The organism is Candidatus Xiphinematobacter sp. Idaho Grape, assembly GCF_001318295.1.
Lineage (GTDB): Bacteria > Verrucomicrobiota > Verrucomicrobiia > Chthoniobacterales > Xiphinematobacteraceae > Xiphinematobacter.
Window position 1 is genome coordinate 747,698 of record NZ_CP012665.1, and the last position, 115,343, is coordinate 863,040.

Annotated in this window: 103 protein-coding genes and 8 tRNA genes; 40 read left to right on the forward strand and 71 right to left on the reverse strand. The window is 47.6% G+C overall.

Annotated elements, in window-relative coordinates:
* Positions 1–335 precede the first annotated feature (335 nt).
* Complete coding sequence (locus tag AMD24_RS04360; RefSeq protein WP_082383052.1) at positions 336–491, forward strand: small basic protein; 156 nt, start codon at positions 336–338, stop codon at positions 489–491.
* Between the two features lie 201 nt (positions 492–692).
* On the opposite strand, the gene AMD24_RS03495 is transcribed toward AMD24_RS04360, so the two are convergent.
* Positions 693–766 (reverse strand) — tRNA-Pro (locus tag AMD24_RS03495).
* 115 nt (positions 767–881) lie between these two features.
* Between AMD24_RS03495 and rph the strand changes: the two genes are divergently transcribed.
* The 3 genes from rph (at position 882) to AMD24_RS03510 (ending at position 2,273) form a co-directional block, all read left to right on the forward strand.
* Complete coding sequence (rph, locus tag AMD24_RS03500; RefSeq protein ID WP_062100680.1) at positions 882–1,613, forward strand: ribonuclease PH; 732 nt, start codon at positions 882–884, stop codon at positions 1,611–1,613.
* A gap of 72 nt (positions 1,614–1,685) precedes the next feature.
* Positions 1,686–1,952, forward strand: a complete 267-nt coding sequence (gene rpmB / locus AMD24_RS03505) for a 50S ribosomal protein L28 (protein WP_062100681.1) — start codon at positions 1,686–1,688, stop codon at positions 1,950–1,952.
* 117 nt (positions 1,953–2,069) lie between these two features.
* Positions 2,070–2,273 carry a hypothetical protein gene (locus AMD24_RS03510; RefSeq protein ID WP_062100682.1) on the forward strand — a complete coding sequence of 68 codons (204 nt, stop codon included), beginning with the start codon at positions 2,070–2,072 and terminating at the stop codon, positions 2,271–2,273.
* A 106-nt stretch (positions 2,274–2,379) separates the two neighbouring features.
* On the opposite strand, the gene AMD24_RS03515 is transcribed toward AMD24_RS03510, so the two are convergent.
* A complete protein-coding gene (locus AMD24_RS03515; protein ID WP_062100683.1) occupies positions 2,380–3,723 on the reverse strand; it encodes a DUF4912 domain-containing protein in 1,344 nt (447 codons plus the stop codon).
* A gap of 198 nt (positions 3,724–3,921) precedes the next feature.
* Entirely contained in the window at positions 3,922–4,539 is a 618-nt protein-coding gene (locus AMD24_RS03520) for an MBL fold metallo-hydrolase (protein ID WP_062100684.1), read from the reverse strand.
* Between the two features lie 156 nt (positions 4,540–4,695).
* On the opposite strand from AMD24_RS03520, the gene AMD24_RS03525 reads away from it, so the two are divergent.
* The 4 genes from AMD24_RS03525 to nusB all read left to right on the forward strand — a co-directional run bounded on the left by AMD24_RS03525 (position 4,696) and on the right by nusB (position 9,416).
* Positions 4,696–7,257, forward strand: a complete 2,562-nt coding sequence (locus AMD24_RS03525) for a carboxy terminal-processing peptidase (RefSeq protein ID WP_062100685.1) — start codon at positions 4,696–4,698, stop codon at positions 7,255–7,257.
* The gene (locus AMD24_RS03530; protein ID WP_062100686.1) at positions 7,181–8,419 is read left to right on the forward strand and encodes a bifunctional 3,4-dihydroxy-2-butanone-4-phosphate synthase/GTP cyclohydrolase II; all 1,239 of its coding nucleotides are present in this window, start codon (positions 7,181–7,183) and stop codon (positions 8,417–8,419) included. Before AMD24_RS03525 ends, AMD24_RS03530 begins: the two co-directional genes overlap by 77 nt.
* Before the next feature lie 72 nt (positions 8,420–8,491).
* Positions 8,492–8,995, forward strand: coding sequence for a 6,7-dimethyl-8-ribityllumazine synthase (gene ribH, locus AMD24_RS03535; protein ID WP_235503181.1), 504 nt, complete (start codon positions 8,492–8,494; stop codon positions 8,993–8,995).
* A 1-nt stretch (position 8,996) separates the two neighbouring features.
* Complete coding sequence (nusB, locus tag AMD24_RS03540; RefSeq protein WP_082383053.1) at positions 8,997–9,416, forward strand: transcription antitermination factor NusB; 420 nt, start codon at positions 8,997–8,999, stop codon at positions 9,414–9,416.
* A gap of 212 nt (positions 9,417–9,628) precedes the next feature.
* Here the strand turns inward: nusB and AMD24_RS03545 are convergent, their stop codons facing one another.
* Complete coding sequence (locus AMD24_RS03545; RefSeq protein WP_062100687.1) at positions 9,629–11,212, reverse strand: glycoside hydrolase family 57 protein; 1,584 nt, start codon at positions 11,210–11,212, stop codon at positions 9,629–9,631.
* 300 nt (positions 11,213–11,512) lie between these two features.
* On the opposite strand from AMD24_RS03545, the gene rfaD reads away from it, so the two are divergent.
* Positions 11,513–12,514: an ADP-glyceromanno-heptose 6-epimerase gene (rfaD, locus tag AMD24_RS03550; protein ID WP_235503182.1), complete on the forward strand. Its 1,002-nt coding sequence runs from the start codon at positions 11,513–11,515 to the stop codon at positions 12,512–12,514.
* Positions 12,515–12,539: 25 nt separating this feature from the next.
* Here rfaD and AMD24_RS03555 read toward each other — a convergent pair.
* The 7 genes from AMD24_RS03555 to AMD24_RS03585 all read right to left on the reverse strand — a co-directional run bounded on the left by AMD24_RS03555 (position 12,540) and on the right by AMD24_RS03585 (position 19,297).
* Positions 12,540–12,611 (reverse strand) — tRNA-Val (locus AMD24_RS03555).
* 37 nt (positions 12,612–12,648) lie between these two features.
* Entirely contained in the window at positions 12,649–14,076 is a 1,428-nt protein-coding gene (locus tag AMD24_RS03560; protein ID WP_082383054.1) for a dipeptidase, read from the reverse strand.
* 259 nt (positions 14,077–14,335) lie between these two features.
* A complete protein-coding gene (locus tag AMD24_RS03565) occupies positions 14,336–14,998 on the reverse strand; it encodes a LysM peptidoglycan-binding domain-containing protein (RefSeq protein WP_062100689.1) in 663 nt (220 codons plus the stop codon).
* A 69-nt stretch (positions 14,999–15,067) separates the two neighbouring features.
* The gene (gene lepB / locus AMD24_RS03570) at positions 15,068–16,177 is read right to left on the reverse strand and encodes a signal peptidase I (protein WP_062100690.1); all 1,110 of its coding nucleotides are present in this window, start codon (positions 16,175–16,177) and stop codon (positions 15,068–15,070) included.
* A gap of 24 nt (positions 16,178–16,201) precedes the next feature.
* Positions 16,202–17,995, reverse strand: a complete 1,794-nt coding sequence (gene lepA, locus AMD24_RS03575) for a translation elongation factor 4 (protein WP_062100691.1) — start codon at positions 17,993–17,995, stop codon at positions 16,202–16,204.
* Between the two features lie 86 nt (positions 17,996–18,081).
* Positions 18,082–18,155 (reverse strand) — tRNA-Thr (locus AMD24_RS03580).
* Between the two features lie 62 nt (positions 18,156–18,217).
* Positions 18,218–19,297 carry a sugar phosphate nucleotidyltransferase gene (locus AMD24_RS03585; protein WP_062100692.1) on the reverse strand — a complete coding sequence of 360 codons (1,080 nt, stop codon included), beginning with the start codon at positions 19,295–19,297 and terminating at the stop codon, positions 18,218–18,220.
* Here AMD24_RS03585 and AMD24_RS03590 point away from each other — a divergent pair.
* Positions 19,287–19,967 (forward strand): metal-dependent hydrolase, encoded by a 681-nt coding sequence (locus AMD24_RS03590; protein WP_062100693.1) that lies wholly within the window; start codon positions 19,287–19,289, stop codon positions 19,965–19,967. The genes AMD24_RS03585 and AMD24_RS03590 overlap by 11 nt on opposite strands.
* Here AMD24_RS03590 and AMD24_RS03595 read toward each other — a convergent pair.
* The 24 genes from AMD24_RS03595 to AMD24_RS03725 form a co-directional block, all read right to left on the reverse strand.
* Complete coding sequence (locus AMD24_RS03595) at positions 19,957–20,694, reverse strand: RibD family protein (protein WP_082383055.1); 738 nt, start codon at positions 20,692–20,694, stop codon at positions 19,957–19,959. The two genes, AMD24_RS03590 and AMD24_RS03595, sit on opposite strands and share 11 nt — an antisense overlap.
* Before the next feature lie 81 nt (positions 20,695–20,775).
* Complete coding sequence (locus AMD24_RS03600; protein WP_158404388.1) at positions 20,776–21,711, reverse strand: sugar phosphate isomerase/epimerase family protein; 936 nt, start codon at positions 21,709–21,711, stop codon at positions 20,776–20,778.
* Between the two features lie 20 nt (positions 21,712–21,731).
* A complete protein-coding gene (locus tag AMD24_RS03605; RefSeq protein ID WP_062100696.1) occupies positions 21,732–24,206 on the reverse strand; it encodes a glycogen/starch/alpha-glucan phosphorylase in 2,475 nt (824 codons plus the stop codon).
* A gap of 160 nt (positions 24,207–24,366) precedes the next feature.
* Positions 24,367–25,551, reverse strand: a complete 1,185-nt coding sequence (locus tag AMD24_RS03610) for a 2-oxo acid dehydrogenase subunit E2 (protein ID WP_062100697.1) — start codon at positions 25,549–25,551, stop codon at positions 24,367–24,369.
* Positions 25,552–25,565: 14 nt separating this feature from the next.
* Entirely contained in the window at positions 25,566–26,531 is a 966-nt protein-coding gene (locus AMD24_RS03615) for an alpha-ketoacid dehydrogenase subunit beta (protein WP_062100698.1), read from the reverse strand.
* The gene (locus tag AMD24_RS03620) at positions 26,528–27,553 is read right to left on the reverse strand and encodes a thiamine pyrophosphate-dependent dehydrogenase E1 component subunit alpha (RefSeq protein ID WP_062100699.1); all 1,026 of its coding nucleotides are present in this window, start codon (positions 27,551–27,553) and stop codon (positions 26,528–26,530) included. Before AMD24_RS03620 ends, AMD24_RS03615 begins: the two co-directional genes overlap by 4 nt.
* Before the next feature lie 54 nt (positions 27,554–27,607).
* Positions 27,608–27,967, reverse strand: coding sequence for a hypothetical protein (locus AMD24_RS03625; RefSeq protein WP_062100700.1), 360 nt, complete (start codon positions 27,965–27,967; stop codon positions 27,608–27,610).
* A gap of 1,445 nt (positions 27,968–29,412) precedes the next feature.
* On the reverse strand, positions 29,413–30,564 hold the full coding sequence (locus tag AMD24_RS03640) for a KamA family radical SAM protein (RefSeq protein ID WP_062100703.1): 1,152 nt from the start codon (positions 30,562–30,564) through the stop codon (positions 29,413–29,415).
* A 152-nt stretch (positions 30,565–30,716) separates the two neighbouring features.
* Positions 30,717–31,784, reverse strand: a complete 1,068-nt coding sequence (locus AMD24_RS03645; RefSeq protein ID WP_062100704.1) for an EscU/YscU/HrcU family type III secretion system export apparatus switch protein — start codon at positions 31,782–31,784, stop codon at positions 30,717–30,719.
* Positions 31,781–32,560 (reverse strand): type III secretion system export apparatus subunit SctT, encoded by a 780-nt coding sequence (sctT, locus tag AMD24_RS03650; RefSeq protein ID WP_082383056.1) that lies wholly within the window; start codon positions 32,558–32,560, stop codon positions 31,781–31,783. The genes AMD24_RS03645 and sctT overlap by 4 nt, the downstream gene beginning before the upstream one ends.
* Before the next feature lie 47 nt (positions 32,561–32,607).
* Positions 32,608–32,886, reverse strand: coding sequence for an EscS/YscS/HrcS family type III secretion system export apparatus protein (locus AMD24_RS03655; RefSeq protein ID WP_148565192.1), 279 nt, complete (start codon positions 32,884–32,886; stop codon positions 32,608–32,610).
* 29 nt (positions 32,887–32,915) lie between these two features.
* Positions 32,916–33,578 (reverse strand): type III secretion system export apparatus subunit SctR, encoded by a 663-nt coding sequence (gene sctR / locus AMD24_RS03660; protein WP_062100707.1) that lies wholly within the window; start codon positions 33,576–33,578, stop codon positions 32,916–32,918.
* A gap of 17 nt (positions 33,579–33,595) precedes the next feature.
* Positions 33,596–34,771: a FliM/FliN family flagellar motor switch protein gene (locus tag AMD24_RS03665; RefSeq protein WP_062100708.1), complete on the reverse strand. Its 1,176-nt coding sequence runs from the start codon at positions 34,769–34,771 to the stop codon at positions 33,596–33,598.
* On the reverse strand, positions 34,755–35,642 hold the full coding sequence (locus AMD24_RS03670; protein WP_062100709.1) for a hypothetical protein: 888 nt from the start codon (positions 35,640–35,642) through the stop codon (positions 34,755–34,757). Before AMD24_RS03670 ends, AMD24_RS03665 begins: the two co-directional genes overlap by 17 nt.
* Positions 35,635–36,153, reverse strand: coding sequence for a hypothetical protein (locus AMD24_RS03675; RefSeq protein WP_062100710.1), 519 nt, complete (start codon positions 36,151–36,153; stop codon positions 35,635–35,637). The genes AMD24_RS03670 and AMD24_RS03675 overlap by 8 nt, the downstream gene beginning before the upstream one ends.
* Positions 36,150–37,523 (reverse strand): type III secretion system ATPase SctN, encoded by a 1,374-nt coding sequence (gene sctN / locus AMD24_RS03680; protein WP_082383057.1) that lies wholly within the window; start codon positions 37,521–37,523, stop codon positions 36,150–36,152. The genes AMD24_RS03675 and sctN overlap by 4 nt, the downstream gene beginning before the upstream one ends.
* Entirely contained in the window at positions 37,520–38,095 is a 576-nt protein-coding gene (sctL, locus tag AMD24_RS03685; RefSeq protein ID WP_062100711.1) for a type III secretion system stator protein SctL, read from the reverse strand. The genes sctN and sctL overlap by 4 nt, the downstream gene beginning before the upstream one ends.
* A gap of 32 nt (positions 38,096–38,127) precedes the next feature.
* Positions 38,128–38,862 (reverse strand): SctK family type III secretion system sorting platform protein, encoded by a 735-nt coding sequence (locus tag AMD24_RS03690; protein WP_062100712.1) that lies wholly within the window; start codon positions 38,860–38,862, stop codon positions 38,128–38,130.
* 7 nt (positions 38,863–38,869) lie between these two features.
* The gene (gene sctJ, locus AMD24_RS03695; RefSeq protein WP_062100713.1) at positions 38,870–39,691 is read right to left on the reverse strand and encodes a type III secretion system inner membrane ring lipoprotein SctJ; all 822 of its coding nucleotides are present in this window, start codon (positions 39,689–39,691) and stop codon (positions 38,870–38,872) included.
* A gap of 537 nt (positions 39,692–40,228) precedes the next feature.
* Complete coding sequence (nusG, locus tag AMD24_RS03705; protein ID WP_062100903.1) at positions 40,229–40,792, reverse strand: transcription termination/antitermination protein NusG; 564 nt, start codon at positions 40,790–40,792, stop codon at positions 40,229–40,231.
* A gap of 37 nt (positions 40,793–40,829) precedes the next feature.
* On the reverse strand, positions 40,830–41,045 hold the full coding sequence (locus AMD24_RS03710; RefSeq protein ID WP_062100904.1) for a preprotein translocase subunit SecE: 216 nt from the start codon (positions 41,043–41,045) through the stop codon (positions 40,830–40,832).
* 34 nt (positions 41,046–41,079) lie between these two features.
* Positions 41,080–41,152: transfer RNA gene (locus AMD24_RS03715), tRNA-Trp, on the reverse strand.
* Between the two features lie 24 nt (positions 41,153–41,176).
* Complete coding sequence (tuf, locus tag AMD24_RS03720) at positions 41,177–42,370, reverse strand: elongation factor Tu (RefSeq protein WP_062100715.1); 1,194 nt, start codon at positions 42,368–42,370, stop codon at positions 41,177–41,179.
* A gap of 55 nt (positions 42,371–42,425) precedes the next feature.
* Positions 42,426–42,498: transfer RNA gene (locus tag AMD24_RS03725), tRNA-Thr, on the reverse strand.
* A gap of 465 nt (positions 42,499–42,963) precedes the next feature.
* Between AMD24_RS03725 and AMD24_RS03730 the strand changes: the two genes are divergently transcribed.
* Positions 42,964–43,689, forward strand: coding sequence for a lysophospholipid acyltransferase family protein (locus AMD24_RS03730; RefSeq protein WP_062100716.1), 726 nt, complete (start codon positions 42,964–42,966; stop codon positions 43,687–43,689).
* Positions 43,676–44,563: a bifunctional 5,10-methylenetetrahydrofolate dehydrogenase/5,10-methenyltetrahydrofolate cyclohydrolase gene (locus tag AMD24_RS03735; protein ID WP_062100717.1), complete on the forward strand. Its 888-nt coding sequence runs from the start codon at positions 43,676–43,678 to the stop codon at positions 44,561–44,563. The genes AMD24_RS03730 and AMD24_RS03735 overlap by 14 nt, the downstream gene beginning before the upstream one ends.
* A gap of 106 nt (positions 44,564–44,669) precedes the next feature.
* Here AMD24_RS03735 and murJ read toward each other — a convergent pair whose 3' ends face one another.
* Positions 44,670–46,262: a murein biosynthesis integral membrane protein MurJ gene (gene murJ / locus AMD24_RS03740; RefSeq protein ID WP_062100718.1), complete on the reverse strand. Its 1,593-nt coding sequence runs from the start codon at positions 46,260–46,262 to the stop codon at positions 44,670–44,672.
* Positions 46,213–47,232: an L-threonylcarbamoyladenylate synthase gene (locus tag AMD24_RS03745; protein ID WP_235503183.1), complete on the reverse strand. Its 1,020-nt coding sequence runs from the start codon at positions 47,230–47,232 to the stop codon at positions 46,213–46,215. Before AMD24_RS03745 ends, murJ begins: the two co-directional genes overlap by 50 nt.
* 423 nt (positions 47,233–47,655) lie before the next feature.
* Here AMD24_RS03745 and AMD24_RS03750 point away from each other — a divergent pair, with 423 nt between their 5' ends.
* The 6 genes from AMD24_RS03750 (at position 47,656) to pdxH (ending at position 53,464) form a co-directional block, all read left to right on the forward strand.
* A complete protein-coding gene (locus AMD24_RS03750; RefSeq protein WP_158404390.1) occupies positions 47,656–48,321 on the forward strand; it encodes a shikimate kinase in 666 nt (221 codons plus the stop codon).
* Positions 48,318–49,376 (forward strand): type I glyceraldehyde-3-phosphate dehydrogenase, encoded by a 1,059-nt coding sequence (gene gap / locus AMD24_RS03755; protein WP_062100720.1) that lies wholly within the window; start codon positions 48,318–48,320, stop codon positions 49,374–49,376. Before AMD24_RS03750 ends, gap begins: the two co-directional genes overlap by 4 nt.
* Entirely contained in the window at positions 49,366–50,577 is a 1,212-nt protein-coding gene (locus AMD24_RS03760) for a phosphoglycerate kinase (RefSeq protein WP_082383058.1), read from the forward strand. Before gap ends, AMD24_RS03760 begins: the two co-directional genes overlap by 11 nt.
* An 8-nt stretch (positions 50,578–50,585) precedes the next feature.
* On the forward strand, positions 50,586–51,356 hold the full coding sequence (gene tpiA, locus AMD24_RS03765; RefSeq protein ID WP_062100721.1) for a triose-phosphate isomerase: 771 nt from the start codon (positions 50,586–50,588) through the stop codon (positions 51,354–51,356).
* A 36-nt stretch (positions 51,357–51,392) separates the two neighbouring features.
* The gene (locus AMD24_RS03770) at positions 51,393–52,313 is read left to right on the forward strand and encodes a PfkB family carbohydrate kinase (RefSeq protein ID WP_062100722.1); all 921 of its coding nucleotides are present in this window, start codon (positions 51,393–51,395) and stop codon (positions 52,311–52,313) included.
* 503 nt (positions 52,314–52,816) lie between these two features.
* Positions 52,817–53,464 carry a pyridoxamine 5'-phosphate oxidase gene (gene pdxH / locus AMD24_RS03775; protein ID WP_062100723.1) on the forward strand — a complete coding sequence of 216 codons (648 nt, stop codon included), beginning with the start codon at positions 52,817–52,819 and terminating at the stop codon, positions 53,462–53,464.
* Positions 53,465–53,498: 34 nt separating this feature from the next.
* Here the strand turns inward: pdxH and AMD24_RS03780 are convergent, their stop codons facing one another.
* From AMD24_RS03780 to AMD24_RS04425, 4 genes are all read right to left on the reverse strand, one after another.
* On the reverse strand, positions 53,499–55,430 hold the full coding sequence (locus tag AMD24_RS03780) for an ATP-dependent helicase (protein ID WP_062100724.1): 1,932 nt from the start codon (positions 55,428–55,430) through the stop codon (positions 53,499–53,501).
* 92 nt (positions 55,431–55,522) lie between these two features.
* Positions 55,523–56,458 (reverse strand): D-alanyl-D-alanine carboxypeptidase family protein, encoded by a 936-nt coding sequence (locus AMD24_RS03785; RefSeq protein WP_062100725.1) that lies wholly within the window; start codon positions 56,456–56,458, stop codon positions 55,523–55,525.
* A 341-nt stretch (positions 56,459–56,799) separates the two neighbouring features.
* On the reverse strand, positions 56,800–58,020 hold the full coding sequence (locus AMD24_RS03790; RefSeq protein ID WP_062100726.1) for an amidohydrolase family protein: 1,221 nt from the start codon (positions 58,018–58,020) through the stop codon (positions 56,800–56,802).
* Positions 58,017–58,634, reverse strand: coding sequence for a DR2241 family protein (locus tag AMD24_RS04425; RefSeq protein WP_062100727.1), 618 nt, complete (start codon positions 58,632–58,634; stop codon positions 58,017–58,019). Before AMD24_RS04425 ends, AMD24_RS03790 begins: the two co-directional genes overlap by 4 nt.
* Positions 58,635–58,931: 297 nt before the next feature.
* Between AMD24_RS04425 and ligA the strand changes: the two genes are divergently transcribed.
* Genes ligA through argF form a run of 3 tightly spaced genes read left to right on the forward strand, consistent with a single transcriptional unit; the run spans position 58,932 to position 63,114 of the window.
* Positions 58,932–60,941, forward strand: coding sequence for an NAD-dependent DNA ligase LigA (ligA, locus tag AMD24_RS03800; RefSeq protein ID WP_158404392.1), 2,010 nt, complete (start codon positions 58,932–58,934; stop codon positions 60,939–60,941).
* Positions 60,938–62,206 (forward strand): aspartate aminotransferase family protein, encoded by a 1,269-nt coding sequence (locus AMD24_RS03805; RefSeq protein WP_062100729.1) that lies wholly within the window; start codon positions 60,938–60,940, stop codon positions 62,204–62,206. Before ligA ends, AMD24_RS03805 begins: the two co-directional genes overlap by 4 nt.
* Complete coding sequence (gene argF, locus AMD24_RS03810; RefSeq protein ID WP_320408892.1) at positions 62,203–63,114, forward strand: ornithine carbamoyltransferase; 912 nt, start codon at positions 62,203–62,205, stop codon at positions 63,112–63,114. Before AMD24_RS03805 ends, argF begins: the two co-directional genes overlap by 4 nt.
* A 274-nt stretch (positions 63,115–63,388) precedes the next feature.
* On the opposite strand, the gene AMD24_RS03815 is transcribed toward argF, so the two are convergent.
* Positions 63,389–63,460, reverse strand: a tRNA-His gene (locus AMD24_RS03815).
* A gap of 186 nt (positions 63,461–63,646) precedes the next feature.
* Between AMD24_RS03815 and AMD24_RS03820 the strand changes: the two genes are divergently transcribed.
* The gene (locus AMD24_RS03820; protein ID WP_062100731.1) at positions 63,647–64,321 is read left to right on the forward strand and encodes an NAD(P)H-dependent oxidoreductase; all 675 of its coding nucleotides are present in this window, start codon (positions 63,647–63,649) and stop codon (positions 64,319–64,321) included.
* A 35-nt stretch (positions 64,322–64,356) separates the two neighbouring features.
* Here the strand turns inward: AMD24_RS03820 and AMD24_RS03825 are convergent, their stop codons facing one another.
* Both AMD24_RS03825 and AMD24_RS03830 read right to left on the reverse strand, forming a co-directional pair.
* Positions 64,357–64,788, reverse strand: coding sequence for an ExbD/TolR family protein (locus AMD24_RS03825; RefSeq protein ID WP_062100732.1), 432 nt, complete (start codon positions 64,786–64,788; stop codon positions 64,357–64,359).
* 15 nt (positions 64,789–64,803) lie between these two features.
* Positions 64,804–65,592: a MotA/TolQ/ExbB proton channel family protein gene (locus tag AMD24_RS03830; protein ID WP_062100733.1), complete on the reverse strand. Its 789-nt coding sequence runs from the start codon at positions 65,590–65,592 to the stop codon at positions 64,804–64,806.
* A gap of 897 nt (positions 65,593–66,489) precedes the next feature.
* On the opposite strand from AMD24_RS03830, the gene AMD24_RS03835 reads away from it, so the two are divergent.
* From AMD24_RS03835 to AMD24_RS03850, 4 genes are all read left to right on the forward strand, one after another.
* Entirely contained in the window at positions 66,490–66,681 is a 192-nt protein-coding gene (locus tag AMD24_RS03835) for a Trm112 family protein (protein ID WP_158404395.1), read from the forward strand.
* Positions 66,682–66,729: 48 nt separating this feature from the next.
* Positions 66,730–68,574 carry a threonine--tRNA ligase gene (gene thrS, locus AMD24_RS03840; protein WP_062100906.1) on the forward strand — a complete coding sequence of 615 codons (1,845 nt, stop codon included), beginning with the start codon at positions 66,730–66,732 and terminating at the stop codon, positions 68,572–68,574.
* A gap of 175 nt (positions 68,575–68,749) precedes the next feature.
* Positions 68,750–69,274 carry a translation initiation factor IF-3 gene (gene infC / locus AMD24_RS03845; protein ID WP_256379099.1) on the forward strand — a complete coding sequence of 175 codons (525 nt, stop codon included), beginning with the start codon at positions 68,750–68,752 and terminating at the stop codon, positions 69,272–69,274.
* 47 nt (positions 69,275–69,321) lie between these two features.
* Positions 69,322–70,020, forward strand: a complete 699-nt coding sequence (locus AMD24_RS03850; RefSeq protein ID WP_062100736.1) for an HAD family hydrolase — start codon at positions 69,322–69,324, stop codon at positions 70,018–70,020.
* Here the strand turns inward: AMD24_RS03850 and AMD24_RS03855 are convergent.
* Positions 70,009–71,112, reverse strand: coding sequence for a glycosyltransferase family 4 protein (locus tag AMD24_RS03855; protein ID WP_062100737.1), 1,104 nt, complete (start codon positions 71,110–71,112; stop codon positions 70,009–70,011). The genes AMD24_RS03850 and AMD24_RS03855 overlap by 12 nt on opposite strands.
* 130 nt (positions 71,113–71,242) lie before the next feature.
* Between AMD24_RS03855 and AMD24_RS03860 the strand changes: the two genes are divergently transcribed.
* The gene (locus AMD24_RS03860; RefSeq protein ID WP_082383061.1) at positions 71,243–72,271 is read left to right on the forward strand and encodes a glycosyltransferase family 9 protein; all 1,029 of its coding nucleotides are present in this window, start codon (positions 71,243–71,245) and stop codon (positions 72,269–72,271) included.
* On the opposite strand, the gene AMD24_RS03865 is transcribed toward AMD24_RS03860, so the two are convergent.
* Positions 72,228–73,058, reverse strand: a complete 831-nt coding sequence (locus AMD24_RS03865; RefSeq protein ID WP_062100739.1) for a CbiX/SirB N-terminal domain-containing protein — start codon at positions 73,056–73,058, stop codon at positions 72,228–72,230. The genes AMD24_RS03860 and AMD24_RS03865 overlap by 44 nt on opposite strands.
* Here AMD24_RS03865 and AMD24_RS03870 point away from each other — a divergent pair.
* A complete protein-coding gene (locus AMD24_RS03870; RefSeq protein ID WP_148565197.1) occupies positions 73,047–73,403 on the forward strand; it encodes a hypothetical protein in 357 nt (118 codons plus the stop codon). The genes AMD24_RS03865 and AMD24_RS03870 overlap by 12 nt on opposite strands.
* A gap of 63 nt (positions 73,404–73,466) precedes the next feature.
* Here AMD24_RS03870 and AMD24_RS03875 read toward each other — a convergent pair whose 3' ends face one another.
* Complete coding sequence (locus AMD24_RS03875; RefSeq protein ID WP_256379092.1) at positions 73,467–74,735, reverse strand: 4-hydroxy-3-methylbut-2-enyl diphosphate reductase; 1,269 nt, start codon at positions 74,733–74,735, stop codon at positions 73,467–73,469.
* A 163-nt stretch (positions 74,736–74,898) separates the two neighbouring features.
* Between AMD24_RS03875 and AMD24_RS03880 the strand changes: the two genes are divergently transcribed.
* The 3 genes from AMD24_RS03880 to AMD24_RS03895 all read left to right on the forward strand — a co-directional run bounded on the left by AMD24_RS03880 (position 74,899) and on the right by AMD24_RS03895 (position 77,475).
* A complete protein-coding gene (locus AMD24_RS03880) occupies positions 74,899–75,426 on the forward strand; it encodes a hypothetical protein (RefSeq protein WP_062100741.1) in 528 nt (175 codons plus the stop codon).
* Positions 75,427–76,406: 980 nt separating this feature from the next.
* Positions 76,407–77,372 carry an acetyl-CoA carboxylase carboxyltransferase subunit alpha gene (locus AMD24_RS03890; RefSeq protein WP_320408893.1) on the forward strand — a complete coding sequence of 322 codons (966 nt, stop codon included), beginning with the start codon at positions 76,407–76,409 and terminating at the stop codon, positions 77,370–77,372.
* A 13-nt stretch (positions 77,373–77,385) separates the two neighbouring features.
* Positions 77,386–77,475: transfer RNA gene (locus AMD24_RS03895), tRNA-Ser, on the forward strand.
* A 16-nt stretch (positions 77,476–77,491) separates the two neighbouring features.
* Here the strand turns inward: AMD24_RS03895 and AMD24_RS03900 are convergent.
* The gene (locus AMD24_RS03900) at positions 77,492–78,535 is read right to left on the reverse strand and encodes a hypothetical protein (RefSeq protein ID WP_062100744.1); all 1,044 of its coding nucleotides are present in this window, start codon (positions 78,533–78,535) and stop codon (positions 77,492–77,494) included.
* 540 nt (positions 78,536–79,075) lie between these two features.
* On the opposite strand from AMD24_RS03900, the gene AMD24_RS03910 reads away from it, so the two are divergent.
* Positions 79,076–80,848 (forward strand): phosphoenolpyruvate carboxykinase (GTP), encoded by a 1,773-nt coding sequence (locus AMD24_RS03910; protein ID WP_062100908.1) that lies wholly within the window; start codon positions 79,076–79,078, stop codon positions 80,846–80,848.
* A gap of 55 nt (positions 80,849–80,903) precedes the next feature.
* Here the strand turns inward: AMD24_RS03910 and AMD24_RS03915 are convergent, their stop codons facing one another.
* From AMD24_RS03915 to AMD24_RS03950, 7 genes are all read right to left on the reverse strand, one after another.
* Positions 80,904–82,097, reverse strand: coding sequence for a two-component system sensor histidine kinase NtrB (locus AMD24_RS03915; RefSeq protein WP_062100746.1), 1,194 nt, complete (start codon positions 82,095–82,097; stop codon positions 80,904–80,906).
* Positions 82,098–82,419: 322 nt separating this feature from the next.
* Positions 82,420–84,081, reverse strand: a complete 1,662-nt coding sequence (locus AMD24_RS03920; RefSeq protein ID WP_062100747.1) for a 2-isopropylmalate synthase — start codon at positions 84,079–84,081, stop codon at positions 82,420–82,422.
* Between the two features lie 875 nt (positions 84,082–84,956).
* The gene (locus AMD24_RS03925; protein ID WP_235503184.1) at positions 84,957–85,559 is read right to left on the reverse strand and encodes a D-sedoheptulose-7-phosphate isomerase; all 603 of its coding nucleotides are present in this window, start codon (positions 85,557–85,559) and stop codon (positions 84,957–84,959) included.
* Between the two features lie 1,307 nt (positions 85,560–86,866).
* A complete protein-coding gene (gene rplQ / locus AMD24_RS03935; protein ID WP_062100750.1) occupies positions 86,867–87,262 on the reverse strand; it encodes a 50S ribosomal protein L17 in 396 nt (131 codons plus the stop codon).
* 10 nt (positions 87,263–87,272) lie between these two features.
* On the reverse strand, positions 87,273–88,316 hold the full coding sequence (locus AMD24_RS03940) for a DNA-directed RNA polymerase subunit alpha (RefSeq protein ID WP_062100751.1): 1,044 nt from the start codon (positions 88,314–88,316) through the stop codon (positions 87,273–87,275).
* 178 nt (positions 88,317–88,494) lie between these two features.
* A complete protein-coding gene (acnA, locus tag AMD24_RS03945; protein ID WP_062100752.1) occupies positions 88,495–91,293 on the reverse strand; it encodes an aconitate hydratase AcnA in 2,799 nt (932 codons plus the stop codon).
* Positions 91,290–91,784, reverse strand: coding sequence for a redoxin domain-containing protein (locus AMD24_RS03950; protein ID WP_062100753.1), 495 nt, complete (start codon positions 91,782–91,784; stop codon positions 91,290–91,292). Before AMD24_RS03950 ends, acnA begins: the two co-directional genes overlap by 4 nt.
* A 157-nt stretch (positions 91,785–91,941) precedes the next feature.
* Between AMD24_RS03950 and AMD24_RS03955 the strand changes: the two genes are divergently transcribed.
* Positions 91,942–92,015, forward strand: a tRNA-Gln gene (locus tag AMD24_RS03955).
* Between the two features lie 117 nt (positions 92,016–92,132).
* Here AMD24_RS03955 and AMD24_RS03960 read toward each other — a convergent pair.
* Positions 92,133–92,717 (reverse strand): tetratricopeptide repeat protein, encoded by a 585-nt coding sequence (locus AMD24_RS03960; RefSeq protein ID WP_062100754.1) that lies wholly within the window; start codon positions 92,715–92,717, stop codon positions 92,133–92,135.
* 340 nt (positions 92,718–93,057) lie between these two features.
* On the opposite strand from AMD24_RS03960, the gene AMD24_RS03965 reads away from it, so the two are divergent.
* The gene (locus AMD24_RS03965) at positions 93,058–93,354 is read left to right on the forward strand and encodes a 4a-hydroxytetrahydrobiopterin dehydratase (RefSeq protein WP_062100755.1); all 297 of its coding nucleotides are present in this window, start codon (positions 93,058–93,060) and stop codon (positions 93,352–93,354) included.
* A gap of 59 nt (positions 93,355–93,413) precedes the next feature.
* Here AMD24_RS03965 and dnaB read toward each other — a convergent pair whose 3' ends face one another.
* The 7 genes from dnaB to AMD24_RS04005 all read right to left on the reverse strand — a co-directional run bounded on the left by dnaB (position 93,414) and on the right by AMD24_RS04005 (position 98,807).
* Positions 93,414–94,796: a replicative DNA helicase gene (gene dnaB, locus AMD24_RS03970; RefSeq protein ID WP_062100756.1), complete on the reverse strand. Its 1,383-nt coding sequence runs from the start codon at positions 94,794–94,796 to the stop codon at positions 93,414–93,416.
* A gap of 221 nt (positions 94,797–95,017) precedes the next feature.
* Positions 95,018–95,554 (reverse strand): 50S ribosomal protein L9, encoded by a 537-nt coding sequence (rplI, locus tag AMD24_RS03980; RefSeq protein ID WP_158404399.1) that lies wholly within the window; start codon positions 95,552–95,554, stop codon positions 95,018–95,020.
* A 234-nt stretch (positions 95,555–95,788) separates the two neighbouring features.
* Positions 95,789–96,241: a single-stranded DNA-binding protein gene (locus AMD24_RS03985; RefSeq protein ID WP_062100759.1), complete on the reverse strand. Its 453-nt coding sequence runs from the start codon at positions 96,239–96,241 to the stop codon at positions 95,789–95,791.
* 53 nt (positions 96,242–96,294) lie between these two features.
* Positions 96,295–96,597, reverse strand: a complete 303-nt coding sequence (rpsF, locus tag AMD24_RS03990; RefSeq protein ID WP_158404401.1) for a 30S ribosomal protein S6 — start codon at positions 96,595–96,597, stop codon at positions 96,295–96,297.
* A gap of 22 nt (positions 96,598–96,619) precedes the next feature.
* Positions 96,620–97,183 (reverse strand): aminoacyl-tRNA hydrolase, encoded by a 564-nt coding sequence (pth, locus tag AMD24_RS03995; protein WP_062100761.1) that lies wholly within the window; start codon positions 97,181–97,183, stop codon positions 96,620–96,622.
* Between the two features lie 5 nt (positions 97,184–97,188).
* Positions 97,189–97,866: a 50S ribosomal protein L25 gene (locus AMD24_RS04000; RefSeq protein ID WP_062100762.1), complete on the reverse strand. Its 678-nt coding sequence runs from the start codon at positions 97,864–97,866 to the stop codon at positions 97,189–97,191.
* A gap of 8 nt (positions 97,867–97,874) precedes the next feature.
* Positions 97,875–98,807 carry a ribose-phosphate diphosphokinase gene (locus tag AMD24_RS04005; protein ID WP_062100763.1) on the reverse strand — a complete coding sequence of 311 codons (933 nt, stop codon included), beginning with the start codon at positions 98,805–98,807 and terminating at the stop codon, positions 97,875–97,877.
* 544 nt (positions 98,808–99,351) lie between these two features.
* Here AMD24_RS04005 and plsY point away from each other — a divergent pair.
* The gene (plsY, locus tag AMD24_RS04010) at positions 99,352–99,987 is read left to right on the forward strand and encodes a glycerol-3-phosphate 1-O-acyltransferase PlsY (protein WP_062100764.1); all 636 of its coding nucleotides are present in this window, start codon (positions 99,352–99,354) and stop codon (positions 99,985–99,987) included.
* Positions 99,988–100,025: 38 nt separating this feature from the next.
* On the forward strand, positions 100,026–101,054 hold the full coding sequence (locus tag AMD24_RS04015) for an NAD(P)H-dependent glycerol-3-phosphate dehydrogenase (protein ID WP_062100765.1): 1,029 nt from the start codon (positions 100,026–100,028) through the stop codon (positions 101,052–101,054).
* A 58-nt stretch (positions 101,055–101,112) separates the two neighbouring features.
* Here AMD24_RS04015 and AMD24_RS04020 read toward each other — a convergent pair whose 3' ends face one another.
* The 7 genes from AMD24_RS04020 to AMD24_RS04055 form a co-directional block, all read right to left on the reverse strand.
* The gene (locus AMD24_RS04020) at positions 101,113–102,333 is read right to left on the reverse strand and encodes a bifunctional folylpolyglutamate synthase/dihydrofolate synthase (protein WP_062100766.1); all 1,221 of its coding nucleotides are present in this window, start codon (positions 102,331–102,333) and stop codon (positions 101,113–101,115) included.
* The gene (gene accD, locus AMD24_RS04025; RefSeq protein ID WP_062100767.1) at positions 102,330–103,178 is read right to left on the reverse strand and encodes an acetyl-CoA carboxylase, carboxyltransferase subunit beta; all 849 of its coding nucleotides are present in this window, start codon (positions 103,176–103,178) and stop codon (positions 102,330–102,332) included. The genes AMD24_RS04020 and accD overlap by 4 nt, the downstream gene beginning before the upstream one ends.
* Before the next feature lie 42 nt (positions 103,179–103,220).
* Entirely contained in the window at positions 103,221–103,463 is a 243-nt protein-coding gene (locus tag AMD24_RS04030; protein ID WP_062100768.1) for a hypothetical protein, read from the reverse strand.
* A gap of 39 nt (positions 103,464–103,502) precedes the next feature.
* Positions 103,503–104,045, reverse strand: coding sequence for a CPBP family intramembrane glutamic endopeptidase (locus tag AMD24_RS04430; protein ID WP_158404403.1), 543 nt, complete (start codon positions 104,043–104,045; stop codon positions 103,503–103,505).
* Positions 104,046–104,437: 392 nt separating this feature from the next.
* Positions 104,438–105,739 carry a UDP-glucose dehydrogenase family protein gene (locus AMD24_RS04040; RefSeq protein WP_062100770.1) on the reverse strand — a complete coding sequence of 434 codons (1,302 nt, stop codon included), beginning with the start codon at positions 105,737–105,739 and terminating at the stop codon, positions 104,438–104,440.
* Positions 105,740–105,915: 176 nt separating this feature from the next.
* Positions 105,916–108,387 (reverse strand): LPS assembly protein LptD, encoded by a 2,472-nt coding sequence (locus AMD24_RS04045; protein ID WP_062100771.1) that lies wholly within the window; start codon positions 108,385–108,387, stop codon positions 105,916–105,918.
* Between the two features lie 285 nt (positions 108,388–108,672).
* Positions 108,673–109,068: a hypothetical protein gene (locus AMD24_RS04055; RefSeq protein WP_158404405.1), complete on the reverse strand. Its 396-nt coding sequence runs from the start codon at positions 109,066–109,068 to the stop codon at positions 108,673–108,675.
* 1,058 nt (positions 109,069–110,126) lie between these two features.
* Here AMD24_RS04055 and folE2 point away from each other — a divergent pair.
* Positions 110,127–110,960, forward strand: coding sequence for a GTP cyclohydrolase FolE2 (gene folE2, locus AMD24_RS04060; RefSeq protein ID WP_062100774.1), 834 nt, complete (start codon positions 110,127–110,129; stop codon positions 110,958–110,960).
* Between the two features lie 15 nt (positions 110,961–110,975).
* On the opposite strand, the gene AMD24_RS04065 is transcribed toward folE2, so the two are convergent.
* Positions 110,976–111,233, reverse strand: a complete 258-nt coding sequence (locus AMD24_RS04065; protein ID WP_062100909.1) for an acyl carrier protein — start codon at positions 111,231–111,233, stop codon at positions 110,976–110,978.
* Between the two features lie 580 nt (positions 111,234–111,813).
* Here AMD24_RS04065 and AMD24_RS04075 point away from each other — a divergent pair.
* The 3 genes from AMD24_RS04075 to AMD24_RS04085 all read left to right on the forward strand — a co-directional run bounded on the left by AMD24_RS04075 (position 111,814) and on the right by AMD24_RS04085 (position 115,257).
* Positions 111,814–113,199 (forward strand): sigma-54-dependent transcriptional regulator, encoded by a 1,386-nt coding sequence (locus AMD24_RS04075; RefSeq protein ID WP_062100776.1) that lies wholly within the window; start codon positions 111,814–111,816, stop codon positions 113,197–113,199.
* Positions 113,200–113,337: 138 nt separating this feature from the next.
* Positions 113,338–113,574, forward strand: a complete 237-nt coding sequence (locus tag AMD24_RS04080; protein ID WP_062100777.1) for a transketolase C-terminal domain-containing protein — start codon at positions 113,338–113,340, stop codon at positions 113,572–113,574.
* 324 nt (positions 113,575–113,898) lie between these two features.
* Entirely contained in the window at positions 113,899–115,257 is a 1,359-nt protein-coding gene (locus AMD24_RS04085) for a glycine--tRNA ligase (protein WP_062100778.1), read from the forward strand.
* Positions 115,258–115,343 lie beyond the last annotated feature (86 nt).

The following is a 115,343-nucleotide window of genomic DNA, read 5'->3' on the forward strand; positions in this document are numbered from 1 at the left end:
GAAACAGCGCAACGCAAGAATTCAGAATAACACCGGCTCCTTGTGGCCACATCCGCGATGGATAAATCCGCGTTCCTGGATTCGGCGCTCCTATAGCTCTGAGGGAGAAGCATGCCTATGGTGTCTTGTCTGGTCAAAAGGCCCAACACACTCTGATTCTAATAACCTCCGTGGTAGGGACTGTGTCATTGTGCCAACATGCTTTGTCCACCCGAGGCGATATTACTATCCTTGATAGGGCACAGATCCCCGTCACAACTTTTTACAACAAGCGGCACTTTGTTGATTGCGGCAGGAGAAATGGAAAGTTATAGAAGAGTCTTAGGGTCAAAACTATGAGTCAACATCCCAGCCTGAAAAGCAAAAACACCATTAAGGCAAAACGCAGTGTTCTCAAGCGATTTGAGCGCGTGGATCTCTTAAAAAAGCGCGGCCAATTTCTGCCTAACCAGAAGGTAACTGGACTCCCAAAAACAAAGCCAGATTTCTGATAGCCGAAAGGCCCCCCTTGCTGTAGGGGCCAGCCTTCCCTGCGTGGGGAGGGAGTAGGGTTCGAGATCTTCCTATACTAACATTTGTTAGCGGGTGCGTGCTACCCCCCTTTTCATGGTAGTTTTGTTTTGCTGAGAAGCAAGAGGGGGAGGCGAAAAAAGGCGCTGCTACCCCCACATTATCTTTTCCCTTTGTTCCTCTCGGGCCGGCGGGACTTGAACCCGCGACCCCTGCGTCCCGAACGCAGTGCTCTACCAATCTGAGCCACGGCCCGTATATTTTGAGGGAACTATGAGAAAAAAGATATGTGCCCCAAGCTAAGGAAGGCTGCCTGTAGCAACAAGAGAAATGGTACTTGTCACGTCCAATCTGTAGTGCAGACTTCCTTTATGACCAGAAAAAGATCAGCTGGTTCCCTACGGGAAATTAAGTTTCAGATTGATGTTGCTCCCTATGCAGTTAGCTCAGTGCTAGTCTCCTTCGGTAATACGCAGGTGATTTGTGCAACCACTGTAGAGCATGGGGTACCAAAGTGGATAAAAGAACAGGGTATCGTCGGTGGATGGATCACTGCCGAATACTCCATGCTTCCCTATTCAACAACCATGCGTAAGCCGCGTGACTCTATCCGTGGCAGGCAAGATGGACGAGGAGTTGAAATCCAAAGGCTCATTGGGCGTGCTCTACGGGCTGCTGTTAACAGGGAGATTCTTGGGTCGCGAACTCTCTGGGTCGATTGTGATGTACTCCAGGCTGATGGCGGTACCCGTGCCGCGGCAATTACTGGTAGCTGGGTAGCAGTTTATATCGCTATTCGAAGGCTATTTCGCGAAGAGTCACCAGACACTTCTCCTACATCCTGCAAGGTAGCCGCTGTTAGTCTAGGTATTGTAGATGGGAAAGCCTTATTAGATTTGGACTATGAAGAGGATAAGAGGGCTGAAGTAGATCTTAATCTGGTCATGACGGATACCTTTGATATCGTAGATCTGCAAGCTTCTGGGGAGAAATCTGTTCTTGGCACAGTGCAGCTGGATCTCCTCTTGAAGATGGGCAGGCGTGGCATCCAGAAAATTCTGGAGCTTCAACAAGAAGCCCTAATTCACGCAGGATATGGATAAAGTGTTTCTCGGAGAAAACTGTTGACCTTGATAATAATCGAGGCAATATCGAATTATCTTTGATCAAGGATTATGGCTAGGAGATGTAGTGTTACAGGAGTCAAGCCTATACATGGAACTAGGGTTCATCGGCGTGGTCTCGCCAAGAAGAGAGGAGGCATCGGGATGCATGTTACTGCAGTAACTCACAGAGAGTTTTTTCCCAATCTGCGTTGCAGGCGAGTTTGGGTCCCACAGCTGGGGAGGTTCGTCCGTGTAAGGCGGATGACGGCCAATGCGCTAAAGACCATGGCTAAGAATGGTGCTTTTAGGACCTTGCAGTTGGCTGGGATTCTTTAATACTCTTCTCCCCTCTCTCATAGAGACTCATGCGGCCTAGTGACATAGGCGTTTTCATGAGACACGGACAAGAGACCCCGCAAGGATTTTCATCAAACCCATAACCTAAACCCCTCCATGGCTTATACTGTACAAAGCAAAAAATCAGGTAGGACTTATTTTCTTCACTCTAGAGTTCAAAAATTGAGAGGTGGGCGAGAAGTGACCCTTTATTACTTTGCTGGTGCTGTGGGTGAAGGGGTGCTAGACGCCCTACCTGCAGGTTATGTCGTTTCTGAGAATGAAAAGACAGGTTTGCCCCTCCTGAAAAAGGAGAGATGATCGGAGTATTTCATAACACAAAGTTTCTGATGCGTTTTACCAAGCGAGAAGATGCACTAAGGTTTGATAATTACTCTCTCTTGCATCTCCCCTTTCTATGGCCCCCCTAAAAAGGGGAAGAATTGACTGACGACGGGGGATCTCCGTTGGATTCTCCAACATTAGGGGACTTTGTTCGATGGAAGCGCAGGACAGCTGACCGCGTTTCAAGACCGTCTGGTGAGATAGCTACGATAGGGATTTCATAAGCCCCATCTGGAAAAACAAAACGGAAAAGAAAGGACCCATCAGGGTCCGTCTTTACTGGATTAGAATCGATCATAACTGATGAGTGAGGTTGGGTAGCTCCATAAAAAACTACTTCTGCATTGACGTGGAGAAAAAACTCTCGTCCTTCTTCGGTAGAAATACCGTCCCAACTTGAGGTTGGAGGAGTTGCCCAACTGGAAACTGGCTCCTCAATCCGCTTGCCATGGGAGGTCTGCAGCCAATTGGTAAACGTGCAGCTGTCCCACGAGGGAGCATTAGCGCCAAGAAGAGCTATTAGGGCTGCAAACAGGCCGCTTTCCCTGCTTCCCCATCCTGGTGGTGCTTCTCTCATACCAAAAACATCTAGTTGTTGCTCTAAACGCTGCTGAGTTCTAAAACGCAGTTCCGTAGCATTTACTTCGGGACAAGAAGAGAAGAGAAAATTAAGAACATCTCTACCTAGAATAGCCCCTAAGATTGTCCGCTCATCCTCTAAGAGGGGACCGGAGCTAATGTTCTTACTAACATGGGACAACTGGGTCTTCCTCTGGAGTCTTGCTAGAGCTTGGACAGCACTTTCTCCAGAAAGGATAGCACTTTGAATACATATTAAAAGCTGTTGAAAACTCAGGCAGAGAGGCAGTGTAGCATAGTCAAAGTTCTTAGAAGAAGAAGGTTGGTTGGAAGGAAGTCGAGTAGAAGTAGAGCGCATGATAACGCTCCATTGGTTTTCTGTGTAACAACCCAGTTCTATAAAATAGATGGCGTCGGTTCGAAAGACTGGAATATGCCAGCTACGCGTCCCAAATTTCACCCTGATTTCGGATTCGACCCCACCCTCTTCTGCTATACAGCGAATGAAGAGGGAAATTCCGTGGTACTGGGCAGTGTCGATATCCCAATAGGTGAAAAGACAGTGTGGGGCTTGTGCAATCAGGAAAATTGCATTGTTCCCATAAGAGACAGGAAGCTCCACTAGACGGCTTGAGACATTATTACCACTATCAGCCGTTTGGCACTCACTGCTTAGTTTTACACGATTCGCGCTGGGAACAAGAGGACTAGTAAAAACTTCGGATTCTAATTGTTTCTTATTATCTTCTTTGGGCTGCATGGACTGCATTTTTTCACATGAAGTATTTCCTGCATCATTCGGCGTAGAGCTTGGAACGTTGAGAAGAAAGCCCTTTAAACCATTCAAGGTAAAAGCGTATTCTTCGCGCTAGAAACATTTCTGCAAAGTGACGTAACATATAAACCCTGTTATCCCCTCTTTCTTCCGGAACAAGAAATACGGCGAGTAAAAGACGCACTACACGTACTTTCCGATGCCGCCAGATGTCCTATTAATCTAATCGAGAGCACATAGTGGCGGAAAGTGTACCCTCTTGTACCCTCTTTATAGAGGGTTTAAAAATGGATTGTGCTTCTTTTCATATCCAATGGTAGTAGGAGGGCCATGGCCTGGGTATACAACAACTCCCTCAGGCAACGTAGCAAGCTGGCGGTGTATTCCCTCTAGAAGCACACTTTGGCTACCCTCTGGGAGATCCCAACGTCCCACCCCTCCGCGAAATAACACATCACCACAAAAAAGTGGGCCATCCGGTTGAACTAGGAAGCAGAGGCTGCCAGGGCAATGCCCAGGTATAAGGAAGATCTGAAAATCTAGACCGAGGAAACTTGTTCGAGTTGCGTCCTTGACAAGAAAGTCGGGTTGTATCGTTTCAATCTCTACGGCAGACTCCCAATCCCTGAAAAATCCGGGTTGAGAAAGCATAGGCGCACTCTCCGCATGAATACCAATCTGGCAGTGATGCCTTCGGCGAATACAGGCAGCATCTATTATGTGATCGAAGTGGCCGTGAGTGAGGAGAAGCAGATTGATGTGCTCCGAGATAAAGTGACGGTCAGCCCCCTCTGGGGCATCAAATAAGATAGTACCCTTTGGGGCCTTTATGCAGTAAGCATTGGTCTCCAAAGCGCCGCCGGCAAATTTCCTGAATGGGATAATCATAAAGATTTATGGCCTAACACGACAAATCAAAACAGGGAGACAACGTGTCATGACGCTGGCCCAAAAGAAGCATACCTTAAACATACTTTCCGGTTGGCTTTATTTACCTTGAGCGGAAGCCGGCTTTTCTGCTGCTCTGCTTTCCATAGAAGAAGGATGCGACACTCAACAGTTCTAAGGATCTCCTGCATAGGAACAACACTGGGAATTGCGGCTATCCTGATAGGCTTTATAGCGCTAAAGGGTCAAGTAAAAAAGCCTGCAGGAACCCATTTTGGACAAGCAGTCGAAGCAGCGGCTGAGGTGACACTTCTTACTCCAAAAGTTCGCACCAGTTCTTCTTTAGATCCTGGTCAGGTGGAAATATCTGTGGCCCGTATCTTGGAACAGGGGCACTATACACGCCAAAAATTAGATTCGACGAAGGCACAGAAAATTTTAGAAAGCTACCTACGCCTCCTAGATCCCAACCGCCTTTATCTTATGAGAGAAGATATCGACTCTTTCTATGGAAAGCACCTTCCCACATTGAAAAATTCCATCTTGCAGGGAGACCTAACTCCAGCCCGTGAAATTTATGCTGTTTATAAAAGGCGTGTAGAGAATCGTGTCGCAAAAAATAAAATCTTTCTTAAAAGGTCTCTCTCCTTTTCTAGCAATGAGACTGTTACCCTCAATCGCGAGGGATCTGCTTGGCCCAAGGATGAGGCCGCAGCCGACGACCTTTGGAAAAGCTGGCTCCGAGCTCAAATTCTTCAAGAGCGACTGGCGGGTACTTCCATTACCAAATCGTTCAAACAGAACAGAGGTAACAAGGTGCCTTCCCTTTCTACCACTAAACGCCCCACTTGCAATACTTCAGGAAACAGATGCTTTACCACATCTCCACAAGTTAATAGTTGCTTCCCATCAAAAGGGTTGTCTCATGGACTATATCTACCTAAGACAGCAGAAGAAATAGTAGTACGACGTCTTGACAATATTCTCCGCACCTTAAAGCATGAGGAAAGTTTTGATGTGGTAGCTAAGTTTCTTTCCGCTATTTCCCAGAGTTACGATCCGCACTCAGATTACCTCAGTCCACAAAAGATGGAGAATTTTGCCATTGCGATGAGACTCTCCTTGGTGGGAATTGGTGCCGTGTTGCAAGACACTGACGGCTATACTCGGGTTGTAGACATTATTCCTGGAGGTCCGGCAGACAAAGATGGGCGGCTGAAAGTGAACGATTGTATTGTTGGAGTCGCGCAGGGCAATACCCCATTTGAGGATATGGTCAACACAAACTTAGAAAGGGTAGTGGAACGTATCCGTGGAAAGAAAGGAACACTGGTCCGGCTTCTCGTAATCCCAGGAGATTCACCAGATAGTTCTAAGCGCCAGTTAATTGATATTACGCGTGATGAAGTTAGATTGAAAGACCAACAAGCAAGGGCAGAAGTTATTGATCTCAAGCAGCCAAACGGCAGCATCACGCGCGTTGGATGGATTATGCTGCCTTCTTTCTATGCTGACATCGACTCCAGAGTTTCTAACTCCTGCCCAAACACGACGCAAGATGTTTCTATGCTACTTAGACGACTTGAGAAAGAGGGCATTCAAGGGCTCATTGTAGACTTACGGAGGAATGGAGGTGGTTCGCTGCAGGAGGCTATTAACCTCACCGGATTTTTTATCCCTCGGGGACCTGTGCTGCAGGTAAAAGATAGCATGGGGAGGGTTTCTGTGTCATATTGTAGGGGCGCTGGCCGCGTCTATGAAGGCCCGCTCGTTGTGCTTGTAAACCACTTGAGTGCTTCTGCAAGCGAGATCTTTGCTGCCGCTCTACAGGATTATGGACGTGCTGTCATTGTGGGTGACTCTCGCACCTTCAGCAAAGGAACAGTGCAAACCATACTAGATGTCGGTCGGTTTATGCCATTTTTTAGCCTTGCTGCTGCAGATGCTGGTAGCCTAAAGCTCACTATCCAGAAGTTCTATCGAATTAAGGGAGGATCTACACAACTCAAAGGTGTAGAATCCGACATTGTTTTGCCTTCACTACTCGACCACCCAAAAATTGGAGAAACGGCTTTGCCAAATGCGCTCCCTTATGATGAAGTACCCCCAGTGCCGTTCCGACGTTTCCCAGGGAACCTCTTCTTGGATCAGCTACGTAAGCGCTCCAGCGCCCGTGTTACCTTGGATCCCGAGTTTGTCTACATCCGCGAAGAAATGGTGCGTGTCCACAGGCGTTTAAGCGAAAACACAGTTTCCCTTAATGAGGAGACGAGGAAGGCTGAGATTGAGGAATCCAGAACTCAGAAGATCCGTCTTGAAAGGGAGTTGGCTTTGCGCGGACCTGGAATTAGAATGAAGGGGTATAGCGTCGCGCTGGACAACATACGCCACCCTCAGCTCAAGCCAATCCAATACGATAAAAAGTCTCGAGAAACAAAAAGGAATCCTGATCTTTTGGACGGAAAGGTTACTTTCCCCTCCAAACTAAGGGAAGATCCTATTAAAACTGAAACCCTGCGTATCGCTCAGGATTTAATTCACCTCAGCAGTGGAGTAAGAAAATCCCAGCCGTTAATGTCACATCACCAATTTTGTGATGGGTCGGCCTATTCAGATGGCTTTAAGCTCCAATTCCATCTCCATGTCAGCAAGCAAACCGCATGCTCCCTCCAAAATGGTAGTTGGGGGAAGGTGCAGCTCTATTCCTACAGTTATTGACGATATCCGCAAAGGCCGCATGGTAGTAGTGACGGACGATGCAGATCGTGAGAACGAGGGGGATTTGATTATGGCAGCAGAGAAAGTATCCCCCACTGCAGTGAACTTCATGACACAGTTCGGCCGCGGGCTCATATGTGTCCCCATACTACCTAGCCGGGCACGACAGCTTAAGCTCCCCCGCATGGTAGAAAACAACCACGAAGCTCACCAGACCGATTTTACAGTTTCTGTCGATGCGAGTCACGGGATTACGACGGGTATTAGCGTCCAAGATCGTGCAAAAACCATTCGGATTCTCGCCAGTTCTCACTCGAAATGTAATTCCCTTGTCCAACCAGGACACATCTTCCCCCTACAAGCAAAGGAGGGAGGTGTTCTCCAGCGTGCTGGCCACACAGAGGCAGCAATAGATCTTGCTCGATTAGCAGGTCTTGATCCTTCAGGGGTTCTCTGTGAGATCCTCAATGAGGATGGCAGCTTGGCACGTTTGCCAGACTTGCTTCAATTTTGCAAAAAGCATGAACTTAAGCTCTGTACCATTCGGGATCTTATTGCTTTCCGCCGAAAAAGTGAAAAGCTCATCGAGCGATGTGAGACTGTTTCGTTACCGACGGACTATGGGGAGTTCCAGCTCTATCTTTACCGCTCAAAGGTAGATAATAAGCACCATCTTGCTCTAGTAAGAGGAACTCTTGTCTCAAGTGAGCCCACATTGGTCCGTGTCCATAGTGAATGTTTGACCGGTGACGTTTTCGCTTCTAAGCGCTGTGACTGTGGTGGGCAACTACATGCCGCGTTAAAGAGAATTGCCCTCGAGGAGAGAGGGGTACTCGTTTACATGCGGCAGGAAGGACGCGGTATTGGTTTAGCATCCAAAATTCTTGCCTATAGATTGCAGGAAAATGGGCTCGACACGGTAGAAGCCAATGAACATTTGGGCCTTCCAATGGATTCCAGAGAATATGGCCTGGGGGCACAGATGCTTAGTGATCTCGGCGTCAATAAGATTCGACTCCTAACTAACAATCCAAGAAAGGTGGTAGGTCTGCAGGGTTATAACTTGAAAATTGTGGAACAAATTCCTCTGAAGATCTCTCCTAATCCGTATAATGCCAAGTACATGGCTACTAAGAAAACGAAAATGGGACACTGTTTATAAGCATAAACAGGGCACAAACGCGTTATTGAAAAGCCTAGACCAAAACGCCTTCCTAAAGGAAGGGGAGTAGCTGTGTTCTCTTTTGGATTTGGCGATGATGTCACGATGGAAGCGCCGGACGTGATGCGTACTAAAGCAAAACTGCAGAAGAAAGCAAGGATTGGAGTGGTGGCTGGCCAGTATAATGCAGAGTTGTCACGGGCTTTAGTAGACTCTACTTGTAAGGAGTTGGACCGCATGGATTTAGGAATAGAGGTGGGATGTTTCTTAGTGCCTGGAGCATTCGAAGTTCCTCTTGTTGTTAAGAGGCTTGCTCAGAAGAGACAATATGAAGCCATCATTGCGCTAGGAGTGATTGTTCGAGGAGAGACTGCACACGGCAATCTCATTGGTACCGTAGTGACAGAGGCGCTTATGCAAATTGCTCTGGAATTTTCTATTCCAGTTATTCATGAAGTCTTGCTCGTCGATAATGAAGAGCAGGCTCGCCAACGCGTATGCGGAGGGAGATCTGACCGCGGATCAGAAGCTGCCCAGGTTGCTGTAGAAATGGTGCGCGTTGTGGCAAACCTTTAATATGTCATACAAGCCCATAGGGGCCCGAAGAGAAGGACGAGAAGCTGCCGTCCAGTTTTTGTATCAACAGGATCTTAATCCAGATACTACTGTGTTGAATTTACCGGAATTCTATTCGCTGCGGGGATTAAGTCCTAGCGCCCGCCGCTTTTCTGAGACTCTCATACGAGGGGCCTCGTACCATAGAGACTGCATTGACAGCATGATTCAATCATATACGAAAAACTATAGGCTAATGCGTATCTCTTCTGTTGACCGCAACATTCTCCGTATAGCTATCTACGAGATGCTAGAACGCCCAGAAATTCCATCTGTTGTATCCATTAATGAGGCAATCGAAATTGCAAAGAAGTACAGTACAGAAGAATCCGGTCGTTTCGTTAATGGTGTGCTGGACAAAGTGCGCCTCGTCCTTAACTGAAACTAAATAGTAGGAGCTTCTCGATACTTAGAGTAATCCAACAAATCTTCTGCATCTTTCTTCCTTCAATGCTGAATGTTACAAACCACGATCTGCTTGATGTAAGGAGGAAGAGTACGTGCATTCCAATAGAGACGCAACGTAATAGAAGAAGCGCACAAGTTGATGGCTAATAATGGATGTACAGTACCATACCATACCATTTTCGCCTTTTAGAGATAGTAGTGCCAGTTTAGCTGGGGGAAGAGGTTATTATAGTGTTCACACTCCTGAAGAAATTCTGGGTCATGACGGCCCTCCCTAAGGTTTTCGTACAATTGTGTGAACCGCAATAAGTGGTCTCTAGTGCGATGAGTGGCATAGCTACATGCTGTGCCGGTCTTAATAAGGAAAGCCCAGTCGCTGGACTGTGCCAAGAGAAGTTCTCTGGCCATTTGCCGAAGGGTCCGGTCTTCATTTTCACTGACGACTTGTTTAAATCGCCGTGCTGTTTCGATCATTCTTCTGGCTGCCATGTGGAGATGAGGATAAATCCAAGCATTACTGCGGTCTAACCAGACCTGCCAGTATCCTCCATATCCCCAACTAGACGGTGCAGGAGTCAGTACTTGAAGGGTTGCATGCAAGGCCAGATATTCGGTGGGGGTACTTAGACAGTAGTTTTTTTGAGCAAGTGCGGATTTTCGCAGAAAGCAGTTCAGAAATTCTGGACCCTCAAACCACCAATGTCCAAAAAGTTCTGCATCGAACGGGCTTACTACGATAGGATCTACTGGTAAAAAGGAACTCAGTTTTTCCATCTGTCGCACACGAGCCTCCATGAAATTTTGCGCGTGAGCATTTGCTGTTTCCATTGCCCAAGAGCGGCAGTAGAGGCTCTTTTTTTGGGAAGTTCCGGTAATACTATAGTATTTGATCCCTGTATGACGACGTTGAGTCCTGGTAGGGAGATAATCGCTAAGAATTTCTTCTGGGAGATCGTATCCGATGTCTCGATAAAAATCTCGGTAAGCCGGATCGCCCGGATAACCCTCCCGTGCGCTCCATACTTGCTTGCTAGACTCACGGTCTCTGGCAAAGCAAGCTGGTCCGGCTGGGGTATAATAGGGAGAAAAAACGGCAAAGCGAGGATGTGGGTGAGCGTTGAAGACACCATGGGCATCTACGACGAACCACCGCAAGTTGTTCTCTACTAGAAATTGGTCTACAGAAGGCACATATCCACATTCTGGTAACCAAATGCCGGTGGGATATCTACCAAAACACTCCATGTGATAATCAACTCCAATACGGATCTGTGCGCGCATCGCTCCTGGAAAATCTTCCATGAGAGGGAGAAAGCCATGAGTAGCAGCACTTGTAATCAGCTCTAGATGCCCGGAACGCTCTAGCGCAGCAAATGCTCCTATGAGATCACACCTTAGCTTTTCTACATACAGTTCACGTGCTTCTGAAAATCTAGTTAGGTAAAAGCGTGCCAGTTCCTGCAGTTGATGCTCGCCTACAGTGCGTTCAATTTCTTTGCGGGAAATTGTGATGCCACGCTCTAAATAGCGAACCGCCCGACTTTGCAAGAGCGGATCTCGGAGCATAGCACACAACGTAGGCGTCAGGGTCATCGTCAAACGAAAGGGAATCTCCTCTTCTGCTAGCTGTAGGAATACCTTTAAGAGGGGTAAATAAGTTTCAGCCACAGCCTCGAAGAGCCACTCTTCTTCCAAAAAGTCCTCATGCTCAGGGTGGCGGACAAAAGGAAGATGGGCGTGGAGGAGAAGCGCTAGATGACCATTCTGCATCTGAACTCACAGAGGGGCGGGGAATTACGTCCGCACTTTACATTTCCCAGACCAAGGTTTCTCCAGATTTGGATCGTCATGGGGTGGAAGAGTATCCTAGGCTGGCTGCCCCAACAAGGCTAAGTTGCCTGTGGGAGAATTCAGATGATAAGGCGCTCCCGGTGATGAAAATGTTTGCTCCATTGTTGATAGAGTGTCAACCTGCAGGCCCTGCTGTTCAGGGCGGGACGGCCCTTTTGTTCTGACGTGATGCCCAATAATTTTTTTTCTACAAAACGGAAGTCTCCCTTTTGCGGGAATTTGGGGAGGATTTTGGTTACTGGAGGAGCAGGCTTCATCGGAAGTGCCCTCGTTCATGTGCTTAATCGGCAAGGTTGGGAAGATATTTTAATTGCTGATTTCCTTGGAAAAGGTGATAAATGGAAGAACCTTAGAGCGCTTAGGTTTGATGATTGTCTTCCTGCGGACCGTTTTCTGCAGAAACTTGAGCAATCCGCAGCATTTTATGGGGATTTCAGTGCCGTATTCCATCTAGGCGCCTGCTCCTCTACTGTCGAATGTAACTTAGACTACCTTCTAGAAAAGAATTACTACTACAGTCTTTGCCTGGCGAAGTGGGCCCTTGCACGCGGAATTCGATTCGTGTACGCTTCCTCGGCGGCTACCTATGGAGATGGAGCGCAAGGACTGGACGATAAGAATGACAATCTCCATTGCTACCGTCCCCTTAATCCCTACGCCTACTCTAAACATCTTTTTGATGTTTATGCCCAAAAATATGGGCTTCTTAAGCACGTGGTAGGAATCAAGTATTTTAATGTCTTTGGTCCAAACGAATATCACAAAGGAAGGATGCGCAGCCTAGTCTGTAAAGCTTATGAGCAGATTCTTGATACTGGGGTAGTTAAATTGTTTAGGAGCTCTCATCCTGGATATCGGGATGGAGAACAGAAAAGGGACTTTATATATGTACGGGACGCAGTTAAGATGACACTGCACTTGGCTGCGACCTCCTCTGCGGTAGGCCTGTTTAATGTTGGGAGTGGGATGTCGCGCACATGGGTGGAACTCGCCAACGCCGTTTTTTCTGTGTTGAGATGCCCCCCAAGGGTTGAGTTCGTTGAAATGCCGGAATCTGTCCATCAACAATACCAGTACTTTACTTGCGCGGATATTTCTAAGCTTCGCCTATCTGGATATTCTTGCTCGATCACCCCATTTGAAGATTCCATTAGGGAATATATTATGCACTATCTGCTTTCTGGAGTCAGGCTAGGGGATGAGAAATTTGAACAAACCTAAAGTCTTTTTGTTATATGCCCCTCTTTGCGCGATACAGGGATCGAACCTGTGGCTCCTTGCGTGTGAAGCAAGTACTCTACCACTGAGCTAATCGCGCGAAAGGAAGTGTGGCCTTCAGTCAGGTCGCCGCTATTCTAGCAAATGCCGGAAATGCCTGCGGCGCCTCCACTATCATTCTGGAGAACATCCCCACGGAAAGGTAGCTTGGCGATTTCCCTTAAAAATACCTGATTGAGGCGAATCCCGTTTCGAAAGTTTTCCATAGAGAAATTCTCGTTTGGCGAGTGAGCTCGACAGTCTGGAGAGGCTAAAGCGAGCAAAAGGCTGTCTACTCCCAGTACTGCCTTGAAATTCTGCACAATAGGAATGCTCCCTCCTTCCCTAGTAAGTACAGACTTTTGGCCAAATGTTTTCTGAAGAGCAACCTGAGCTACCTGCCCATAAGTTGAATTTGGATTAAAAAAATATGCCGGACTGGAATGGCCAATTTGGATTTCTAAACGTACCCCCCTGGGGCACTGTGCATGCAAATGGGTCTCAGCAAGAGACAGAATTTTATCTGGATTTTGATCCGGCACAAGCCGGAAGGTAAGCTTGGCAAAAGCTTTTCTCGGCAAAACGGTCTTGGTACCCTCACTCTGATATCCAGCACCTATTCCGTTGACCTCTACGGTAGGACGTGTACCGATACGTTCCCCAGAGGTATACCCAAGCTCTCCATGTAGTTCAGAAACTCCTGTTTGTGCAATAATTGCAGAGTCTGGGACACTAAAACTAATCTCGCGCTCCCACGGCTCTAGATCTCGGACAGCGTCGTAAAATCCTGGGATTGTTATCCTCCATGAGACATCATGTAGGGAGGCGATTAGTCTGGCGGCCACGGTGGCTGGATTAACAACTGCACCTCCATACATCCCGGAGTGTAGATCGTGTGATGGACCGTGCACGACGAACTCCAAAGCTGCCACCCCTCGTGTGGAATAACTTAAAGTAGGAATTCCCTCCCCAACCATTCCTGTATCCGAGATAACGATGACATCTGCCCTTAATTCCTCTTTATATTCTTCCAAGAAACTTGGAAGATGTGGACTTCCAATTTCTTCCTCCCCCTCAATGAGAAAAATCACGTTGCATGGAAGGCTGCCATCAGATTGTAAAGTCTCATGAACTCCCAAAATGTGAGCTAAAATTTGCCCCTTGTTGTCTGTAGAGCCTCTGGCGTACACCTTGCCATCTCGTATTACTGGTTCAAATGGGTGAGAGATCCACTCTTCAAAAGGTTCAGGTGGCTGAACATCGTAGTGACCATAGAAAAGAACCGTGGGTTTAAAGCTCCGCCAATCTTGGGACTTTCCCACAACAACCGGATAGCCTAAAGTTTTAGGGATAGAAGTATGGAGTCCAACTCTACGCAACCTTTCCTCTAGCCATTTAGCACATTTGTATACGTCATTGCAGTAGGCGGGTTGTGCAGAGACACTTGGGATACTCAGAAACTCTATAAAGTCCTGCAGGGAAGAATCATTGGGACACATACTAGACACTCCATAAAGATACTCCATAACCTAGCTTATTGCTTACTAGGTATCCTGTGCTGAAAGCAATCTAAGACTTCGCCTGACAACCCCATTCCATAGTCTAACAACGTTCCTTGCAAGAATCTAAGAATCAGGAATAAAAGAAATCAGGACAGTGTACCTCACACAGCCAAGCGGCCTTGAGGGTATGGGTTTTGGGTGGTGGATGGCTGGGCATGGATGCAGCTTTACTCTTGAGGCGTTTTTCCGGTCCCCGGAAAGGACTTACAAATTGTGGGAGGCCTCAGATATTGGGGATAGTCAGTACAATACCTGCTTTAAGGTGCGTGGAGCCGTTAAGCTGGGCTCGATTTGCATCTGCAATGTCCCTCCAACGCCGTGGAGTCTTGTAGAATCTTGCGGAAATTATAACGAGCGTATCACCTTGCTTCACTCTATAAGTGCGTGTCTCCGGACCGGTTCGACTGGTGGGCTTCTTTTTAGAAGAGGCTTGGGTCTGAAGAGGAGATTCTTTCTGAGAACGCAAGGTTATCAACTGAGATTGAAGGGAAAGGTTTGCATTCCTAAGGCGTATAGCTTCTGCCCGAGAAACTAGTACTCCTTCAGAAAGTTGGCTTGCAAGGAGGAGACGAAGGCGCCTCATGTCCTCTAGAACCTCCTTAATGCGAGTATCCTTTGGAACTTGCTCAATAAAACGCTGAAAATGATAGAGAGCCCCCACCAAATAGTGAGTTTTGGAGCTACAAATTAGAGCCATACGATAGTGAACTTCTCTTCCCATAGGAGTTCCATCTATGCATCTCTCGTAAAGCTCCAGTGCTTGGCGATATTTTCCATCTGCCTCTGCCCGCTCGGCACGTTGACGCAAGTTAGTAGAAAAAAAAGTAGGGCCATCGCATCCAGTACACAAAAAAGAGAAAAATACCCAGAAAAGCAAAAGCCTCATAATTGGCGTTCAAACGAACGGATCGCGTTATGCAAGACTTCTCACAGTTTTATACAATCAGAGTCTCTATTAATGAATCCATCCCCATCGCGTACTAAACGGCCAGAGAATAAATAAGGCTCGACCTATTACATTTTCCTGCGGGACAATCCCCCATTCCCGACTATCACTGGAATTATAGCTATTATCCCCCAGTACAAAGTAACTATTTGGGGGCACAGTGAAGGTGTCTTGCGGTGTAGAAAGGTATAGAGAGAAGGGAACGTTCACATATCCTTGAAAGCTATTGCTACAACTCATTACCCGCTGTAGTCCCAACTCGGCGGGCACTTTCCCATTAATGAAGAGAAGAGGGGGATCGATACGCAGAACATCGCCTGGAACTCCCACTAGGCGTTTTATATAGTGCTCAAAGGCGACGTTCTTCAGACGGCGGGACTGGATTTTTGGGATGTTTAGCGTCCTGAACACGAGGATATCACCTCGGCGTGGGGGGATAAAGTGGCATCCGAGTTTATCTACAAACAACTGATCTCCTGAAGAGACTATCCCGCGAGCGATGGCTTGTCCGCGCCTATAGAAGCGTCCTACGCTTACACCAAAGTAAGAATAAAGTGCAGAAGACGGAGCAAAAGCCCAGTAGGTGTGCTTGTCTCCTATGAGCTGTGTAAAGGTAAAAAAATTAAGAAACCGATGCTCCTCTATGTGGAGAATAGTCTCATTAGACTGAGCAATGACATCTAGATGTGAGCGTCCATATACAGCAAGGTCAAGGATTCGAATAGGCAGAGAAGGCGGGGGAAGGGAGGAGGGGTGGCCTGTAACTCCAAAGAGGGTAGGTTGCATGGAGCCGCTGGGAATTTTGAACGGCTGGAGAAAGTATGCTCGTATACTAACCGCCAGAATGACAGCTACTAGAATCGTTTCTATATTTTCACGCCAACCTGGACGGTTATGCTGTGGCATTACTCGGAGGGTACATTGCTCTAAAGCCTGCATGGAAAAAATGACGCTGTCTTTTTTTTCTTGTCGTATTGCTTCTTGCAGTTGAGAGATGCCATCCCTCAGCTTTCGCAGCTGTTTCAAAGTGAGCAGATCTTTCTGATAGCGCAGCGCTTTGTGCACTACATATAAGGCCCGCCGTGCTTCTCTAATATAGCTAGGGGTAAAGAAGAGCATTGAAGAGGGTAGGCAATTCTGGTCTTAGCGAGCCCTTAGGACTGCTATAAACGCCTCTGGTGGAATGCTTACTCTACCGATTGTCCTCATCCTTCTCTTGCCCTCTTTTTGTTTTTCTATCAGCTTCCGCTTGCGGGTGATATCGCCTCCGTAGCATTTTGCAGTCACATTCTTCCGCAGTGGAGAGACGTTTTCACGCGCGACGATTTTCCCACCAATAGCTGCCTGGATTGCTACCTGATAAAGCTGTTGGGGGATTACCTCCCTTAGCCTCTCTGTTAGGCATCGACCTCTTGCTTCCGCTCTGTCGCGGTGCACGATACTGGAGAATGCATCAACCGGCTCTCCATTGACCAAAATTTCTAGCTTCACGAGATTTGCAGGACGGCTACCCGCTGATTCATAGTCCATAGAACCATAGCCATGGGTCAGGGTCTTAATCTTATCGTGGAAGTCTACCACGATCTCATTGAGGGGCAAGACAGCTTTTATCATTATCCGGCGACTATCCACAGATCTCGTTTGCTCTACTACTCCTCTCCTTTCCGAGGTAAGACGCATAAGGTCCCCAAGATTCTCATTTGGAACCATGATAAAACAGTCCACAATGGGCTCTCGGATTTCTAGGATAGCACTCCTATCAGGTAAATTGGCAGGATTGTCTACTTCTAGACGCTCACCATTGGTTTTGATTACTTCGTAGATTACACTTGGGTGGGTAGCTATGATGTCTATAGCATACTCCCGTCTGAGGCGTTCTTGGACAATCTCCATATGAAGCAGACCGAGGAATCCACAGCGAAATCCGAACCCAAGGGCTGCACTGCTCTCCGTCTGAAACATAAATGCGGCGTCATTTAACTGTAGCTTACCCATGGCTGTCTTAAGAGATCCAAAGTTCGTAGTATTGATAGGATAAATCCCAGAAAACACCATTGGATGTATTCTCTGGAATCCGGGAAGAGGAAGGGGAGCAGGATGATGAGAGTCTGTAAGCGTATCTCCCACCAGAATTTCTGAGGTAGATTTAATGTTTGCGATGAAGTAGCCAACATCACCAGATTCCAATTGCGGCTGGCTCGTCTTCTTTGGGGTAAAGATTCCCACCTCTTTAATTGTGTAGTGCTTGTTTGTCGCCATCATCTTGACTATTTGACCGGGTACTATGCTTCCTGAAAAAATGCGGATGTACCCAACGACTCCTCTATGACTGTCAAATACAGAATCAAACACAGAGCCACGCAGGACTTCATCTTGGCTGGTTGGAGGCGGGACACGATTGACGATTGCTTCTAGAACATCAGCGACCCCGATACCAGTTTTGGCGCTTACTTCAATAGCTTCTTGGGCAGGAATAGTCAGCACTTCTTCCAGCTGCAGCTTCGTTGCATGGATATCTGCACTAGGAAGATCAATCTTGTTTATTATCGGAATAATGGTTAGGTTTTGCCTGGTTGCCAGACTTACATTAGCGACAGTTTGTGCTTCCACCCCCTGGGCAGCATCGATAATCAGCAGGGCGCCTTCGCAGGCTGCCAGGCTGCGGGAGACTTCGTGGGCAAAGTCTACATGCCCTGGGGTATCAAGAAGATTAAGCCGGTAGTTTTGTCCATCTTGAGCCAGATAATGCATTGTTACTGGGTGAGCCTTGATAGTGATGCCACGCTCTCGTTCAAGGTCCATAGAATCAAGGAGCTGATCCTGCCTCTCTCTCTCCGCGATAGTTCCAGTACTTTCTAAAAGGCGGTCGGAAAGCGTAGTCTTGCCATGATCGATGTGCGCGATGATACAAAAGTTACGCGTAAGATTTGCTGGCATTGGACGCGATGCGTTAAAGAGACATGTGGCACACAACAAACGCCACGCCTGCGCTTCTCATACGTAGGTGTAGACGCACAAACGGTAGCCGGCGACGGGATTTGAACCCGCAACCTATCGATTACGAATCGATCGCACTACCATACTATGCTACGCCGGCACTTGAGAACAACCATTACAACCAAACCAGGAATTTCGTTGTTGGCCAACATTTTCTACATCTCACTTCCAGAGGGCCGCTGGATAGCTCCCACTCTGTACAAAGTCTGTAATCGCTCTAACCATAGGAAACTTATCCTCTTTATAGGTTACCCCGTACCAGCGGCTACTAGTTGGAAGGACAGATACAGTGATCTTAGAGTGAAAAAGCATTTCTGAGATTGCTCTAGAGATATAGAATTCCTCCTCTGTAGCATTCAAATTTCTTGAAAGAAAGGAGCAAAAACTTTCTTCCAAGAGTGGAAACAGGCAGGGAGTTAGCCCCCAAAAGTTTAATGAAACGGCTTCTGTACCCTTAAACCGTTTTACTACAACATCTTCCGTGAGGCTCACAATCCCATCTGGACGATTCTCAATACTCAAATGCTCCTCTACCGCCTGTAACATTCCCAGCCAGTTGACAGCACATATTGCTCGGGAAACGGGTCCATGATCCGAAAGGGTGTTCGCTAGCTGAAACCCTGACATCATAAAGGCAGTGTGCTTTAGCCCAGACTGCGAGAAAAACAAAGCTGCATTGCGAAAAGCATCCTCTCCGTAAAAGTCATCTGCATTAATGGCAACAAAGGATTTTTTGAGAACATGACGAGCACACCAAACAGCATGCCCTGTTCCCCAAGGCTTACTGCGATCATTAGGCGCGGAAAATCCGGGAGGTAAATCGTTCAGATCCTGCAACACAAAACCTGCGCGTATATGCCCACTCAATCGCCGGAGAACTTTCCTACGAAACACTTCTTCAAACTCTCTACGTAGAACGAATACCACTTCGTCGAAACCATGCTGTAAGGCATCGTAAACAGAATATTCCATGATCACCTCATTGTTAGGGCCGACGGGGTCCATCTGTTTTAGCCTCTCATATCGGCTCCCCATTCCAGCTGCAAGAATCAAGAGAGAAAGAGCCATGAGGTTAATTATGCCATAGACAAAATACGGACGATGCAGTACTGCTCGAGCCGATCCGTTTAAAAAAACGAACGCAAGGCTTATGTCATCAGCCACTGCTGCTATAGCAAGCTTTTTGATTCTAATTTTTACAGGTACATTGTAGGTGCATGCTAGATCTGCTATGAAAATCACTTATTATGGGCACGCTTGCTTCAAAGTGCGTATTGTAGGAGCGGAGCTGTTGTTTGACCCATTTATCACCCCAAATCCACTCGCCAATCATATCCAGTTAGAACAGGTCTCGGCAGACTATATTTTCGTTAGCCATGGACATGAGGATCATTTAGCTGATGCCGCCTACTTAGCCCGCACAAGGAACATTCCCATTATCTCTAATTGGGAGGTCTGCAACTGGTTTGCAAAGCAGGGAGTGTGCAAAACGCACGCCATGAACCATGGAGGTACTCTGATCCTGCCATTTGGGAAGGTAAAGTATGTTTATGCGCAGCACAGTAGCAGCTTACCTGATGGCTCGTACGGTGGTAACCCGGGAGGATTTGTCGTGCACTCCAGCGCTGGGGCGTTTTACTACTCGGGTGATACCGCTCTGAACACTGACATGAAGTGCATCGGGGAAGATTTTCAGCTTAATTTCTCGGCCTTACCTATTGGTGATACCTTCACGATGGGATACGAAGACGCTGCGCGAGCGGCATACCTTACTAAGGTAAGGGATGTGCTTGGCTTGCATTATGATACATTCCCTGCCATTCAAATCGACCAGCAAACGGCTCTGCACCACTTCCAGCAAGCCAACCTGCAATTGCTTCTCCTCCCCATTGGGGCTTCCATTAAATTGTAGGCATAGCTCTGCTTATTCTCGGGTGTCTTTTTGCTCTCCTTGCATACCTTAGAAAGCAGGCCCCCTCTTTTACTTCTATTGATTCTATCTGAAAACGTATAGGACGGCCTAAAAACTTGTCGAGTAGACCAGAAAGAGTAGGGGCACGACATCCCCCAAAAATAAGTGGCTCGATTGTCAGGTTCACTTCTGCAACGGCATCCACTTCCAGCAGCGATCGCATTAGCGTAGGCCCCCCTTCGCAGACTAATGTGCGCACGTGGTACTGGAACCGTAACACACGGAGGATGGTTCTCACAGAGAATGATCTTTCGGTCAAGACGTTAATGATGACACCTTCTGGAAACTTCGATTGCATGCGAAGGAGTAAGTTGCAGGCTGTGAAAATTAGAAGAGGTGCCCGCATTGCGGAAAAAACCTTCATTCTTGGATCCAAGAGACCCCGTGCACTTACTAGCACGCGCAACGGCTCTGCTGGCTTACCAGCTGCTTGCCGTCTAGCTCGGAGATCTGCCAGGGAGATTCCCATCCGCATTTGGTCGATCTCTGCCGTTTTTCGGCCGACCATTATTGCATCTCCACGAGCCCGGATTTCCTGCAAACGCCTACGATCTTCTGCCGATCCGAATCCGCTAGGTGTCCAGTTTCGCGTAGATACTTTTCCGTCGGCGCTCATGGAAAAGTTGACGATGACTCTAGGCCAAAAGCTGCTCTGGCATTGTTTCATAAAAGCCGTTTTACGAGTCCAGCACAGGTAAATACCACTGGGCTGCGAAGCGCCTAGTGGAGAAATGCAATTATCTTGTGATTATCTTGCAGAAGATCTAGACTCCCCACCGCTGGTTTCCTGGGAAAGAAACATGTTCTTCCAGCGTTTGACTGATGCTCGAATCGCTCCGCTCCTACTAAAACCCTTTAAGTCCAACACAAAGATGCAGTCCTTTGGAAGAAGCGGTACTAGTCTTGGATAGTCGATCGTTCCACTGAATGGGGGAAGATTGTCGTCGTCCAATCCTTGAACATCGCGCACATGTGAGCCAACTGCCCGAGATCCAACGCGCTCTAACCATTCTTTGTGATTGACCAACGTAAGGTGCTCTTTAACCTGAGAGTGCCCAAAGTTATGCCAGTAACCGAACGTTGGATGACTTAATTTCTCCAGTAGGGCGAGGAGCTCTCGCTCGCTCGGGAACTCTTCGTAGGCTTTTCGGTTTTCAATACCAAGGCGGACCCCTTTTGCGCCAGCGTAGTCCCCTAACTGCAGCAAACAGTCGACAGCTCGTTCTTTTAGAGGAGCGGACCACCGCTCCCTGCAAAGAATTTCTCGGATTTTTGCTCGGGCAAATTCTTTCGTATAAAGCTTTCCTTGGAGTGCAAGCTGCCGCAAACGGCGATAGGAGCGGAGGCCTCCTACATTTCCAAAATGCAGTACCACACAGCTGGCGCCGAGCCTAGCTGCGTGATCAATAGTTCGTTGAGTGAAGCTAACAGCCCACCTGCGTTGGTCCTCTCTACAAGAAGTAAATTGCAAGAGGCTAAGATCATTCCTTTCCCTAGGAACAGGATAAAAATTGTGGAGACTGGAAATACGTACTCTTCCCCTTTGAACAAACTCGGAAATCTCGGTCACCATATGAGCATCTATGCCATGACTGAGTTCTATCCACTTAAAACCCAACGCCACAATTTCCTCAAGCATAGCCTTACTGGAATGATGTTTGTAGACATTCCAGGAGGTTGACATAGCTAGAATCCTCTCTGCCCCTAGGGGATACATCGGTTGAGCTCTGCACCCAATACTGGAACAGGATCAAGTTGCCATATCTCACGTGCATATTCTCCAACGGCGCGGTCGCTAGAAAATTTTCCTACCCGTGCGGTATTGAAAATTGCCATCCGTGCCCAAAGGGACTTATCCCGGAAGGTTGCATCAACACGTTGTTGACAATCACTGTAGGAACGAAAGTCTGCGAGGACGAGAAATGGGTCTTGATGAATAAGACTCTCTAGAAGGGGATTTAACGTCCCCGGTGGATCGCAAGGAGTAAAGTAGCCAGACCCCAGCCAGTCTATCACAGCACGGAGCTCCTCATCCGCGTGGTAAAACTCCTCTGGACAATATCCCTTGCGCAAAAGCGCCGCCACTTCGTTGATTTTCAGACCAAATAGGAAGATATTTTCTTCTCCCACCTCTTCGCAAATTTCAACATTAGCACCATCCAGCGTCCCTATAGTTAGAGCTCCGTTCAAAGCCATTTTCATGTTACCAGTCCCGCTAGCTTCTTTGCCAGCAGTAGAAATTTGTTCCGAGAGATCAGCTGCAGGTACAATCCGTTGGGCAAGGGAAACTCGATAATTTGGCAGAAATGCGACCTTTAGTTTTCCACTGATCCGGCTATCTCGGTTGATTACACTTCCCACAGAATTAATGGCCTTAATAATACACTTCGCCATGTCATAGCCTGGGGTCGCCTTCGCTGCAAAGACAAAAACTCGAGACACAATATCCAAATTAGGGTTCTGTAAAAGACGGCGGTAAAGCGCCAAGATGTGAAGAAGATTTAGGTGCTGGCGCTTGTATTCGTGGAGTCGCTTGATTTGAACATCAAAAAGCGCACTAGGATCTACAGTGATTCCACACTCCTGTTGAATCAAGCTGGCAAGGAACGTCTTATTGGCTAATTTAGCTGCCATAAAATCCTGCTGGAACTCAGGATCTTCTATGTAGTCCTCTAAAGCACGGAGTCGACTAAGATTTCTTATCCAACTGTCACCAATCTTCGAGGTGATAAGAACACTTAACCGGGGATTACATGCCAGTAACCAACGGCGAGGGGTAATCCCATTAGTTTTATTGTTGATTTTTGATGGGTAAAGCGCGTGAAACTCAGAGAATAGGTGCTGCTTAAGAAGCTGAGTATGCAGCGCTGCTACACCATTAACTGAGTGACTGCCCACTACACATAGGTGAGCCATGCGCACCATTTTTTCTCTTCCTTCTTCAATTAGAGATAGTGCACATCTCTTGCTGGTATTATGTGGCCACTTTTTTTCGACTTGTTCTAGAAGCTTAGAATTAATTTCGTAGATAACCTGTAAATGCCGCGGCAGAATTGCAGAGAAGGTAGCAACACTCCACTTCTCAAGTCCTTCTGGAAGAAGAGTATGATTTGTATAAGCAAATACACGAGTAACAATGGACCATGCTTGCTCCCAGGGCATTGCATAAAGGTCCAAAAAAATCCGCATTAATTCTACAATAGCGATCGCCGGGTGAGTGTCATTAAGTTGAATAGCAGCCTTCTCTGGAAGGTGTTCCCAGTTATCATTGTTTTTGAGAAACCGACGGAGGATGTCCTGCAAGGAACAGGATACGAAGAAATACTGTTGAATAAAACGTAACTCCCTACCTCGCTCAGTTTTATCATTTGGGTAAAGTACCTTGGTGAGAATTTCACTGCAGTTTTTTTCCAGAATGGCTTTATCGTATTCCCCCCGGTTAAAAGCTTCAAAATCGAAACTTTTGTCTGCGTGAGATGCCCAAAGCCGAAGGTAATTGACAGTCTTCGTTCCAAATCCTGGTACCGGAATATCGTGGGGGATACCTAATACCTTTTTGGTATTTACCCACTTCTGTACGCAATTGCCATACTCATCAAAGACATTTTCTACACGACCATAAAGCTGAACTTCTGTAGCGTATTCTGGCCTCTTGATCTCCCAAGGGGATCCAAAGAGGTGCATCCAATCATCAGGCAATTCTGCCTGGTAGCCATTATGAAACTCCTGTTTAAAAAGGCCATACTGGTAGTAAATCCCATAGCCAATGGCAGGGAAATCCATGGTGGCTAGCGAGTCCATAAAGCAGGCAGCAAGGCGGCCTAACCCCCCATTCCCAAGGGCCATGTCGTACTCCTCCTCGCGGAGACTGTCAAGACTCAGGCCCATTTCACCAATTGCTTGCTGGATCTGCGAGAAAATACCAACGTTGTGGAGGCTGTTGGAAAAGAGACGTCCCATGAGAAACTCTAGGGAGAAATAGTAAACACGTTTGACGTTTTTTCGGTAATGTTCCCTCTGAGTTGCAATCAGACGCTCGATAATAATGGTTCTCGCGGCTTTAGAAGTGCTGATCCACCAATCTCGGAGAGTCGCCGTTTCTGGATCTCGTACTAATCCAAGCCTTAATTGATTGTAGATTAGTTTTTTTAACTCTGGAACACTACTGGTATCAGTCATCAGCTAAAAGGATTTGGGTGGACTGCGTGTCATCAGGATAATCAACCGTTCTCATTTCTTGAGGCATAGCAAGTGAACAAGTCCCTTTGCAGTGAAGGGACGAAAAGGCACTTATCCTCTATTACGGCCGATCAGTCTAGTCTCATCTCCCGATATTGTACTAAATTATTTCTGGCTTAAGGAGTAGTTCTTCAACACGCCTTAAAAGGCGACTAGCAGCTCCCCCATCTAGTACGCGATGGTCAAAACTTAGAGTAAACTCAGAGAGGGTTTCAGGTAGCCATTCTCTGGTTTTTGCATTCCACGTAGGACAAATACGTCCCATTCCCATACCAAGTAGCAGTGTCTGTTCGGGGAGAGGAATGGGAGTAGCGAGGGTAAGCCCGAACACACCGTAGTTAGTTACTGTAGCAATCGATCCGCTAGTTTCCTTAGCGGGGAGCCTCCGTTGTTGTGCAAGGTCTACCAGGTGTCTATAACGTCCAACGAGATTCATTAGTCGGTATCGGTCGGCATTGTGGATGACAGGAACGAGGACTCCGTCTTCCGCTTCCACGGCAAAGCCGATGTTAATTGCAGGAGGATGAATAATATGGTGACCGATGAGACGTCCTGCCACAGCGCTGTTTTCACTCAATGCTAGAGCTAACGCACGTAGAGCATAAAGAGTCGGACCAGGTTTTTCTTGTTGCTTCTTTCGATGGGTCAATAAAGGATCCAACACTATTGGCAAAACAACCGTAGCTAGAGGGCGTGTCCAGCTACGACGCATAGCATCGGCCACAGCAATACGCATGGGGGAAGCAGGTGTAATTTGATTACGCTCAAGATCGACCAGGAACCGCTCAAGATCCCTAATGGTCACGCGACCTGCAGCTCCGCTACCAGCAATTCCGGCTAGATCTGCTGCATGCAGCCCAAGTTCGTTCATACGTGCCTTTATGCGTGGAGAAAGATAACTAGCCCCTCCTGTCTGCACGGGAACGGGAAGCCTTACTGTAGGAACCACTCTTTTTGTTGGCGTATTGCCAGAATACCGCTTTGTAGCTGAAGAAGATGAGGTAGCCGTTTTATCCACCATCCCTAGCCGTTGGGCTTCAGGTTCACTAACCTGCACGTACCCGAGTACAGAGCCAACTGGATAGCTCTGACCCACTTGAGCGGTAATTTTCACAAAGTTTCCACTACACGGGGCAGTCACTTCCATGGATGCCTTGTGAGTCTCCACTTCCATGAGACTGCAATCTGCTTCCACAGATGCTCCTTCTGGATATAGGATGCCTACGACGGTAGCTTCAGCAATCGATTCGCCAAGCTGTGGCATGGTGACAGGAATTTGGAACATGTGACTAAAACAAATTAAAGATCCATCAGCCGCCGAAGAGTGGATGCAATAGCCACAGCGGTGGGTCGATGGAAGGACCAAAGGTTAGGATGAAATGGCACTGGGGTTTCTTTTGCATTTAACCTCTGGGGAGGAGCATCCAGCAGCTCATATCCCTCCGAAGCCACCCGTGCAATAAGTTCAGCAGAAACCCCGCCCCAAGGCCAAGCCTCTCCAACACAGAGGAGGCGTCCTGTTCGTGCTACTGAGGCAAGTACAGCGTCCGTATCTAGGGGTTTAATACAGCGCAAATCTACCACTTCAATTTCATAGCCATCTTGTGTAAGCTCTTCAGCAGCAGCTAGAGATTCATGTAACATGGCGCTGTAAGTGACGATAGTGGCGTCATGGCCCTGTCGAGCCAAGCGTGCTCGACACGCTGGCACTGCCTCAGTTGGCAATGATGCTGCCTTTAAGTGATAGTAAAGAAACTTGTGCTCACAGAAGATAACTGGATCATCTATGGCAATTGCCTCCAAGAGCATACTGTAAGCATCCTCTACAGTCGCAGGTGTCATAACGATCAGCCCAGGATAGTGCGCATAAAGGGCTTCCACACTTTGGCTATGGAATGGGCCACTCCCAGCAGTTCCCCCAGAAGGTAATCGGATAATAATTGGACAAGAAACTGCAGTTCTGTAGAAGAGCGTCGCAGCATGGTTGACTATTTGATTGAATCCACAGGTAGAAAAGTCTGCGAACTGTATCTCTACAATTGGACGCATTCCTTCAATGGCTGCGCCAATGGCGACCCCTACAATTGCATCTTCACTCAGTGGAGAATCTAATACCCGGCCTGGGAACTCTATGGCTAAATTCTTTGTGGCTTTAAAGGCACCTCCAAATTTTCCGATGTCCTGTCCATACAGGAAGACTCTTGGGTCTACTGCTAAAGCATGAGCCTGCGCTGCACGGATAGCTTCTAGATAAGTGATACTCATCGATCGGAATAACTATCTCGTAATTCAACATTAGAAATGGCGCTCCAGTCTTCCTCTGAAGGGTCTGGAACCGGCTCTCTAAGCACTTTTGCGGAGAGCAATTCTACTTCCAAAGAGATTTCTCTTCGCCACTCCATTAATTCTGCCTGTGAAAGCCAAGAACGCTCTATTAGCGTTCGTTCGGCAAGGTGCATGCAGTCTCTTCCATAGGCTGCCTGGTAATGAACAGGATCTACGTAGTTTGCATCATCGTGCTCTCCGTGTCCTACAAGTCGAAGCAAAGTACCCACCACTAATTGAGGTCCTCCCCCCTCACGGGCCACGCGAACAGCTTCACCTACCACGCGCAGGCACTCTTCCAGATTGGTACCATCCACTTCGTGGCCTCTCAGGCCATATCCAACTGCTTTGTCAAGTAGATTCTTGCAAGCAAACTGTCTGGAAACTGGAGTAGAATAAGCATACTGGTTATTTGCTACGAGAAGTACCAATGGTACCCTCTCCACAGCAGCTACGTTTATACCTTCATGGAAGGCCCCTGTGGAAGTCCCCCCCTCACCGAGGCATGATCCTCCGACAATATCAGTTTCTCCCCGGAGGCGCTTTGCCATTAACCCCCCAACGACGACGGAGATCATTGCCCCAAGATGGCTAATCATCGCATAGCATCCTTGCCTCGGAGATCCGCGATGAATGTTACCATCTCTTCCCCTCATAGATCCAAGCTGGGACCCAAGATAAGTCCTCAAGGTGTCTAATATGGTGTCCCCAAATGCCATACGTCCAGCTTGATCTCGAATAAGTGGGGCGTAAATGTCACCCCTGCGCAGATGAAGGCCAAGAGAGACACTAAAAGCCTCCTGTCCTCTTCCAAGAAACACCCCACCTTTGATCAAGCCAGCACGGTATAAGCTAGCCAGCTTTTCCTCTAACAGACGTGCCACCAGCATGAAACGATATGCCTGGATGTACTGCCCTTGAGCAGTAATCTTTTGCAACTCTGTTTCTGGCGAGGCTGGCATGCAAAAAGTCGAAGAACTACTTCTAACAAAGTATTGTCTGGCTTTGGTTCCATACTAGCTGGGAATGGCGCGCCAAATCAAAACAACCATAGAAGCAAGTATGAGGACCAAAATGACAAATCTAGTCTTAGCGGCTTGTCTCCCCTTTGCGGGAAGATTGCAGGTAGGACGATGAGGAGACTTCCCCGAAAACATCCCAGGCAGTTTCCCGGAGATAAACGTCGCGCGGCGAACTACTCTTGTATATCGGTGCACCTCTTGATGCTTGCGTTTTGTCTCTACTGCAGCAGGTAAGTCTTGCAGTTGACGTCTCAGCAATGCCTCCTCTTGACATAGCTCTTTTTCCTGCTGTAGGAGTAGCCCTTGTTTAAGAGCTAATAGGCTTTTTCTACCCGAAAGCTTCTTTTTGATCATTCCACTGGACATTTTATCGTCGATAAACTCCTCCTAGTGTCCAAAAAAACAACCAAAAGAGCTAAAATGCCAAAGAAAATAAGCGGCAGGGTAAAGGCGAAACCGCTCTTCAGCCAATAAAAAAAGCCTTTGACTTCTGAGTCGAAAATGCCCTTGTTGCCTGTTACCAGGTCCTCAAAACCCGGAGTGTAATTTGACTCAGACATAAATTTTGACCTCATTGCTCCTTAAAGGACTTATAAGTGCCGTTTAATTGTTCCAGATGTCGTTAGTGGTGTCTGTTTCGGATTCAATGAGACTGTTTCCTTCCCTATCTGGTTTTGGCGTTCTTGTAGAGCCTCTAACTCTGCTCTTGCCCTTTGGACCTGAGATTCTAACTCTTCAGAAGTTGCTCCTGATAAGTCTGGATGAGAGTCAACACCAGAAATATTTGAAAGATCTGGAAATATGAACACGGTGCCAACGAGTTGCTACATTATGGAGCCTTCAGAAAAATTCCAAAGAAAAATATTTCTTAGCTATTAGCAAGTAGTACTACTGGGACGTCTCTGTGCAGAAATGTTCTGTCTCTAGACTCCAAGTTCTGGCCCGATAATCGAAGTGGATAGGCTAGAATCTCTACCAAAAGAAGCGCTCCTCGGATAAGTAGCTACAGGAGAATTCCATCCTAAGTAGCTGAGACACAACATAGACATGGAAAGTGACGCCAAGACAGAAACCTCTCTGTCTGGCAAGCAAGACCATGACCTACAATGCTGTAGCACCACTTTTGACGTTTCCTCGGGTCTTTACCCCTCAGTTAGAGAGCAAGCACACACATGCCCTAATTCAGCTAGGCGTTTCTGCGAATAGAGGCCATTATTGGTCGAGCAGAATAAATCTTATTAGGTTTCTCTTCCACTTCAGCACACGAAGAAGCTACCCATAGACTCCCCCTTTGCCCGACCTAAACAAACTTTCTTCCCTGAGAGTACAGTTAGCGCTGCGGCCGGTATCGAGCCGGGTAAGGTTTGGCCGCGATACCCTGCGGGCAGTGGTGCCATTATATGTGCTCCCCTCGGAATAAAAAGCCCCTTGTTAGTCCTGGTAAAGTTTCTACAAAAGAGACATCTCTCTGCCTGGTCTAAGAATATCACTTCGAACTCTAAAAATCAGATGGGCGTGTCCACTAAAATCGGACTTTGGTGTAAGAGCTGATTCTGGCTTAGTACAAAGTCGCCCTCTTAGGACGCTTCAGGCCCCTTCTGGAGAGGGGAAGGCATCGATTGTTCTCCTAACTCTTCATGGAGCAACGATGCTCTCTTGGTGCCATAACGCAATCATAACAGAGGAAAAGCGCAAGAACGCAGGTGGTAAACCCGGTGGGATCACCTTTTCCGTCAGACAGAGGCAACTTTTATGAGAAGTAGTGAAAAGGAATACTCCCTTAACTGAGGTCGAGTCCTCTAAGCGGAGGGATCTATCTCCGGGTATTCAAAAACTTTCCCTTCATAATTGCGAATCAAGACTTTCGTTTCGTCCTTGTATACTACGTAGTCAGGGTTGATCGGGATTTTCCCACCCCCAGTCGGGGCATCAACAACGTACTGGGGTACAGCATATCCCGTCGTGTACCCTCGCAGTCCCTTAATGATCTCAATCCCTCTTCTAAGAGGGACACGAAGGTGGGATGAGCCCCGAATAAGGTCACACTGATAAAGATAATAAGGCCGCACTCGACAAAGGAGCAACTTGTGGACAAGCTCACGCATAGTCTCTACACTGTCGTTGACTCCTGCGAGTAGAACGCTTTGATTACCCAGGGGAATTCCGTGGTTGGAAAGTTGGTTGAGTGCTTCCCGCGTCTCTACAGTCAGCTCCCGAGGATGGTTTGCGTGAATGCTTATCCAAAGTGGATGGAATTTTTGTAGCATCCTGCAAAGCTCAAGGGTAATCCTCTGAGGAAGAAAAACAGGAATGCGCGTTCCGATGCGTAAAAACTCAAGATGAGTAATTGCGCGTAAGTTACTAAGCAACTCCTCCAGTTTCCTGTCAGAAAATAAAAGAGGATCTCCACCAGAAATAAGGACGTCACGCACCTCATTGTGCTGTCTTAAATAGGAAAGCACCTGCTTAAAGTCGGTACGAAACTCATGTTCGCTTACTCCACTCACAATGCGACTACGAGTACAGTAGCGACAGTAGGCCGCACAGCGATCTGTTACCAGAAGCAACACCCGATCAGGATAACGGTGTACTAACCCTGGCACTGGCATATGCGAATCCTCTCCACAAGGGTCCATCATTTCTTCCAAGGAGCTCCTTCCCTCTTCCGCTCTTGGAATCACCTGTCGACGGACAGGGCAAGCAGGATCTCCAGGATCGATAAGGTTAAAAAAATGTGGGGTTACCGCCATCGCTAATTTTTTAGCGGATAACGAAACGCCTAACTTTTCCACGCGGCTCAGGCCAATGTATTTTTCCACTCCCTCCAAGGTGGTTATCCGTTCCCGCAGTTGCCAGTGCCAGTCAGACCAATTTTCTGCACCTATCTCCCGCCAAAAACCAGGAGCGTGGGAAACAAACCGAGCAGCTCCTCTGGATAAGTGGTTGTCCATGTGACACAAGACGGAGGGTGCATCTAGTTTTAGGCTGAGCAGAGAGGAGTCCAATTCATCGACTATCTCTAGTGAGGAGCAGCAAGGAGGTAAAAACGCGTGCGTGACCACCTATATTTTCTTGGTGTTTTAATGTCAACAAAAACAGTTGGTTACCCTGATGAGTTTTTTGTCGGAAGCATGGAAACCCAACGGAGGATTTCCGCGACTGGAGCTAACAAATCATAGGGAATCACATCACTAACTTTTGTTTTTTTGTAGAGAACTCTGGCAATAGGAACGTTCTCGATGACAGGGATTCCCTCCTCGCTGGCAATTCTAGTCATGAGAAGAGCTATGAAACCTGCTCCCTTAGCCCGCAAAATTGGCAAGGGGGTTTCTCTCCTAGCGTAGTAGATAGCGACAGCATAGTGGACAGGATTGGTGATTACAACGGTGGAACGTCGAGTGGCAGTGGCAGTGTCCTCGAGGAGTATCTCCTGATGAATTCCCCTACGTACGTGTTTTATCCTTGGATCGCCTTCAGTTTCTTTACTTTCCCGTCGAACTTCTTGTACGGTCATCATCAATTGCTTTGTGTGCAGGTATTTTTGTACTAGGAAATCTATGATTGAAAGGAGAGCCCAAACTGTCCAGATAACTGCACAGAAAAAGATGAGCATCTTGGAAATGGCCTGTGTGATTCCTGCAAAGCCAGCGAATGGTAAAAGAACAAGCTGCCCAACAAAGAACCACCCTATCCAAGTAATTACGCTCCCAAGAACCAAAATCTTGAGGACGGATTTTGTGAATTCGAACAGCGTTTTGATGGAAAAAATGCGCTTGAGCCCTTGCACGGGGTTAAGTCTTGTAAGCTCTGGATTTAGTGGAAAGAAGGAGAGTAAAAATCCAAACTGGGCGACATTCCCTACAATGACTGAAATACAAGATGCTGCGGCAACCAATCCAACCTCAAAGCATACGATCTTTGCAGCCTGTTGCAGACAGGGGGATATCGCTTCTTTCTTTTTCGGAAGAGAAAGAAAGATGGTTGCAAACAGATCCTCTAGCCAGAGTTTGACGTGCGGGAAACTGAAGAACACAGTGGCCAGGATGATAGCAGCAGAAACAGTGATCACGACTTCTACGCTTTTCGCTACTTGACCACGTTTTCGTGCCTCTCCGAGACGCCTAGGTGTTGGCTTTTCCGTTCTTTCCGCTGAGCCGCGCTCCTCGCTCATGACAGGATTGAGCGAATCCAGATAGACAGGCTTTCGCTGCTGAATAAATTGCGTGAAAAAGCCCGTGCTATGAAGGGCAAGTAGACGATCACTAATAGAAATCCAGCCACACTCTTGACTGGAAGAGAGAAGAAAAACACATTGAGGGAAGGAACAAAGCGATTCATGAAGCCTAGCCCAAGGTCAATGAGAAGGAAAAGGACCAACAGAGGAGCACTGTAGAGGATGGAAAGCTCAAAGAGTTGCCTTGCCAGCAGGAAGAAGGCGCTTGTCTTTAACATTTTCAATTCAGGAAGAAAATTCCAAAGTGGATAGATTTCGAAACTAGTTAACAAAGCGGAAAGGAAGACTACGAATCCGCGTGTTGCAAGGAACAACATAATCGAAAACCGCAACAAGAGACCCCCCACAGGGGAATTGAGCCCCCTAAGAAGGGGGTTAAAGTAAGCTCCTGCTGTCGCTCCGCGTTGCGAGTCAATGTATTCCCCAGCAGCTTGCATAGCCCAAAACCCAATGCTCGATCCGAATCCGAATAGTAAGCCAATGAGGGTTTCCTTAACTACTAAGGCGCATAGTAACAGAGGGGAAGGTGGCTGTTGAGGAAATGGAGCCAGAAGGAGTGTGGGGATAAACACTAGCGCGGCAGAGAGAATAAAGCCACGACGTGGGATGCCTAATAGGAAGCCCGAACCAAAAAAAGGGGCGATAGCAAAGGCCGTCCCTATTCGCGGCACTGCGAGTGCTATAGTCATGATTACCTTTGCAAAGTCCTCCATTCACTCCTATCTGCGCTCTGCCCTCTCCCGTTACCACATTTCTTGGCTCAGTTATTCGGCCTAATCAAACCAGAAAAATTTTGAAACGAAAAGGCAGCAAAATGAATGAGATCACTGAATATCATATTCATGGCATAGATAAGTACTAATACAGTAGCAAATAATTTGATAGCATATGGGAGGCTTTGATCCTGAATCTGTGTTAAGGCCTGGAATAATGCTACACTAACTCCCAAAATAACTGTTACGAGGATAGGTGGTGAGGATACTGTTAGTACTAACATCAGTGCTTTGGAAGTAAGATAGACTGCCGTGTCCTGGTTCATATAATTCTTCCTTGTAATTTTTTCCTTTTTCACAGGCGATAGGTCATTACTAGGCCATCCAGGAGACGTGTCCAGCCATCCACGAAGATAAAGAGCAATAACTTAAAAGGAAGCGAGATTGCCGTAGGAGAAATCATGATAATCCCTAGTGCAAGCAAGATATTAGAAACGACTAGATCGACGACAAGAAAAGGTAAGTAGATGATAAACCCGATCTGGAATGCAGCAGTTAGCTCTGTAACTACAAAGGCAGGGACAAGAATAAGAAGACTACTTTCATCAAGCTTGTTATACTGATCTCTCGGCCAGCTCCTGCGTGCAATATCCATAAAGAAACGCCGCATTTCCAACTGGCTATTTTTTTTGAGAAACTGAATGGCAGGTGGGCTAATATCTTTCCAGGCTACCTCCATCTCCTGAAGGGTTGCTGTGGACCAGTCGATATGTTGTTGCTTAAGGAGGTCCCATGTTTTCAAGCAGACTGGCTGCATGATGAAAAGAGAAAGAATTATGGCGATTCCATTTAGTGCTATGTTAGGTGGTGTGGACTGAAGACCCAACGCGTTTCTTAAGATCCCCAGTACTACAATGATCTTTGTAAATGAGGTCACCAACACCGCCAGATATGGCAAGAGGGAAGCTCCTACTAACACCAGGATAATCTGAGAGGGATTAGGAAAGCTAAGAGTCATTGAAAAGCATAAGCCACTTATTCTCTAGTTACACTCTCTTCCTCGGACATAGTAGCCTGAGAAGCTTCCTCGGACATAGTGGCTACTGCGCTTGTCTGAGAAGTAGGATTGGCTTTTTCGAATCCGAATTCCCGTACTAAAATCCCTACCTCTTCTCCTACTTGGATTAATTCCCCTCGCCCAATGCTTTTCCCTTGCAGCAAGATATTGACTAAACAATCTGCCCGCGCGTGGATAGGGAAATAATGTCCTTGGCCCATACGCCTTAGTTCCCCCAGGCTAATATTCTGACGCCCCAGACTGAACTCAAGCGTTACCTCTGCATCATCCAACCACTGAGCCTCACGGGCTGTTGTGGGAGTTCTAACCTCATTATTAGGTGTTTGATAGTTTAGCGCTTCAGGCCCTAAATCATCTTTGTCGCTTTTGCTGTATTTTTCTGAGTATCTCATTAAAGGAGGAATTTCCTCGTTGTTAGAATGGGTGGGATTTATTGGTATTAACAATCCAGGTTGTCTTCCTTGAAAGACGCGGAGCAAAAAATTTCCCTGTCTCCAACGTTCCACTGGCCCTATCAATAAAATATCTCCTACTTCCAAGCAACTACACTCTCCCTGCGAGAGAGAGAGAAAACCAACTAACACGTCTGCAGATATTTTTAAAGACTCTGGCAATTTTCTAGGCACCACCGGCCAGGTAGTAGCGACAGCCTGTACCTGAGTGATTAGCCCTTCTTCCGCAGTTAAGCTGCCTATGATTTCTGGCTCATCATAATCGTTGGCCATTTCCCAATAAAGTGTAAACAATGCTCCCTCCTCTAGGAGGGGAGGGGACTCAATGAGCCGAATGGGGAGTTGGCTTACTTCAGAAAGTTTTGAGAAGAAGTCCTGCAACAACACCGCTACTACAGCTGAACGAAACGGCTCTACAAGAGTTTCCACACTCGGGCCACGCAGTATCTCGCGTAACCATCTTGTTGGCAACAGCTTACATTGAATAGTGCCAAAGCAATCACCTAGACAGATAGTGGCTATAACGGCGCTTTTGGGTATTGGCAGCGTTTCTAAGAGAAAACGAAACCTCCACTTCCTGCCCAAAGTAGATATTTTCAACTGGTATTGGGATGAAACCAAATTTTCCCACACCCGTATCTCAGTGGGAGAAATTTGCCTGGGTTTAAACTGCTCCCTCATGTCTCATTTTTCTGATAGGGACAAGCATTCCCTTTTCTCGTAGAAGCTCCTCTGTAGAAAGATCACCAGAGTACTTTAGCTTTAGTTGGAGCGGCCTAAAAGGGAAGACCTCCAAAAATCTACTGTGGATCATGCCGAGATGTGTTTGGATTACTGCAAGGGCCTCCTTGGAGGAGGTAACTATGCGTATAAGAAAATCTCCATTCGGCAACTTTTGCATCTCTATCAAGGTTTTCTGCAGTTTATCGGATCGAGGTTGTATACTTAAGGAGTGATCCCCCTGAATCTCCATATGAGATACGCTCTTGCTAACCAGCTCTTGAAGCTCACACTGCATCAGATTCAACATTCCCTTAGTAGACAGGCTAGCGCTGCCTTCAGTGGTTTCTTTTCCGCCACGAGCACAGTCTACAGTGGCAGACAATTCTGGTTCTTGAAGAAAGGAACTCTGCACCCTGCTGGAGACTTCTTTTATTTCTTCATCCCTGGCCCTTTCATTAAGTTTGAAACCCGGATGGAGAAAAAATTCCCCATTTGCCCCTGTGACAAAAAACGGCGGAAGGCACTGATTTTTTTCTTTTTCTTCCCAGTTAGTCTTCTCTTCTTCGTTGCTCTTGTCGTTTCCTCTCGGACTTTTACTGTGGCAGTCTACTGTGCTGCTTCCATCCTTTTTCCACGCTTTCGCAGTCTCTTCTCCATAAGGAAGGGAAGCGCTTTTGCCACAAGGTTTCAACAAGTAACTATCCTGACATTCCTCCATAAGGCTCCGAAAATAAGACACTCTAGAAAGATCAGATTTTACAAATAGAACTGGGTAGTGTTGCCCCTTGGACACAGCGGCTTGTATATCAGAAGAAATTTTCTCACTCATAAAAATTAGCCTTCAAGGACTTTAAAATGTATCTGCTGGAGGCAGCTTCCTCGTTTTCCTCAGATTCTGTATGTAGAAGTTGCTGTAAGTGGCAGAGGAGCACCCTCTTGTAAAAGCGAACCGCCTGATCGGACTTGCTTTCTGAGTATATGTGCTCTGTGCGTGCTCGTGATGTTTCTTCTAAGGCTCTAGTATAGGCTTCCTCTTTTTCTGAAGCAGCCTTCTGCAATTCCTTCAACTGTTCGGTGCGCCAAAAAAATCTGGCATACTCCTTCTCCAAACCCCTGCGATAAACCGAGTGCTTTGCACAGATGGCCTTAAGAGCAGTACTTGCCTCTATGTCTCGAGTATGTGCATAGTCCAGTGCCCGTTTTTCTGCGCGCTGCCATACTTGGAATGTCTCTTTTTGTCGGCGTAGACAAACTGATTTCTTTATTGCGGCAATCTGAGCTCTTGCCTTACGAAGTTTCAGAAATACTAGTGCTCTTTTTTTCTCCCGTTTGGCGTTCATCGTTGCGCCAATTCTTCTAGCTGGTGAATGCTCTCTTGATAGCTAAAGAAATCTTCAAACTTTTGCTGAAGAAAGCTACTGATCTTATCTCTTTTCGCGATGGCTTCATCAGTTAGACTGTCTACTCCCTCCTTATACTCTCCGATTTTTAATAGGAGCTCAGCCTCCTCATATTTGGCCATTAGCTCTCGCACTCGTCCTGCAGCGCTTGCCTGTTTAGAATCTATGATATTGGTCATTACGCGGCTAACGCTGTCCAATACAGATATAGCGGGAAAATGATTTGCTGCTGCTAGAGTTCTTGAAAGGACAATATGCCCGTCCAGTAGGGACCTAACTTCGTCCGCAACCGGCTCATTCATATCATCCCCCTCCACAAGGATAGTATAAAGTGCAGTAATGGAACCAACCTTGGCATTACCAGCACGCTCCAAGAGCTGCGGGAGAACGGAAAATACCGAAGGCGGAAACCCACGTCGGGCTGGAGGCTCCCCACAAGTTAATCCAACCAACCGCTGGGCACGTGCGAACCGTGTTAGGGAGTCGACTAACAGTAGGATGCGTTTCCCTTGATCTCGAAAGTACTCTGCAATGGTCGTGGCAACGTAAGCTGACTTGATCCACTCCAAGGGAGGACGGTCCGAAGTGCTCACGACAGCCACTGTGCGGTCTCTTGTGTCCTCAGTCAAAACCATTTCCAAAAACTCACGCACCTCGCGCCCACGTTCTCCAATGAGAGCAAGAACCACAACATCAGCATCAGTGTTCCGCAGAAGCTGTGCCAATAAAGCGCTTTTCCCCACCCCTGCCGCTGCGAAGATACCCATTCGCTGTCCCTCCCCGCAAGTAAGAAGCGAATCAATGGCACGTACTCCTAGACAAATCGGGCGTGATACCAGCTGTCTAGACAGTGGAGAGGGAGGCTTTCCATTAGCTGGATAGACCGCTTCAGGTATAAACTCAGCCTTTCCATTATCCATGAAGTTGCCAAGCCCATCTAGGACACGGCCCAGAAGTCCCTCTCCTACAGCCACCTCGTGTGTTTTTCCACTTGGGATAACTTCTGTTTCTGGAGAGAGTCCACCTGGATCTCCGAGGGGCATAAGGAGTACTTCGTCGCTCGTAAATCCAACTACTTCTGCTAGGATAGGAGTAGTGGAATGCCGTCTGCGTAATTCACAGAGTTCCCCGATCCTGACTCCATAAAGAACTGCCTTAACGAGCATGCCAATCACTGCTGTAATCCGACCACGCAGTGGCCGTGAACGCACAGTTTGCAGCGACCTACGAATAGGAGCAATCCAGTTCGGAGATATGCCCTGGTAAGGGGGGGCTGCCTTTTGATAAGTGGACTGAGCCTCGGTACTCATAATGCCTCTCGCATGTGCTCCTGGACGACCTGGAGCTGCGCCTCCAGGGAGGCATCGATTCTTCCTATGGGGGATTCAAGGACACAATTCCCCCTTCCAACCTCTTCAGAGGAGCGTGTTTCCACACGCATTTGCCTGGGTAAGAAGATTTTCTTCCAGCCCTCTAGTAGGATGTTAACGCCGTCGATGTCTTCTGGATGTACACAGAGAACTATCCACGATTGCTGTCGGAGTCGCTCGACTGCCGCCGTTGCAAGATGTAAAACACGTTCCGCAGCTGGTGTCGTCTGAATGAGGACTCGAACGGCTTCCACGATGGTCTCCACCATCTGCTCCTGGAGAGTGTTGAGGTACTCCAGTGTGTTTGCAATGACAGTCCAATGATGACGAATTGCTTCTCGGCGTGCCCTTTCACTACCTTGCTGGTAGCCAAGTCTCTGTTGAAGCCCCCACTCAATTTCTGCTTCCTGTCGTCTTTTTTGTGCTTCAGTCTTTGCAGCCTCTAATAATTCTATGGCTGAAGAAACAACTCTGTAGGAGGAAGCCTTGAGAATTTTTCCTTGTTGATGCATTAAAGGCAATTCCTTATGAAATCTGTACGTGTTCACCCCTCCTCCTCTTGCATTGCTACCCTAAGTAGCTCCTTGAGGCACCACCAGGCAAGCTTGGAATCCTCTGATGAAAATTTGCGTTGCCCAAAATCTTTCTCAACGGAACGCGGTAGCCTGCTGCGGAATCGATTCCATTCCTCTGCTGGCAAGAGAGCGCAAGCACACGCAATTAGTAACCAGCCAGAATTAAGAACTATAGTAGCAGATGAGCCATCGTCGCTTCCAGGCCACTGCTGCAGTTGACACTTCTGTGGGATATTTATCCTAAAACGCAAGGCCGCGGTATATGCAAAGTTAAGGACATCCTCCCCCAGTCCCTTTCTCAATTCTAACACTGTCTTGCGATCTACTGCCTTTCGAATCTCTTTAACAGCAACTAAAGCCCCGGCAAAGGCAGCGATCCGGCTAAGAAAGGAGGGATCACTGATGGCCAATTGCATAAGCGGGCTTTCCAGACTGGTCCAAACTCTTCCCTTCCAATCCCAAAGACCTCTAAAATGCTCATCTACATAAGCTTGCGCCCATGGACACCCCAAAATGGGATCACGCCACTCTGAAACGGTGCTTCCCCACTTTTCTGGATGCATTTGAAGAGTGGGATGACTGTGGAAATTAACCCATTGCCGAATTTCCCTAGGGGGGACAGTCTCCTGTAGCCAAGCACGCGCTATGCTGTCCCAATTCTCTTCAGGACTGACTAACTCAGGAAACCTGAGATCCGAGTACATGGCTTCTCTACTCAGAAGATACCACCATCCTTCTATCTCTGATTTCTTTAAAGAGCCAGAACAAGCCCCCCCCTACGATGACTCCGACTGCCACTGCTACCAAGATACTGATGCCCCATACCCTCCACAGTATATGAACCGAATCAGAGGAAACCTTTACGCCTAGGACTTTTGTTATGCTATCCACCGTTTCGACTGGAGAGTACAGGTCCATAACCCTAGATTCTACGATTGTTACGCTGATTCGGTTATAGGAAAGTCCCTCAACACTGTTCATGACAAGAGCCTTAATCTGTGGCAGTAAATGAGTGGCGTCAAAACCAGGCCGGCATTTGAGGAATACGGATGCAGAAGATGGTGTGCTGGTCTCAGAATAGGGGTTATTTTTTGGTAGAACCAGATTTACACGGGATGTCACTATTCCATCCAGGTGACTTAGTGTTTCTGCAATATCTTGGCTGAGTGCATACATGAAGCGGATCTTTTCCTCGGTAGGTGAGGAGACAATACCTGACTTGGAAAAAATTCTTCCAATTCCGCTAAAAGATTCCTGTGGGATGCCATACCATTGCAATAATTCAACTGCCTTGGCGAATTGGGACTTCGGCACCGCTACAGAAAAAAGCTTGTCCTTTCCTTGCAGTTTTATGGCCTGAATGTCTCGTGCGAGTAAAACACCAAGCATCGTATTAGCATCGGACTCCAAGAGGTTGCTATGGAGTTCTCGTGTTTCACAGCCTGTAAGAAATAGGGTGCAACACCATAGGAGGAATCCTATTCCTTGTCTCCGCCATTTTTTTCTTTTTCTTTTTTGATAGGCAGGATCCATCTCTTCTCTAGCGCTTTTCCCTGTATTCCCCCTTAGGGGTAAGAAATGCCGACGTTATTCTAGTCCAAATGCTAGTCTGAACGGAATAAGCGGCTTTCCCATCGGAGTTATGATTTACAATCGGGCGCTTGTCCCTCGTTTGGCTCTAAGACCAGATGGAGACCACAGAATTCCACAAGTCTCTGTGTCGCAAGAGATTCACAAAGAACATGAAGGGCCGCTCCATCCTGCATCAGCGGATCTATAAGATGGAACAGTCTCCTTAATTCCGAAAGTCTAGGTAATTCCTTGCCTTCCAAGAGAAGTGTGAGAGGTAGAGAGGCCCTATTTGCTTGCCTTCCTAAAGAGGCACACTGAGCTTCTACCTCTACCATTGATGGTGAATTAGTAGTCCATCGAATTAGATTTCCTTTTACATGGGGTTTCATAACACTCCTCTGTCGGGGTTCTCCCATGCCAATGGCAGACGCCAAACCTCAACGCCAACAGGCCGGACCGAGCAACTCTGAAAATTTAAGTAGATAAACAACTTCCACTCTACGCTCTTTCTACCTGCCAGTATTCCAGTTCCACTGGTGTATCACGCCCAAAGATGCTGACGGAAACTTGCAGTTTTCCACGATCCGGATCGATTTCTTCCACGACCCCATTCTGGCTTTGGAAAGGGCCATCCGCCACTTTGACTTTGTCTCCCACCTCAAAACTGACCTTGGGTTTAACTATGTCCTCCCGTTCTTTCATTTGTGCGAGCACACTCTCTATTTCCCTTTTCTGCATAGGAATTGGGCAGTCCCTCTTCCCTGCAAATCCTAGGACACCAGAGGTTTCCCGGATGAAATACCAGGTCTTTTCGACTAGATGATTGCTATCCGTAAGCAAATGCATATTGACAATGAGATAACCTGGAAAAAACTTACGAGCGCTTTCTGTCTTTCTCCCACGCCTAATTTCCTGTACTCGTTCTGTGGGAATTAAAACGTCGAAAACTAAATCAGACATTTCCTCTGCCTCAATGCGGCGGAGAATATTTTCCTGCACCTTCTGCTCCTGTCCGGAGAGAACGTGCACTACATACCACTGATCTTTTGGAGCTAAAGGCATTTTCTCTAAGTCTAAGCTTCTCTTATCTGTCAATCTATCACGGGGCCGTTAGGAGGCCTACTAGATTGACTACTATCAGATCAAAAGTTGCGACGTATCCACCAAGGAGCAGCATGGCCACGACCACCACCACTGTAGAATCACTCAGTTCTCTATAACGCTTAAAGCCTTTTTCACGGGGGTCCCAAGGCCATTGAGCTTTTCCCAACTCAGCCTTTACTTCTACGATGAACTTGCGGGTCCTTCCAATCATCTTGTAGTCCAAAGGAGCACCACTATCTCATGCCCAGGCCAGGAGGGACTTGAACCCACAACCAACGGTTTTGGAGACCGCTACTCTGCCAATTGAGCTACTGGCCTTAATATGGGTTCTAGCGTCCTCGCCTACTCTAGAACATCTGATACGCGACCTGCACCAACTGTACGACCGCCCTCACGAATAGCAAAGCGGATAGTCTTCTCCATTGCGATAGGAGCATCTAGCTCGACGTCAAGGGTAACATTATCCCCTGGCATCACCATTTCTATACCTTCAGGAAGCTGTACTTTCCCTGTCACGTCTGTGGTACGGAAGTAGAATTGAGGACGGTAGTTGCTGAAAAAAGGAGTGTGACGCCCCCCTTCATCCTTACTTAGAACATACACTTCTGCCTTGAATTTTTTGTGACCGGTAATGGAATTGGGTTTAGCAATGACCTGTCCGCGCTCAACTTCGTCCTTCTTGAGACCGCGCAGCAAAAGACCGACGTTGTCACCAGCGCGTGCTTCATCAAGAAGCTTACGGAACATTTCGATATCGGTTACGATGGTCTTCCTCGTTTTAGCATCCCTGGACAAACCGACAATCTCAACTTCTTCCATCTTTTTTAGGATGCCGCGCTCGACGCGCCCCGTAGCTACAGTTCCACGGCCTTCGATGTTAAAAACGTCTTCAATGGGCATCAAGAAAGGCTTATCAATGGGACGCTCTGGTGTAGGAATGTATTTGTCTACCGCTTCGATAAGCTCTAGAATCTGCCTTTCTCCTTCAGGATCGGCATTCAGGGCTTTCAAGGCACTTCCCTTAACAATGGGAATATCGTTTCCAGGGAAACCATACTTGGAAAGTAAGTCCCGTAGCTCCATTTCGACCAGCTCCAAGAGATCCGGGTCGTCTACCATGTCTACCTTGTTCAAAAAAACCACCACAGATGGCACACCAACTTGACGGGCAAGAAGGATGTGCTCACGAGTTTGCGGCATGGGGCCATCTGCTGCACTGCAGACGAGAATGGCACCATCCATCTGAGCTGCGCCGGTAATCATATTCTTCACATAATCTGCATGCCCCGGGCAATCTACATGGGCGTAGTGACGGTAGTCGCTTTCATACTCTACATGAGCAGTAGAAATGGTAATGCCACGTTCCTTCTCCTCTGGTGCAGCGTCAATCTCGTCATAAGCATACGCCTTGGCTTTTCCTCGCTTAGCAAGGCAAGTAGTAATCGCAGCAGTGAGAGTCGTCTTCCCATGGTCTACATGACCGATGGTCCCAACATTGCAGTGCAGTTTGTCTCTTTTAAATGCTTCTTTTGCCATCTGTTATGGATTTCGTTAGTGCTCGCGTTAGTTTTGCCTCTAAAGCCAGAGCTAGAGCCCATGACCGGGATTGAACCGGCGCCCTCGTCCTTACCAAGAACGTGCTCTGCCAACTGAGCTACATGGGCACAACCTGTCTTGAGCAAAAGACCTCGAGCTTCTTGTTCCCTGGGGAAAGCTAGAAAACCCACCTCCTGCTTCAGCCTACGCAAAGCGGAGGAGGAACATCCATTTCCCTTCCCAAGGGGAGGAGGGAGCCTAGGCTAACCGATTAGGCAGTTCTGTCAAAACAAAATCCAACGAGACAAAAACTTCTCACCCGTCGGGTTGGTCTATGTAAGGGCCACATGATTAGCCAACGAGCTGCTCCGCGAACGCCCCTCCTTTTTTAGGTTATGCCCACTCTCCCACTCTCTCCTTCCATCTGCATCCTCTTCCTACAGGAGGGCACCAAGAAATGGGAAATCTAAAGATTGCTATCTACCTTCCGCAAGCTGTCTATCCATTTCCGCTGATGGGATTCATTGTATGTTGTCAAAAAAATAGTTAAAATCTTAGCTAAGGGATCCCGTTATGTTGCAGAATAGTTTTTGATGTTGCTTGTGGACAGCAGAGGTAGCAAGGAAGCGCCGGAACATGTGAACGTACAGCCTGTTTGCCTTATTCGCAACGAAAGCGCATTTATGACTCTTAGAAGGAAGTTTCTTACCAACGCCATTGGCTTGTTAAGCCGCGCTGTGTTTGCTACGCTGCGCCTGCGGCTGGAGGATCATTCAGGATTTACAGTGGATCCCCCAAGTTTCCCGGTGATTATCGCTTTCTGGCACAATCGGATTCTTGCTGTTATTCTGGCCTTTTTGCGGAAGTATCCCGCTTGCCGGCGTGGTATCTTCGCGCTCGCTAGCCCAAGTCAGGATGGGGAAATCCTTGCTGCAGTTATGGCTGCTTTTTGTATAGGAGCGGTCCGTGGTTCGAGCTCCCGCCGTGGTTCTCAAGCCCTCTTGGGGCTTACTACAAAGTTGCAACAAGGATTTGACATTGCTGTTACCCCTGATGGCCCTCGTGGTCCACGGTATCACCTTCACCCTGGCTTGCTTTTCCTTGCTAGCACTACAGGGGCCCGTATCCTTCCCATACACGTCAACTTCTCCTGTGCCATCACCCTTAGAAGCTGGGATAAATTCCGCATTCCTCTCCCTTTTTCACGAGTAGAAGTAGTTATCGCGCCCTATGAAATACTCGCTAAGGACATTAGACGGAGCACCCTAGAGGTTGAACGTGCCCGCATCGAAACCCTACTAAAAAATGAAGCTGATTGACGGAATTGCTGTCGCGAAAAAAGTTCACGAGGAAACTCGTACTAGGATCGCAGCACTTTCTTGTCGCGGGTTACGCCCCGGACTGGCGGTTGTCCTAGTCGGTGACCGACCAGCCTCACGGGTATACGTCAGGAAAAAGGCTGAGCAATGTGCCAAACTAGGATTTCACTCACTCAGGTTAGAGCTTCCAGACACCATTACTCAACAAGAATTAGTTGCTCATATCGCTGTGCTAAACGCTGATCCGAAGATTCATGGTATCCTTATCCAGTCTCCTACTCCCCCTCACATCAATGAAATTGAGGTTGCACATGCTATTGATCCGAGGAAGGATGTAGACGGGCTCCATCCCGTCAATGTTGCAAAACTTGCGCTAGAGGATCCCTCTGGGTTGGTCCCCTGTACTCCCCTTGGATGTAGACGCCTCCTCTTAGAGTACCAGGTTCCCATTAGCGGCGCCCATGCAGTCATTCTTGGCCGCAGCAGGATTGTCGGGAAACCCCTTTCCCTTTTGCTTATGTCAAAGGGGGCTGGAGGGGATGCCACGGTCACAGTTGTCCACTCACGCACTCGCAATTTGGAAAAAATTACCTGCCAAGCTGACATCCTCATCTCTGCCATAGGTCGACCTCATTTTCTCAGTGGACGACATGTTTGCGAAGGTGCGGTGGTAATTGACGTTGGAATTAATCGTGTAGAATGTCCAGGAACTCAGTCGGGGTATCACTTAGTCGGTGATGCTAATTTTAAGCAAGTTGCCCCTAAGTGTTCACTGATTACTCCATCTCCTGGAGGAGTGGGCCCAATGACCATAGCTATGCTCCTTTCCAATACCGTCAAAGCGTGTTGTCAAATCCATGGTTTACATTTGTAGATTCATCCCCCCCCCTACCATATGTAGGAAGCCTCCTAAACCTTATTTCATCCCCGTCCCAAAGAAGAGGCTGAGCCGATGCTTCTGTAGGCTAGATTCTTTCGAGCTACCTACAAGTTATGCGCATGCAAATATGTACAAAGCGGGTCTCTTCCATTCTTAAAACCCAGCACACTCCTAAGTAGCACGAGCCAGCTGCAAAAATAATAGTCAATAGAGATACACCGCGTATCCATAGATGAGGAGAAAAAATCCACCTGTTTCCCAGGTGGGTCAGCCCCCAACAAACTATTGCCATAATCAGTGCAGAAACAAGTGTACGCAGTATTGTGGAGATAAACTGTGAGCTCTCTAGGCCTCCGGTGTAGAGCCTCATTCTACAGTAGAGAGCCCCAAAATTAAAACAAGCTGATAAAGCTGTGGAAAGTGCAAGACCACGATAGCCAAGGCCGAACTGAAAAATGAGGAACCAATTAAGAAGAAAGTTGAGCCCAATAGACAAAAAGCTGACGAACGCAGGTTCCCACTTACAGTCCAAGGCATAGAAGGCAGGGGAAAGCACTTTGGTGCAAGAATAACTGACCAGACCTAATGCATAAAATTGTAGGGCTATTGTAGTATGTAGGGTGTCATCCAGGCAAAATTTCCCGTGCTGATAGACTAAGCTAACAATAGGGGTGGATAGAAAAATAAGTCCGACTGCTGAAGGGAGAGTAAGAAAGACTGACAAACGCATTGCCTTAGCTAGCGTCTCACGCAGTAGGACCGTTTCTCTATCAGCTGCTAGCTTGGATACTGTTGGCAAGGTAACTGTTGCCACTGCCATGCCAAAAACACCGAGTGGGAACTGCATTAGACGAAACGCACAAGTTAACCAACTGATAGTTCCATCCTCTAGCCAAGAGGCGAAAATACTGTTGACCATTACATTAACTTGGACCGCACCAGCAGCTAGAGTAGCTGGAGCCATTAGTGCCAGGATAGCCCGCAGATCTGAGTCGCGGCGCCACGTGCAGAGGCGGACCGGGCAAAAGGAAAATCCAGCCTTTCGCAGTGGGGAAAGCTGCACAATGAGCTGAAGTATCCCACCTATTAGGATTCCTATAGCTAGACCAACCAGTGACTTTTCACTAAAAGAAGGGTCTAGCATCCAACTAAGAAATACTCCTGCACCAATAAATCCTAGATTAAAAAAGCTTGACGCTATAGCGGGAACACCAAAAACATTGCTGACATTGAGCATTCCCGTCACCAATGCGGCTAGCGAAACCAACAGAATGAACGGAAACATAATCCGACACAGCAAAACAGTTAGTTGCGCTTTTTCCTCTGGAAATCCTGGAGCAAGCACCCCAATGATAAACTGGGCTCCGGCCATACCAAGAAGTACAACCGTACTCATGAATACTGTGGCCCATATGACTACACGAGATGCCAGGAGCCATGCGGACTTCTTTCCTTCCTTTGCCATTTTTCTGGAGAAAAGAGTCACAAAGGCTGTAGATAGTGCCCCTTCTGCAAACAAGTCACGTAAAAGGTTAGGAGCACGAAACGCCGTAAGAAAGGCATCCATGCTGCGTCCTGCCCCAAAAAGGGACGCCAGAGTCAGTTCTCTTACTAAACCAGCAACCCTGCCACACAGGATAGCGCTAGCTACGACGCCCACTGCTTGGGTACTTGAGTGGTGGTGTTTGGCCATAGGAAAAGAAACATTTTCTGGAAGCTAAGGTAGCCTTAGTAAGCCTTTCCATAATGGCTGCCCACAAACCTCCCTGTTTAGGAAGGCGCTCGACAAGAATGAGTTCTACCCCATATTCATCCAGCCTCCGCAAGCTAGCATAAAGCCTAGCTGCTGCTTCACGAAGGTCGCGGCGGCGGCTTAAGTACACGACAACTGCGAAATCCTCTCCGGAGGCCCGCCAAGCAAGCAATCCTGCTCGTATCCCACTAGGCGGTGGGGTACCATCCCAGAATTGGCAGGGGGTTTTCGGTGCATAGTGGCTTCCGAGCGACCCCGGTACTATCCTCGTCTCCGAGGAGTCTTGTACAGGAGAAAACGCTTCTAGCTCCTCCCTTGTTATGGGGCCATTTCGGTGTAGGAATAGATGACCGTCCCTAAGAGAGACGATGGTAGACTCAATGCCGTGTAGACAGGGTCCACCGTCGACCACTAGTGGAATCCTACCGTTAAGTTCAGACAAAACATGAACAGCCCGTGTTGGACTAATCCTCCCGAAACGGTTGGCGCTTGGTGCAGCTAAAGGGCGCTCTAACCTCTGAACAACTTTCTGGAACACAGGATGTGCGCTAATCCGTACCGCCACTGTATCCTGGCCAGCAGTCACGATGTCTGGTACCATCGGAGTACGAGGTAGAACCAACGTCAGTGGGCCCGGCCAAAAGGTCTCTATCAAACGCTGTGCGAGCAGAGGGAATGTACAAAGAGATGCTAACCAGTCAGTTGTCGGCAAGTGGACAATCAGTGGATCATAAAGCGGACGCTCCTTGGCCTCAAATATTCTCGCACAAGCCACTGGATTTAAAGCATCAGCCGCCAGGCCGTACACTGTTTCCGTAGGAAGTGCGACTATTTCTCCCTCCACGAGCCAACGGACGGCCTCCTCTATGTATTTTCCTCCTGTTTCTGCAGAAACCACATGGGTTTTCACTGTATCTCTCCTTATCTGGTTGCTGCCACCTTCCGAAAGACATTAGCCTAACAGAACGAGTCTCCTTTGGCAGAGAAGTGAGCTAACTCTCGTACGAACAGAATTCACGTCCTGCTAGCTGCGAATTACAGCAGCAAGAAAAACGCGGCCCTCCCTACTACATGGAACCACGGCAATTTGAAATCAAAATGTAGATGTAGATACAGCCCAGAAGTTGCAACCAACGCTTGTGCTACACAAGGTACGAGCAAGGAAAGAAGTTCCTCTCGGAATCTCCATGGGAAATTCCCAGCCCTTCCTGCAATTTTTTCACCAGAACTCCGATCAATCTGGCTACCAGAGGGAGATGGAAAGTTCCTGTGGCGGCTTTAAAAGAAATGCTTTCGTTCTTCCAAAGATGATACCGTTCAGCGTAGAATGCCCGTGTGGGGTGCTCTAATCACTCAGGAAGGTCACGTCATGCAACCTGGACTAGCATTGAACAACATTCTTCTTATCGGTTTTATGGGTTCAGGGAAGAGCTCAATAGGTAGGCGGCTTGCCGCCTTCCAGAGGAGGCGTTTTGTAGATACTGACAAGGAAGTTGTTGACATCTGTGGATCGGCCATTTGCACACTCTTCTCCCTGAGAGGAGAAGAGGAGTTCCGGAGCTGGGAGTCCGGTGTATTGCATCGCCTGTCTAGCCAGCAGGGCATGGTTCTGTCCACTGGAGGCGGAATAGTACTTCTGGAAGAGAATCGTGTTTTGCTGCGAAGGATGGGAATAGTAGTCTGGCTAGATGCCGCCGCAGATGTTCTTTTTGAGCGAGCTATGCGCTCCCAAGAGCGCCCCTTACTTCAGGGTAAGAACCCGCGGGAAAAATTCAATTCCCTCTTGGACGCACGGAGAAATTTATATCGCGGACTTGCGGATCTTTATGTCGATTCCTCCCGTTTAAGCCATGAAGGAGCCGCGCTAAAGATCGTAGAAGGCATTACTGGTTGGAAACACAAAAACCCTTGTCATATACCATTGACGTTTTCTGGAGGAGGAGGTTATACCCCATTGGACTTGCAAGGTAAGCTTCACACTAGGAGTAAAATAAAATGATAAACGTTGGTATCAACGGATTCGGTAGAATCGGTCGATTGGTTTTCCGGGCCATCCTGGAACAGGGACTGCTTGGAAAGACGGTTCAAGTAGTAGCTATCAATGACTTAGTAGCCGCTAACAATTTGGCTTACCTCCTCAAATACGACTCCACGCAGGGGAGATTTTTGGGTGAAGTATGTAGCGAAAAGTCATCCCCTGTTGTGAGGGACGATGACGTTTTAATCGTAGGGGGTCATAGGATACCGTGCTTATCCATCAAAGATGGGCCTTCTGCTCTCCCCTGGGGATCTCTAGGTGCGGATATTATTATCGAGAGCACTGGGTTGTTTACAGAAGCTATGCAGGCTAGAGGACACCTAGATGCTGGTGCCGGACGGGTGATTATCTCTGCCCCAGCTAGGGGGGAGGATATTACTATTGTAATGGGTGTTAACCACACAAAGTACGATCCTAAAAAACACCGCATTATCTCTAATGCCAGCTGTACTACCAATTGCCTTGCCCCATTGATCCACGTGCTTTTTCAAGAAGACATAGGGTTGGAGGAGGGTCTCCTTACCACTGTCCACAGCTATACGGCTACACAGAAAGCGGTGGATAGTCCCTCAAAAAGGGATTGGAAGGGAGGGCGCTCAGCAGCAATTAACATTATCCCAGCTACTACTGGGGCAGCAGAGGCTGTTGCCTTTGTAATTCCAGAGGTTCAAGGCAAGCTTACTGGTATGGCGTTTCGTGTCCCAACACCCACGGTTTCTGTAGTTGACCTCACCGTACGTACATCTAGAGAGACTAGTTACCGAGAAATTTGCGATGCTATGAGGAGAGCAAGCAAGACCTATTTGAGTGGCATCTTGGCTACTACTAGCGATGAGGTAGTCAGTAGCGATTTCATTCATGATACTCGTTCTAGCATTTTTGATGCTGGATCTGGTATTGAACTAAATAGCAGATTCTTTAAGCTCATCAGCTGGTACGACAATGAGTGGGGTTACTCAAATCGATGTGTGGATTTGCTGCGTCATATTGGTAATGTAGACTCCGGTGGCTGCTAAGCTCTCTATCCGCCACCTCAGCGTTCGTGGGAAGCGCGTACTGGTCCGCGTGGACTTTAATGTACCTATTGAGGGCTCTTGCGTCACCGATGACACGCGCATCGTGGAGAGCTTGCCGACGCTACTCTTTTTAAGGGAGAAAAGAGCACGCATCATTTTGTTAGCCCATCTTGGGCGTCCTGGGGGTAAGCCGGTTGCAGGATTATCTCTCGAGCCGGTGTTTAAACATCTTCGAAAGCTGCTCGATGACAGCAGGAATATCTTCTTTTGTCCAGAGTGTATAGGTCCACTTGCTGAAGCAGCAGTGCTTGCACTGAAAGATGGTGACATTCTTCTTTTAGAGAACGTCCGTTTCCATGCTGGGGAAGAGGCAAACAATTCCACGTTCTCTGCAGAACTTGCTCAGCTCGGAGAGATCTATATCAACGACGCTTTTGGCGCTGCTCACCGTGCTCATGCCTCAACTGTAGGTATATCCTCCCATCTTCCTTTTTCCGCCACTGGTCTACTTGTAGAAAAGGAACTTTATTATTTGCAGGGACAGCTCGAAAGCCCAAAGAGACCCTTCTTAGTCCTACTAGGGGGTTCAAAAGTATCAGACAAGATTGGCGTTATTGAAGCCCTTATGGAAAGGGCAGACAAATTTCTAATTGGGGGGGCTATGGCTTATACCTTTTTAAAGGTTCAAGGAATACCAGTTGGGGATAGCCTGGTAGAGGTAGATGATTTTGGTCTTGCTGGAAAGCTCCTGACCCTATCAAAGGATAGTGGTGTCGAGTTACTCCTTCCACTAGATGCTGTTGAGACCCTAGAAATCCAACCTGGAGCAGTCTGTAGGAACACCCCCGTTTTCTCTCAGAGAAGGGGTGTTACTCGCGGTTGGATTGGGGTAGATATTGGAGTAAAAACGCGAGCTCTTTACTCCGCAGAGATTGCACGCGCGGCTACCATTTTATGGAACGGCCCTCTGGGCGTTTTTGAGATCCGAGAATTTTCCTCCGGGACACGTATTGCTGCAGAAGCAATTGCTGCCAACTCTCTATCTGTCTCCATAATAGGGGGAGGAGATTCTGTCGCTGCAGTGAGAAGTTTTGATCTAGGAAATAAAATGACTTTCCTCTCCACAGGAGGTGGGGCTTCCTTAAGGCTCCTGGAAGGACGCCCTTTGCCCGGTATTGACACACTTACAGAGAAAAAATAGAGCAGTCTATGCGCAAGAAAATTATTGCCGCCAACTGGAAAATGTACATGACAGTGACAGAAACTGAGAATTTTTATCGCGCTTTTGCTGCTGAAATTCCGCAGAACAACCGATTCGAAATTCTCATTGCTCCTCCTGCTACAGCGTTGGCGAAACTCTCTGAGCTTAACGCTCGTGCTTCCCAAAGAATCCGGCTTGCTGCACAAAACATGTTTTATGAGGAATCTGGAGCTTACACTGGAGAAATTAGTCCTACGATGCTTAGGGAGCTGTTTGTCCGATACGTTATCCTGGGACACAGCGAACGTCGACAGATTTTTGGGGAAAGTGACGCCCTGGTTGCTAGAAAGGTCCGCGCGGCTTTACACTACAAATTACGTCCCATTCTTTGTGTCGGAGAAACACGTGAACAACGAGAAGCTGGGAAGGAAAAAGAAATTTTGGAACGGCAGTTACGTGTTGCTTTACAAGGAGTAGAATCTTCAAGCTTAGAAAGCATTGTTGTTGCTTACGAGCCTATTTGGGCTATTGGTGCAGAGAGGAGCGCAGTTCCAGAACAGACACAGCAGTTACATGCCTTCATCCGTTGCGTTCTCACTTACCTTTCCAATGCGGCTGTCGCTGAAAAAATTCCAATCCAATATGGAGGGAGCGTTAACACCGGCAATGTAGCCGAATTTCTCTCACAGCCAGACATTGATGGGGCACTTATTGGCAGGGCTAGTTTAGAAGCGCGTAAGTTCGCGGACATAATAAAAGCAGCTAACAAACTATCCTAGGGTATCTCTTCCCATTTTTATCTTAGAAAGTTACCCATGCCTGTACTTATTGTGGGGTCTATCGCCATAGACCACGTCAAAACGCCTTACAAAGAAAAGCAGAATCTTCTGGGTGGTTCCGCATCTTATGCCGCTATTGCAGCTAGTTTTTTTTCACCAGTACAACTTGTAGGAGTTGTGGGTGAAGATTTTCCAGAGAAATACCGGAGTTTACTAGCCTCCAGATTGGTTAGCCTAGAAGGACTACAGATTGCAAAAGGAAAAACCTTCCGGTGGTCTGGAATCTACCATAGCAACATGGACCGACGGACGACACTTGCCACAAGGCCAAATGTGCTTCAAAATTTTTCCCCAACCCTTCCTGAAGTCTACCAGACCACTCCGTATGTGCTGTTGGCCAATGTTGCACCCAGCCTCCAGCACCATACCCTAGATCAAGTGAAGTCTCCCCTCTTTGTCGTGGCAAGCACCATGGATTTTTGGATAAAAAAGGCCAAGAAGGCTCTGCTGTCCCTACTAAGACGCGTGAACATGCTCATTGTCAATGAGCACGAAGTGCAAGAGTTGACTGGGGCAACAAACCTAATATGTGCCGGTCATCTTATTCTGAAGATGGGACCAGAGTTTGTGGTTCTCAGCAAGGGGGAACACGGAGCTTTGCTTTTCAGCAAAAGTTCCCTCTTCAGCTGTCCAGCATATCCGTTGGAAACAGTCTACGATCCCACCGGTGCTGGAGATACTTTCGCAGGTGGGGTGATAGGCTACCTCGCTAGTATCTGCAACGAAAAAAATTCTTCCAAAATTACTTTTGAAAAGCTGCGTTTGGCTGTTGTCTACGGCACAATCCTAGCTAGCTTCAGCGTTGAAGCCTTCAGTTTAGGGCGTTTGCACGCACTCACTCAGCCAGACATAGAGAAGCGGTACAATTCTCTTCACGCTCTGAGCCAATTTCCTTAACCGGGAACACGTTTGGCTCAGTTATTTGCGCATGATACTGGTTACGCTCTCTGGCACACTGTATGTTCAGCACACGGTCCGGGGGAGCCTGCACAGCAAATTTGGGGGTAACAATGCTTTTTGCTCCTTATGGGAGAGAACCTTTCATAGGCACAAGGAGATGAGAAACGCTTTGGCCTATTTTTGTAGGGCTGAATGTATATACGATTCAGTGCAGGGGGAGGAAAAAATAATAGCGTGCCACGATAGAGACTAATTTGTGACTCTCACTTTTGCGGGACGCACTTCAGAGAAGTTTCATTGATCTTTCCCAAGCAATCCATTTGGTCATGGCCAATCCCTCCCAGCGTCTAGCCTTCCCCCCCCCCCTTTAGTGTACTTTCCTCCGACAGTCCACAGGCTATCTTGGATCCATAAGCACTGTCTTGCAGGTAGATTTACGACGAGTAACCAGAAAATCTAGAGAACCCACTGCTTTTTCCATATAGCTGTAAGCGCCGATCATGAAGGAAAAGAGTTTCACAGATGAACGGAAGGATTATCGTCTTGGACGGTTGCGAAAAAAGGACCTATCCTCTGATCCTATAGACCAATTTTACCTCTGGCTTAATGAGGCCTTCGTCGCAAAGATAGCAGAGCCAACTGCAATGAGCCTAGCTACCGTTGGCCTAGATGGAAGCCCACTCCTTCGAACCGTTTTGCTAAAGAGAGTAGACCACCGCGGTTTTATATTTTTTACCAATCTGAAGAGCCGCAAAGCTAGCCAGCTGCAAAAGAATGCGACTGCCGCGCTGTTGTTTCCTTGGCTACTCTTGGAACGCCAAGTCATCATTACTGGAAGGGCTCAGCCATTATCTTCCACAGAAGCCTCTGAATATTTTCTCTCCCGTCCCCGTAAGAGTCAGCTCTCCACCTGGGCATCCCCCCAAAGCCAAATTGTCCCTTCCCGGACGTACCTAGAAAGAGAGTGGGAAATCATTGAGAGCAAATTTGGAGAGGGAGAAATCCCAGTACCTCCCTTTTGGGGTGGCTTTTGTGTGACTCCGCAAACAATTGAATTCTGGCAGGGTGGGCAGCATCGCCTTCATGATCGCTTACAGTATAGAAAAGATACTCAGAATGTTTGGATAATCGATCGCCTTGCTCCGTGAAGGCAAGCAGGGTCTTCCTTCGGGCAGAAATTTGTTACAGTCGGTCTACGATCCATTGTGGGATACCCCGAAGAAATTGGGAGGGAGAATAGAAAACTTCGCCGTAAGCTCCCCCTAAACCAGACCTAGGGTAGCTGAGATAAAGCTCATCCTTACAACGTGTTATACCGACGTAGAATAACCGTCGCTCTTCCTCCAGGTCTTCTGAATTTTCTAGGGAACGTGCATTAGGAAACATGCCTTCCGCCAGCCAAATCAAGAAAACAACTCTCCATTCTAATCCTTTAGCTTGATGGATAGAAGATAGAGTCACTCTTTCAGGTCTACAGGAGAGTGGGGTCTTGCTAGCAGTATCTCCAGCTCCAAGTAGGGCAAGTTGAGAAAGAAAGTCTTCACAATTCTCGAAGTTCTGTGCAAATGCTATCAGGGTGCGAATATCTTCCTGTCTAGTACCATAATCGGGGAAGTGTGCCTTCATATAATCCCCGTAGATGGTAAGTAGAATTGTCTCGATTAGGGATGCAGGAGATGACAGAGAAGAATTTGAGCCCTCTAGGAGATAAGTTAGCTGAGACCAGGTTCGTTTGGATTTTAGTGGAATCTTTAGCTTAGATAGAGGGGGAAAATTACATCCTCTTCTAAGAAGAGTGGCAGCCTCTTTCCAGAGAAATGCTGCGGACTTTGTCCCAACACCGGGAAGCAATTGAACCATGCGTTTGAAGGCAAGTTCGTCTCTCGAATTTACTGCAAATTTCACAAATGATAGTACATCCTTAATATGGGCTTGCTCAAAAAATCGCAGCCCGCTTGTGATAGAAAAAGGGATAGCTTGACGGGTAAATTCCAGTTGAACCTCCATTGAGTGATAATGAGCGCGATACAGGACTGCTACCTCGCCAAGGGGCACGCCTTTTTCCTGCAAACCGACGATACGTTCGGTCACGAAGGAGGCCTGCTCAGCGCTTGTGGAAAGCGACGCTAAAGTTGGCTTATTTCCTCTGGAGGGGCGTACTGCAGCTAATGTTTTTTTGAACTGGTTTTTGTTGGCACAAATTACTATATCGGCTACGGAGAGAATTTCTGGGGTACTACGGTGGTTGGTTTCTATCCGAAAGATAGAAGCGCCTGGGTGGCGTTTGGGAAAGTCTAAGATGGTCTTAAAGTGCGCTCCTCTCCAGGAGTAAATGGACTGTGCGTCATCCCCCACCGCCATGATGTTTCCGTGTCTGGCGGCTAGTCGCTCTACGAATTTAGACTGAAGTTGATTGATGTCTTGGTACTCGTCCACCAGGATGTGGGAAAATTTTTCCCCGTAAAACTCCGCGATATCTTTGCATCCCTCCAGTAGCTCTAGTGGCTTAGAAAGCAGATCATCGAAATCCATGGAATTGGCTTCATATTTGCGTCTCCTAAATAAAGTAGCTATACGCTCAATCTGTTCTGCCAGAACAATAAAATAAGGGTAATGACGCTCTAAAATAGCTGAGATAGATCCCACAGCGTTAACCGCCAGGCTGAAGATTGCAGAAAGTACTTCTGCTTTCGGGAAACGCTTGTCTGCAGCGCGTAATCCTTCCTCCTTTATTAAGGAGGCAATCATCTTCTGTTGATCCTCACGATCAAGGATAGAAAATTCCTGGCGGAACCCAATCCTACCTGCATGGGCCCGGAGGATGCGATTCCCGACAGAATGAAATGTCCCTCCCCAAATGCCGTTACTTCTCTGCGGAACCAAAGCAGCCACACGCTCAAGCATTTCTCTTGCAGCTTTGTTGGTAAACGTCAAAAGAAGGATATTTTTTGCCGGAATCCCCCGCTCTAATAGCCAGGCTACTCGATAAGTCAAGGTGCGAGTCTTTCCACTCCCTGCTCCAGCAATCACCAAACTAGCTCCCGCTTTAGCTCTCACAGCAGCCATTTGCTGGGTATTGAGACTAGCCCAAAAAGCATTTCCGTAGGGGTACATTGCCCTAATATGTTGCCATTTTTAGATTAGCAAACCAAACTAACACCCATCTTGTATGGGAGGTAAGACATAAAAAGTAGGGACCTACAACATCACCATCGCCAAAACAGTCTTTTGGGTTTGAAGGCAGCGGCATGAGCCCTTGCTCTAGACGAGGAGACGAGCCGTGCAGCAGCAATTTCCTCGGGCCGCATTCCCAATCCATAGATTAGCAAGCTTTGTGCTTCTTTCCATATTCTCGAGCGCACAGATACCCCAAGAATCACTGCAATTACCTCTCTCTCCTTCCATTTGCCACTTGCGATTAGGCAATGGCCAGCGCCCCTAGTGTACCCAGTCTTCATTCCGTTGCAAAAAGAATATTTTAGAAGGCAATTAGTGTTGCAGAGAATTTTAATTTTTCCATTGTTGAGGCGAAAGTGGTAGGTGCGGCAGTTGACAATTCCCCGTAGGAGAGGGTGGGCGTACACAGCCCTTGCAACAGAGGCCATGTCTCGTGCAGTGGAGTATTGTCCGTTTAGTGGCAGGCCATTAGGGTTGACAAAATGGGAGGTGTTGCCATGTAACTCAACCATGCGCCGGTTCATTTTTTCTGCAAAGGCTGCTGTACTACGCGCATTATCTCGTGCTAGAGCGGCAGCCGCATCGTTCGCGCTTTTCATTAACATTGCAGTAAGGAGCGCCCGGCGAGTGTATGTTTCCCCGGATCGTAGACCTAGCTTAAGAGGAGGTTCCATGGCATCAGATCTTTTGATGACTATGGGTTTATCTAGATCTCCATTTTCCGCGACAATCAAAGCGGTAAGAAGCTTTTGGGTGCTAGCAACTTGTCTAGGTTGAGTCTCGTTTTGTCTAAAAAGTATTACACCCGTATGGGCGTCAAATAACACTACCGCCTTTGCGGTAAGAATCGGAGGACTGGCACCTGGAAAAGAATCTTGTCTGTTAACAGTAATTGGATCCCTCCGAGGAAGATTTGCACTGGCTACCGGGAAAGCAGAAATCGCTGCGAGAGTGCAGGCTGACATAAACAGACGCAACTTATAGAAAACGCAGCCGGTAGACGACATATCCACCCTACATTCGTTAGAGAGGTAGATGGATACTATATTCCCACCTTCTTATCCCACATCCTGCGAATATCCCCATTAGAGGTTCTGCAAAGGGGTTTAGTAGTAAAACTACACATCGCCCTGGATGGACTCCAGTAGATAACCTTTCTGTAACCGCGACAAACGCGAATGGACGATACATCCCTATGGATGGCAGATCAATAGTTCCTACCAGTTTTTCGGTGTAAACCGCTGACGTATCGTCAACGGGTACTCTATTGAAATAAAGACATGTTAATCAGAGTAGAAGATCCCTTTTACGAGTCTGGAAACAAGTTCCCATGGATCATCCTCCATACAATGGGGTGATGATGGCCTATTATTGCCGAATACGAGTCTGCTTGTCCTCCCACATAAGGAATTGCAATTAGGTCAGCGTATGCGCCTGGAACAACCCTTCCTATCCTATGTGCTTGTCCAACTGCCTTTGCTGGGTAAACTGTGACCATCTTAAATACTTCTTGCTCAGTTACATAAGGATGTTCATGCAGAAAGAGCCGCATTTCCTCAAACAAGTTTAGTGAATTATTGCTAGCCAGGCTGTCTGTGCCTAGACAAGTAGTAATGCCATACTGCCTCAAACGGTCAAAATGGAATTTTTCCCTCCCAAAGTAAGCATGAGTTTTTGGACAATGGATGACACAAAAACCTCGGTGATTATGCATAATCGCCCAATCGTCTTCTTCTAGATAGTTCATATGTACAAGCATTACGCTCGTGGGTACGAGTTTTTCTTCCAGTAAAAGGGCGACAGGCGATTTCTTTCCGCAGTCCAGCATGTTGCGTCCCAGTCCTTGTAGGAACTCGAAGAGGGGACCCACACCATCGCGAAACATCTCTAGTTCCTCAGATGTTTCAGCAAGGTGGGTACTGACCGGAATTGCGTATCTCTCCGCACAGAACCTAATACAACGATAAAGGGCAGCTGAGACGGTATAAGGAGCGTGAGGCGCAAGGCCGACTCCACCAATCCATTGGGAGCGCCCTCTGAGAAACGGGGCTACTGTACCAAGGAGAGCCTCCATACGAACACGAGACCGGATGTCCATCAGCTCAAAGAACCACCAAATGCGAGGAGACAATGGTGGCAAATGCGGGGGGGGGATTAGATGGGAAGCAGTGTTAAAAACTGAAGTGACACCCCATCTAGAAAGTTCCCCCAGGCCCACTTTAACAGCTGCCAAATAGTCTTCGTTAGTACAGGACTTTTTCAAGGAATTAAGGCTTTGTATCCATTGTGTAAAACAATCCGTGGGGGCGATGGAACGTCCCATGATAGTGTATTCCAGGTGGCAGTGGGCGTTGATCAGTCCAGGCAGCAGAAGCTGCTCACCAAGGTCTATTTCCTCTTCCACTTGTATAGAGGCTAAATCGCTGAAGGGGCCGACAGCTGCTATCCTTTCTGCTTTTGTTATCACAGCAGCATTTTCAATGGGTCCATCTGGAGTTAGTGCCATGCGGGCACGGAGACGCCTCATGGGGTGGCAGCTGCTGCCTTTACCACACGCCGTGCTGCTGCAACAAATAGGTTGCAAGCCTCTGAACAAAGCAATGGAATCTTGTGAACATTGCTTTCCTCTTGCCAGGCTACTGCAGAGCAATGGATCCCCCATAAGATTTTGCGCAGGCACTTTTTTTCGCAAAAGTCTCGGATGAGCCCTTTTGCCTGCTCATCGGTAGTTCTTACTGCAATACGATACATCCCACTTTGGCGTTCTAAAGTTCTTCGAAGTGAAGTTCCAACTAACTGCCTTCTTAGCAAGGACAGCCACAGGCCCAAAGCTGCAGGATAAAGAAAGTCTATTGCTACATGGAGTTCTTTAATGGAAGATAACCTCAGCTCCCAACCGTGACGCAGATTTGGAGCGCTTTTTAGAGGGCGGTATTGACCCACATCGTCAAATCTTGCAATCTCTCCTGCGGCCTCTGGCTCTGTGTATACACACAAGTCGCTGCGAGCAGCGTCTTCCGTGTGAAAAAGGCACAAGCCTTTAGTAAACGTTACTTGCCCAATTTGTGTGATCTCTCCCTCCAAGCAAGATTGCAGTAGGGTATGGAAAGTATCAAGGTTTAGGAGGAGAACAGGAGCCACGGTTACTGGTTATCGACATTAGGATTAACTATAGAATGCAGGAGGCACCTTGTGGACATTTAGTGCAGGGCTGCGCACGAACCCCAGCCGGGTTTGGCTAGGGAGGAGGATCCCCGAGGGCGGCGCGTTCCGGCCGTCCTAGCTCTCTGAAGATAGCTAGAGTAGTGCAACATACTAAGAGATCTGCAAAGTGCATAACTCTTTCCGTGTGGAAAGAGAAATACAAGCTCTAACTTAGCTACACAGCCTATACTTATGGCTGAACTAAAACTTCCTACTGGCTCCACTAGCCTTTTTATGCATCCACCGCTCTCAAAGAATGTCACAGAAGAAATCCAAAGATTGCGCTCGAAAATTAGATACCATAATTACCTTTATTTCGGGAAGGCAGCTCCTGAAATCTCTGATAGAGAGTACGATATTCTTTACCGTCAGTTATGCAACCTAGAGGCGCTCTATCCTCAGGAAATTCCACAAGATTCTCCTACACAGAGTCTCGGAGGAGACGATGCTCCTGCCCTGCAAGCTCGGCATCTCACACCTATGCAGAGTTTAGACAACACCTACTCGGAGGCTGAGATACTAGAGTTCGTCAAACGATCGCAAAAGCTCCTTTCTGGAGCACCTCTTTCATTTGTCTTGGAACCCAAAATCGACGGTGTGGCAATTTCACTCCTCTATAGAAGCGGGCACTTGGTCCGTGCCCTTACTCGAGGCGATGGAATTACAGGAGAGGATGTCACACAGAACGCTCTGACTATCAGAAGGATACCCCGTCGACTTCCCTCCTTTTGTCCAGAGGTTGTGGAAATCCGTGGAGAAGTGTTCTTACCACGTAAGGTTTTTTCCGAGCTCAATGCAAGAAGAGTAAAAAGGGGGAAACCTCTTTTCGCGAACCCTAGGAACGCTGCAGCAGGCTCCTTAAAGCAACTGGATACAAAGGTCGCTGCTGCCAGAAAACTAGATGCAATTTTCTATGGACTTGGGATATGGAAGGATGAAAATAATTGCCAGCCAGAAACTGACAAAGAATTTCTAGAGCTTTTAAAGATCTGGCAGTTCTCCCTCCCTCCATACATTTGGAAGGTGAAATCTCCGGCCGAAATTTTTTCCGCTATCCATGAATTAGAGAAATTACGGCATAGCCTTTCCTTCGAAATCGATGGCGCAGTTATCAAAGTGAATGATTTCAGGCAACGGGATAAGTTGGGATCTACTACTAAGGCCCCCCGGTGGGCCATCGCCTTCAAATACGAGTCAGAACGTGCCGAAAGCTTGCTTAAAAAAATTTCTGTTCAAGTAGGACGTACCGGAGTCCTTACTCCGGTAGCAGAATTAGAGCCCGTCTCTATCGGAGGATGTATGGTGAGCCGAGCAACCTTGCACAATGAGGGAGTAATTAAGCGCAAAGATATTCGGGAAGGAGATTATGTTGTGATAGAAAAGGCTGGTAGCATTATCCCTGCAATAGTAGGAGCTCGGAAAGATTTGCGAAGTGGTCAGGAGCAACCATTCCATATGACAGAGAGGTGTCCTGCGTGCCGGGGAGAGTTGTACCAACCCCCGGGACAAGTTCTCGTCCGCTGTATTAACCCACAGTGTCCTGCTCAGCTCCAACGCCGCTTAGAACACTTTGCTAGCCGTGGAGCGATGGATATTGGTGGCTTAGGAAAGATACTGATTACCAAAATGGTGAAGTCTGGCCTGACACGAAAGATTTCAGATATTTACGCTCTTAAAAAGTCAGACTTCCTACTATTAGGTACAGGGGAAAAGAGAGCGGAGACTCTTCTGTGCTCCATCCTTGAAAGTAAAATGCGTCCCCTTTGGAGGCTAATCTTTGCGCTGGGCATTTTGAATGTAGGTACTACTTGTGCTCGGGCACTAGCTTTCCGATATGGTTCTGTAGCTAGATTAAGGGAGGCTAAAGACCTAGAGAGCGTGGAAGATATTGGAACAGTAGTGGCTTCTAGCATCCGGCAGTTCTTTTCGGACGCTGAGTCCCTTTGTCTACTCTATGAGCTAGAGAAACACGGTGTTCAAACTGCTGCATCCTTTGATTCAGCACAGGGAATCGATCGTCCCTTGGCGGGTCAAACTTGGGTCCTGACAGGGAGTCTGAGCAGCCCACGCAAAGAAATTATCTATCAAATTTGTATGCGAGGAGGCTATATTGCAGAAAGCGTCAGTGGAAAGGCGACATATCTACTCGCTGGTAAGAATCCAGGCTCCAAATACGGAAAAGCTAGACGCTTGAGGATCCCTATCCTGGATGAAGAGGAATTTCAGAGGATGCTTAAAAAATGACTCGCCCTCCTACCCCTACTACGCGCGAGCTAACCTATCGTTACGTTCTTCCTACGTATAACCGCTTTGAGCTGGAGATCTTAAGAGGATCTGGATGCAGACTCTGGACAGAAACCGGCCGAGAACTGCTAGACTTTGGAGCAGGCATTGCTGTCTGCTCGCTTGGTCACGCACATCCGCGTGTTACAGAAGCTGTTATCAAGCAAGCAAGCAGGCTTGTCCATACATCCAATCTGTACTACACTCGCCCTCAGGCTGAATTAGCTCGCCGATTAGTAGGTATCGTTGGAGCTGAGGGGAAGGTTTTTTTTTGTAACAGTGGATCGGAGGCAAATGAAGGACTCATCAAATTAAGCAGAAAGTTTGGGAGCTTCTCTGGAAATCGGCACGAAATTATTACCTTTAGCGGCTCTTTTCATGGACGTACGTTGGCCAGCATTTCTGCAACGGGACAAGATAAAGTTAAACAAGGGTTCTTCCCATTAGTAAGTGGATTCATCCACGTTCCCTACGGGGACCTTGAGTCAACTAGCGCTGCTATCCAACCGCAAACCGTTGCCATTCTCGTTGAACCCGTACAGGGGGAAGGCGGTATCCATATTTCTGGCAAAGCATTCCTTCAAGGTCTGCGCACGCTCTGCAACGAGCACAACCTACTACTTCTTTTCGATGAAGTACAGTGCGGTATTGGCCGCACTGGAAAGTGGTGCGGATGGAAGAGCGTTGGATGTAATGCAGTATTTCCTGATGGTGTGAGTTGGGCTAAGGGCATTGCTAATGGATTTCCACTGGGAGCCTTTTGGGTTAGCGCCTGCACAAAGGGAAAAATAGGGCCGCTCTGTGATCTATTGGGTCCTGGGTCACACGGGAGTACTTATGGAGGAAATCCGGTCTCCTGTGCAGCAGCTCTCACTGTTCTAAGAGTAATTGAGGAAGAACAGCTTCTCAAAAATGCTCTGGAATTAGGGGCCCTCTTCTACAAAAAGCTTACCAACATTTCCTGTCCAGTCATCACAGATATCCGTGCTCTCGGACTCATGGTAGGTGTAGAAACTAGTTTGGCGGCATCTCCTAATGATCGGCGCACCCCAGCTGTCCGCCTTGCAGATGCCCTTATCAAAGAGGGGCTCTTAGCTATCCCAGCTGGAAGGCAGGTCCTGCGGTTTCTACCTCCTCTCAATGTTCGACAATGTGAAATTGAGGAAGCAGTAGAAAAATTCATACAAGCTCTTTCCGGTCAAAAAGCTTGCGGTCCCCTTTCATGATCATGAAAAACCTCTTTTCCATTCAATCCCTTTCGCAGGAGCAAATTGCTGATATTGTAGAACGGGCGGCAATAATGAAGCTTAAACGTGGTTGTCATTCCTCTTACCCATTAGCAGGGCAGATCTGGGCCTTGCTCTTTTCTAGAGCCTCCACAAGAACGCGCATCAGCTTCGAAACTGGTATTCGAGAGCTTGGAGGAGATGTGTTGTTTCTAGCTACAAGCGACCTTCAATTGGGACGCGGTGAGCCTATCCGAGATACCGCTCGTGTATTTGGGCGTATGGTTCATGGAGTCGTCATCCGTACGCCACGACAGGAGGAGGTGGAGGAGTTTGCTAAATTTTCTGGCCTACCTACACTTAACGCTTTGACCGATACGGAGCACCCTTGCCAAATTTTGTCTGACCTTTTTACCATTCAGGAAAGCTTTGGTAGCCTTCGTGGGCTTCGTGTTTGTTTTGTAGGGGATGGAAACTGTAATGTAGCGTGTTCTTGGATTTGGGCAGCAACCCGGCTTAGATTTCCACTCCACATAGCGGCTCCCCCTCCATATCAACCTGCAGCTGCGGTACGCCACTTAGTAGATCCTTCCATTGTTAGCATAACAGATGATCCCTACATGGCCGCTCGGGGAGCTAATGTACTTTATACAGATGTGTGGGTAAGCATGGGAAAAGAGAAAGAGATCGACAGCCGTTCTGTTCAACTAGAAGGTTATCAAATTAACCAGAAGACTCTTTCTAAGGCCTTGCCGGGGGCACTTGTCATGCATTGTCTGCCTGCCCATCGGGGCAAAGAGATTACAGAGGAAATTTTTGAAGCCCACTCTGAAACCATATTTCGCCAGGCAGAGAATCGTCTGCATACTCAGAAAGCCATCCTAGAATGGGCGGTCCAAAACAGTTAGAAGAGAAACTTCTAGCTCCTCCACCTACAAGGTTAAGCTTAAGCGTTGGTAGGAATGGAATTCCAGAGCGCAAATCCGTGTAAGGGGCTACGACGAACGGAAGTAACGCAAAACCGGGGCGCCAAGGAGGTTCCCTAGGATTATGAAGCAGCGCTGATTCTAAGGTAGGGAGACCCATGAAGTCCTCACACGGAACGCCCCCCTTCGCCATCCTGCTTAATCTACCATTGATGGGATGAAGCCCTCCGTGCAGTATAAAACACCTCCCTAGGTGGGTGGCTGACGGGACTCGAACCCGCAGCAGCCAGAACCACAATCTGGAGCTCTACCATTGAGCTACAGCCACCATCCGAAGAAATTAAAACACACGGCTCCGTGCAAACCTTACTGGTCACATGCATCCCCTCACTTCCTGCAAGAGGTATTGCACCTAACTTGGTGCAATTGTCTTATACTCATAATTTTCTTGTCAATTGTTTAAAGATACTTTCTAGGAAGACGGTTCTTGTTTACCTGAATAGAAGAATATGTTATGGCTAATGGTAGCTGTGGTGGGGAAAGAGAATTGAGCATAAAGGAGCATGTACTTACTCAGTTGCGCTGGCGTTACGCCACGAAGAGGTTTAATTTAACCCGGAAAATTCCAGAAGAAGAGTGGGAAGTTCTAGAGGCAAGCCTTGTTCTTTCTCCTTCTAGCTTCGGGATGGAGCCGTGGAGGTTCCTCATCGTTACCGACTCAGCGACACGTACTAGGTTGGTCCCAGCTGCGAGAAATCAGACACAGGTTGCCACCGCTCCGCATCTCGTGGTTTTCACTGCGAAGCAACAAGTTGATCTCTCTGATATAGATGCCCTTGTGACGCGCACCGCCCGGGTCCGCCACATTTCTCCAGGAGATCTAAAGGAGTTGAGAAACATGGTGGCTGGTTTTGTTAACAGCCTCTCGCAGACTTCTCTTCGCGAATGGGCCATGCGGCAAGTTTACATCGCGCTTGGTCAGTTTATAACGACGGCAGCCATCCTAGGGATAGATGCTTGCCCAATGGAAGGCTTTATTCCGGAACAAGTAGACGAGGTTTTAAATCTTCGTAAGACAGGCTACGGTAGTGTCCTTCTCTGTCCCGTAGGCTATCGCCAGACAAACGATCAACATGCTCAGTTGGCAAAAGTTCGCCGTAAAGCCGCTGACGTTCTCATGCGGATATGATTGACTCTCCATTAGATAGGCTAACTTGTGGCATTTTATAGCTTGTAGCTGCTGTGCTTTTCTTGGCGGGCGACCACCCCTACCTTGGAAATACCGACTCGACCAAGCAAATCCACAATGTAGACAAGTCTTTGGACAGAGAGCTCCTTATGAGCGTGGATTATGATGGCGATTTCAGGATCCTTGGCATACAAGGCGCGGAGTTGCGTTTCCAATTCCTCAGCAGTAACGTGCTTTCCGTTAAAAATCAGGCTGGAGTCCCGTCGGACCTTGATAGTTTGCACTTGATTCACCGGCGTGTTTTTCTTAGCAGAGGAGCCGGTTGGAACGAGTAAGTCCAGATTGTTCTCCATGAATGGCGTAGCAACCATAAAAACGATCAGGAGGACAAATGCCAGGTCTAGTAATGGGGTGACATTGAGTTCTCCAACAATGGAGGGTTGAAACTTTGAAGAAAATCTTCTCACAGTTGCCGCTGCAAGTTACAGTAAATCACTGCAGACTACGTATCGGTGTTCAACCTCCGAAGAAAACTCAGCCGCAAAATTCTCGCATTGAGCAATCATGGATCGAATATTCACAATAAGAAAGTTATAAGCAAACATAGCAGGGATTGCCACTAGCAGACCAGTGACAGTGGTAGTTAATGCCCCCGCAACACCTGGAGCCATGGCTATAAGATTCACGTTGCCGGCTACAGCAATTCCTGCAAATACATCCATAACTCCCCATACTGTTCCTAGTAAGCCAAGAAATGGCGCTCCGCTAACAGCCGTAGAAAGGATGGTCATAAGGGATTCTAGCTGAAGTGCCGACTCCACGGTTGCCTGCTCCATAGCAGTGACAATGGGACGTATCTGCCTGGAAGAAATTTTCTTTGCGTTTGTTGTAGCACTGGAATGCAGCCCTTTATCTACGGTTGCGGTGCCCAGTAGTTGGAAGCATAATTCCTCACATCCTGCCTTGTACACTTCAAATAATGGTGATCCGTCAAAGGGAATCCCCTCTTCATAAATTCTGAGTGGAGACTGATCCTGGCGAAATGTCGCAACAAAGCGGGTATTTTTCTCCTTGGCTGCTCGAAGGCTGGTTAGCTTATATAGAGCCACTGACCAGCTAAGGGTTGAGGCAAGAAAAAGGGTCGAAAGCACAGCGCGCCCTACGAAACTAGTTTCGCCAAGGACATACATCAGTCCAACTGCCATTTGAAACTCGGGCGCCTTAATGAATAATAGGGGTAACAAGGAGAAGTCAGAAAGGACGGTGCTCATTTCATAGTGAGCTAGTAGGTTATAGCCTAAACTGGAATGAAAAAGAAATGCTACCTTTCCTGCATTAAGCAGACTGTAGGATTGAAACTACATAGATGAGCTGAGAAGCTTGATTTCTTACCTTGAAAGGTGTTCCCTCCCCAGGATGGGTATTTGCTGATACTCTAGTTACTCACTTCGACATCAGTTTACATTTCCTCGCAGATTGTCAGTGACGAATCACTGTCCGATAAGGATAGTGCGGAGTGGGAAATTACGTCACTCAGACCAAAATCTAAAACAGTCAGACGTTTCTGGAATTGCTGGTGCAATCTCTTCAGTCGACCACTCGATAGGCTCTGCCGCTTTCTCCGAAAATTCTCCAAGAAATTCACCCTTATTGTGACTGACACCACACAGGTAGGCTCGTCCGTTTTGAAGAAAAAAACCCAAGCAAGCGACTAGTGAGCGTATCAGAGTAACACTCTGCCACTATCGGCAGGACGTTCTGCCTCTTATCATTAGCTTGCTTATTCTTGGAGAGGAAAGCAATCTAGACCAACCTGTATATCCGAATTCAGTGGCTCCACCTCCGTTTGGAGGTTCGGAATATGTAGCTCGCCTTGATATTTGGGTGCAAAGAATCCATGGAGGAGGCCAATGGTATCTTCTCAAGGTTTGTTAGTCGAATACATCTGGCCAAGTCCGCATGCTGTATTTTCAAATAATATAAAGACAGAGTTGACTTTTGGACTAATTGAGGACTACCTAGCGGCCTAGGCCAGGGTAACCTGGAAGGGGAGTTCAGTCCTATGACAGAGGCAGGTTAGTGGCTTCTTTCTTCTGCCAGTTGGCGTGTTCTGTGTGGATAGTAACTACTTGTTGCATATTGTCCGTTGTCCAAAAAGCGGCCAGCCTTTGAGAGAAGCTGGCGCACTGGAACTTGAGGAGCTCAATTTGCGCGTCTGCTCTGGAACACTTCTCAATCAGCTAGGACAGACTGTCTGTCAGCCTCTGAAGGCCGCGCTCATCCGTGAAGATGGCAACGTGGCCTACCCCGTACGCGATGATATCCCCTTCCTCCTCCTCGAGGAGGCTATTACCATTTAAAGGGGAGCTCCCCTGCATATCCTTTCACTCTCCATGTCCAAACTCGAGATGACGCATAAAATGACCAATCTTGAAAGGCTCCGGCATTCTTGTGCCCATGTTCTTGCTACTGCCATTCTCCGCCTCTGGCCAAATGCCCAACTAGCTACAGGTCCGCCAGTAAGAGATGGATTCTACTATGATGTTGAACTGAGTCACCAGATTACTCCAGAGGACTTTCCTACTCTCGAAGAGGAAATGCGTACTGTCATTAACATGAACCAGCCCTTTGAATCTCAAGAAATTAGCCGCGAAGAGGCTTTGCAACTTGGTCAAATTGGTAGGCTTGCCGCCTTGGGTAAGCGCTCGGTTAGCAGTAAGTTTAAAATCGATATTCTAAGGAATATCCCAGAAGGAGAGGCGATTATTCTCTATAAAAACGGTGACTTTATAGATCTTTGCGCTGGGCCGCACGTCTCTACTACTAGTGAGCTTGGAGCTTTCAAGCTTACACACCTTGCCAGCGTTTTTTACCGGGGAGATGAGCGTAACGCTCAGCTTCAGCGAGTGTATGGTACGGCTTTTCACACACAAGAAGAATTGAATGCCCACTTTTCCCTATTAAAGGAGACTAAAAGGCGTGACCATAGAAAACTTGGCAAGGAATTATCTCTCTTTCTTCTTGATGAAGAGGTTGGCCCAGGCCTTGTTCTTTGGCCACCAGCGGGCGCTATCATCCGTCAGGAACTCCAAAATTTTATTGGTGAGGAGCTTCGACTGCAAAAATACCAGCAAGTTTTTACCCCACACGTTGCAAGACTAAGCCTCTTTCGTACCTCAGGTCACTTCCCCTACTATGCACAGTCTCAGTTCCCCCCCCTCATCGAGAATGAAACCTTGTTTACTCTTGCAAAAGAAAGTTGCTCTTGTGCCGAGCTCACCAACTACTTTCAGGAAAATAGAGTAGATGGGTTTCTTCTCAAACCCATGAACTGCCCAATGCATATGAGGATTTTTGCCTCACATCCTCATTCTTACCGAGAACTTCCCATCCGTCTTGCTGAATTTGGTACGGTATACCGATGGGAGCAGTCTGGGGAACTCAGTGGTATGACACGAGTTCGCGGATTTACTCAGGACGACGCCCATATTTTCTGTACCGAAGAGCAAATCGATGCAGAAATCCAAAGCTGTCTCCTTCTCGTTCATAAGGTTCTAAAGATCTTTTCTATGCAAAATTATCGCGTCCGGATAGGACTGAGGGATCCCTCTACAAAATACATCGGCTCTTCTGAAAACTGGAGTCGTGCTGAAAAGGCTTGCCGAGATGCAGCTATAAGGTTAGGGATTACCTACTCAGAAGAATTGGGGGAGGCTGCCTTCTATGGACCGAAAACCGACTTCGTAGTCAGGGATGTTTTAAATCGTGAGTGGCAGCTTGGGACCATTCAGGTGGATTTTAACCTTCCTTTAAGATGTGGCTTGTCCTACATAGGCTGCGATGGAAAGCCGCATACCCCTGTTGTAATTCATAGGGCCCCGCTTGGCTCACTGGAACGCTTTGTGGGCATCCTTATCGAGCATTTTGCGGGTAATTTTCCTCTTTGGATTGCTCCAGAGCAGGTGCGCGTCCTGCCTATATCGGATAGGTTCTTTGCATTCGCCCAGTCCACTGCAGAAGTATTGCTAGGGTCTGATATCCGTGCTTCAGTAGATACGTCCTCTGAGAGGATCAGTGCCAAAATTCGTCTTGCCCAACTAGAAAAAGTTCCTTACATGCTTATCGTTGGAGGGAGTGAGCAGGCCTCCGGAGAGGTTTCTGTGCGAAGTCGAAAACGTGGCAGGGAAGGGACTATGTCCATCGGTGAATTTCAGCAACGAATCCAGTTTGAAGTTAAAAGTTACAGTCTATAATGAAGCAGCTTGCTTGGGAGAGTTCCTGACCCTATTCCGTTCCAATGGTATGAAACTGCCTTTGCCAGCACCATCGGCTCCTACTGGTAAGCTCAGTGTGAATGTGAATTTTGTTGGGCAGAAGGTAGGATGCTAATTTAGCCAAGGAGGTCCTATTAATCCACAGTATATTCGTATTAACGAACGCATCCGTGCCAGTGAAGTTCGAGTTGTCCTAGCTTCTACCAACGAACAGCTTGGCGTGATGAAGTTTGAGGATGCCATATGTAAGGCTAAAGATCTAGGTTTAGACCTCGTGGAGGTTGCTCCAATGGCTAACCCGCCGGTTTGTCGGATTACAAATTATGGTAAATTCCGATACGACCTCTCTAAACAAGAGAGGGATCGCAAGCCTCATAGTGGTAAGGTTAAGGAAATTAAGTTTCGCGTTAATATTGACCAGCACGACTACCGTACCAAGCTACGCCACGCCGAAGATTTTCTTGATAAAAACAATAAGTTGAAGATTTACCTGCAATTTCGAGGACGTGAAATGGCTCATAAAGAACTTGGCATGCTCCTGATAGAGCGTGTTCGTGCTGACCTGCAAACCATGGCCCATGTGGATATGGAGCCAAAGCTTATCGGACGGGCAATCTCTATGACTCTTAGTCCACTTCCTGTTTCTAAGCGTAAGAAGAAATTCTTAGAGGAAAACTGAGTCCCTGAAGAGGAGCATATACAAGCGTATACAAACATGGCTAATGGATGCAGAGAGTAATTTCTTCTAGACGTCTGTTTCTTTTTGACATTGATGGTACTCTCCTTACTTCTGCTCATGCCGGCAAGCATGCGCTGAGGGATAGCATGCAGAGCCAATTTGGTATCAGAGAAGACCTTACCGGCATCCCTCTTGCTGGAGCTACGGATGGGGCGGTTGCTAAAGCTTTATTAGCCAAAAACGGAATACCGGTTACTCAAGAGAATACTGCCTTCTTGCTAGAAGGATATCTTAGGCATCTTAGCGAGCGTATCTACTACCATCCAGGAAATCTCATGCCAGGAGTTCTAGAATTGCTCCAGTATCTGTCTCTGCGTCCTGACTGTGTGCTAGGTCTCCTTACTGGAAATCTCGTGCGAGGTGCCCAAATCAAGCTGACATTTTACGGTGCTTGGCATTTCTTTGAGTTTGGTGCCTTTGCAGACGACCATGACAACCGCAACGAGCTTGGAAACGTAGCTCGCACCCGCGCTTGCAAAATCTACGGAATCGAATTCCCACCCGGGCACATTTACGTTGTCGGAGACACCCCAAGCGACATTGACTGCGGAAGAGCCATCAATGCGCACACCGTGGCAGTCGCCACGGGGGAGCATTCTATGGAAGAACTGTCTCAATTTCAACCAGACTTTCTTTTCAAGGACCTTCTGGATACAAGCAGCGTGCTTTACTCACTACTCAGGTGAAGTAAAGCTTGACGTCCAAATTTGGAGGCTGACCGCGATTCTAATCGCGTCCAGAGTTCTTCGCACATTTTTTTCGACGGAAAAGGTTGCCGCGGTCTCTATCCTCATGTATCGGCCAGCTGTACGCTTCTCTTGCGGCAACCATCGCTCTAATGCTGCAGTAAGGCTGCCTACATCGCCAACCTCTACTGCATTTCCAAGCTCCTCATTTTCGAGCAGCTCTGAAAAACCATTGGAAAATGTAGTAATTACTGGCAACCCCGATGCAAGTGCCTCCAGGCATGCATTTGAAGAGGGATCGTAAATAGTTGGTAGAAGAAAAATGTCTGCTGCTGCATAAAACGGAGCAATACAGGAGGTGGGCCCAGCGAATATGGTGTGGGGAAGAGCATATTTTTTTGAGGGCCCTTGCCCTACTACCAGCAATTTTGCTTGCCCCTTCAAAGCATAGATCGCTTGTACTGCAAAGCGTAATCCCTTACGTTTCCAACCAGTTCCGGCAAAAAGCACTACTGTTTCTTTAGAAGACAGACCATACTGGTTTCGGATACGCATGCGATCCCTTGAGGAAGCTGGTTGAGGCTGAAACCCATTTGGAATCAGCAAAATACGCTCCCTTGGAAAGTCATAGTACTTTAGAATCTCTTCCAGAACCATCTGTGAGTTTGCAATTACCAGCGCCGTACGATAGGGATCGAAAGCAGACCGTTCTAGTCTTAAAATCTCCATGTGCTTGGAATTAAGAGAACGGAACCAGGCTTTCCACGCAGGCTCAAACTTTTTTCTCCTACGTAGCCAAGATGCATGTACCCCATCCCCTGCACGGTAAACATCGCACCTTAAGACTCTTTCCAGGCTCAATAGACAGTCAAAGTCTCGTTTTTGAGCATGAAGGGCACGCGCAAATCTTAGGGGAGTATCGCCAGGAATGTAGCAAACTTTACCGTAAGGCCATGCCCTCACAGGCCACTTATCTGAGCTGTAAAGCCTCACCTCCTCCCCATTATCTACCAACCCTTGTACCAACCGAGATAGGTATGCTTCCGCCCCACCAGTGGAAGAATAGCCACGACGGGCTAAGGCTATCCTCATACTATGAGGGGCCAAACTCGACCTGGTAGGCTAGAATGGATTCCGCTAGGAAAACTTCCCTCATAATTTCAAAAGACGCTAACACTGGATCGCCCTGGTACAATCTATCACCAATCACCATAAAGTTCCGATGAAAATCCTCTGCTTTCAATTGAAGCGCATAGGAGATCTCCTCCTAACTACGCCTGCCCTTGCAGCCCTTACACGAGCCTATCCAGAGGCAGAGATCCATGTTGCTGTTGATAAGGCATTTTCTTCTCTCTTCCCCTGCCTACCAGCACATCGCATCCATCCCCTTCGGGGAGGAGGGAGTTCCGTTTGGATAGGCCTTCTTCGCGAGCGATATGACGTCTGCCTAGACTTTAATTCAAGTGATCGTTCTGCACTTGCTGCCTTTCTCGTCAACTCTCCGCTAAAAATCACTTATTCCCAATTTGCGTGGCGCCCATTCCGAAAAAAAATCTACAATACCTTTGTTTCTTCCATTCCAAACCAGCGACACACTGCTGACTTTCACACTGACCTTCTCTCTCCTTTGGGCATACGATGCACAGAGACCTCTTTGCTCATCCGTCTACCTACAGGAGTACTCCAAACAACTGATGCTCTACTAGAAAAACTTCACGTTACGTCCCCATTTGTCATCGTCCATCCCGGTACATTCCGAAGGGAAAAATACTGGCTCAACGAGCGTTGGTTGACTGTGATTCGTCACCTCCGTGAGTACCACCATTTGCCAGTCCTTCTAACAGGCTCTTCTTCCTGCAAAGAACGGCAGTTTTTAAAAAGTCTAATTAGCTATAAGAAAGCGCCTTGGCATGACCTTACAGGAAAGTTAAATCTTTCCCAATTTGCTGCACTCATTTTTAGAGCTCATTTGCTGTGCGGAGTAGACTCTGCTCCAATCCACCTTGCTGACGCTTTATCCATACCGTGCATTGCTTTATTTGGTCCTACCAACCCTTTTCAATGGCGTCCTAGAAATCTGAACTCGCGGGTCCTGACACCATCTCGCATAGCTCCGCATTCTTCACAAGCTCAAGAAGGGACTATGGAAGATATTTCTGTAGACATGGTTATTTCAACCATCGATACTTTGCTCGCAGATATTTCTATTACTCCTTCCTCTCTTGGAATTGCATGTCCCTCTCCAGGATAGATCCTATTTGTACCGCCTGATCTATAATGATATCAGCGAATAACGATTCTGTTCCAACAGAACTACCGTAGAATAATTTTCGGCCACGCAGAGTGTAGGGGTTTTTCCGAAGGACTTCGGCCTGACTTGTTACAGTTCCAGTTTCGGAGGAAATCCCTAATAGAATTGGGATATCTTGGTAGCTATGAAGTCCGTCGGAGATGAAGAAGGGGATTACTATCACGTAAGGGTGCCTGCTAAGCTGATCCCACTCTGATACTAGAGGAGGTTCCTCCATATAAGCCGAGATAACTTGTGGATAGAAGCCAGTTGCGCTAATGCGGGAAACCTGTCTCTTGACAGCGGCGGCTGAATTACTATCGAGCTTGGTTCCATGTCCAACGATAATAAGGCTAGTTTGCTCCCTTGGAACTCCAGCTGCAATCTCTGATGCCTGGCGCAGAAGCAGGTCAGTCATCTTTAGGTGACTCCCTACTGGAGGACAGTACCTAATACAGCGTCCGCCTCTCCTCGTAAGGATACCCTCTAATTCTAACTCACGCGGAATGATAGTGTTGGTAAAATACCCTTCACTGATGAAGTTTGGCACAACAAAGATTTCTTTGGAATCAAGCATATGATACACCTCCCGCATCGAGGGTTCTTCCTTCCAAAAACAACAAGCTACCTCGCGGAAAATGTTGCGCTTCCGGATACAAGCTGCATGGATTCGCGTAGGTATGCTGGAGTCAGGGTTAACTGTAGAACCGTGACCTACGACAACGAGAGCAGACTCGTGAAGTGCCATAAAATTCTTTTATTGCAATCTCTATTGGTACCCTCTACGAATGCCAGGATGCTTCGGTTGCTTTGCTATAAGTTTGGCCAAAACACCCCCATAATGGGGGCCGTGGCTGTGTCACAGGTGATTACGGGTTTTGGTCTGGGTTTGCTAGTTGCTGAGAAGGTAAAGCGTTCTGCTCGTGAGCCAGCCGCACTTGCTTTGATCGGTGCCGGCATTGCTGCACTCGTCCCCGCTATTGTAGGGGTGATAGACCGGGTTGCTAACCGCCCTACCTCGAGGCGCCTGATGAAGCGTCGCCTGGAAGGCATTCGTAGAAATTCCGGCCTTTCCGAGACGGAATCCGTCTAAACTTTATTTGGTGTATTTTGGTATGCATAGGGGTAGAGAAAGGGAAAATTGGTGGGTGGTCGTTTATAGCTTTAGCAGGTCAGCTTTTTGGAAAGGATGAGCAGGGAGAGTCCCCACATGCTGCAGGTCTTCTCCTCGTAGGAAAAGGAGCCGGCGGATAACCTCCTCGATAAGATTGTTGGGGCAACTAGCACCTGCAGTGATCCCGATTTGCAGAGGGATACTGGGAAGCCACTCCAGGGTTCTTACTTCTCTCTTAAGGCTGACGTGGAAGTGACGGATAAGGTTTACAGATTCTAAACACTGGCTTTCATGAATGAAATACGTGGGCAGTTCCATCGTACTTCCAATCTCTGCGAGATGGGCCGTGTTGGAGCTGTTGTATCCGCCAACGACTAGAAGAAGATGTAGTTGCTTTGAATGAAGTAGACTAAAAAGGGCATCCTGGCGTTCTTGGGTTGCGCTACAGATAGTATCAAAGGAACGAAAATTCCTCTCCGAGCCTCCATCGCGCCCTGTGATGGCGTTCCGAACACGGCGCTGAACCTCCTCCGTTTCCATTCGCAGCATGGTAGTTTGATTGGCCACTCCCACCCTTTCTAAATGGAGATCTGGATCAAATCCAGGTGAATAGGCCCCTTGAAAACAGCGTAAAAAACTACTTTTTCTTCCTCCTTTTCGTATATACTCGCAGAGGGTTTCCGTTTCCTCCAAATTCAGGACAATGAGGTAGTGGTTGGTATCCTTTCCCAGGGCATAGGAAGCTGTGGCCTGAGTTTCCTCGTGAAAGGCCTTTCCATGGATGATGGAGGTAATGTTCTCGCTGGCGTTCTGCCGCACTCGCTTCCATACACTCATTACATCTCCGCAAGTGGTATCCACAATTCGGCAGCCAATCTGTCTAATCCGCTTGAGAAGTAACAGCGGGACACCAAAGGCCGGGACAATCACCACATCTTCCTGCCGAAGAATGCTAAGATCTGGATGTGTCTTATTGACAAGGAGGTTCTGAATCTCTAGCGCACGCATCTGGCGGTTTACCTCCGGGTTATGGATGATTTCGCCAAGGACGAAAATCCTGTTCCCCTGAAAGACCTTGCGGGCTGCGTAGGCGAGATCTATAGCGCGCTCAACACCGTAGCAGAACCCGAATTTTTTTGCCAGATGGATGGTGGTGTACCCTAACTTAAAGGTGCCTCCGTGGGACCGGATATACTCCACTAATGGGCTCTGATAGTGCGCTTCCACCTGGGCTTGAACACGTCCCATCACTTCTGGCGTACGGAGATTCACTGTAGTGACCAGATAAATTATCTGTTGGACGAATGTCAACTATTTCCTAAAATGGTTCACTTTCCTGCGGCGCAAGGTAATGAGATACAAAGCCTTTGAAGCGGAAAGCGCGAAGGGTTGCCTGCTAAGAAAATAAAGGTACACTTTTCAGGAGTTTTTGTATACCCTGCAGCCGCTTCGGGCGTGTCTACCAAAAAAAATAATGGTGTTCAGCGAATCTGACTTTCAGTATGCGATAGAAAATACCCGGGTGATTATTCCTCCTGAAAGGGTAATTGCAACCTTTGGGCCCACTACATTTCGTTTCATACTGGTGAGTGAGCTGATGGACCGGGTTAACTGTATTCGGATCAGAAAAGGACGCGTCGAAGCTGACCGACCTCAGATTCTTTCTCCTTACCACTTAAAGCAGGTTCTGTTAGAGGGATTCTCTGAAGAGGCTAAGGGTTTTTCGAGTTGGTTACTGCAGCAGAGTGCGAATCTTACATTCCTTCGCTATGGGTTCCACTTCAGAAAGACGGATCTTTTAGAGGAAATTGTCCATGAACCGATTGGGGAAGTGATAAAGCAACTCGCTGCTAGATTCCAAGAAGATCGTGATCCCCTTTACAGCCTTATTGAAGGAGTCGATGACACGTGGGAGGTGTGCGTCTTGAAGTTTGCAATGGACCTAATCCGTCAGTCTGCCCCTGACAATGTGGGAGAATGGAGAAGACGTGGGCTTCTCTGACAAGGGCAATAAAAACGAGCACCTACAACATCAACGGTCTTGAACCTTTCATGGAGGGCAAGCATCAGCCGGTACTCTAGGTGCTGGGAGGTATCTGGATGAGATGAGAGCTATCAAAGCTAGTAGTCTTTCTTCTCACGTCTCTTGTCATAGGAGGATGGCTTTTGTACTACCAAGAGTTTTTGGAACCTCAGCAGCTCTTCAAGCAGAGAAGGAAGCCAGGATTTGTTCATCTACAAGCATCTTCTGGGCCTAATGCTGCCTCGGACTGTACCCTAGCTTCGTTTGAGAGGGTAATGAATATCCTTTAAAAGATTAGGGGACACTGCCAAAGCTAGGGGAAGCCTGATTGACTTTCTTAACACACATCCCCCCACTCCAATTCGCAAAAATTGCTGACGTCAAAAAGGCGCTTGGAGACCTCAATACAGGCAGGCTTTTCTCCGCGCTTCTTCTTCCCAGTAGAAAAAATATCCTACATGGTAGTAGCTTGGGGCTCTCTTGCCCACATTGCTTCTAAATTTGGGAGCAGCGCCGAGCTCATTTTTCGGGTAAACAATCTTACAAATATCAATCTCCGTGTTGGTCAACAGTTGTTGGTTCCACAACTTGCGATAAGCATCTTAATAGACGGCAAAAGTCGTACTCTAACACTTCTCAATCACGGTCGGTTTTTTTTAAAAGGGATACCCCATTGTATCAATACGGATGACCAATCGATATGGAGTGCTCCAGACAGAAGGATAAGCTCGCTGTACGAGATGGGAAGCGTACCCCATTCGGGGACAAAAACTATCTTTGCAGTAGACGTTTAGCCGTCTTGGCACAAGCCGGGTTTGGTAATCTGCCCTGCACAGGAGGAAATGGAGCCTGCTGCAGGAATCGTGTTAGCAGCTCCTGATATTGAAGAAATGTTCATGCTAATTCACCGTGGCACTTTAGTCACTATTCGGTAGTGTACTACTAGTATTATCCCTCACGTGTTTTTGAAAAAACCGATAGCCAAGTTAGAGCGTAAGCTGAAAAAATTGGCTCAGCACTCTAACAAAGGAGGTGGCGTGCGTCCCAAAGGAAAGATTCAGCAAACGCGACGGAAGCCTGTTGATTCTAGCAGAGAGAATTACGAAAACCTGACAGCCTGGCAACGAGTGCAGCTTGCAAGACACACCTCTCGTCCATATTTTCTGGACTATATACGAAAAGTCTTTACGGATTTTGTCGAATTAAAGGGTGACCGTTATTTTGGAGACGACCCGTCCATGCCATGTGGATTAGCAAAAATTGACGGCATGCCCTGCGTAGTTATTGGCCAACAAAAAGGCAGAAATGTTAAAGAAAACTTGCTCCGCAACTTTGGTAGTCCGCACCCAGAGGGTTATCGCAAGGCGCTACGCCTAATGCACATGGGGGAAAAATTTCATCTACCTATCGTAGCGCTGATCGACACTCCAGGTGCCTATCCTGGCATTGGTGCCGAGGAGCGACATATCGCGAAAGCCATCGCTGTGAATATCCAGGAAATGATGGTTCTACGTACTCCGATCGTAGCAGCCATTATTGGAGAGGGTGGCTCAGGAGGAGCACTTGGGATAGGTGTAGCCGACCGCCTTCTCATGCTAGAGAATGCTTATTATTCAGTGATTAGCCCCGAGGGATGCGCTGCCATCCTTTGGAAGCACCGTAAGTATGCACCTGAGGCCGCAGAAGCTCTAAAAGCCAATGCTTTCGATTTATACAAACAGGGGATTGTAGATGAGCTCGTTCCAGAACCTTTTGGGGGAGCCCATCAGGATATTGAGGCAACAGCCAACTACCTCAAATCTGCTCTTGTTGCTGCTTTGAGGAGTATTAGAAAACTCCCTATGGAGCAACTGCTTTGTGAGCGCTATTCCAAATTTCGCAAAATAGGGATTTTTTCTGAGGAAAGATCCCCCCCATTAAATTAAGTTCTCTAGATTTGGAAGGGTGGCTGAGTTTGGGTTAAGGCACTCGATTCGAAATCGAGCGTAGGAAGAACACCTACCGTGGGTTCGAATCCCACCCCTTCCACTACTAACTATCAGTATCAGAGTTGTCGGATGGCTTCTTTTGCTAGCTTCCGCAAAGCTTCGGAGCACCGGACAAAGGAAACGGTCTCTAAGGCCCTTTGGTGCAGTGCCGCTATAACTTCTGTGTAGAGAGGTAAGCTGGTTAACAACCGGCTAGCATATGCTATTGTTTCCTCAAAGTCTTTCCTACTTGCTGGATATACGCTACTCAAGAGGTTGTCCAATGCTCCACCTCCTCCCAGAGAGGGTACGCCACAGAGCACCGCATCACCGGCAACTTGACCTGGAACACCGCTGCGGTCAAATTGCAGAACCAGTTTATGTTGAGCAATTAACCTAAGATAGTCGCTATAAGCAAGGCGCCCCTGTATAATCTGCAAGACACCTCGTCCAGCATCAATGCTCCGTAGCAAAGCATACCCGCGACTTCCCTCTGTATTGATGCAAGTGACGTGCATTCTTAATTGAGATGCAAGTTCGCAGGCAGACAAAACGGCTGCAGCATGATTCCTGGAGGGAACGAAAAATTCCCGTGTTCCAAGAAAGATCCCGGAACGCTCCCTGATGGGAAGGCGGAAATCCCATTCCTTAAAATCCAGTGGATATGGAGTAGGAATAAACTCACCAAGAGTCAAGTGTACTGCACGGTAAACGGGTAGTAGCCAGGGGGTACTTGCAAGGAATCCAGTAGCCATCCGGCCTATCTCCATAAATCGTGTGAAAACACGGGTATGAGAAAGCGATTGAGCCACTTGATGATAACCAGCCTCCTTCCAGGAGATAAGGAACGGAATCCTGCGAGACACAAATTTTTTTCCTACTTGTAAAGAATCAGAAAGATTACCCCTTAGTAGTACGAGAACTACTTTAGCTTGAATATCCGCCATCCGGCGGGTGAACCTCCCGCCAGTACATGCTGCGTAGGCGTGATAGTTGACCGGGGGATGCCCTGCTGATACGCTAGGGGAGGGTGGTCCACCCGAGAAATCCTGGGTGGCATCTTTTCCACCAGGGTTGATAACATCCAAGCTTAACTCTCGCTGATTCTGAAGTTCCTCCAAATCTATGTCATCTCGGATGATCTATGATGTCCAACTGCCTCGCAACTAGGTTCAAAAATTTGGAGCCGGCGACGAATTTCTGCAATCCTCTGAGGAGTCCCCCAAACTTTTTTCTGAGACCAGTCGATAACATTCACCACTTGTTATATCTCCCTGGGGAAGACGCGGCGAAAAAGCAGCCATGTTGACTCGTGACCACCTGCTCAAGCACAATCCCCAGCGATGTTTCTTTAACTATCAGATTCAGGTTCCATTCGCAACCTTCTAAGAACAGCTAGTGTCGCGAAACGAAAACCATAGGGAACGCCATAGTTGGTCACAGCGCACAGCGGTCGAATAGTGTCTGCTAAGGCAGTAAGGTTAGGGGCAGGAAAGAGGTTCCAGAGAATGCCAATCCAATTTGCCTTTCCGAAAGAAAAAAGGCACACCCAATTCCACCGAAAAACGAGATAAATGGCACTGCCGGCCAGCTATCAACAGTTTGTACCTTCCTTTCTTGCCCTAGTGAATATTCAGGGGCAAAGTGCGTTCATGACATCTATTAGCACACACTTTGGAAGTACACAGCCTACTCATGCTGCTATTCTGGAATGGGTTAAGAAAGTTGCTTCGCTTACTAAGCCAGACATGATCTTTTGGTGTGATGGAACGGAAGGGGAAAAAAGTTACCTACTTAGCCAGGCAGTGCAAGGAGGTGTCCTTCATCCTTTAAACCAAAAAAAGTGGCCTGGCTGCTATTATCACCGCTCCCACCCAAATGATGTTGCACGCGCTGAGCAGCATACTTTTATCTGTACTGAGAATAAAGAGGAGGCTGGCCCTACAAATAATTGGACAGAGCCCAAGAAAATGTATCAAAAACTTTATGAGATACTTCAAGGTAGTATGCAAGGCCGCACCCTCTTTGTCGTTCCCTACCTTATGGGCCCCCCCCAGTCCACATTGAGCAAAGTTGGCATCGAGTTGACTGACTCTATCTATGTCGTGCTTAACATGCGCATTATGACTCGTGTAGGAGCGGTTGCCTACCAGCAGCTGTTTCATGAGAATGGTTTTAACCGCGGTATCCATTCTCTGTTAGACTGTAGCCTAGATCGGCGTTTCATCTGCCACTTTCCTACAGACAACGCAATTATTTCTGTTGGTTCAGGTTATGGTGGAAATGCACTCCTCGGAAAAAAATGCCTTGCTCTACGCATCGGCTCTGTGCTGGGGAAAAAGCAGGGATGGCTAGCTGAACATATGCTTCTCCTCTGTGTAGAAAGCCCATCTGGTGAGAAGTTTTATGTAGCTGCCGCCTTTCCGTCCGCTTGTGGCAAAACTAATTTTGCCATGATGATTCCTCCAAAAGCCTTACAGGGATGGACAATTACTACTATTGGAGACGACATTGCCTGGATGCATCCAGGCTCTGATGGCCGACTCCACGCCATTAACCCTGAGACAGGTTACTTTGGGGTTATACCTGGGACTAGCAGACAGTCTAATCCAAATGCTATGCGCTGTATAGAAAAGGACACTCTCTTCACTAATGTAGCTGTTACTCTAGATGGAGATGTCTGGTGGGAAGGTAAGGATGGTACTCCACCAGATAATTTACTCGATTGGCAAGGCAATCCTTGGGATCCAAAAAGTGAAAAGAAGGCGGCACATCCTAATGGCCGTTTCACAGCTTCGATGTACAATAATCCGATGTTGGCAGGAGAGGTAGATAATCCTCAAGGGGTGCCCATCGATGCTATCATTTTTGGTGGTCGTCGAGCTACTACGATACCTCTGGTCTTTGAAGCCTTTAATTGGATACATGGTGTATACATTGGTTCTACCGTAAGCTCGGAAATGACAGCTGCCGCCTTCGGCGAAACGGGACAAGTTCGCCGCGACCCTATGGCCATGCTTCCCTTTTGTGGGTACAACATGGGAAGTTACTTCCAGCATTGGCTGAACATAGGCCGCCGCATTGCTACTCCGCCAAGGATCTTTCACGTAAACTTGTTCCGAAAAGATAATGACGGCAATTACCTCTGGCCTGGATATAGTGAAAACATGCGTATACTTAAGTGGGTTATAGGGCGTTGCAAAAACTCCACCGGAGCCTCGGAAAGTCCAATTGGCTGGATCCCAAGCTACCAAGACCTGGACTGGGCCGGTCTATCCGAAGTTACTCCGGAGAAGTTTGATCAACTAATGAAGATTGATCCCGAGGAGTGGTTTCATGAACTCACCTCACAGGGCGAACTTTTCATGAAAATCTATCCTACTCTTCCGAAGGAACTCATCTATCAGCGCGAGCTGCTAATCGCCCGGTTATAAAACGCGCGTTATGGCTGGGGGTCACATCACAACCGCAAGCTATAGATAGTTTTGGCTATGTTGTCTCTCTTTTTAGCCCCGATCGGGGACAACCCGAGTTTAGGAGGCGCGTTCGTTGGACGGTGCATGGTAGTCGTAAAATAACGCTTACTCCCTTTCCCTCAATACTTTCAATACCAACTTCTCCTCCATGCGCCTGGAGTATACGCTTGACAACCATAAGTCCCAATCCAGATCCAGATTCTCTGGTGGTAAAGTATGGCGCAAAGATATGCGACATGTTTTCTGCCGGAATTCCTGGTCCCGTATCAGAAAAAATGACGAAGGCGCAAGATGCATCTACTCCAGTTTTTATCCGTAGAATACCGCCTGTCTTCATAGCCTGAAAGGCATTACGGATGACGTTGTAAAAAGCCTGTTTGAGCTGATTACGGTCCACACGTAACTTTAATAGTGTGCTTCCCAGTTCAAGCTCTACAAGGATATCGCGGTTAGAAATTTCCACCTGAAGGAAGGCAACGGATTCCTGCACCAGGCAATTAAGGTTTTCCACATCCAACTTAAGAGGTTGGGGGCGGATTGCTCGCAGAAATTGAGTAGTGATTTGATCTAAACGGGCGACTTCATGCCGAGCCACACCGACGGATTTCTCTAGTTCCATGCGGAGAGACTTCGGCAACTTCTTCATGCAGCGCTTCATGAGCTGTAGATGAATATCTAGGGAATTGAGGGGATTACCTATCTCATGGGCAATACCAGCTGCCAGGAGAGTTAAAGCAGAGGAGCGCTCAGATTCAATCGTGGCCTGAGTCATACGACGTGTTTCTGTGATGTCTCGTAAAATAATTCCCTGTCCTTCCAACTGCATTTCCTTTTCTATTCCCGCCTCACTCATCAGTGGTACCACATAAAAATTTAGAAACCGATGCTGAGGATAACAGACTTCTAGGTCTCCACTTATAGTTGCTGTAGCACCAGAGACTGCTTCTAAATCAAGACCATGCATAATTTCCCCAACAGAAGTCCCTAAACTAGCATCTTCTTGGATTCCAAAAAACGCGCACGCCGAGCGGTTAAGATAAAGAACTTTGCCTTGAATGTCAGTAACAATGACACCTTCTAGGATTGCATTAAAAATGGTTTCTAAAAATCCCTTCTCCCGTGCCAGATTCTCCAAATAGACTTGTACCTCCCCAGGGGAAATACGCGGAATCCGACCTAGCAATTTCTCAAGGAACGCGCGCTTCATAAAACAAGACAATTAAGACTTAGCCAAAACGATGAGGTATTGGTAGGGTACTCTAAACTGTAAGCTCCAATCCTAAACTTGTCGTTGTGTACTCAACACCTCCACTTTGATCGTGCTTGCTTCAGCGGAACTTGACGTACATCGAGGTACTCTAAATTTTTTCCTAAACGCATGAGACTGAGGCGCACTAACTGAACAAGTAGCGTACGGGGTTTTCTACAAGTTGAGAGAAAACTTAGATACCCAGCGCCGCTATTCGTCTTTTTTCTAGTTAACAGATCGTTTTGGAGCTAAAACTACGCAAACAGTAACACCCACAAAGTTACGTTAGACGGTTCAATGCGCTAACCACTGCTTGTATAGAAGCTAGTTCAATGTTGGTGTCTATCCCTGCTCCCCAAATGTGTTTCTTTCCAGAGAGAAGTTGCACATATGCAATGGCGCTCGCCTCCGAACCGAATCCTAAAGCGTGCTCCCTATAGTAGGCAACTTCGAAATGGGGCCCACCTGCTTCTCTGATGGCATCGACAAATGCAGCAATTGGGCCGTTTGCCTTTCCTACTAAGCGAATAGCCCTTGTGTTATGGAAGACTGTGGCCTGGCACTGAAAAAGCCCCCCCGGATCTTCTTCCATCTGAAATCGCTCTAACTTCCATGGTGTATCAAGATTTACGTATTCACGACAAAAGATTGCGCGCAGCTCCGTAGAGCTTACTTCACGCCCGAGATGATCTATTTCGTCATTGGCAATCGGGCCAAATTCCCTTTGCATCTCCTTCGGCAGTTCAATGCCACACTCGCTCTCCAGCAAAAAGGCCACTCCACCCTTTCCACTTTGACTATTCACCCGGATCACTTCATGGTACTCTCTGCCGATGTCCCTTGGGTCAATCGTTAAGTACGGGACGTCCCAAGTGCTCCGTCTACCCTTTTCCCACTCCGCCAGTCCTTTTTTAATAGCATCCTGGTGAGATCCACTAAATGCAGTAAAAACCAACTCACCGGCATAAGGGTGACGTACAGGAATAGCCATGCCTGTACAGCGTACGTAAGCTTCAACTAGTTCATTGAAGCGGCTCAAGTCCAAGCCAGGGTGGATACCGTGCATGTAAAGGTTAAAGGAAATAGTCACAATGTCTAGATTTCCGGTTCGCTCCCCATTTCCAAAAAGAGTACCCTCCACACGGTCTGCTCCTGCTAATAAGGCAAGCTCCGCAGCTGCGATCCCTGTACCACGGTCATTGTGGGTATGCACACTGATGATCGCAGATTCCCTATGTTCTAAATTTCGGCAGAACCATTCCACTTGGTCAGCAAAAACATTAGGCATTGCTACTTCCATTGTAGCAGGCAGATTGAGAATTATCTTTCGTTGAGGAAAGGCCCCCCACTCTACCATCACTGCCTCGCATATATCACGGGCGAAGTCGACCTCAGCACAAGAAAAACTCTCTGGGGAATATTGCAGAATTACTTCCGTTTCCTTTAGCAAGGCGTCTGCACATTCCTTAATCCATCGAGTGCCCTGTACGGCCAGCTCTAGTATTTGAGGCTTATCCATACCAAAAACTGCCCGTCGTTGAGCTGGAGAAATCGAATTATAGAGGTGGATAATAACACGCCTGGCTCCCTTAAGGGATTGCACAGTTCTTTCGATTAAATCTTTTCTTGCTTGGACCAAAACCTGCACTGTAACGTCGTCGGGGATCCGGTTTTCCTCTATCAGATGCCGATTAAAGCTATACTCAGTTTTGGATGCTGCTGGAAAACCAATCTCGATCTCCTTAAAGCCGCATTGCGATAGAGTCTGAAACAAATCTAGTTTTTGTCCTATGCTCATCGGAACGGCCAGAGACTGATTCCCATCTCTTAGATCCACACTGCACCATATTGGAGGGTGATCCAAAAGTCTATCCGGCCAGGTACGATCTTGAAAGGTAATAGGATGAAAGCGAACATACTTTTGGGAGGGGTTATCTAACATGGTAGAACAAGCGGGATGATATGGGAGGGAAAGCAAATTCTCGAGCAAAGTTTGATTTTAAAGCAAAAAACTCTCTTTCGGGGAAAAAGCGTCACATTTCTGGATAAAGTCCATTTTTTTGTAACTGCTCCACCCCTGTAAGTTATTCTCTTCTTCCTTGAAAGGGGCAATTTCAGTTGAATCCCCATGGTAACACACTGTACCTTCCCGATGAAGCCTTGCCTCCAAAACTCGCTCCTTAAGTAGAAAGCGGAGCAGCTACAAGCTAAAATACCCAGCGCAGATCATTCCTCTCCGAGGAAGCCTTCCTCCCAGCACCTCCCCCTTCAGGGGGTGAGGCAAAAAAGCGGTTTCGCTCAGGGCAGCAGTTTGCATTGCTAGACAGAGAAAGTCATTCACATTTCTCGGCGTTACCACGAGTTGGAAAATGCAGAGATAATCTAAATCTACTGGGGTCCAATATGTCCTCATTTTATGAGGCTCCCTCCTCTGTCGTATGCCATTGACACCCAGGCAATTATGAGCTACCAGCGTACCAACTACTAAATGCAGTTCCTTCCCAATTGGATTCTATCTACGTTATCAGGTCTAGGTTTGTAGAGATAGGTTTCTCCCGACACACACGCTTGTCCTAATTTCCAAATTCCATGAGATGCGGGCAGATGTAGGGCTTCCAGTATAGATTATAAAAAGATCTCCCTTCAATCTTTGCTCTAAAGACTCGTAATACAAGCAACCGTCACGGGTTTAATGGTTTGGGAGTAATAATACAAGCGTTGGTCCATGTGATTCTTCAAAGTAAAAGCTTTAGCGAGGCCATATATACTCTTCGTGGAGAGTCTTTCCCTTGCTGTGTAGGAATAGTGTGCATGGCATCAAGGACTCAGAAAACAGCATTCCCGTTCTACCCATTCACAAAGTATATGACCACAAATCATGTGACACTCTTGGATAAAGGATGTTTTGTTTGAAGGTGCTGCCAATATGACATCAGCAAACTCTGCTAAACAGCAGGATTTCCTCCCACAAAATACAGTTACTTTTAGCCCTTTCAGGCGTGCTATCTTCGCTGCCTCTACTATGTTGCGGCTCTCACCAGAGGTAGATATTGCTACCAGAACATCGCCTGGTTGGCCGAGGGCTTCAACTTGACGAGCAAAAACATTTTCAAACCCGAGATCGTTTGAACAAGCCGTCAGCACGCTAGTATCAGTGGTAAGTGCGAGCCCAGGGAGGGCTCGTCGGTTCGTGCAAAAACGCACTACAAGCTCAGCTGCCAAATGCTGGGCATCTGCTGCACTCCCTCCATTCCCAGCAAACAAGATACGTTTTCCACTGGTTAAACTCTCCACCCAAATTTCCGCAATTTTCTCCAACTGAGCACTACAGTCTCTTACCAGGGCGTTTAGAACCAATTGGTGCAGATTAACACTTCTTCGAAAGAGATGGTAAAAGGACGTTTCGTTCATGTGAGGCATGCAAAAACCCACCCGGTACAGTTCTTCACAGCAGCATGCATCCCCCCTCTGCTCGTTAAGAACCTGACCACGAAATCTCTAAACAAACATGCAAAAGCCAAAACGTGGGCGCTGAGAGAGTGGTATTCGGATAACAGTCTGAGAATATATCTGCCTTCTCCCGCGTGTATTCCAATGGCGGGCAGGAAACAGCGGTCCATTCTAACTCACTCAGAGTCAAAAGAAAATGGACGGCTGAAACGACGTAAGCAAAGTTTCCATAAATTTCCTTAGGTAGGAAACGGACAATAATAAAACTGGTCAATGTACCAAGTAAACGCTAACCGTCTCTTAGAGAGCAGCAGCCCGTATTTTTTATATAGTGTCACCTTCTAACGAGTAAGTTGACACGGGGCTCTAGCAATCCCTCTAATTCCTTTTACTGCCGGGTCTTTCTTGGGCGAGAAATGTGTGCCAGCTTATCTTGGTATGAAAGCAGTGCTTAAAACACGTTTGAGCGGCAGATCGTGCAGGCAACATGCTCTTGACCAGAAATTTCTTTCTACCCATGCTTTTCAGTAAAAGATGCGATATCCGGAAGACTGTCGTTTCCTACTAGACCGCTCCGTCTTGTCGAATTTCTATCCAAATATTTACTCTACGTGAAATCAACAGCCATTCCGAAATTCTCTTAGCATCAGCAAATGAAAGGCTCTTCCCACTTCAGCAGGCCGGCGAGCATACTAGTCCAGGACCTCCTGTCACCAACTTGCAGTTTTTCAGCTAAATGCTTCATTCTGCGAGCATAGCTGCCTTCGCCTGGGCCAGCGGAGAGTACCGCAATCTTGCCTCGGCATTTTTCAAGCAGAAGACTTTAGCGTGTGCCTGTAAGAGGAGATCCACTCCCTTCTTTTCGTGGATAGTTCTCTCCGCCTCGAGCTTCTGAAAATGTTCGAGGACGACCCCCTGCATTTTGTTGCTACTCCTCCGCTGGTGGGCACTCCTATGGGGCCATGACTAACTACTATAACCGGACACAACTTAGCGTCCAAAAATACGAAAAGCTAACCGACGTTCTTTTTTTTAGGGGTAAAAAGAAGCACTGCATCCCCCTTTAACCTAAACCTCCCCTGCCAAAATAACTGCTCTTTAAGGGGCTTCCATGGATAATAGCGCCTAAACTTTTCGTATCCACCGAGTCAGGAGAAACCACACCGATAGGTAGAAACCCGGGAAGAGCTTGAATGTCAACAAAAGCCCCCAAGGGTTTTCCATGATCCGGCAGAAGAACGGGCCCTGAAACCCCTCCCCAGAGGCTACCACCTTTTTTATTCTGTAGGACCAGACTTCTCCTTCTCCTCATTACAGGGTGCATCTACCCATTCAATATAAGCCATGGGGGAAGCGTCACTTGCACGGGGCCCCAATCTCACGATTCGAGTGTATCCCCCATTGCGATCCATAGCACGCGGAACGAGCTCCTCAAAGAGCTTTTTCACGGCGCGTTTTTGCACAAGACGGCTCATAACTTGACGGCGGGCAGCAAGGCTGGCCCGCTTTCCAAGGGTCAGCATCTTTTCTGCAAAAGGGCGCATTGCCTTAGCCTTAGCGAGGGTTGTCTTGACCCGCCGATGCTGAATCAGGTCGCACACCTGATTAGCTAACAGAGCATCGCGATGTGCAGTGGTACGCCCCAATTTGGCGATCTTTTTTCTATGTCGCATGGGAAATATGCTACTCAGCTGTAGCGATCGGATCTTTCTTCTCTAAGTCAGACCTCTCTTCTCTGAAAGACTCAACAAGCCCCGGCTCAAATTTCATCCCCAAACTTAGGCCAAGCTGAGAAAGTTTATCTTTAATTTCATTGAGAGACTTTTTTCCAAAGTTACGGTATTTAAGCATTTCAGTTTCTGACTTCATAGCTAGCTGACCTACAGTAGTAATATTGGCGTTGTTAAGGCAATTAGCCGCACGCACAGAGAGCTCAATTTCGTTGACGCTCATATTAAGCAGCTTTTTTACACGCGTGCTTTCTTGACTTAATTCCTGTGGTGTTTCATCGAACACAACCTGGCTATCATCGTAGTTGACAAATACATCAAGGTGATGACGGAGAATAGCCGAGGCATGCAATAGAGATTCGTTTGGAGTTAGGCGCCCATCAGTCCAAACTTCGAGGATCAACCTATCGTAGTCCGTACGCTGCCCAACGCGAGTATTTTCCACTGTGTATCGGACACGAACTACTGGGGAAAAGACTGAGTCGATGGCGATAACACCGATAGGCTGATCTTTCCGTTTATTTTCGTCCCAAGTTGCGAACCCTCTCCCGAGGTGGACTTCCAGCTCTGCCTCAAATTTTTGTTTCGTGTCAAGGATGCAAATATGCTGCTCAGGATTAAGAATTTCACACTGCTGATGAGGTTGGATATCTGCTGCAGTAACAGGCCCTTCCTTATTTACAGAGATAACTAAAGTACGGACTCCACAGTCGTGCACTCTGAACTTAATTTTCTTCAGGTTAAGGATAATGTCTACCACGTCTTCGACTACTCCTGGCAGAGTAGTGAACTCGTGCAAGGCCCCTTGAATTCTTATAGAAGTGATAGCGGCACCCTCCAGCGAGGAGAGAAGAACTCGGCGTAACGAATTTCCAACCGTGTGTCCGTATCCGGCTTCAAAAGGTTCTGCAATAAACTTGCAATAAGTATCAGTTGCTGTTCCCTCGTCTCGGACAAGGCTCTTAGGCATTTCAAAGCGCCCTAATTGAGTAACCATGAACTAGGATTTCTGTTTTCTGGGTTTCCAGCAGAACAAGCACTGGAGTATCGACAACACTTTTCTTCTGGGAAGACAACGGAGCCTTGTTTCACCAGTGCATCTAGAAGGCCTTCGCTTATACTTCCTATTTCCCCCTTGTAAAGAAAAATGACCAAGTTCTACACTGCAGGCAGCTTCACCTGACGAGCAACTTCCGCAACACCAACGGCAGGATTCCACCATGGCGCAGATAGTCTACTTCAATACAAGTATCGACTCTTAGTTGCACTTCTACGTCTTTCACAGAACCGTCTTTGCGCTCAATTCGGAGAATAAGAGCCTGTCTGGGTTGAACTTTTTCATTTAGCTTAAGGACACTGAATTTTTCTGTACCGTCAAGTTGAAGCGTTTTTGCGCTGATCCCCTCCGGGAATTGAAGAGGTAACACTCCCATACCAACTAAATTGGAGCGGTGAATACGCTCATAGCCAATAGCTATCACTGCACGCACCCCTAACAGCTTAGTTCCCTTTGCCGCCCAATCCCGGCTACTGCCTGCGCCATATTCCTGACCCGCAATCACAACCAAGGGAACCCCCTCTGCTTTGTAAGCCATTGCTACGTTGTAAATAGAACGTTGCTCAGCTTCAGGGTACTTGATACTGACTCCTCCCTCCGTGTTGGGCAGCATTAAATTCCTAATCCTTGCATTAGAAAAAGTTCCCCGTGTCATAACCCGGTCATTACCGCGACGACTACCATAGCTGTTGAAATCTCTAGGTTGAATTCCACATTCAATTAAATACTCTCCTGCTGGAGAGTTGGCTTGAATAGCTCCCGCTGGAGAAATATGGTCGGTGGTCACAGAATCTCCGAGTATGGCTAGCGGACGCGCGTTATAGATCTCCGAGAGACTAGCTGGCTCTATAGAAAAATCTTCGAAAAAAGGGGGTTCTTGGATATAAGTGCTTCTGTGGTCCCACTGGTAGAATTTGCCTGTGGTGCCTTCGATCTCGTCCCACTTAGAGTTTTTAGAAACGAAGTCTGCATACAAGCGGCGGAATACCTCAGGCCGGAGTGCGTCAGCCATTACCTCGCGAATTTCAGAAGTTGAAGGCCAAATCTCTCTTAAGTAGACATCCTTCCCATTCAGATCCTTGGAAATAGGATCGTGAACGAGGTCGACATCTATGTAGCCTGCCAGAGCGAAGGCCACTACCAGTGGGGGTGACATAAGAAAATTGGCTCGAACACTTTGATGGATACGTGCCTCGAAGTTTCTGTTTCCGGAAAGTACAGCCACCCCTACCAGGTCACTCGTAACAACAGTCCTTTCAATTTCTGGATTTAATGGCCCCGAATTACCAATGCAAGTAGTACACCCATAACCCACAATATTGAACCCCAACTGGTCTAAATAGAACTGCAGCCCTGTCTGCCTCAGGTAATCCTCTACTATTCGCGACCCAGGCGCCAAAGAAGTTTTTATGGAGGGCTCCACTCGCATTCCACGTTGAACTGCCTTTTTAGCTAGAAGGCCAGCTCCAATCATTACACTAGGATTACTTGTATTGGTGCAACTGGTAATAGCTGCGATAAGGATGCTCCCATCACGCAACCTCGTGTTGGTTGCATGGACAGCAGAGCAGTGGAGCTCATTGTTAGAGCTCAGCGTAGGATGGTCATCCACCATCTCGATGTCATTTTTTGGACTGCCATTCCTAGCTGCAGTAGTTGCAAATGCCGCCCCTTTTCCAGACCCTTTTTTTCCATATCCCCCCTCAGAAACAGGAATAGCTAAAAGATCCTGGAAGGTCTTCTTTACTCGATGGAGAGAAATACGATCCTGGGGGCGTTTAGGACCTGCCACACTAGGCTGGATTCTACTGAGATCCAATTCTAGATTGGTGCTATAGTCAATGTCTCCTTTATCCGGCATCCCGAACATTTTTTGGACCTTAAAATATCTCTCAAAAGTGGCAACCTGAGCCTCGCTCCTCCCGGTTAACCTCAGGTAGGAGATAGATTCTTCGTCCACGGGAAAAAATCCCATGGTGGCCCCGTACTCAGGAGCCATGTTCGCAATTGTAGCACGGTCTGGTAATGTAAGCGACCTAGCCCCCTCTCCATAAAATTCGACAAATTTACCAACAACCTTAGAAGCCCGTAGCGTCTGGGTGACAGACAAAGCAAGGTCAGTGGCTGTCACTCCCTCTCTTAGCCGTCCAGCGAGATGTACGCCGATTACTTCGGGTGTCAAAAAATATACGGGCCGACCTAACATCCCCGCTTCCGCCTCGATGCCTCCTACCCCCCAACCTACGATGCCTAGTCCGTTGATCATCGTAGTATGGGAGTCCGTACCGACCAAGCTATCCGGATAAAAAACCTCACCATCAGCATACCTGGCGCTCAAGATTCCCTTGGCTAAGTATTCAAGATTCACTTGATGAACAATCCCAATACCAGGAGGCACCACGCAAACATTCTTAAAAGCTTGTTGCCCCCACTTAAGAGCTTGGTAGCGCTCGCGATTGCGGGTGAATTCCATCTCTAGGTTGAGATGGAGTGCTTGCGGTGTACCGTAAAAATCCACTTGCACAGAGTGATCCACCACTAGATCTACTGGTACCAGGGGTTCGACCAAGTCAGGATTTCCTTGGAAGCGCCGAACGGCGCTGCGCATCGCGGCAAGATCTACTAGAAGGGGCACTCCGGTAAAATCCTGTAGGACAATGCGAGCCGCTACAAAGGGAATCTCTACCGGATCTGGAGACCTTGCATTCCAATTTGCCAGGGTATGGACGTCCTTATCGGAAATTCTATGGCCATCCCAGTTACGCAAAACGGACTCCAAAATTATACGGATGGTTACCGGCAACCTAGAGATTCTCCCTATCCCATTTTGCTCCAGGGCCGGCAGAGAATACAGCAACCCCTCCTGGCCATAACCCGTGCAGAATTTTTCTAGCGTATGAAACGGATCGCCTATCATTGCAACGACTTCAGCGCATCACGCACTTTGAGAAAATCAGGAACCTGCTTAGGGTCATCGTTCGACTCTGCGTATTGAACGTAACCCCGACGATCAATGAGAAAGGCTGAACGCTTCGGTACTCCACTCATTCCGAGACCCGCCTCCGGTAGGAAACTGCCGTAGGCAATCCCATATGCTTTGGCGACCATGTGATCATAATCACTCAGTAACACAACTCCAATCTTCTCCTTTTCAGCCCACGCCTCCTGTGCAAATGGATTGTCTCCACTAATGCCATAAACAGTCGCATGTAGAGAGGAATAGATCGACAAATCCTGGGTGACGCAGCACAGCTCGCCGGTACAAACAGGAGTGAACGCCATGGGAACAAACAACAGGAGAACGTTCGAGCTGGCAAATTGATCCGAAAGCCTGACGCGCCTCAAGCCGTCCCGGCTCTTACTACTTAACGTGAAATCTGGCGCCAGAGTACCAATAGACAGAGCCATGATCCCTTTTAACTTCCTTTCTTCATTAGGTCAAGAGACTTTCTTAAGTTTGACAATGAGCTCTCTTTGTCAGAGAGTCGGATAGCTCTTAGGGAGCTTGTGTTTAGCCCAGGGCTCAGAAGCGCATCGCCTCGAGTCACTTTGGCAGTCTTGCAACTGCCTCGTGGTGTAACGGTAGCACTGCAGATTCTGGATCTGCATGTCATGGTTCGAATCCATGCGAGGCAGCCAGGAGTACGCTTCTGCTCTAATGAATTAAAACGCACACTTATCAACCTCTGCAGATAGGGGAAAGCTGGGAGACTGGTACTGACTAACCAAGCCACACCAATCGCATTTCCTAACACTTCATTCTTTTGCTTGCTGAGCGTCCAATAGAAAAAGGAGTTTGGATGAATAGCGGGAGAAAGCGGAATTTGGGAACTTCACAGCAAGGTTTTGCAACCGTTCTCTAGCTTCTGGTATTCTCCCGGCCTGTGTCATAAGTAATTCTGCTTGGGCGTAAAGGGAAAAAGGTACTACGAAGGACACTGGATATTTGGTGGTGAGGGCTTGCAGCTCTGCTATACCAGCTGGAAGATTTCCGGACACTAGTGCATTCTCGGCCCTTCCTAAGGCTGCAATCGGTGCAAGAGAATGTTTTGGGAATGCTGCAAGAAACCTTTGATAGGTCATGCTCGAATCCTCCAGTCTGCCAAGACGCCTCTGCTCCGCTGCCAATAGGAGCAGTGCACCAGCTGCCGCATCTGACCGAGGATATTTAGAGATTACTGTCTGCAGCTGCTCCACAGTAGAGGCATTGGCGAACAAAGCTGCGGCAGCTTGTCGTGCTCGGCAAACGGCAACTAGAGAGATGGCTCCTCCTGCGCAAATTATCCCCACCGCTACCCCACCTATAATAGCTTTCTTAGACTTCTCTACGAAAAATTCCATTCTAAGCTCTTTGTAGACCAAGCAGGGAGTGGTGTATCCATTCCGTTTTCGTTTTATAACAGAGCTGCAACGCTAAGCGCCGCCAGGATAGAGATTTCCCTTTTCTCTCCAGAGAGATACAAAGTAACACATTGTAGGAGCAAATCTTCTCTCCTTGGAAGAAAATAAAGAATAGTGAAAACCCATACATCAGGGGCTAACTCCGATCGTACATTTAAGTTGCTTGGGAAGGAAATCTCTGATCCTATGTCATGGGTTGCGCCGTTGCTACCTCCGCGAGTGCCCGACCTACAGGAGGAGCACGTTGATTTCTTAAAACCTTACCTAACCTGCTTTAGTCATGTCTTCCCGGTGCCTTAGAGAGGCTGACATCGCCCTTCTTCTCTCCAGACTGCCGCACTGGAATTACCAATCGCAAGAGATCTCCCGTGTCTTTCGATTTTCTAGCTTTATTCAATCAATCGATTTTGTGAATCAAGTCGCTAAATTATCTGAAGATACTCACCACCATCCGAAAATTTTAATTTGTTGGAGGAAAGTTTCCCTTACACTGAGCACCCACAGCGTGGGAGGATTAACCTCTTTGGACTTTGATCTTGCCTCTAAAATAGACCTCCTATTTGCTGACTTTTCATGACTTCTGGAAGGAGAAGGACCTAACCCTGCTTGGGACTCCTCCCTATGGGCTTTCTGTGCTTAGCTTCCCTCCTCTCTTCCAAGCTCAGCAGTTTCAAAGCGTGTAAACTGCTTTAGGAAGGTAAGCTCTACTTCCCCAATGGGGCCATTTCTCTGCTTGGCGATAATAAGTTCCGCCCTGCCACGTAGGTTCTCACCGTTTTCTCGATCTCCCTTCTCGTAAACTTCTGGACGCACTAGAAGAGCCACCACATCAGCATCTTGCTCAATTGCTCCTGACTCACGAAGATCAGAGAGGCGTGGCTTCCCCCCCTCACGGGTTTCAGGCTGGCGATTAAGTTGAGCAAGTACAATAACGGGGATATTGAGTTCCCTAGCTAAGGCCTTAATCCCATAGGAAATCTCGGAAATCTCAATTTGCCTATTCTCCTGCCCTCTTCGCGAGGAGGAACGAAGAAGCTGCAAATAGTCAATTACAATAAGCTCGACTCCTTCAGTATCCTTCATACGGCGTGCCTTAGAACGCATTTCCAAGATGCTAAGTGCAGTAGTATCGTCAATGAAGATTTTACACTTCGCTAGTCTGTCCGCAGCTGCAAAAAGGATATGCAAAGCATTACTGGAAATGAATCCGTCGCGAAGTTTTTGCAAATCTAGGCGAGCACTAGAGCAAAGAATACGCTGGACAAGCTGCTGGCTGCTCATTTCCAGGCTGAAAATACCAACGGCCTTCCCGATTTCTAAGGCAACGTGCTCTGCAATATTCATGGCAAGCGCTGTTTTACCCATGGATGGACGAGCAGCTATTACAAACATTTCCCCACCATGTAAACCATTAGTTATTTGATCTAATTTCTTAAAACCAGTAGACAAACCGGTGATGCCACCACGGTTTTTGTAGAGTCTATCAATATTCTCGACGGCCGCCATGACCAATTCCTTCATCTGTGGAAATGTGTTGCGGTAGCGCGCTTCGCCAATAGAAAGTACTCGACTTTCTAACTCATCCAATAAGGTCCAAACCTCGCCCTGCTCGGTGTAGCAGCGTGAAGCCATTTCCGTGCAGATAAAAATCACCTGACGAAGCAAAAATTTCTCCTGAACGATATCCAAATAGTAGCTAGCATTCGCTGCCGTTGGAACAAATGTCAGAATCTCGTAAAGAACAGCTTCTCCACCTACTCGATCCAGGAGCTGGCGATCTTCTAAATACTGGAGGAGAACGATGATTTCTACTGGCCGAGAGAGCTTATAAAGTTCCACCATAGCCTGGTAGATAATCCTATGCGCTGGATGATGGAAGTGCTTGTCGTTAATGCGCTCAATACAGCGGTCAAGGGTTTGTTCGGGGGAAAGTAGAACAGAGCACAACACACCCTTCTCAGCGTCTGTACTTTGAGGCAGGGTCCTATGAATGTCTGATGGATGAGTCCCCTTCTGCACACTTCTCCCCCCTTTCGGAAGATTCCTTGGACAAGTGTGGCCGGCTTGCGAAGGACAGCATCGCTGCAACCGCCGGAAAAGCTGAGGGGAAACTAAGGAAGTTCCACCAGACAAAATCTAGCAGAGGAAACTGGCACACTTTGGAATGCCAAAAATTTTCTATAAAGACTCCCCAGACGGTTTCTCCATTACTGGATTGAGAGAACTGAAGGAAAAAGTGGCTATTCCAGGTTACTGCCATTGTTCTTTACAAGGCTTTCTACGTGGAAAGCGGGGATTGTTTCAGATTGAACGTCTTTTTTCACACCTTTCACGGAGACGCTTAAGTATACCGCCACCCGAGAATGTAACTTCACCTGCACTTTGTAATCTCCACTTTCTTTAATTGGCTTCTCTAGAGAAACGGCATGCCTAGGGAGTGCAACGGACCGAGATTCGCTAAGGATCTTGTCCGCAATATCTTTAGCGGTGACAGAGCCAAATACCCTGCCCCCTTTTCCGACCTCAAGTTCAAAGGTAAGCCTGAGCCTACTAATGCTATTTCCTAACTCCTCCGCAGCAGCGATTTCACGCGCCTCACGTTTGGCCCGCTCGGCTTTAAGGTAGTTGAGTTGCTGCAAGGAGGAAGGGGTTAATTCTAGTGCCTTCCCACGTGGAAAAAGAAAATTACGTGCATAACCACGACGCACCTTGACTATATCTCCCTCTACACCGATAGACCCAACGCTTTCAGTAAGAATGACTCTAGTGTTCGCCACAAAAACCTCCCACCCGGAGTCCCAGGAGATACAGAATGCTCCCTGGGTTGTCAACTACTACTCTTGCCTACAAAGACAAAAGGGAAGGCCTTAAGAGATTTTAATCGAGCCCAAGGGTCATTTTCTCATGCCCGCAAGAACTCCCCTCTCTGCGCATTCACCCATGAAGCGTAAGTTGCGCAAGAAGTAGCTGTTGTAATCTTACAGCCAAGTAACCCCATTCTTAAGAAGATCTTAAAATGGAATATCATCCTCCTTTTCCTCCTTTACGCTGGAAGAAGGAGGTTGGCTAGGAAAGCCAGAGGCATCCTCAAAATGTTGTGGAGGAGTGTGTTGTCCCCCCTGCCGCCCCCAAAGAAGTTGGAAATTTTCGGCAACCACGCGCAGGCGACTCCGTTTTTGCCCTGTCTGTTTATCTTCCCAGGTATCCATTTGGAGGCGTCCTTCAACATAAACTGTACTTCCCCTCTTTAAGTACTCACTAGCTACTTCAGCCTGTCTTCCCCAAAAAGTTACCTCTATAAAGGCTGTTTCCTCTCTCTTCTCCCCGTCAACATTATAACGCCGATTAACAGCCAACCCAAGATCGGTAACCGCAGTCCCCTTGGGGATGTACTTAATCTCAGGATCGCGGGTGATATTGCCAATTAGAATAACTTTGTTAACACTAGCCATAGAATCAGCCATAGTAACCGCACTCCTACCTACAAGGAAATGCAGTCCTTATCCGACAAGAGAGGTTATAGGACAGAGCAGTATTGCTGTAGGGCAATCTCTTCATCCAGTTTGAACCTCTGGCGCAGGCGTTCAATAAGAGAGGGCTCCGCCTCAAATACAAAATTCACGTAGTAAGCAGTTTTCAACCGCCTATGTTCATAGGCGAGCTCACGCTTCTCAAGGCGCTGCACTTGCAAAGTGTTCACACCCTCAGCAGTCAGGGTATTTTCAATACGCTCGATAATTTCTTTGCTTCCCTCCTCCCTACCCTGCGTATCTAGGGCAAAAAGGACTTCATATCGACGGGTGTTAATAAATGTATGCATTTCTTTGTGCATTGTGCTGTTATTAGTTGAATCGATTCATAACGGCGTTGATTCCGGAAGATTCCAGCATTTCGATGGCATCGCATGCGCGGGCTACGGCGCGGTCCACCGCAGGCTTTTCTTCCTTCGAAAAAACGCCAAGAACGTACTCCGCAAGACTGGAACCTGTTACATTACCGATTCCGATACGAAGCCTGGGGATTGCCTCCGTAGAAAGACAACAGAGGATAGAAGCTAATCCATTGTGACCACCTGCGCCTCCGCCCTTGCGAATTCTCAACTTTCCAAGAGGAATAGTGAGATCATCAAGGATGACAAGGGCTTGCTCTGGTGAAATTTTATGAGAACGCAAGAGTGTTACCACAGGATAACCAGAGTAGTTCATGTATGTGAGCGGCTTCATAAAGATTCTCCCCATAGTATCCTTAGCAATCTCAAAACCATCATGAAAGCTGCGTTCGAAACGCAATCCCTTGGTGCTTGCAAAGCGATCGAGAGTCATAGATCCAACATTATGACGCGTTTCGTCGTAAGCAGGGACAGGATTGCCTAGTCCAACGAAAAGCCGCAGCCTAGCTTCTCCCATATGAATTATGGAAGCCCCCGATTTTTTTCCTTGATTACCTCAGGGGAAGAGGTACTCCCACCCAGTGGGGGTGTAACAGGCTCAGAAATTCGAAAGACGGCAAGCTCTGCATCCGTCACGGGTCGCACTCCTTCTGGGAGTACAATATCCCTTACATGATAGGAGTCCCCTACGTCTAACGCTGTGACGTCTACCTGAATAACTGCAGGGAGATTCTGTGGAAGGCACTCAACTGACAGGACACGCAAACTTTGCTCAAGGAGGCCTCCACCAGCTTTGACTCCTTTGGCTTCTCCTCTAGCTTCCAAGGGAATTGCAACTTCAATTTTTGAAGTAGCAGAAATGGCCCGGAAATCTACATGCAAAACCCCCCCGTTAACAGGGTGGTGCTGAACCTCTCGAATCAGGGAGAGTTGATTAACTACTCCACTCTCCTCTTCTGACCCTGGGTCATTACTAACGATCCGGAGCTCTACTAGGAGATTTTCGCCCGTGGCATGAGCGAGAATTTGCTCCACTTCGCAACGCTTAACTTCTATGGAACGTGCTCCGCCGCTCACGCCATAGAGAATTGCTGGAACACATCCCCGGGCATGCACCTTCCTCACCGCATTCCTTCCACGTTCCACGCGCGGAGCCGCTGAGAGCATAAGCTGCTTAACCATTCTAATTCCTAACTCCACTTTCCCACTTACCTTTTTAATTCAAACAGAGAACTGACTGACTCATCGCGATGAACGCGCCGGATACCCTCACCAAGCAACGGCGCAACAGAAAGAACTCTGACGAGCCCCCTAGCCTCCTGAGAGAGCGGCACGCTATCCGTCGTGATTAACTGTCTTATTCCAGAGGAACTTAACCTTTCTATTGCGCAGCTTGTCAAGACCGCATGCGAAACCCCTGCATAAATATTCTGTACGCCGGATTGGTGGAGAATCTTAGCTGCGCTAGTTAATGTGCCAGCAGTTTCTGTCAAATCATCTACTATCAAAGCATTCTTTCCCTGTACCTCTCCTATGACATATAAGGTGTCGACTTCAGTGGCAGAGCAACGTCTCTTTACCGCGATGGCAAGCCCGGCACCTAATGCCTGGGCGTAGGCGGAAGCCATTTTCACTCCACCTACATCTGGTGAAACTACTACCAGATTATCCAAGCCTGTTTCCCAAAGATAACGGTTTAAGACGGGCAGTGCATATAGATGGTCCACTGGGATGTCAAAAAAGCCCTGTAGCTGCTGAGCATGTAGGTCCATGGTCAATACCCGGTCAACCCCAGCTGCGACGAGTAGATTAGCCACCAATTTTGCCGTAATGGGGACGCGCGGTTGATCTTTGCGATCCTGCCGGGCATACCCAAAAAATGGAATCACGGCGGTAACCCGCGCAGCGCTGGCACGTCGCGCAGCGTCCACCAAGATTAAAAGTTCCATCAAATTCTGATTTGTTGGAGGGCAAGTAGGTTGGACAACAAAAACATCCTGTCCGCGGATATTCTCATTTATCCTTACGAAAGTTTCCCCGTCCGGGAAGGAAGAAATGGAAGCATTTCCAAGTGGAACCTGGAGATAAACAGCAATGTCCATGGCGAGTTGGGCATGTGCCCTCCCTGTAAAGATCTTCATCTCATTCTAAAAGGTGGAACGCGTTAGAGAAAGTACGGGCTATAACTAGAAAGGACTGCTAAGAAGTCGTATCGAGACGGTAAATGGCAACCCGACGCAAAATCTACAAAATCTAAGCCGGAGCCGGCAGGGACCAATTCTCTGCACACTGCCCCATAGAGAGCGCGGGAGAACAACAACTAAAGAGCTCTAAAAACCAAAACACCACCGGTGTAGTAGAGAACAAACAGACTCTGCTAGCAAGCGGATTCACATCGAAATAGTTTTTGAACCTAGTGCGACAAAATAATTGGTTAGGTTGAGGTGTGTGGCGAGAATTAGAATCAGCCTGTCTTGGAAGTGGCTTAAACCATACAACTACATTAGTGATTTTCTCTGTTGAAGTGGCAGAACATAATGTGCAACCCTAGCTGGGTTGTCCTTTAGCCTCTATCTTAGTGATGGGTTATTACGCCACCTTGGAAATGATAACTAAGGAGCTAGGAGCTGTTACTCCAGTCCCAACGTCCGCGACGGACCAAATTCCGTTGCCAAATGATTTCTAGTGCCTAATGCAATCAGCCAATTTGCTGCAGTGGGTTTGCTGTCCTACTTGTTGGGCAGCTTTCCTGCAGGGTGGGTCGCTGGAAAGATCTGTCATAAGGATCTGCAGAGAGAAGGTAGTAGTAATACTGGTGCCACTAATGCACTGAGAGTTCTGGGCAAAAAGTGGGGATGTACAGTCTTCGTTGTTGATTTTTTTAAGGGAATCGTTGCAGTCGCTCTAGCTTCAGAATTCTCAGAGGAGAAATCTCAACAAGACTGGCTGGGGCTTGTTGCAGCACTATTTGTCATTGTCGGACACAATTTTCCACTTTGGTTGGGCTTTAAAGGTGGGAAGGGAATTGCTACCACTGCAGGAGTAACACTCTCAATTTTTCCGTACCCTGTTTTCGTGGTAGCGCTGATTTCTTGGGGATTAGTATTCTCTACTACACGTTATGTTTCTCTTGCCTCTTTAGCAGCCGTGATCGCACTTCCACTTGCGTGTTTTACTTTGCTTTTCTTGGGCAAGATAGGCCAGGTGTTTGCTTTGGTGTCGCTTGGAATCTGTATGCTTGCTATCTGGCGACATCAGAGCAATATCTCTCGCCTAGCGGCTGGCACAGAACCCAGATTTGTAAAAGAGAAAAATGATTGACAAATATCTTCCTATCTACGGCATTCTCCGGCAAATGCATGTATGAGAAAATTGGCGTTATTGGTGCTGGTAGTTGGGGAACAGCCCTTGCCATTTTACTTTCCGAAAGCAGTACAGCTGTTTGCCTATGGGGGCGTAGGCCTGCCTTGACAGCAGAGCTAGTCGACCATCGTATCAATTCTACGTACCTTCCTGGATTACGGCTACCGTCAAACGTCTATGCAACGCATCAATTGGCTGATGCTCTAGATGCCAAGTTGATACTCGTAGTTACACCTTCCAAGGCTATTCGTGAAGTTGTTGGCCAAATGGTTATGCTCGGTGTTCCGCCCCAAAGTATTTTGGTTTCCTGCATCAAGGGAATTGAGTATGACACGGGAATGCTAATGAGCGAGGTGTTAGCAAGTTATCTTCCCCACAACCCTCTCGCCGTTCTCTCTGGACCTAACCATGCTGTGGAGGTCGCTAGGAAGTGTCCTGCTGCAGCAGTCGTGGGTTCAGCCGATGAGGAAGTGCTACAGGAGCTTCAACAGAAGCTTTTCCTTCCTAGTTTTCGGCTCTATACAAGCGAGGATATTAGGGGTATCCAATTAGGGGGGGCTCTAAAAAACGTCTTTGCTATTGCTGCGGGGGTTTCTGATGGATTTCGTATGGGGAGTAATGCAAAAGCTTCCCTCATTACTCGTGCACTTGCAGAAATGATACGTTTAGGGGTGGCCTTAGGGGGACATTTGGAAACGTTCTATGGCCTAAGTGGTATAGGGGATTTAATGGTTACCTGTTTTAGCTGTCATAGTCGCAACCGAGCTATTGGAGAGAGAATTGGGCGGGGTGAATTTCCAGTTAAAACTCAAGGGTCCATGAAGATGATAGCCGAAGGGATCCCGGCTGCTCGTAGTGCTAGACAGCTAGCCCTCAAGTACAGTGTGGATGCTCCTATCCTAGAAGCAGTATATCAAGTCCTCTACGAGGGTAAGGCTCCCTACAATGCATTGTGGGAGCTACTGGGGCGTCGCCAGCGCCATGAATCTGATTCTACCGTGCAACCCCACTCTCCTAAATCCTAAATCCTAAAATAGGTAGCAGATTCGTTTTCTCCTTTCTCTTGGTAAGGAGATTAAGATATTAGCGCGCCTTTCCTAGAGGCAGCGGCCAATAAGAGATCGTCCTCTTTTCTGCCAGGATTTCCCCGACCAAAAAAAGTGATCCCGTTACCAGAGTGATAGTGTTTTCTGGTTGAAGAGGAGAAATTAAGGCAGCACCAAGGCTTTCGAAATAACCAATGGTTTTGCACGGGGGTGCTTGATATTTGGTATCGAACCGGTGGCCAGTAATAGGAACGAAGCGAAACTCTCGAGTAATGGTAGAAAGTACTTCTAACATCTCTTTGCTCTCCTTATCTTCCAACGAACCGAATACTATACAGGCTCTTTGATTTCCAAACACCTCCTGCCAGGTGGCAACAAGGGCGCACGCGGCCCCAAGGTTATGTGCTCCGTCTACTACCAGCCTGCTGGAGAGAATCTGAAATCTTCCCGGCCAGTAAGTGTTAGCTAGGCCATAGGAAATAGAACTGGCAGAGACGGTGACGCTGCTAGCTTCCAAAGCCGCTACGGCTAGGGCCGCATTCCATCGTTGGTGTTCTCCATGTAGTCCTATCTTGGAGCTACTCCAGGGAGCTTCCACGAAATACAGAGGTATACGACTAGCAGCTGCTCTACTCCGCAATGTCTCTTCTACCTCGATGGACTGAGGCGCAGAAACTGCGGGAATGCCTGGCTTAAAAATCCCAGATTTTTCAAGAGCGATCTCTCTCAGAGAGTTTCCTAACCATTGCCGATGATCAAAAGAAATAGATGTAATAACAGAAACTAGCGGGGTAACCACATTGGTTGCATCCCAATACCCTCCCATGCCTGTCTCCCAAATAGTGACTTCCACATCTTGTTGCAGGAAATACCAGGTAGCCAGTACTGTAGTGAGCTCAAAAAAGGTGGGCTCTAATTTATGGGAAATTTCTAAATCCCTTAACAAATCTTTTAAGAGGGTTAAACCTTCTGCAGTTGCCTTCCTAGAAATTGGCCTACCATTCACACAGATACGTTCTCGAAAATCTACCAGATGCGGAGAAGTGAAAAGGCCAGTTTTTTTCCTTTCTGCCCTCAAAATTGAGTCTAAGAACGCGCAAACGGATCCCTTACCATTAGTTCCTGCGATATGTAGGAACCTCAGCTTGTTTTCCGGATTACCAAGGAGGGCAAGAAGGGATTGTGTAGTTTCTAACCCCAACCTAATGCCAAAACGCTGCTTGGAATACAGCCACTTTAAGGCTTTATCGAAAGTCATTCTTGTTTCTGGCAAAGATAATTGAGGATCTGTGCTAGGAAGGATCGCAACTGGGTGCGGTGCACAATATGATCGACTAGTCCGTGCTTTTCTAGGAATTCGGCAGTCTGAAAGCCTTCCGGCAAATTTTGGTGTGTTGTTTCCTGGATGACACGAGGCCCAGCGAAGCCTATCATACTTCGTGGTTCTGCAAGAATAACATCCCCTAGGGAAGCAAAGCTTGCCATGACACCTGCATAGGTAGGATTGCTAAGTACCACGATATAGGGCAGCCTTGCCCTAGCATGTAGGGCCAAGGCACCGCTGGTTTTCGCCATTTGCATCAGGCTAAATATGCTCTCGTATATGCGAGCTCCTCCAGAAGCACAAACGGCAACAATAGGTCTCTTTCTACAGGTGCTCCACTCAATGAGTCGAGTGACTTTTTCTCCAACTACCGAACCCATGGTAGCCGCAAGGAAACGAAAATCCATTACTGCAAGACCGATCGGATATCGGGCAATAGAAGCCTCCCCGGTAATAACCGCGTCAACTAGACCGGTTTTCTCACGATAGGTTTGCAGTCTTTCCTCATAGGCAGCTACCCCCCTGAACTTTAGAGGATCAGCAGCAATCATTTTGGCATCGTGTTCCTTAAACGAGCCCGGGTCAACGAGATGCACGATCCGCTCCCACGCACCTAATGTAAAGTGATAATTACACCTAGGGCAGACAAAAAGATTTTCTGCTAAAGCTAGGTTGTAAATAATGTCTTTGCAAGAAGGACACTTGGTCCACAGTCCCTCTGGAATTTCCTGATGTTTGTTGCCACGAGCATTAAAGACTGGCTCTTTGAAGATAGGCATGTGTAGTCTCTCTCACAGAGGGTGGAGGCCTGTCACGCAAGACTAGCTTAAGCTAAGAAAGACCTCTTGGAACATCGCTCTAGGTGCGAGGCTGGGGGATTGGGCACGCCCTGGAAGCGTCGTGCGGCTGGGAGGCAATGGCCACTTGGTCGTGCTGTAAACCATGGACAGCCATTCTTTCCATCCAATAAACTTAGGCAGATGCGCCCGGGTGCGCATGGCAAAGCAGGCAATTCCAGCGTGCATTGTCTTCTCGGTAATCGAAATAAGACCGACACGGTACATAACCCACGAAAAAACTAAAACAAAGAATCGCGACACAAGTCACGCAACCCTTTTTGTGCGGAGGTACCTCCAACACAGGCAGAAAGTGAAGCAAAATGCTAGAATAGCAAGAACTCCGACAGGTATGGTGCCAGAGATTACATGAGGGCCCACCCACGGCAAATTATCCGGCGTCTCCATCCTGAATTCTACAAAAAAATTTCCTGTTTGAATAACAAAAATCCATCCAACGTGAAGCCCGATCGGTAAGGCTAAAGAACAAGTCTGCTCTGTTGCCCAGCAGAGTAGGAGACTAATAGCAGTTAGGCTCGCTAGAGCAAAAAGAAAAGTCGACCAAGGCATTGCAGGGTTAAATAAGCACTGCAATTCCCTCCACCCACTCCAAATATCTACTGGATGCGTAGAATCCGAAGGGCGCATGAAGTGGAGAATAGCGAATATCCCGGAAGTCCATAGAGCAGAGGTAATGGCACTCATTTCCTGACGACTTAGCCCATACAACAGACCTCGGAAGAGGGCTTCTTCAAAAATGGAGACCCCTACAGCTCGCGCTGTCACACTAAGAAGGGAGGGTAATTCCATACCCCCCTCGATTCTACATACATCCAAATGAACATAAGTTGCTATAAGAAGCACCGTCGGTGCAGCTGCGAAGAGAAAACCCCAGCCAAAGTCATGCCACCTATACCTATTTTTTTGTAAGTGTAATTTCCCAAAGTCTAAGGTTTTTAGTGAGGCTAGTAGCGCCCCTATCGTGCATACTGACAGTACGCGCCTCCATACACGGTGGAAGGATAGCGCCCCAAGAAAGGGGAACTCTTCACTAAATGCCTGCAACAGCCAATATACGGGTGGCGCAAGCCACATGGATGCTATTACCCCAATGACCAGGACTAGGCTACTCCTCATCGCTGTAGGCATATCATCACTTAGAAGAAAGCATGGAGGGAGAGTACAGGCTGGAGCTGAAAAAATTAAAAGCGACCAACACTATAATAGCTGAAGCCAAATTGACGCACTACTGACGGGTTAAGGAGATTTCTCCCGTCAAAAATAGACCAGGCTTGCATCCGAGCTTTCAGTTCCCTAAGGCCAACGGCAGCAAATTCTTTCCATTCGGTTGCAATAACCAGCGCCTCCGCACCTTGCGCCGCATCAAGAGGCGAAGAGGCAAAACGAGCCGTCGGTACTACGCCCAGTTCTTTGGACTTCTTCATCCCCTTGGGGTCATATACCTGTACTATCGCCCTCTCGGAAATTAAAAGATTTATTAAGTCAACAGCGACTGAATTACGGATATCATCCGTATCCGGCTTAAAAGTGAGCCCCCAAACGGCAATTTTTTTTCCTTCAAGTACCCGAAGCACTCCTCGAATTTTACTTACAAAGTATTCTAGCTGAGTATCATTGATCCTCTGGACCTCCTTAAGAAGTGCGAAGGGTTCTCCCAATTGCTGCTGGCATATGGCAATAAATGTTGCAATGTCCTTGGGAAAGCAGGAGCCTCCGTAGCCAATTCCGGCATCTAAAAAATCTCTTCCAATACGTTTATCCAGACCGATTCCATCTGCAACTTTCTCAACATCAGCTTTGTTAGCCTCACAAATTCGTGCCACCATGTTGATATAGGAGATTTTGAGAGCGAGGAAAGAGTTGGCCGCGTGTTTAATCAACTCTGCACTGTTTACATCTGTGATGAGAAGTGGGGTAGAAAAGGGTTCATAGATTTTTTCCATAAGCGCTATTGCGCGCTGACTGGAGCTACCAATCACGATACGATCAGGGTGCAGTGAATCCCTGACAGCACACCCCTCTCTTAGAAATTCTGGGTTGCTGACAATGTCGAATGGTATATCGGCTGCGTTATAGCGGTGAATGATTTCCGCTACTTTTTCACCTGTCTTGACTGGAACGGTGCTCTTATCCACAACGACTCGGTATGCCCTAAGGGCTAGGGCGATTTCGCAAGCTGCTTCCTCGACACAGGAGAGATCCACGTTTCCGTCCGTTCGGAGAGGAGTGGGCACGGTAACAAATATCACTTCCGCGGCATCGACCCCACATTTGACACTGCTGCTAAAGAAGAGTCTCTTAGCAGCCGCATTTCTGCGAATTAATTCCTCCAATCGTGGTTCGTAAATGGGGACTTTGCCCGCTACGAGCATATCTACCTTGTGCTGATCATTGTCTACACAAATGACATGATGGCCTACTTCCGCAAAACAAGCACCCGTCACTAATCCAACATGTCCGGAGCCGATAATACATAACTTCATGAAAGTCCAAAGCCGAAGTCAGGATGGGTCGCGTAGTTCTTTACAGTAGCAGAATGTGGCTCGAAAGGCCGCACGGCTCTACCAAAGAAACTAGTCACACTACATTCGGGGAAATATTATAGAGGGCTGTGGAAACCTTCTCGTATGCCATGTACTAGGTTTGCTCTTCGGTTCCCCTAGAGACTTTTAGATGGCCACAGAGGTCTATGAAGGGAATCCAACCCTAAAGGAATGATCACCTGGGGTGCAGCTTTTAATGTCATTACCAATACAAACCCAGTCTGTAGCTTTTGATCCTGGTTTCTACGTATGTCCATGCCAAAGGAAGCAATCCAAGAAGACAAATCCCGATGAATGAAATAGCGCTGGTACAAAAGCAGTCTTCGGTTAGCATCATATTGCTCCTGACCGCTTATTGCCCAGTTGTCATTCAAACGAAAGTAGGCATCAAGGGCCATCTGACTTACATCGCTGGGAGACGAGTCATGGGCGCCAAGCGAACATCGCGTTGGATAGCTGTTTAGGTAGTAGTAACCAATTGTAAACTGTAAGTTTTGAGCTGGCATTAAGCTAAAATTTAAGTCGAACTGCGTAAACCCTTCTCGATCCAGAGGGGCCTGGATATCGCAGCCTACAGTGAACCAACGGGATGGACAATACGCAACGAGATTACTGAGATTCCCTACCTTTGCCAAGGAGTATGGGTTGTGTAGATTGTAGTCAAAGAAGGTATCTACAGTAAGCCACTGATGGTTTCTGCTATCGCGGCGGGTGATGAAATTGTTGCGGACTCCTGTCCGGAAAATGTTCCAAGAATCAATGGCGTCGATGGCCAGAAAATCTGGGAAATTAATGGGGAGATACTGAGTCGTTTGTTGAACGGTATCAAACTGGTAGGTCGGACTGGGTTTGCTTCTGAGATTTTGGACTACCGAATGGCTTACATAAGGTTGAATGATATGCATTAAACCATCTAAGCCAAGCAGTTGAGACTGCAGCCGATACACGCGGGAAATCTTAAAGGATGATTCAAGACCACAATTGATTCCTGGATGGAAGGAAATTCCATCCCTTGAGCCCATCGGTTTGTGGAAATTGTCTTCTTTTCCGTGGAATGCACTGTTCCAAACGGTAGTATGATTCCCTTGAGTATTCGGAGCAACGAAGCCCTTTTTCCTAAAAGGCCCTCTTCTGTCAGCAAAGGCTGTATATGTTCCTAAATGGCCATCCGGGTCTATAGGTAGAGTAGGTAACTTGTCAAAAAATCCGCTTGACTGGCTATATAGCGTAGCGTGAAATCCAGCATATGGCATAAGGGTGATCCACCCGAAGTAGGTTTTTGGCATTGAAATTTTGGCGAAGCTTCCAAGGCGGAAAACTGGGTAGCCTGCTGACTTGGTAACAAAGTGCAAGTCCCTCTTTTTCAAGAGTTGCTTACTGCTTGCTCTGGACCGTAATCTATCTCCAAAAGACCGTTCTAATTGCCCCAGCGTCCATGTACCCTCCAAGTAGAAGGGACCCCCAAGGATGGGGTGTTGTTTAATGTCCCAAGCTAATTCTGGAAGGCGCTTAACCGTGTTTTGGAAACTATTGGTTTGAAAGCGATTCAGGAGGTTTAGGGTGTAATTTTGGCCACGCCTGGTTAGTGAGATATTGTTGTCTGGTCTTGGATTTGTTTGTGACTCAGCAGGAAAAAAATCCTGCATTACATTGCAATCACTTAGTGCGTTCAGGTCGCAGCTAACATAAGTGTTTTCCGAAAAAACGATGTGCCGGTTGTAGGAAAGTCGATAGCGATTGCAACTAGCATTATCTGGAGTTGGACCCCTTTTTCCGACAAAAGGTTTTTTACTATTACAGGTCCAGTAGGAAATGAAGTTCCTGTAGTTGTCTTCATTTTTGCTAGTTTGTACGGTGGTATCAAAGCCAAAAGCCATCCCATGACGTGCGCGACAGTCTACATGTACTGTTCCAAGTCGGCTACTGTTTGGTCCATCGTAGGCGAATGAATACATGGCTAGCGTGAAAACTCCCCAACCTCTGTCATATCCAGGGAGAACCTTGAATCCGGTATCGTTTGGACCGACGGAAAGGTAAGGAATCCAGAAGATTGGTATCCTTCCTATGTAGAAAGTTGGAAAAAGAAACACCATCCTAGCATTTTTATTTTTGTAAATGTACACAGTCTTCGCTCTAATGTGGTAGCCTGGTTGTAACTGGTCATCCGTAGTAAAGTAGACTTGCCTGGCGCGGAACGCATGGGGCAATATGCAGGCGCTGCGGGCATACAGGAGCATTGGAAAGCTTGTTGTGAAAAATTCTGAGATACGTGCTTGCTTACTTTGCACGTTGTAGAGTACGTGTTGGCCGCTGGTTAAGCTGTTTGGCGAATAGATGCTAACGTTTCCCATAAGAAGGGCTTCCTGAGCGTCCGCCTTATACTCGGCATAGTCGCAGTAGGCACAGATGTCTTTGTGATGAATCTGTACGTGGCTTTCTGCAGCAACGATGCCTTCTTCAAAACTGACAGCCTTCTCAGCTGTAATTTCTACCGGCGATGACGCATCCAGGCCATTCAACTGGATAATACAGGTAAAGGAAGACAGCGTAATGGCAATAGCCGTTAACGCCCCTATATGCCTCTTCATCTAGCCTAGAGGAGCTGGGTAGATTGATGGCATGAAACGTCGTAGGGGAACGTTGTTCCCTAAAGGGGTGAGGGAGCGCTAGAACCTTGATATTCGAATGGAAATTTGGACTTCCAGGCCAATACACTTTCAATGATGTTTCGTATATCCTGATGACAGGGATACCAACCCGGTTCATTTCTGATCTTTCCTGCCGCAGCGATTAGTGCGGGAGGGTCTCCTGGACGTCGGGTTTTTTTCACGGTGGGGATCAGGCGCTGCCTGTAACCTTCCTGCAACATTCGATCATCTCCTGCACGGGAAATTGTTCCCCCGTCCCCTAAAAGTCGTACCGGGCACTTTCTGGGGCCTTAAGAACAAGAGTATGGGCCTGAGTAACGTCCCCAGGACACGAGTGTAATCCCGAATACAAGCGCTATCTGGAGTTGGATAGTCGATACCGCAAATCGCAACCGCTCCTTTTTGCTCAAGGGCTACTCTAAAAGCATTAGGAATGAAGGGTATTTCACAGCAGTGGTCTGCCCCAAGCTTTTCTGCAGCTTCTGCCGGATCGAAACAACCTAACACCACTACGGTAAATCCATAGAGCCTTTCGCACCAGCAGAGGATTCCTTCAAAAAGGAGCTCGGACGCACCACAGAAATTAGCCGGAGTCTGAGCTGAAGTTTTACCAACCGGCATTCTCTCTGGAAATCCAAACATGGTACAAGCGGACAAAAAGACCAACCCAGACGCACCATGCTAGTGTGTCTAACAAGATTAGTTCCATAAGAAAATGTTGTTCCGAAAATATTTCTTCGGGCTGGATGTGGACCCCCACTGAGGCAGTGGCAGTAAAATTATACAACCGCTCGCGTGATCCTAATTCATTATCATTACACGATGAAGAGCCCGTGCATCTCCTAGATCACCCCCGAAAAGGGCAGGACGCGAAACCAGCCCCATATTGGCCACCATCAGGCAGCTGCTCAATGCAAATGCTACCAATACAATCCGCTCTGCCAGTAATAAAAATCTTCATAATGCAACATGGGACAAAGCGACCAGAACTACTAAAGGGGGCCCCTGGGCTAATCTAGGGATACCCACAGAATCAAACTGGCGGCTACATAAACCCGTGCAACTGCGGCCGAGATTCTTGGACGATTGACCCCCCAACTTAGGGGGATACCTCCCAAATGCAGGAGACTCAGCACGTGGTAGCGGAGGTCAGATCACACCTATCCAATATCCTAGTCTAGGCTGTAATCTTTGCATGGCCTGAACGCAAACCCTGTCTTATCAAGACAGAAGGGGTCCCGCGCTAGTTGTGTTTACCTTTCTGCTAGAAAGTCTCTGAGAGCTATAATACCGTAGCAGCGATGATACCCAGAAATTTCTAGGCCACGTCTATTTCTAAATAAATGGGAACCGATCTACTTTCATAGTGGGCAATACTTTCTGGCCTCCCCTACTAACTGTTTTTTTACAGAGGAATCGGCGATGGGTTCCACTCTTTAAGGATTCCGATCCATCTCAAGCTTCTTGCTAGGGAACTATCAACAACACCACGGTCAAGGGCAGTAGAGGCTACAAGAGTCAGTTAACAAAATACGGGATGCTAGGAAATCCTCCTTAGGAAGTTTTTTCCTGTGAATGGAAAAACTTCATCAATAATTAATCCCACTTAGAGCCTTTTTGAGATCCTGACTACTGACAGAGTTGTTTTTCCCCAGCGCACTCCACTACTTTTGGCCCCCATGAAGAGCATTGATTATTCATTAATAGACACACAGAGCTCACTCGACCACCGCAAAATTGCCATCAAGCGAGTGGGCATCAAGAATCTTCGTTATCCTGTCCAGATCAGAGACAAACAGCGCCATACCCTTCAAAGTACCATCGCCACGGTACTTCTCACAGTTGATCTACCTGCACACCGCAGGGGTACTCACATGAGCCGCTTTATTGAAGCTCTACATTCACATAGCTCCATCCTCCACGTAGAGAACATCTACGATATCCCCATCCAACTCCAGAGAAAGCTTCAATCTTTTGGTGCCCACATGGAGCTCGAGTTTCCCTTTTTCTTAGAAAAAAAAGCACCAGTTACCCACTCCAGTGGTTTAATTGACTATACGGTACGGCTTGGTGTTACCCTGGTTGGGGAAGAACGTGACTTCATGCTGACCGTTGTTGTTCCTATCACAACTCTCTGTCCTTGCTCCAAGGCAATCAGTATTCAAGGGGCACATAGCCAGAGAGGGCAAGTTGCTTGCTCTGCACGGTTTGAACGGCCAATGTGGATTGAAGACTTAATTCGGATGGTAGAGAAAAGTGCTAGCTGTGAGCTCTACAGCTTGTTAAAGAGACCAGATGAAAAAGCTGTTACCGAACACGCCTATACGCACCCCGTTTTTGTGGAAGATCTGGTCCGGAATATTGCCATACTAGCAGAGGAAAATTCAAAAATTGTCTGGTATCGAATAGAAGCTGAGAACTTTGAATCTATTCATAATCACAACGCGTATGCCCTTGTAGAGAGGGAGGCCACGGGTAGCACCAAGAAATGTGACCCATACTGCCTACGATAGAAGATAAACAGGGTCTTAATCCTCACTGCTCGCAGCTTTTTTCTCCTCGATGTACCTGATGACATCACCGACAGTTTGTAGCTTCTCCGCATCTTCATCAGGGACATCAACAGAGAATTCCTCTTCAAAAGCCATTACAAGCTCCACAGTATCAAGGGAATCGGCTCCTAGGTCTTCGATAAAGGAAGCAGAAGGGGTTATCTGCTCTGGGTTAACCCCGAGTTGTTCGACAATAATATCTCTCACTTTCTCTTCAACGGGTATATCGGTCATAGGGCGCAGATAGTTTGGATTGAGGTGGTACAACGTAGAGATGTCTAACACCTTCCGGCAATGAACTTTGTCCACTTCACAGGGCAAAGTTCCTGTTTTCCCCGCAGGAGCAGAACAATTCTCTTTTTTTGCCTCCCTTTTGCAGGAAGAGCAGTTGTCTATTGCATTGCATGAGGTGACATCCTTATTTACTGATTTCTTTTTTTTAGAATGCGGTGAGCGCAGCTGCTGTGTGGCCTCCAACGCAGTAGCTATGCTGCCCTCCTAAGAGGTAAAAGTCCATTTCGATTGTTCTATATTTTGCTACACATGGGGTTGGATACCTTCTCTATGCAGTAAGCATCAAAGGGTTGGCAAAAGTCTCCTGGGCACCAGTACGCACAGCTTTTTCCAAAATTAGTGGAGGAGCAAGGGCGTTCTGCCATAATGCTTTACTCTACATAAAGAGGAGTTGTTGATTTAATGGGGCCAAGGGGCATTCAGCTTACTGCTTCTCTTCCCAGAGTAGTGGTGTTACCCTGGAGAGGTCTCTGGCTTGCGTGCGTCACATTAATCTGTACAGCTAAGTGCCTTAAAGAAAGTGGCCCCCTTAAAACCAACGCTCCTAGTTGTCGACGACGAGAAGAACACTAGGGAAGGGCTACAGGCGTCTCTGGAAGATGCATTTGAAGTCTTTATTGCAAGCAATATGGATGGGGCTCTTGCTATATTGTGCGAAGACTCAATAGATGTACTTATCACAGATCTAAAGTTGGGAGCAGATAACGGTATACGTCTTATAGATGCTGCATTAAAACTTCACCGTCCTCCCCTTTGTATCATGGTAACTGCCTATGGCACGGTAGACGTGGCTGTAGAAGCCATAAAGCGTGGCGCTTATGACTTTGTTACCAAGCCTGTGAATCTAGAAAGGCTAGAGCTGCTTATCAGACGTGGTTTGCGAGAGAAGGGGACTAAAAAAGGAGATCAGGATTTAAAGCAGCAAATGGAGCGTAAATTTGTGTCGGAAGGCATCATTGGCACCTCTTCTGTGATTACTGAAGCCGTACAGACCATCAGGCAGGTTGCCTCCTCAAGAGCTACAGTCCTCATCTTAGGGGAAAGTGGGACAGGCAAGGAGCTAGCAGCTAGAGCTATTCATTACTTGAGCCCTCGCTCTGCTGCATCATTTGTGGCTGTACACTGCGCTGCCCTTTCTCCCCAATTGCTAGAGAGCGAGCTTTTTGGTCACGAGAAAGGAGCTTTTACTGGAGCTGTGGAGAGGCGTATTGGGCGTTTTGAACAGGCAAGTGGTGGGACGTTATTCCTGGATGAAATTGGTGAAATTGACCTTAATACACAGGTGAAAATTCTGCGTGTCCTAGGGGAGCACACTTTTGAACGTGTGGGCAGTAATCGCACCCTCAAAACCAATGTACGGCTTATTGCTGCTACGAACAGAAATCTCACGAAACTCGTAAGTGATGGAAAATTTCGGGATGACCTCTTTTTCCGTTTGAATGTGGTACAAATTACCATGCCCCCTCTGAGAAGGCGTCGAGAAGACATTCCCATACTAGCTCAGGCTTTTCTCAAGGAGTCCTGCCGGGAAAATGGGAAACCTCTCAAGGAAATAGATACTGATGCAATGGCCCATCTATTGGAGTATCATTGGCCTGGCAACGTGAGGGAGCTCCGCACAGTCATTGAACACGGTGTGGTGATGAGCAACAACCCACGTATTCTTTCCAGAGATCTCCCTGTTGCAATACACTCTAGACTGGTCTCTACACCCACCACTCATTTGCCAAGTCCCTACTTACCACTACCTCCAGAACCTCTAACTCTCAGAGAAACTCAACATAATCTCATCCTCCAGACTCTGGAAATATGTAAGGGTAACCGTAGTGAAACCGCTCGCAAGCTGGGTATTAGCCGCCGCACTCTATACCGACGTCTACGCCAATTAGGGGTCCAAAGGGACTGATCGCACACCCGTTTTTCATTTCACCCTTCTCATCCTCTTGTTCTTGCAATATCGTGCTGGACTTTCGAGGAGATGGGCCGAGACACGTACTACGTTTGATATTGAGATGAAGTCGAATTTCGAGGCGTGCTGTGGGCCATGATGCACTATCAGGGTAGACCAATTGCTATCCGTTATCCTCGTGGTGTCAGTACTGGGGCGCGCCTGGAAGGATCCTCTCGACCTTTGGAAATTGGCAAATCGGAGGTTCTCCATCATGGAACGCAAGTTGCTCTGTTTAGACCCGGCAATATGTGTGAATTGGACTTGGAGACTTCTGAATTGCTCAAAAAAGAAGGAATCAGTATAGCTGTAGTCAACGAACGCTGGATTTGAAGCCGCCAGATGGTCTCACACTCAAATTCTTTGCCCGCTGTTGCTTGTAATTTGTATAACGGAAGACCGTCATGTTCTTCACAATGGATTTGGCAGTGCTGTACTCGAACACCCTAATGGTATTTACATTACAATTCCTGTGGTGTGCATGGGATGGCCAGACAGCTCCGTCAAACATGGGACCGTTTCTATTTTATGCCAGAAGTACGGAATGATCGCTACAGTCACAGTTAGTCGAACTTTAGCAACTCTCTCCTCCCATTCACCCCAATCTGCCATCAACACCTAGAAGGTTTTACGTAGAGACTTTTTTTATTTGCTACTATGCCTAGTGCTATTCGTATGGAGAAGATAGTTAGCCTCTGTAGGCGTAGGGGATTTATCTTTCCGTCCTCTGAAATCTATGGAGGTCTCAGTGGCTTTTGGGATTATGGGCCATTGGGAGTCGAACTAAAACGTAATCTTAAGAACTTCTGGTGGCGGCGTGTCGTCCATGAGCAGGAGGATGTCATAGGGCTAGATGGATCTGTCATAATGAACCCTGCTGTATGGAGAGCTAGCGGCCACGAAGAATCCTTCATCGATCCCATGGTGGACTGTCGGTCCTGCAAAATCCGGTACCGTGCAGACCAGCTTCCAAAAGGGGAAAACACTGTTCCCTGTTGCCCACATTGCGGGAGTCGCGATTTAACTGCTCCTCGTTCCTTTCATCTCATGTTCAAGAGCTTTACGGGTCCTGTAGAAAGTAAGGAGAGCCTCGTCTATTTACGTCCTGAAACTGCGCAGGCTATTTTTGTTCAATTTAAAAATATCCTAGATGCCTCTCGTCAGAAAATCCCCTTTGGGATCGCTCAAGTTGGAAAGGTATTTCGCAACGAAATTAATCCCCGCAACTTTACCTTTCGCTCTCGCGAGTTTGAGCAAATGGAATTGGAGTACTTTTGCAAAGAGGAGGACAGCCTTTTTTTTCTAGAAAAATGGCTGAAGGAAAGGCTTCGCTTCTATGCCGACATTGGCATTCCCGGTACCAAGATTTGCGTGCGCGAAATTCCTGAAGAAGAACGTGCTTTTTACTCTAAAAAAACTTATGATCTCGAGTACGAGTTTCCTTTTGGGACTCAGGAACTAGAGGGTATTGCCTATCGTACCAACTACGACCTTGTCCAGCATGCTCGTTCCAGCGGTAGGTCTTTAGGGTGTTTTGAAGAAGAAACCAGGCGACACTTTATTCCCCACGTGGTAGAACCCAGCGCTGGTGTAGACCGTGCAGTTCTTGCTCTCCTTTGTGAAGCATTTGACGAAGAAATGATAACTGGCAGCCTGGGAAAATCCGAAGTCCGTACCGTTCTCCGTTTTCATCCACGGATGGCCCCCATTAAATGTGGAGTCTTTCCCCTCCTCAAAAATAGGCCCGCATTGGTAGCAAAAGCTAAGGAAATTGCTTTCTCCCTTCGTGGCCATTTAAATATCGCCTACGATGAGGCCGGCGCTATCGGCCGCCGCTACAGGCGGCAGGATGAGATAGGCACCCCCTATGGCATCACCGTTGATTTTGATACCGTCAGCGAAAGAAACCCTGTCCTACGTAATACAGTCACCTTACGTCACCGCGACTCCATGAAACAGGAACGTATTCCCATCTCCGAACTAAAGTCCTTCCTCCTCCGAGGAATAGAGGAATGAAGAAGGCCAGATGGCGCGTCACTGGCCAACACAACCACTTGATCATCTTCCGTCCATCAGGATGTAATAAATGTCATGGATGGCCA

Excerpts from the sequence above, each read along its gene's own strand:
- AMD24_RS04360 (WP_082383052.1), top strand. The coding sequence starts at position 336 with ATGAGTCAACATCCCAGCCTGAAAAGCAAAAACACCATTAAGGCAAAA.
- rph (WP_062100680.1), top strand. The coding sequence starts at position 882 with ATGACCAGAAAAAGATCAGCTGGTTCCCTACGGGAAATTAAGTTTCAG.
- rpmB (WP_062100681.1), top strand. The coding sequence starts at position 1,686 with ATGGCTAGGAGATGTAGTGTTACAGGAGTCAAGCCTATACATGGAACT.
- AMD24_RS03510 (WP_062100682.1), top strand. The coding sequence starts at position 2,070 with ATGGCTTATACTGTACAAAGCAAAAAATCAGGTAGGACTTATTTTCTT.
- AMD24_RS03520 (WP_062100684.1), bottom strand. The coding sequence starts at position 4,539 with ATGATTATCCCATTCAGGAAATTTGCCGGCGGCGCTTTGGAGACCAAT.
- AMD24_RS03525 (WP_062100685.1), top strand. The coding sequence starts at position 4,696 with ATGCGACACTCAACAGTTCTAAGGATCTCCTGCATAGGAACAACACTG.
- AMD24_RS03530 (WP_062100686.1), top strand. The coding sequence starts at position 7,181 with ATGTCAGCAAGCAAACCGCATGCTCCCTCCAAAATGGTAGTTGGGGGA.
- nusB (WP_082383053.1), top strand. The coding sequence starts at position 8,997 with ATGTCATACAAGCCCATAGGGGCCCGAAGAGAAGGACGAGAAGCTGCC.
- AMD24_RS03545 (WP_062100687.1), bottom strand. The coding sequence starts at position 11,212 with ATGCAGAATGGTCATCTAGCGCTTCTCCTCCACGCCCATCTTCCTTTT.
- AMD24_RS03560 (WP_082383054.1), bottom strand. The coding sequence starts at position 14,076 with ATGGAGTATCTTTATGGAGTGTCTAGTATGTGTCCCAATGATTCTTCC.
- AMD24_RS03565 (WP_062100689.1), bottom strand. The coding sequence starts at position 14,998 with ATGAGGCTTTTGCTTTTCTGGGTATTTTTCTCTTTTTTGTGTACTGGA.
- lepB (WP_062100690.1), bottom strand. The coding sequence starts at position 16,177 with ATGCTCTTCTTTACCCCTAGCTATATTAGAGAAGCACGGCGGGCCTTA.
- lepA (WP_062100691.1), bottom strand. The coding sequence starts at position 17,995 with ATGCCAGCAAATCTTACGCGTAACTTTTGTATCATCGCGCACATCGAT.
- AMD24_RS03590 (WP_062100693.1), top strand. The coding sequence starts at position 19,287 with ATGAAAATCACTTATTATGGGCACGCTTGCTTCAAAGTGCGTATTGTA.
- AMD24_RS03595 (WP_082383055.1), bottom strand. The coding sequence starts at position 20,694 with ATGAAACAATGCCAGAGCAGCTTTTGGCCTAGAGTCATCGTCAACTTT.
- AMD24_RS03600 (WP_158404388.1), bottom strand. The coding sequence starts at position 21,711 with ATGTCAACCTCCTGGAATGTCTACAAACATCATTCCAGTAAGGCTATG.
- AMD24_RS03605 (WP_062100696.1), bottom strand. The coding sequence starts at position 24,206 with ATGACTGATACCAGTAGTGTTCCAGAGTTAAAAAAACTAATCTACAAT.
- AMD24_RS03610 (WP_062100697.1), bottom strand. The coding sequence starts at position 25,551 with ATGTTCCAAATTCCTGTCACCATGCCACAGCTTGGCGAATCGATTGCT.
- AMD24_RS03615 (WP_062100698.1), bottom strand. The coding sequence starts at position 26,531 with ATGAGTATCACTTATCTAGAAGCTATCCGTGCAGCGCAGGCTCATGCT.
- AMD24_RS03620 (WP_062100699.1), bottom strand. The coding sequence starts at position 27,553 with ATGCCAGCCTCGCCAGAAACAGAGTTGCAAAAGATTACTGCTCAAGGG.
- AMD24_RS03625 (WP_062100700.1), bottom strand. The coding sequence starts at position 27,967 with ATGATCAAAAAGAAGCTTTCGGGTAGAAAAAGCCTATTAGCTCTTAAA.
- AMD24_RS03640 (WP_062100703.1), bottom strand. The coding sequence starts at position 30,564 with ATGGACAACCACTTATCCAGAGGAGCTGCTCGGTTTGTTTCCCACGCT.
- AMD24_RS03645 (WP_062100704.1), bottom strand. The coding sequence starts at position 31,784 with ATGAGCGAGGAGCGCGGCTCAGCGGAAAGAACGGAAAAGCCAACACCT.
- sctT (WP_082383056.1), bottom strand. The coding sequence starts at position 32,560 with ATGGAGGACTTTGCAAAGGTAATCATGACTATAGCACTCGCAGTGCCG.
- AMD24_RS03655 (WP_148565192.1), bottom strand. The coding sequence starts at position 32,886 with ATGAACCAGGACACGGCAGTCTATCTTACTTCCAAAGCACTGATGTTA.
- sctR (WP_062100707.1), bottom strand. The coding sequence starts at position 33,578 with ATGACTCTTAGCTTTCCTAATCCCTCTCAGATTATCCTGGTGTTAGTA.
- AMD24_RS03665 (WP_062100708.1), bottom strand. The coding sequence starts at position 34,771 with ATGAGGGAGCAGTTTAAACCCAGGCAAATTTCTCCCACTGAGATACGG.
- AMD24_RS03670 (WP_062100709.1), bottom strand. The coding sequence starts at position 35,642 with ATGAGTGAGAAAATTTCTTCTGATATACAAGCCGCTGTGTCCAAGGGG.
- AMD24_RS03675 (WP_062100710.1), bottom strand. The coding sequence starts at position 36,153 with ATGAACGCCAAACGGGAGAAAAAAAGAGCACTAGTATTTCTGAAACTT.
- sctN (WP_082383057.1), bottom strand. The coding sequence starts at position 37,523 with ATGAGTACCGAGGCTCAGTCCACTTATCAAAAGGCAGCCCCCCCTTAC.
- sctL (WP_062100711.1), bottom strand. The coding sequence starts at position 38,095 with ATGCATCAACAAGGAAAAATTCTCAAGGCTTCCTCCTACAGAGTTGTT.
- AMD24_RS03690 (WP_062100712.1), bottom strand. The coding sequence starts at position 38,862 with ATGTACTCGGATCTCAGGTTTCCTGAGTTAGTCAGTCCTGAAGAGAAT.
- sctJ (WP_062100713.1), bottom strand. The coding sequence starts at position 39,691 with ATGGATCCTGCCTATCAAAAAAGAAAAAGAAAAAAATGGCGGAGACAA.
- nusG (WP_062100903.1), bottom strand. The coding sequence starts at position 40,792 with ATGCCTTTAGCTCCAAAAGATCAGTGGTATGTAGTGCACGTTCTCTCC.
- AMD24_RS03710 (WP_062100904.1), bottom strand. The coding sequence starts at position 41,045 with ATGATTGGAAGGACCCGCAAGTTCATCGTAGAAGTAAAGGCTGAGTTG.
- tuf (WP_062100715.1), bottom strand. The coding sequence starts at position 42,370 with ATGGCAAAAGAAGCATTTAAAAGAGACAAACTGCACTGCAATGTTGGG.
- AMD24_RS03730 (WP_062100716.1), top strand. The coding sequence starts at position 42,964 with ATGTTGCTTGTGGACAGCAGAGGTAGCAAGGAAGCGCCGGAACATGTG.
- AMD24_RS03735 (WP_062100717.1), top strand. The coding sequence starts at position 43,676 with ATGAAGCTGATTGACGGAATTGCTGTCGCGAAAAAAGTTCACGAGGAA.
- murJ (WP_062100718.1), bottom strand. The coding sequence starts at position 46,262 with ATGGCCAAACACCACCACTCAAGTACCCAAGCAGTGGGCGTCGTAGCT.
- gap (WP_062100720.1), top strand. The coding sequence starts at position 48,318 with ATGATAAACGTTGGTATCAACGGATTCGGTAGAATCGGTCGATTGGTT.
- tpiA (WP_062100721.1), top strand. The coding sequence starts at position 50,586 with ATGCGCAAGAAAATTATTGCCGCCAACTGGAAAATGTACATGACAGTG.
- AMD24_RS03770 (WP_062100722.1), top strand. The coding sequence starts at position 51,393 with ATGCCTGTACTTATTGTGGGGTCTATCGCCATAGACCACGTCAAAACG.
- pdxH (WP_062100723.1), top strand. The coding sequence starts at position 52,817 with ATGAAGGAAAAGAGTTTCACAGATGAACGGAAGGATTATCGTCTTGGA.
- AMD24_RS03780 (WP_062100724.1), bottom strand. The coding sequence starts at position 55,430 with ATGTACCCCTACGGAAATGCTTTTTGGGCTAGTCTCAATACCCAGCAA.
- AMD24_RS03785 (WP_062100725.1), bottom strand. The coding sequence starts at position 56,458 with ATGTCAGCCTGCACTCTCGCAGCGATTTCTGCTTTCCCGGTAGCCAGT.
- AMD24_RS03790 (WP_062100726.1), bottom strand. The coding sequence starts at position 58,020 with ATGAGGCGTCTCCGTGCCCGCATGGCACTAACTCCAGATGGACCCATT.
- ligA (WP_158404392.1), top strand. The coding sequence starts at position 58,932 with ATGCATCCACCGCTCTCAAAGAATGTCACAGAAGAAATCCAAAGATTG.
- AMD24_RS03805 (WP_062100729.1), top strand. The coding sequence starts at position 60,938 with ATGACTCGCCCTCCTACCCCTACTACGCGCGAGCTAACCTATCGTTAC.
- argF (WP_320408892.1), top strand. The coding sequence starts at position 62,203 with ATGATCATGAAAAACCTCTTTTCCATTCAATCCCTTTCGCAGGAGCAA.
- AMD24_RS03820 (WP_062100731.1), top strand. The coding sequence starts at position 63,647 with ATGGCTAATGGTAGCTGTGGTGGGGAAAGAGAATTGAGCATAAAGGAG.
- AMD24_RS03830 (WP_062100733.1), bottom strand. The coding sequence starts at position 65,592 with ATGAGCACCGTCCTTTCTGACTTCTCCTTGTTACCCCTATTATTCATT.
- thrS (WP_062100906.1), top strand. The coding sequence starts at position 66,730 with ATGACGCATAAAATGACCAATCTTGAAAGGCTCCGGCATTCTTGTGCC.
- AMD24_RS03850 (WP_062100736.1), top strand. The coding sequence starts at position 69,322 with ATGCAGAGAGTAATTTCTTCTAGACGTCTGTTTCTTTTTGACATTGAT.
- AMD24_RS03855 (WP_062100737.1), bottom strand. The coding sequence starts at position 71,112 with ATGAGGATAGCCTTAGCCCGTCGTGGCTATTCTTCCACTGGTGGGGCG.
- AMD24_RS03860 (WP_082383061.1), top strand. The coding sequence starts at position 71,243 with ATGAAAATCCTCTGCTTTCAATTGAAGCGCATAGGAGATCTCCTCCTA.
- AMD24_RS03865 (WP_062100739.1), bottom strand. The coding sequence starts at position 73,058 with ATGGCACTTCACGAGTCTGCTCTCGTTGTCGTAGGTCACGGTTCTACA.
- AMD24_RS03880 (WP_062100741.1), top strand. The coding sequence starts at position 74,899 with ATGGTGTTCAGCGAATCTGACTTTCAGTATGCGATAGAAAATACCCGG.
- AMD24_RS03915 (WP_062100746.1), bottom strand. The coding sequence starts at position 82,097 with ATGAAGCGCGCGTTCCTTGAGAAATTGCTAGGTCGGATTCCGCGTATT.
- AMD24_RS03920 (WP_062100747.1), bottom strand. The coding sequence starts at position 84,081 with ATGTTAGATAACCCCTCCCAAAAGTATGTTCGCTTTCATCCTATTACC.
- AMD24_RS03925 (WP_235503184.1), bottom strand. The coding sequence starts at position 85,559 with ATGCCTCACATGAACGAAACGTCCTTTTACCATCTCTTTCGAAGAAGT.
- rplQ (WP_062100750.1), bottom strand. The coding sequence starts at position 87,262 with ATGCGACATAGAAAAAAGATCGCCAAATTGGGGCGTACCACTGCACAT.
- AMD24_RS03940 (WP_062100751.1), bottom strand. The coding sequence starts at position 88,316 with ATGGTTACTCAATTAGGGCGCTTTGAAATGCCTAAGAGCCTTGTCCGA.
- acnA (WP_062100752.1), bottom strand. The coding sequence starts at position 91,293 with ATGATAGGCGATCCGTTTCATACGCTAGAAAAATTCTGCACGGGTTAT.
- AMD24_RS03950 (WP_062100753.1), bottom strand. The coding sequence starts at position 91,784 with ATGGCTCTGTCTATTGGTACTCTGGCGCCAGATTTCACGTTAAGTAGT.
- AMD24_RS03960 (WP_062100754.1), bottom strand. The coding sequence starts at position 92,717 with ATGGAATTTTTCGTAGAGAAGTCTAAGAAAGCTATTATAGGTGGGGTA.
- AMD24_RS03965 (WP_062100755.1), top strand. The coding sequence starts at position 93,058 with ATGTCTTCCCGGTGCCTTAGAGAGGCTGACATCGCCCTTCTTCTCTCC.
- AMD24_RS03985 (WP_062100759.1), bottom strand. The coding sequence starts at position 96,241 with ATGGCTGATTCTATGGCTAGTGTTAACAAAGTTATTCTAATTGGCAAT.
- rpsF (WP_158404401.1), bottom strand. The coding sequence starts at position 96,597 with ATGCATACATTTATTAACACCCGTCGATATGAAGTCCTTTTTGCCCTA.
- pth (WP_062100761.1), bottom strand. The coding sequence starts at position 97,183 with ATGGGAGAAGCTAGGCTGCGGCTTTTCGTTGGACTAGGCAATCCTGTC.
- AMD24_RS04005 (WP_062100763.1), bottom strand. The coding sequence starts at position 98,807 with ATGAAGATCTTTACAGGGAGGGCACATGCCCAACTCGCCATGGACATT.
- AMD24_RS04015 (WP_062100765.1), top strand. The coding sequence starts at position 100,026 with ATGTATGAGAAAATTGGCGTTATTGGTGCTGGTAGTTGGGGAACAGCC.
- AMD24_RS04020 (WP_062100766.1), bottom strand. The coding sequence starts at position 102,333 with ATGACTTTCGATAAAGCCTTAAAGTGGCTGTATTCCAAGCAGCGTTTT.
- accD (WP_062100767.1), bottom strand. The coding sequence starts at position 103,178 with ATGCCTATCTTCAAAGAGCCAGTCTTTAATGCTCGTGGCAACAAACAT.
- AMD24_RS04030 (WP_062100768.1), bottom strand. The coding sequence starts at position 103,463 with ATGTACCGTGTCGGTCTTATTTCGATTACCGAGAAGACAATGCACGCT.
- AMD24_RS04430 (WP_158404403.1), bottom strand. The coding sequence starts at position 104,045 with ATGGAATTACCCTCCCTTCTTAGTGTGACAGCGCGAGCTGTAGGGGTC.
- AMD24_RS04040 (WP_062100770.1), bottom strand. The coding sequence starts at position 105,739 with ATGAAGTTATGTATTATCGGCTCCGGACATGTTGGATTAGTGACGGGT.
- AMD24_RS04045 (WP_062100771.1), bottom strand. The coding sequence starts at position 108,387 with ATGAAGAGGCATATAGGGGCGTTAACGGCTATTGCCATTACGCTGTCT.
- AMD24_RS04055 (WP_158404405.1), bottom strand. The coding sequence starts at position 109,068 with ATGCCGGTTGGTAAAACTTCAGCTCAGACTCCGGCTAATTTCTGTGGT.
- folE2 (WP_062100774.1), top strand. The coding sequence starts at position 110,127 with ATGAAGAGCATTGATTATTCATTAATAGACACACAGAGCTCACTCGAC.
- AMD24_RS04065 (WP_062100909.1), bottom strand. The coding sequence starts at position 111,233 with ATGACCGATATACCCGTTGAAGAGAAAGTGAGAGATATTATTGTCGAA.
- AMD24_RS04080 (WP_062100777.1), top strand. The coding sequence starts at position 113,338 with ATGATGCACTATCAGGGTAGACCAATTGCTATCCGTTATCCTCGTGGT.
- AMD24_RS04085 (WP_062100778.1), top strand. The coding sequence starts at position 113,899 with ATGCCTAGTGCTATTCGTATGGAGAAGATAGTTAGCCTCTGTAGGCGT.